This window comes from Pseudomonas sp. WS 5410 (assembly GCF_012985645.1).
Classification (GTDB): Bacteria; Pseudomonadota; Gammaproteobacteria; order Pseudomonadales; family Pseudomonadaceae; genus Aquipseudomonas; species Aquipseudomonas shahriarae.
Genome location: NZ_JAAQWS010000001.1, coordinates 630,296 through 743,133, shown reverse-complemented (window position 1 = coordinate 743,133; position 112,838 = coordinate 630,296). Strand labels below are relative to the sequence as shown.

At 61.6% G+C, this 112,838-nt stretch carries 106 protein-coding genes and 1 tRNA gene (2 of these 107 running past the window's edge); 53 read left to right on the top strand and 54 right to left on the bottom strand.

Translation table 11 applies throughout. The annotated features are described in order from the left end of the window. A protein-coding gene (locus tag HBO24_RS03190; RefSeq protein WP_099170904.1) for a hypothetical protein crosses the window boundary here: on the top strand, positions 1–131 show its end. Its footprint begins 508 nt before the window's first position; 131 of the gene's 639 nt are visible here — the last part of the coding sequence; its start codon lies off the left edge, out of view; the stop codon is at positions 129–131. Between the two features lie 138 nt (positions 132–269). On the opposite strand, the gene HBO24_RS03185 is transcribed toward HBO24_RS03190, so the two are convergent. Next, positions 270–815: a hypothetical protein gene (locus HBO24_RS03185; RefSeq protein WP_115128457.1), complete on the bottom strand. Its 546-nt coding sequence runs from the start codon at positions 813–815 to the stop codon at positions 270–272. Between the two features lie 169 nt (positions 816–984). Between HBO24_RS03185 and HBO24_RS03180 the strand changes: the two genes are divergently transcribed. Beyond that, positions 985–1,314 carry a hypothetical protein gene (locus tag HBO24_RS03180; RefSeq protein ID WP_115128456.1) on the top strand — a complete coding sequence of 110 codons (330 nt, stop codon included), beginning with the start codon at positions 985–987 and terminating at the stop codon, positions 1,312–1,314. A gap of 462 nt (positions 1,315–1,776) precedes the next feature. Further along, complete coding sequence (locus HBO24_RS03175) at positions 1,777–2,025, top strand: DUF1652 domain-containing protein (RefSeq protein WP_057440802.1); 249 nt, start codon at positions 1,777–1,779, stop codon at positions 2,023–2,025. A gap of 3 nt (positions 2,026–2,028) precedes the next feature. Here the strand turns inward: HBO24_RS03175 and HBO24_RS03170 are convergent, their stop codons facing one another. Continuing rightward, entirely contained in the window at positions 2,029–2,391 is a 363-nt protein-coding gene (locus HBO24_RS03170) for an NUDIX hydrolase (protein WP_057440804.1), read from the bottom strand. Between the two features lie 138 nt (positions 2,392–2,529). On the opposite strand from HBO24_RS03170, the gene HBO24_RS03165 reads away from it, so the two are divergent. The 8 genes from HBO24_RS03165 to HBO24_RS03130 all read left to right on the top strand — a co-directional run bounded on the left by HBO24_RS03165 (position 2,530) and on the right by HBO24_RS03130 (position 14,481). Next, a complete protein-coding gene (locus HBO24_RS03165; RefSeq protein WP_170059292.1) occupies positions 2,530–3,498 on the top strand; it encodes a Gfo/Idh/MocA family oxidoreductase in 969 nt (322 codons plus the stop codon). Positions 3,499–3,577: 79 nt separating this feature from the next. Beyond that, the gene (gene lexA, locus HBO24_RS03160; protein WP_057440807.1) at positions 3,578–4,195 is read left to right on the top strand and encodes a transcriptional repressor LexA; all 618 of its coding nucleotides are present in this window, start codon (positions 3,578–3,580) and stop codon (positions 4,193–4,195) included. Continuing rightward, positions 4,195–4,806 carry a translesion DNA synthesis-associated protein ImuA gene (gene imuA / locus HBO24_RS03155; protein WP_057959230.1) on the top strand — a complete coding sequence of 204 codons (612 nt, stop codon included), beginning with the start codon at positions 4,195–4,197 and terminating at the stop codon, positions 4,804–4,806. The genes lexA and imuA overlap by 1 nt, the downstream gene beginning before the upstream one ends. Positions 4,807–4,813: 7 nt before the next feature. Continuing rightward, positions 4,814–6,229 carry a DNA polymerase Y family protein gene (locus tag HBO24_RS03150; RefSeq protein ID WP_170059291.1) on the top strand — a complete coding sequence of 472 codons (1,416 nt, stop codon included), beginning with the start codon at positions 4,814–4,816 and terminating at the stop codon, positions 6,227–6,229. Then, a complete protein-coding gene (locus tag HBO24_RS03145) occupies positions 6,205–9,303 on the top strand; it encodes an error-prone DNA polymerase (protein WP_198849451.1) in 3,099 nt (1,032 codons plus the stop codon). Before HBO24_RS03150 ends, HBO24_RS03145 begins: the two co-directional genes overlap by 25 nt. Positions 9,304–9,438: 135 nt before the next feature. Beyond that, the gene (locus tag HBO24_RS03140) at positions 9,439–11,568 is read left to right on the top strand and encodes a PAS domain-containing hybrid sensor histidine kinase/response regulator (RefSeq protein ID WP_057959233.1); all 2,130 of its coding nucleotides are present in this window, start codon (positions 9,439–9,441) and stop codon (positions 11,566–11,568) included. Positions 11,569–11,625: 57 nt separating this feature from the next. After that, positions 11,626–14,163 (top strand): excinuclease ABC subunit UvrA, encoded by a 2,538-nt coding sequence (locus tag HBO24_RS03135; protein WP_169960893.1) that lies wholly within the window; start codon positions 11,626–11,628, stop codon positions 14,161–14,163. Between the two features lie 78 nt (positions 14,164–14,241). Next, entirely contained in the window at positions 14,242–14,481 is a 240-nt protein-coding gene (locus HBO24_RS03130; protein ID WP_032857259.1) for a DUF465 domain-containing protein, read from the top strand. A 147-nt stretch (positions 14,482–14,628) separates the two neighbouring features. Here HBO24_RS03130 and HBO24_RS03125 read toward each other — a convergent pair whose 3' ends face one another. From HBO24_RS03125 to HBO24_RS03115, 3 genes are all read right to left on the bottom strand, one after another. Beyond that, positions 14,629–15,999: a VOC family protein gene (locus HBO24_RS03125; protein ID WP_170059289.1), complete on the bottom strand. Its 1,371-nt coding sequence runs from the start codon at positions 15,997–15,999 to the stop codon at positions 14,629–14,631. 179 nt (positions 16,000–16,178) lie between these two features. After that, positions 16,179–16,493: an SCP2 sterol-binding domain-containing protein gene (locus tag HBO24_RS03120; protein WP_057440819.1), complete on the bottom strand. Its 315-nt coding sequence runs from the start codon at positions 16,491–16,493 to the stop codon at positions 16,179–16,181. A 56-nt stretch (positions 16,494–16,549) separates the two neighbouring features. Next, the gene (locus HBO24_RS03115; protein ID WP_170059288.1) at positions 16,550–17,260 is read right to left on the bottom strand and encodes a histidine phosphatase family protein; all 711 of its coding nucleotides are present in this window, start codon (positions 17,258–17,260) and stop codon (positions 16,550–16,552) included. A 361-nt stretch (positions 17,261–17,621) separates the two neighbouring features. Here HBO24_RS03115 and sohB point away from each other — a divergent pair, with 361 nt between their 5' ends. Continuing rightward, positions 17,622–18,644 (top strand): protease SohB, encoded by a 1,023-nt coding sequence (gene sohB, locus HBO24_RS03110; RefSeq protein WP_057959237.1) that lies wholly within the window; start codon positions 17,622–17,624, stop codon positions 18,642–18,644. Between the two features lie 34 nt (positions 18,645–18,678). Here sohB and HBO24_RS03105 read toward each other — a convergent pair whose 3' ends face one another. Beyond that, positions 18,679–20,205, bottom strand: coding sequence for an MFS transporter (locus HBO24_RS03105; protein ID WP_057440823.1), 1,527 nt, complete (start codon positions 20,203–20,205; stop codon positions 18,679–18,681). 150 nt (positions 20,206–20,355) lie between these two features. Between HBO24_RS03105 and HBO24_RS03100 the strand changes: the two genes are divergently transcribed. Next, complete coding sequence (locus HBO24_RS03100; RefSeq protein WP_170059287.1) at positions 20,356–21,231, top strand: LysR substrate-binding domain-containing protein; 876 nt, start codon at positions 20,356–20,358, stop codon at positions 21,229–21,231. 10 nt (positions 21,232–21,241) lie between these two features. On the opposite strand, the gene dhaL is transcribed toward HBO24_RS03100, so the two are convergent. The 7 genes from dhaL to HBO24_RS03065 all read right to left on the bottom strand — a co-directional run bounded on the left by dhaL (position 21,242) and on the right by HBO24_RS03065 (position 28,543). Beyond that, positions 21,242–21,889, bottom strand: coding sequence for a dihydroxyacetone kinase subunit DhaL (gene dhaL, locus HBO24_RS03095; RefSeq protein ID WP_170059286.1), 648 nt, complete (start codon positions 21,887–21,889; stop codon positions 21,242–21,244). A 3-nt stretch (positions 21,890–21,892) separates the two neighbouring features. Beyond that, complete coding sequence (locus HBO24_RS03090) at positions 21,893–22,894, bottom strand: dihydroxyacetone kinase subunit DhaK (protein ID WP_170059285.1); 1,002 nt, start codon at positions 22,892–22,894, stop codon at positions 21,893–21,895. Positions 22,895–22,984: 90 nt separating this feature from the next. Beyond that, positions 22,985–24,100 (bottom strand): alcohol dehydrogenase catalytic domain-containing protein, encoded by a 1,116-nt coding sequence (locus tag HBO24_RS03085; protein WP_115128447.1) that lies wholly within the window; start codon positions 24,098–24,100, stop codon positions 22,985–22,987. Positions 24,101–24,126: 26 nt separating this feature from the next. Beyond that, positions 24,127–24,882 carry an SDR family oxidoreductase gene (locus tag HBO24_RS03080; RefSeq protein WP_057959240.1) on the bottom strand — a complete coding sequence of 252 codons (756 nt, stop codon included), beginning with the start codon at positions 24,880–24,882 and terminating at the stop codon, positions 24,127–24,129. 136 nt (positions 24,883–25,018) lie between these two features. Continuing rightward, a complete protein-coding gene (locus HBO24_RS03075) occupies positions 25,019–26,026 on the bottom strand; it encodes a substrate-binding domain-containing protein (RefSeq protein WP_115128445.1) in 1,008 nt (335 codons plus the stop codon). Positions 26,027–26,081: 55 nt separating this feature from the next. Further along, positions 26,082–27,059, bottom strand: coding sequence for an ABC transporter permease (locus HBO24_RS03070; protein ID WP_115128444.1), 978 nt, complete (start codon positions 27,057–27,059; stop codon positions 26,082–26,084). Beyond that, entirely contained in the window at positions 27,056–28,543 is a 1,488-nt protein-coding gene (locus HBO24_RS03065) for a sugar ABC transporter ATP-binding protein (RefSeq protein WP_057444030.1), read from the bottom strand. Before HBO24_RS03065 ends, HBO24_RS03070 begins: the two co-directional genes overlap by 4 nt. 282 nt (positions 28,544–28,825) lie before the next feature. Here HBO24_RS03065 and rpiB point away from each other — a divergent pair, with 282 nt between their 5' ends. The 3 genes from rpiB to HBO24_RS03050 all read left to right on the top strand — a co-directional run bounded on the left by rpiB (position 28,826) and on the right by HBO24_RS03050 (position 32,327). Further along, a complete protein-coding gene (rpiB, locus tag HBO24_RS03060) occupies positions 28,826–29,287 on the top strand; it encodes a ribose 5-phosphate isomerase B (protein WP_057440839.1) in 462 nt (153 codons plus the stop codon). Between the two features lie 63 nt (positions 29,288–29,350). Next, positions 29,351–30,331 (top strand): sugar-binding transcriptional regulator, encoded by a 981-nt coding sequence (locus HBO24_RS03055; RefSeq protein WP_029293725.1) that lies wholly within the window; start codon positions 29,351–29,353, stop codon positions 30,329–30,331. 433 nt (positions 30,332–30,764) lie between these two features. Continuing rightward, a complete protein-coding gene (locus HBO24_RS03050) occupies positions 30,765–32,327 on the top strand; it encodes a TerC family protein (RefSeq protein ID WP_170059284.1) in 1,563 nt (520 codons plus the stop codon). On the opposite strand, the gene HBO24_RS03045 is transcribed toward HBO24_RS03050, so the two are convergent. Continuing rightward, entirely contained in the window at positions 32,324–32,686 is a 363-nt protein-coding gene (locus HBO24_RS03045; RefSeq protein WP_115128442.1) for a thioredoxin family protein, read from the bottom strand. The two genes, HBO24_RS03050 and HBO24_RS03045, sit on opposite strands and share 4 nt — an antisense overlap. A 306-nt stretch (positions 32,687–32,992) precedes the next feature. On the opposite strand from HBO24_RS03045, the gene HBO24_RS03040 reads away from it, so the two are divergent. The 8 genes from HBO24_RS03040 (at position 32,993) to HBO24_RS03005 (ending at position 39,582) form a co-directional block, all read left to right on the top strand. After that, positions 32,993–33,838 carry a transporter substrate-binding domain-containing protein gene (locus HBO24_RS03040; protein ID WP_057440842.1) on the top strand — a complete coding sequence of 282 codons (846 nt, stop codon included), beginning with the start codon at positions 32,993–32,995 and terminating at the stop codon, positions 33,836–33,838. Between the two features lie 52 nt (positions 33,839–33,890). After that, positions 33,891–34,553 (top strand): amino acid ABC transporter permease, encoded by a 663-nt coding sequence (locus tag HBO24_RS03035; protein ID WP_057440843.1) that lies wholly within the window; start codon positions 33,891–33,893, stop codon positions 34,551–34,553. A gap of 12 nt (positions 34,554–34,565) precedes the next feature. After that, a complete protein-coding gene (locus HBO24_RS03030) occupies positions 34,566–35,216 on the top strand; it encodes an amino acid ABC transporter permease (protein WP_057440845.1) in 651 nt (216 codons plus the stop codon). Further along, complete coding sequence (locus HBO24_RS03025; protein WP_170059283.1) at positions 35,213–35,980, top strand: amino acid ABC transporter ATP-binding protein; 768 nt, start codon at positions 35,213–35,215, stop codon at positions 35,978–35,980. The genes HBO24_RS03030 and HBO24_RS03025 overlap by 4 nt, the downstream gene beginning before the upstream one ends. A gap of 15 nt (positions 35,981–35,995) precedes the next feature. Then, positions 35,996–36,385 (top strand): RidA family protein, encoded by a 390-nt coding sequence (locus HBO24_RS03020; RefSeq protein ID WP_170059282.1) that lies wholly within the window; start codon positions 35,996–35,998, stop codon positions 36,383–36,385. 180 nt (positions 36,386–36,565) lie between these two features. After that, complete coding sequence (locus HBO24_RS03015; protein ID WP_170059312.1) at positions 36,566–37,330, top strand: IclR family transcriptional regulator; 765 nt, start codon at positions 36,566–36,568, stop codon at positions 37,328–37,330. Between the two features lie 17 nt (positions 37,331–37,347). Further along, positions 37,348–38,556, top strand: coding sequence for an amino acid deaminase (locus HBO24_RS03010; protein ID WP_170059281.1), 1,209 nt, complete (start codon positions 37,348–37,350; stop codon positions 38,554–38,556). 117 nt (positions 38,557–38,673) lie between these two features. Then, positions 38,674–39,582 (top strand): sugar kinase, encoded by a 909-nt coding sequence (locus tag HBO24_RS03005; RefSeq protein WP_170059280.1) that lies wholly within the window; start codon positions 38,674–38,676, stop codon positions 39,580–39,582. A 110-nt stretch (positions 39,583–39,692) separates the two neighbouring features. Here HBO24_RS03005 and HBO24_RS03000 read toward each other — a convergent pair whose 3' ends face one another. From HBO24_RS03000 to HBO24_RS29465, 13 genes are all read right to left on the bottom strand, one after another. Further along, entirely contained in the window at positions 39,693–39,968 is a 276-nt protein-coding gene (locus HBO24_RS03000) for a peptidylprolyl isomerase (protein WP_029293742.1), read from the bottom strand. A 41-nt stretch (positions 39,969–40,009) separates the two neighbouring features. Beyond that, positions 40,010–42,559: a PAS domain-containing protein gene (locus HBO24_RS02995; RefSeq protein WP_170059279.1), complete on the bottom strand. Its 2,550-nt coding sequence runs from the start codon at positions 42,557–42,559 to the stop codon at positions 40,010–40,012. Between the two features lie 145 nt (positions 42,560–42,704). Then, positions 42,705–44,657: an acetoacetate--CoA ligase gene (locus tag HBO24_RS02990; RefSeq protein WP_170059278.1), complete on the bottom strand. Its 1,953-nt coding sequence runs from the start codon at positions 44,655–44,657 to the stop codon at positions 42,705–42,707. A 100-nt stretch (positions 44,658–44,757) separates the two neighbouring features. After that, positions 44,758–45,531: a 3-hydroxybutyrate dehydrogenase gene (locus HBO24_RS02985; RefSeq protein ID WP_170059277.1), complete on the bottom strand. Its 774-nt coding sequence runs from the start codon at positions 45,529–45,531 to the stop codon at positions 44,758–44,760. Positions 45,532–45,538: 7 nt separating this feature from the next. Then, the gene (locus tag HBO24_RS02980; protein WP_057959253.1) at positions 45,539–46,930 is read right to left on the bottom strand and encodes a GntP family permease; all 1,392 of its coding nucleotides are present in this window, start codon (positions 46,928–46,930) and stop codon (positions 45,539–45,541) included. Positions 46,931–47,216: 286 nt separating this feature from the next. After that, positions 47,217–48,623 (bottom strand): sigma 54-interacting transcriptional regulator, encoded by a 1,407-nt coding sequence (locus HBO24_RS02975; RefSeq protein ID WP_115128434.1) that lies wholly within the window; start codon positions 48,621–48,623, stop codon positions 47,217–47,219. A 49-nt stretch (positions 48,624–48,672) separates the two neighbouring features. Then, complete coding sequence (locus tag HBO24_RS02970) at positions 48,673–50,250, bottom strand: ABC transporter ATP-binding protein (protein ID WP_170059276.1); 1,578 nt, start codon at positions 50,248–50,250, stop codon at positions 48,673–48,675. Between the two features lie 14 nt (positions 50,251–50,264). Continuing rightward, positions 50,265–51,287, bottom strand: coding sequence for an ABC transporter permease (locus HBO24_RS02965; protein ID WP_057959255.1), 1,023 nt, complete (start codon positions 51,285–51,287; stop codon positions 50,265–50,267). Then, positions 51,287–52,348, bottom strand: a complete 1,062-nt coding sequence (locus HBO24_RS02960) for a microcin C ABC transporter permease YejB (protein WP_057440862.1) — start codon at positions 52,346–52,348, stop codon at positions 51,287–51,289. The genes HBO24_RS02965 and HBO24_RS02960 overlap by 1 nt, the downstream gene beginning before the upstream one ends. Further along, positions 52,348–54,207, bottom strand: coding sequence for an extracellular solute-binding protein (locus HBO24_RS02955; RefSeq protein ID WP_170059275.1), 1,860 nt, complete (start codon positions 54,205–54,207; stop codon positions 52,348–52,350). Before HBO24_RS02955 ends, HBO24_RS02960 begins: the two co-directional genes overlap by 1 nt. 135 nt (positions 54,208–54,342) lie before the next feature. Beyond that, positions 54,343–54,624 (bottom strand): peptidylprolyl isomerase, encoded by a 282-nt coding sequence (locus HBO24_RS02950; RefSeq protein WP_057440868.1) that lies wholly within the window; start codon positions 54,622–54,624, stop codon positions 54,343–54,345. Between the two features lie 80 nt (positions 54,625–54,704). Next, positions 54,705–55,775, bottom strand: a complete 1,071-nt coding sequence (locus HBO24_RS02945) for a 3-deoxy-7-phosphoheptulonate synthase (RefSeq protein WP_170059274.1) — start codon at positions 55,773–55,775, stop codon at positions 54,705–54,707. 339 nt (positions 55,776–56,114) lie between these two features. Continuing rightward, positions 56,115–56,249 (bottom strand): hypothetical protein, encoded by a 135-nt coding sequence (locus HBO24_RS29465; RefSeq protein ID WP_258571517.1) that lies wholly within the window; start codon positions 56,247–56,249, stop codon positions 56,115–56,117. A gap of 147 nt (positions 56,250–56,396) precedes the next feature. Between HBO24_RS29465 and HBO24_RS02940 the strand changes: the two genes are divergently transcribed. Together HBO24_RS02940 and HBO24_RS02935 are read left to right on the top strand one after the other, a co-directional pair. Beyond that, complete coding sequence (locus tag HBO24_RS02940) at positions 56,397–57,146, top strand: carbon-nitrogen hydrolase family protein (protein WP_057959259.1); 750 nt, start codon at positions 56,397–56,399, stop codon at positions 57,144–57,146. A gap of 19 nt (positions 57,147–57,165) precedes the next feature. Further along, positions 57,166–57,615: a GNAT family N-acetyltransferase gene (locus HBO24_RS02935; RefSeq protein WP_057440872.1), complete on the top strand. Its 450-nt coding sequence runs from the start codon at positions 57,166–57,168 to the stop codon at positions 57,613–57,615. A 36-nt stretch (positions 57,616–57,651) separates the two neighbouring features. On the opposite strand, the gene HBO24_RS02930 is transcribed toward HBO24_RS02935, so the two are convergent. Next, positions 57,652–57,891: a DNA-binding protein gene (locus tag HBO24_RS02930; protein ID WP_057440874.1), complete on the bottom strand. Its 240-nt coding sequence runs from the start codon at positions 57,889–57,891 to the stop codon at positions 57,652–57,654. 81 nt (positions 57,892–57,972) lie between these two features. Here HBO24_RS02930 and HBO24_RS02925 point away from each other — a divergent pair, with 81 nt between their 5' ends. The 5 genes from HBO24_RS02925 to HBO24_RS02905 all read left to right on the top strand — a co-directional run bounded on the left by HBO24_RS02925 (position 57,973) and on the right by HBO24_RS02905 (position 61,703). Beyond that, a complete protein-coding gene (locus HBO24_RS02925) occupies positions 57,973–58,338 on the top strand; it encodes a helix-turn-helix transcriptional regulator (protein ID WP_115128428.1) in 366 nt (121 codons plus the stop codon). A gap of 151 nt (positions 58,339–58,489) precedes the next feature. After that, positions 58,490–59,131, top strand: a complete 642-nt coding sequence (uvrY, locus tag HBO24_RS02920; protein WP_029293774.1) for a UvrY/SirA/GacA family response regulator transcription factor — start codon at positions 58,490–58,492, stop codon at positions 59,129–59,131. Positions 59,132–59,147: 16 nt separating this feature from the next. Continuing rightward, positions 59,148–60,971: an excinuclease ABC subunit UvrC gene (uvrC, locus tag HBO24_RS02915; RefSeq protein WP_120734438.1), complete on the top strand. Its 1,824-nt coding sequence runs from the start codon at positions 59,148–59,150 to the stop codon at positions 60,969–60,971. A 32-nt stretch (positions 60,972–61,003) separates the two neighbouring features. Continuing rightward, positions 61,004–61,564 carry a CDP-diacylglycerol--glycerol-3-phosphate 3-phosphatidyltransferase gene (gene pgsA, locus HBO24_RS02910; protein WP_115128427.1) on the top strand — a complete coding sequence of 187 codons (561 nt, stop codon included), beginning with the start codon at positions 61,004–61,006 and terminating at the stop codon, positions 61,562–61,564. A 63-nt stretch (positions 61,565–61,627) separates the two neighbouring features. After that, positions 61,628–61,703: transfer RNA gene (locus HBO24_RS02905), tRNA-Gly, on the top strand. 583 nt (positions 61,704–62,286) lie between these two features. Here HBO24_RS02905 and HBO24_RS02900 read toward each other — a convergent pair. Together HBO24_RS02900 and HBO24_RS02895 are read right to left on the bottom strand one after the other, a co-directional pair. Then, entirely contained in the window at positions 62,287–62,745 is a 459-nt protein-coding gene (locus HBO24_RS02900; RefSeq protein WP_170059273.1) for a GNAT family N-acetyltransferase, read from the bottom strand. 60 nt (positions 62,746–62,805) lie between these two features. Further along, the gene (locus tag HBO24_RS02895) at positions 62,806–63,723 is read right to left on the bottom strand and encodes a LysR family transcriptional regulator (RefSeq protein WP_170059272.1); all 918 of its coding nucleotides are present in this window, start codon (positions 63,721–63,723) and stop codon (positions 62,806–62,808) included. Between the two features lie 126 nt (positions 63,724–63,849). On the opposite strand from HBO24_RS02895, the gene HBO24_RS02890 reads away from it, so the two are divergent. The 6 genes from HBO24_RS02890 (at position 63,850) to HBO24_RS02865 (ending at position 69,609) form a co-directional block, all read left to right on the top strand. Further along, entirely contained in the window at positions 63,850–64,608 is a 759-nt protein-coding gene (locus tag HBO24_RS02890; RefSeq protein WP_169960879.1) for a 5-oxoprolinase subunit PxpA, read from the top strand. Between the two features lie 97 nt (positions 64,609–64,705). Then, positions 64,706–64,951, top strand: a complete 246-nt coding sequence (locus HBO24_RS02885; RefSeq protein ID WP_057440886.1) for an acetyl-CoA carboxylase — start codon at positions 64,706–64,708, stop codon at positions 64,949–64,951. 10 nt (positions 64,952–64,961) lie between these two features. Beyond that, a complete protein-coding gene (locus HBO24_RS02880) occupies positions 64,962–66,335 on the top strand; it encodes an acetyl-CoA carboxylase biotin carboxylase subunit (protein ID WP_170059271.1) in 1,374 nt (457 codons plus the stop codon). After that, the gene (locus tag HBO24_RS02875) at positions 66,332–67,204 is read left to right on the top strand and encodes an allophanate hydrolase subunit 1 (RefSeq protein ID WP_120733391.1); all 873 of its coding nucleotides are present in this window, start codon (positions 66,332–66,334) and stop codon (positions 67,202–67,204) included. The genes HBO24_RS02880 and HBO24_RS02875 overlap by 4 nt, the downstream gene beginning before the upstream one ends. Then, positions 67,201–68,175 (top strand): biotin-dependent carboxyltransferase family protein, encoded by a 975-nt coding sequence (locus HBO24_RS02870; protein WP_170059270.1) that lies wholly within the window; start codon positions 67,201–67,203, stop codon positions 68,173–68,175. The genes HBO24_RS02875 and HBO24_RS02870 overlap by 4 nt, the downstream gene beginning before the upstream one ends. 111 nt (positions 68,176–68,286) lie before the next feature. Then, positions 68,287–69,609, top strand: a complete 1,323-nt coding sequence (locus tag HBO24_RS02865; RefSeq protein ID WP_057959272.1) for a hypothetical protein — start codon at positions 68,287–68,289, stop codon at positions 69,607–69,609. Positions 69,610–69,896: 287 nt separating this feature from the next. On the opposite strand, the gene HBO24_RS02860 is transcribed toward HBO24_RS02865, so the two are convergent. Together HBO24_RS02860 and HBO24_RS02855 are read right to left on the bottom strand one after the other, a co-directional pair. Then, positions 69,897–70,124, bottom strand: a complete 228-nt coding sequence (locus HBO24_RS02860; protein WP_081044215.1) for a helix-turn-helix transcriptional regulator — start codon at positions 70,122–70,124, stop codon at positions 69,897–69,899. 10 nt (positions 70,125–70,134) lie between these two features. Further along, complete coding sequence (locus HBO24_RS02855; RefSeq protein WP_057440893.1) at positions 70,135–70,695, bottom strand: DUF2975 domain-containing protein; 561 nt, start codon at positions 70,693–70,695, stop codon at positions 70,135–70,137. 150 nt (positions 70,696–70,845) lie between these two features. Between HBO24_RS02855 and HBO24_RS02850 the strand changes: the two genes are divergently transcribed. Together HBO24_RS02850 and HBO24_RS02845 are read left to right on the top strand one after the other, a co-directional pair. Next, positions 70,846–71,181: a hypothetical protein gene (locus tag HBO24_RS02850; RefSeq protein ID WP_157717287.1), complete on the top strand. Its 336-nt coding sequence runs from the start codon at positions 70,846–70,848 to the stop codon at positions 71,179–71,181. Positions 71,182–71,435: 254 nt separating this feature from the next. Then, positions 71,436–72,947 carry a trypsin-like serine protease gene (locus HBO24_RS02845; RefSeq protein WP_170059269.1) on the top strand — a complete coding sequence of 504 codons (1,512 nt, stop codon included), beginning with the start codon at positions 71,436–71,438 and terminating at the stop codon, positions 72,945–72,947. Between the two features lie 76 nt (positions 72,948–73,023). Here the strand turns inward: HBO24_RS02845 and HBO24_RS02840 are convergent, their stop codons facing one another. Continuing rightward, positions 73,024–73,542, bottom strand: coding sequence for a GNAT family N-acetyltransferase (locus HBO24_RS02840; protein ID WP_057440897.1), 519 nt, complete (start codon positions 73,540–73,542; stop codon positions 73,024–73,026). Positions 73,543–73,853: 311 nt separating this feature from the next. Here HBO24_RS02840 and HBO24_RS02835 point away from each other — a divergent pair, with 311 nt between their 5' ends. The 6 genes from HBO24_RS02835 to HBO24_RS02810 all read left to right on the top strand — a co-directional run bounded on the left by HBO24_RS02835 (position 73,854) and on the right by HBO24_RS02810 (position 83,017). Continuing rightward, positions 73,854–76,427 carry a heavy metal translocating P-type ATPase gene (locus HBO24_RS02835; RefSeq protein ID WP_170059268.1) on the top strand — a complete coding sequence of 858 codons (2,574 nt, stop codon included), beginning with the start codon at positions 73,854–73,856 and terminating at the stop codon, positions 76,425–76,427. A 165-nt stretch (positions 76,428–76,592) separates the two neighbouring features. Further along, complete coding sequence (cueR, locus tag HBO24_RS02830) at positions 76,593–77,093, top strand: Cu(I)-responsive transcriptional regulator (protein WP_170059267.1); 501 nt, start codon at positions 76,593–76,595, stop codon at positions 77,091–77,093. Between the two features lie 50 nt (positions 77,094–77,143). Next, positions 77,144–77,359, top strand: coding sequence for a heavy-metal-associated domain-containing protein (locus tag HBO24_RS02825; RefSeq protein ID WP_057959277.1), 216 nt, complete (start codon positions 77,144–77,146; stop codon positions 77,357–77,359). A 361-nt stretch (positions 77,360–77,720) separates the two neighbouring features. Then, complete coding sequence (locus HBO24_RS02820; RefSeq protein ID WP_170059266.1) at positions 77,721–79,439, top strand: hydrogenase maturation protein; 1,719 nt, start codon at positions 77,721–77,723, stop codon at positions 79,437–79,439. A 102-nt stretch (positions 79,440–79,541) separates the two neighbouring features. Continuing rightward, a complete protein-coding gene (locus HBO24_RS02815; RefSeq protein WP_057959279.1) occupies positions 79,542–81,959 on the top strand; it encodes a DUF3772 domain-containing protein in 2,418 nt (805 codons plus the stop codon). Between the two features lie 89 nt (positions 81,960–82,048). Then, positions 82,049–83,017 (top strand): DUF2931 family protein, encoded by a 969-nt coding sequence (locus HBO24_RS02810; protein ID WP_222933237.1) that lies wholly within the window; start codon positions 82,049–82,051, stop codon positions 83,015–83,017. A gap of 36 nt (positions 83,018–83,053) precedes the next feature. Here the strand turns inward: HBO24_RS02810 and HBO24_RS02805 are convergent, their stop codons facing one another. The 4 genes from HBO24_RS02805 to HBO24_RS02790 form a co-directional block, all read right to left on the bottom strand. After that, complete coding sequence (locus tag HBO24_RS02805) at positions 83,054–84,280, bottom strand: MFS transporter (protein WP_057444027.1); 1,227 nt, start codon at positions 84,278–84,280, stop codon at positions 83,054–83,056. Positions 84,281–84,443: 163 nt separating this feature from the next. Continuing rightward, positions 84,444–85,616: an MFS transporter gene (locus tag HBO24_RS02800; RefSeq protein WP_170059264.1), complete on the bottom strand. Its 1,173-nt coding sequence runs from the start codon at positions 85,614–85,616 to the stop codon at positions 84,444–84,446. A gap of 109 nt (positions 85,617–85,725) precedes the next feature. Then, complete coding sequence (locus HBO24_RS02795) at positions 85,726–86,649, bottom strand: LysR family transcriptional regulator (protein ID WP_115128405.1); 924 nt, start codon at positions 86,647–86,649, stop codon at positions 85,726–85,728. 87 nt (positions 86,650–86,736) lie between these two features. Continuing rightward, a complete protein-coding gene (locus HBO24_RS02790; RefSeq protein WP_233100756.1) occupies positions 86,737–87,672 on the bottom strand; it encodes a LysR substrate-binding domain-containing protein in 936 nt (311 codons plus the stop codon). 104 nt (positions 87,673–87,776) lie between these two features. Here HBO24_RS02790 and HBO24_RS02785 point away from each other — a divergent pair, with 104 nt between their 5' ends. The 3 genes from HBO24_RS02785 (at position 87,777) to HBO24_RS02775 (ending at position 91,238) form a co-directional block, all read left to right on the top strand. Beyond that, entirely contained in the window at positions 87,777–89,006 is a 1,230-nt protein-coding gene (locus tag HBO24_RS02785; protein WP_170059263.1) for a CaiB/BaiF CoA-transferase family protein, read from the top strand. Then, entirely contained in the window at positions 89,003–89,797 is a 795-nt protein-coding gene (gene scpB, locus HBO24_RS02780; protein WP_170059262.1) for a methylmalonyl-CoA decarboxylase, read from the top strand. Before HBO24_RS02785 ends, scpB begins: the two co-directional genes overlap by 4 nt. An 88-nt stretch (positions 89,798–89,885) precedes the next feature. Beyond that, positions 89,886–91,238: an SLC13 family permease gene (locus tag HBO24_RS02775; RefSeq protein WP_057440912.1), complete on the top strand. Its 1,353-nt coding sequence runs from the start codon at positions 89,886–89,888 to the stop codon at positions 91,236–91,238. A gap of 3 nt (positions 91,239–91,241) precedes the next feature. Here the strand turns inward: HBO24_RS02775 and HBO24_RS02770 are convergent, their stop codons facing one another. Further along, on the bottom strand, positions 91,242–91,862 hold the full coding sequence (locus tag HBO24_RS02770; RefSeq protein WP_170059261.1) for an NAD(P)H-dependent oxidoreductase: 621 nt from the start codon (positions 91,860–91,862) through the stop codon (positions 91,242–91,244). Next, the gene (locus tag HBO24_RS02765) at positions 91,859–92,305 is read right to left on the bottom strand and encodes a GNAT family N-acetyltransferase (protein WP_170059260.1); all 447 of its coding nucleotides are present in this window, start codon (positions 92,303–92,305) and stop codon (positions 91,859–91,861) included. Before HBO24_RS02765 ends, HBO24_RS02770 begins: the two co-directional genes overlap by 4 nt. Before the next feature lie 87 nt (positions 92,306–92,392). On the opposite strand from HBO24_RS02765, the gene HBO24_RS02760 reads away from it, so the two are divergent. Further along, entirely contained in the window at positions 92,393–93,796 is a 1,404-nt protein-coding gene (locus tag HBO24_RS02760; protein ID WP_170059259.1) for a PLP-dependent aminotransferase family protein, read from the top strand. Positions 93,797–93,909: 113 nt separating this feature from the next. Next, complete coding sequence (locus tag HBO24_RS02755; protein ID WP_170059258.1) at positions 93,910–94,404, top strand: DUF2165 domain-containing protein; 495 nt, start codon at positions 93,910–93,912, stop codon at positions 94,402–94,404. 148 nt (positions 94,405–94,552) lie between these two features. Here HBO24_RS02755 and HBO24_RS02750 read toward each other — a convergent pair whose 3' ends face one another. Then, on the bottom strand, positions 94,553–95,077 hold the full coding sequence (locus HBO24_RS02750; protein ID WP_170059257.1) for a ClbS/DfsB family four-helix bundle protein: 525 nt from the start codon (positions 95,075–95,077) through the stop codon (positions 94,553–94,555). Then, on the bottom strand, positions 95,074–96,045 hold the full coding sequence (locus HBO24_RS02745) for a LysR substrate-binding domain-containing protein (RefSeq protein WP_170059256.1): 972 nt from the start codon (positions 96,043–96,045) through the stop codon (positions 95,074–95,076). Before HBO24_RS02745 ends, HBO24_RS02750 begins: the two co-directional genes overlap by 4 nt. 249 nt (positions 96,046–96,294) lie before the next feature. Here HBO24_RS02745 and ycaC point away from each other — a divergent pair, with 249 nt between their 5' ends. Next, entirely contained in the window at positions 96,295–96,921 is a 627-nt protein-coding gene (gene ycaC, locus HBO24_RS02740) for an isochorismate family cysteine hydrolase YcaC (RefSeq protein WP_032861405.1), read from the top strand. Positions 96,922–97,119: 198 nt separating this feature from the next. Here ycaC and HBO24_RS02735 read toward each other — a convergent pair whose 3' ends face one another. The 12 genes from HBO24_RS02735 to tatA all read right to left on the bottom strand — a co-directional run bounded on the left by HBO24_RS02735 (position 97,120) and on the right by tatA (position 108,498). Further along, positions 97,120–98,457, bottom strand: coding sequence for a cation:proton antiporter (locus HBO24_RS02735; RefSeq protein ID WP_057440923.1), 1,338 nt, complete (start codon positions 98,455–98,457; stop codon positions 97,120–97,122). 24 nt (positions 98,458–98,481) lie between these two features. Then, entirely contained in the window at positions 98,482–99,954 is a 1,473-nt protein-coding gene (locus HBO24_RS02730; RefSeq protein WP_233092115.1) for an amidase, read from the bottom strand. Positions 99,955–99,959: 5 nt separating this feature from the next. Next, a complete protein-coding gene (locus HBO24_RS02725) occupies positions 99,960–101,630 on the bottom strand; it encodes a tryptophan 7-halogenase (RefSeq protein WP_057440925.1) in 1,671 nt (556 codons plus the stop codon). Between the two features lie 63 nt (positions 101,631–101,693). Then, positions 101,694–102,335: a peroxiredoxin-like family protein gene (locus HBO24_RS02720; RefSeq protein WP_057959294.1), complete on the bottom strand. Its 642-nt coding sequence runs from the start codon at positions 102,333–102,335 to the stop codon at positions 101,694–101,696. Between the two features lie 19 nt (positions 102,336–102,354). Beyond that, positions 102,355–103,119: a hypothetical protein gene (locus HBO24_RS02715; RefSeq protein ID WP_169989773.1), complete on the bottom strand. Its 765-nt coding sequence runs from the start codon at positions 103,117–103,119 to the stop codon at positions 102,355–102,357. Positions 103,120–103,130: 11 nt separating this feature from the next. Further along, positions 103,131–104,753, bottom strand: coding sequence for an FAD-binding oxidoreductase (locus HBO24_RS02710; RefSeq protein WP_170059254.1), 1,623 nt, complete (start codon positions 104,751–104,753; stop codon positions 103,131–103,133). Further along, positions 104,743–105,609: a class I SAM-dependent methyltransferase gene (locus tag HBO24_RS02705; protein WP_057440933.1), complete on the bottom strand. Its 867-nt coding sequence runs from the start codon at positions 105,607–105,609 to the stop codon at positions 104,743–104,745. Before HBO24_RS02705 ends, HBO24_RS02710 begins: the two co-directional genes overlap by 11 nt. A gap of 34 nt (positions 105,610–105,643) precedes the next feature. Beyond that, a complete protein-coding gene (locus tag HBO24_RS02700) occupies positions 105,644–106,573 on the bottom strand; it encodes a GNAT family N-acetyltransferase (RefSeq protein WP_170059253.1) in 930 nt (309 codons plus the stop codon). Between the two features lie 50 nt (positions 106,574–106,623). Then, positions 106,624–107,136, bottom strand: coding sequence for a MarR family transcriptional regulator (locus HBO24_RS02695; RefSeq protein ID WP_057440936.1), 513 nt, complete (start codon positions 107,134–107,136; stop codon positions 106,624–106,626). 92 nt (positions 107,137–107,228) lie between these two features. Next, a complete protein-coding gene (gene tatC / locus HBO24_RS02690) occupies positions 107,229–107,993 on the bottom strand; it encodes a twin-arginine translocase subunit TatC (RefSeq protein WP_057440938.1) in 765 nt (254 codons plus the stop codon). Then, entirely contained in the window at positions 107,990–108,283 is a 294-nt protein-coding gene (tatB, locus tag HBO24_RS02685) for a Sec-independent protein translocase protein TatB (RefSeq protein WP_057440939.1), read from the bottom strand. Before tatB ends, tatC begins: the two co-directional genes overlap by 4 nt. Beyond that, positions 108,283–108,498, bottom strand: a complete 216-nt coding sequence (tatA, locus tag HBO24_RS02680) for a twin-arginine translocase TatA/TatE family subunit (RefSeq protein WP_057440941.1) — start codon at positions 108,496–108,498, stop codon at positions 108,283–108,285. Before tatA ends, tatB begins: the two co-directional genes overlap by 1 nt. A 161-nt stretch (positions 108,499–108,659) precedes the next feature. On the opposite strand from tatA, the gene gspK reads away from it, so the two are divergent. Further along, positions 108,660–109,625: a type II secretion system minor pseudopilin GspK gene (gene gspK, locus HBO24_RS02675; RefSeq protein WP_057440944.1), complete on the top strand. Its 966-nt coding sequence runs from the start codon at positions 108,660–108,662 to the stop codon at positions 109,623–109,625. Between the two features lie 459 nt (positions 109,626–110,084). Here gspK and HBO24_RS02670 read toward each other — a convergent pair whose 3' ends face one another. Then, complete coding sequence (locus tag HBO24_RS02670) at positions 110,085–112,115, bottom strand: PhoX family phosphatase (RefSeq protein WP_170044176.1); 2,031 nt, start codon at positions 112,113–112,115, stop codon at positions 110,085–110,087. A 230-nt stretch (positions 112,116–112,345) separates the two neighbouring features. On the opposite strand from HBO24_RS02670, the gene HBO24_RS02665 reads away from it, so the two are divergent. After that, positions 112,346–112,838, top strand: the beginning of a protein-coding gene (locus HBO24_RS02665) for a lipoprotein UxpA (protein ID WP_170059252.1). 1,160 nt of this gene lie beyond the right edge of the window; the window shows 493 of its 1,653 coding nt (coding positions 1–493); it begins with the start codon at positions 112,346–112,348; its stop codon lies beyond the right edge, outside the window.

Sequence of the window (112,838 nt, the reverse complement as noted above, 5' to 3'; positions counted from 1 at the left end):
TGATGGCCTACACGCCAAAAGAAGCGGTGACCGATACTTTCACGCGCCAGGTCAATGCGTTGCTCAAGCAGATGGTCGAGAGCAATAACCTGAAGTACTCGGCACTGGATGGCGGTGTACCGCGGGCCTGATGCGGCCTGCAAAAAAGGGAGCCGGCTGACGGGCTAATACCCGTTAGTTAAGGACGAACACTGTCTCTGTGGCGAGCGGGTTCTACTTAACTAACGGGTATTACCCGGCTGACCGGCTTCCTTTTTTTACCTGGTTTTTTACTTGAGTGCCTGGATGAACAGCGGGTCGCTGTACAAGGCTTTGAGCAAGTCACGCACCAGCGGGTTATAGGCATTCGCCGCATTCGGAATCGCAATGGGGCCGAAGAATGAACTGGACCACACGCTGGTCACTTCCTTGGTGGCGTCGTACACCACTGCATCGTTCTTGAACAGGGTGAAGCGCGCGGCCAGCGTGCCGTGGCCTGAGCCTACGCCCGCCGTCAGCTCGTTCTTCACCAGCAGCACGTCAAGGCGGCGTGGCGCGCTTTGATTAAGCAGGCCGGCCAGGGACAGTTCCTGGGTAAGTGCCGCCTGCACATGGGCGGGGATACTGCCGGCGGGCGAACTGATCGGATTGGCCCGAACCATCAACGAACCCTGGCCCGAGGCAGCAGTGACCTTGGCCTGGCTGACGGGCTGCAGCGGTGGCGTCTGCTTGAGGCGCTGGACGTTGTCGAAATTGGGCTCGTATTGCGTCATGGTCACGCCGCAACCTTGCAGCAGCAGGACTAACAACGGGGCTAACAACAGAAACTTCTTCACGGCATTTCCTTGCGTGAGGGGAATAGTGGCGCGCGATTATGGTCAGCCGCGGGTAGGGCGGCAACCATGGCGGGGAGGGCAGGTGGCCGAGAAGGCATTTTAATGGCCCCCAACTGGCCGATGTTTCGCCAAAATCACTTTTATTTTCAGGTGGTTAGGTGGGGTGCCAATGCGCAACGTAAAAATCACGCTGATTGCCTTGGCCCTGGCGAGCGGGGCGACGGCGGCCCAGGGCAAGACGCTGCGCGAAGGGGATCGGTACATGTGCAGTTGGGGCGCGGGCACGGCGGCCAGGGCCCAGGAGCTGAAGTTGGCCGGTGTTTCGCTGTATGCCGCGCGGCAGAAAATCCAGCGGTACAAGTTCGACAAGTCCTGGATGCGCATGATGGCCATGGGGATCACCGAGCAGACCTATGACAGCCCCTCGCGGCTCAAACCGACGGCTGTTCGTTCGAGCTTTTATGAAGAGTGCGTGCGCTACAAACTGGCGCGTAAATAGACATGCTACATACTCGGTTATTAACCTGATAGTTATTAGGGTTTTAACCCGGCAAGTTTGGAAGTTGCACCAAAAAGTGGCACGAAAGATATCGCGAACCCTGAAAAATGTGTGGTTATTGAATGACTTAGCGCTGTTTCAATCCGACGAAAGGCTAATAATCAACTTGTTACAGGTTGTCTCGATGGTTATTATGGCCGGGCGTTCACCTCCCACGGTTTATGCATTTTTAAATCCCAAGTTTCCATCAGCTACTTGGGATTTTTTTTGTCCGCGATTTGACCTTCATACCTGCCTGGCAGATAAACGTCCGTGGTTTTTCTGGCGCCAGTGCACCAACGCTTTCGCAGAAAAGTGTGGGGTAGCTAACACTTTCGTAGGATTGCCTACACGCGTTGCACAACCTGATCTACCCTGCATGGATCACGTCCATCGCGTCATGTGTGAGCAAGGGTGCCCAGGATGATTCCGATCGCTGAGTTGAGCCGCATCATGGCGTCCGGTTTCGTCCCGCTGTCGTGCGATTGTAGTGTCAACCCCCAGGGTTTCTTGACCATCCGAGTCTTCGAACCGGAGTCCGGTCGCGTCGAGCTGCTGTTGACCGGCGTGTCGCCCCAGGGTCTGGACAGCATCCGTGCCATCTCCAACCTGATTGGCGAACTGCGCACCGAACTCAAGGCCGGGCGCCGTGGGTTTGCGGCATTCGGCTAGGCGTCAGAGCCGGCGCAGAAACGAGCGGACAATGCGCTTGGTGGCGTCGGTGGTGTCCAGTTGCTCCAGGGCACTATAGGCATGCCACTGGCAGTCGGTGATTTCATTGCAGGGCCGGGCCTGGTCGATGTTCACCACCGAGGCTTCAAACACGTGATGCAGCGTGTCACTGGCCTTCAACTCCTGCAGATACAGCAAACCATCCACGTTCAGCCCGGTTTCCTCTTGCAGTTCCCGCTCGGCCGCGCCGACTGGGCGCTCATCGCGCTCGACCTTGCCACCGGGCAATGCCCATTTCGACCTGGCCTTGCGCACGAACAGAATGTGCCCCTCATGTTCGCAAATCACCGTTGCGCGTATTTTCATCGTCTGTGCCCCCGCAAGATGATCGTCATAAAAGTGTAATGCAATTGTCATGCTGGGTCTTTATGGGCGGAGGCTGGAGACCGCGAAGGAAAACGCTGATACTGCCCGACTGAAAAAGTACCGATGAAGGAAAGTCATATGAGCACCATCCGCTGGGGCATGATCGGTTGTGGCAGTGTTACTGAAATCAAGAGTGGACCCGCTTTCTACAAAGCGCCAGGCTCGGCCCTGGTGGCCGTGATGGGGCGCCGTGAGGAAGCCGTGCGCGATTATGCGGCACGCCATGGGATTGCCCGGTTTTACACAGATGCCCAGGCGCTGATTGATGACCCCGAAGTGGATGCGGTGTACATCGCTACGCCCCCCGACAGCCACCTGGAATACAGCCTGCTGGTGGCAGCGGCGGGCAAGCATTGTTGTGTCGAAAAGCCGATGGCGCTGAATGCCGAGCAGAGCGCCTTGATGCAGCGCACCTTCGAGCGGGCCGGGCTGCATCTGTTTGTTTCCTATTACCGCCGCTCCCTGCCGCGCTTCCAGCAGGTGCGTGCCTGGCTGCAAGAGGGGCGCATCGGCGAGTTGCGGCAGCTGAACTGGACGTTGTGCAAGCCGCCATCGCCCACGGACACCAACGCGAGCAACTGGCGTACCGATCCGGCGATTGCCGGCGGTGGTTATTTTGCCGACCTCGCCAGCCATGGCTTCGACCTGTTCCAGTACCTGGTAGGGGATATTGTCGAGGTCACGGGTTATACCGCGCGCCAGGCCGGGCGCTATGCGGCGGAAGATGCGGTCACCGCCTGCTGGAGCTTCAGCTCGGGCGCGCTGGGGATGGGCTGCTGGAACTTTGTGGCTGACCGACGCGAGGATCGGGTCGAGTTGATCGGCAGCACAGGGCGCATCAGTTTTTCCGTGTTCGACGAGCAGCCGTTGCAACTTGCAGCCGAGGTCAGCGAAACCCTGCATATTGCCCATCACCCCCATATCCAGTGGCACCACGTGCTGGGCATGAACGCGCATATTCGCGGCGAGAGTGTGCACCCGGCACTGGCGATCGAGGCCCTGAAGACCGACCGCATCATGGATCGGGTGTTGCAGCGCAAGCCCTGACGCCGCCCGCCCTTGTCGGATCCGGCAAGGTGTTGGTCTGACTGGCGGCTATTGTCAGGAATTCCCCACAGGAGTACAAATGTACTCCATGACGACTCTCACTCCCCGCCGTTCCGCCATCCTGAACTTCATCCGCGAACGTATCGCGCAGCAAGGTCAGCCCCCCAGCCTCGCCGAGATCGCCGAGGCCTTTGGTTTTGCTTCGCGCAGTGTGGCGCGCAAACACGTGCTGGCGCTGACCGAAGCCGGGTTTATCGAGGTCAACCCGAACCAGGCCCGGGGGATTCGCCTGCTCAATCAACCGGCGCGGCCTGAGTGGCTGGAGGTCCCTGTGCTGGGCCGCGTGGCCGCCGGCCTGCCCATCGGCGCCGACGCCGAAGTGCACACGCGGCTGATGCTCGACCCGGCGACCTTCGCCCGGGTCCCGGATTACCTGCTGCGGGTCCAGGGGGACTCGATGATCGAGGACGGCATTCTCGATGGCGACCTGGTGGGCGTGCGGCGCAGTGCCGAGGCGCTGAACGGGCAGATCGTGGTCGCGCGCCTGGACGGCGAAGTCACCATCAAGCGTTTCGAGCGAGTGGGCCACAGTGTGCGCCTGTTGCCGCGCAACCCTGCCTATCAACCTATTGTGGTTCGTGCCGACCAGGACTTGGCCATCGAAGGCGTGTTCTGTGGCCTGGTGAGGCAAGGTTGATGGGCGCCGTGGTTGCGCTGGACTCGCTGTTCAATGGCGGGCGGGTGTGGAAGGGACGGCCGGCCGCGCCGCCGGCCAGTGTGCACCCCACCGGGCTGGCGGCCCTGGATGCGGTGTTGCCCAGCGGTGGCTGGCCGGAGGCGGCCTTGAGTGAAATCCTTGTGGCCCAGCAGGGGGTGGGCGAGCTGCGACTGGTCTGGCCAACCCTGGCGCGGCTGTCGGCGGCCGGCGAGCGGATTGTGCTGGTGGCGCCGCCGTATACCCCATACCCCCACGCCTGGCAGAACGCCGGGGTGGACCTGCGCCAGCTCTCGGTGATCCAGGCCGATGAACGCGATGCCTTGTGGGCGGCCGAGCAATGCCTGCGCTCCGGCAGTTGCGGCGCGGTGCTGTGCTGGCCGCACAAGGCCGATGACCGGGCCTTGCGCCGTTTGCAGGTGGCCGCCGAAACCGGCCAGACCCTGGCGTTTGCCTGGCGGGCCCTGAGCGAGGCGATCAACCCGTCACCGGCCGCCCTGCGCCTGGCCGTCGAGCCGAGCCAGGTGCGGGTGCTCAAGTGTCGGGGTGGCCTCGCCCATCCCGCGCCGATTGCCCTGGCCAGCGGGCACTGAGGTTGGTATGCGCTGGGTGTGCATTGTCTTCCCGCAATTGGCGTTGGATGGGGTCTTGCGTCAGCGTCCCGAACCCGACCAGCCCTTGGCGTTGTTGGCCGGCCCGCCGCAACGCCGGGTGTTGCAAACCGTCAATGCCGCCGCACGTGCCCTGGGCTTGCGGCCCGGCCAATCCCTGACGGCGGCCCATGCTCTGACCAAGGCTTTTACCTGCGTCGAATACGACCCGGTGGATATCGAGCGCTGCCAGCAATTGCTCGCGGCCTGGGCCTACCGTTTCAGTTCCCAGGTCAGCGTGTTCTATCCGCGGGCCTTGCTGTTTGAAATCGAATCGAGCCTGGGCCTGTTCGGGCCGTGGCCGCTGCTGGAAGCACGCTTGCGCAAGGAACTGACCGCCCTGGGCTTTCGCCACCGTATCGTCGCCGCCTCCAACCCGGCCGCTGCGCGGGTGTTGGCCAACGCCTACGATGGCCTGGCGGTGGCCGATGTCGAGGGTTTACAGCACGCCCTTGGGTCGATGCCGATTGATCGCGTCGGCCTCGACCCGCAAGCCGCCACGGCCTTGTCGCGCATGGGCCTGCGGACCCTGGCCCAGCTGCAGGCGTTGCCCCGGCATACCCTGGCCAGGCGCTTCGACGCGGGGGTGCTCAAGCACCTGGATGCCTTGACCGGGCAACGGCCACTGGCCCTGGATTTTTATCAGCCGCCGGATCGTTTTGATCTGCGCATCGAGTTGAATTTCGATGTGCAGTCCCACCAGGCGCTGCTGTTTCCCTTGCGGCGCCTGACCGGCGACCTTGCGGCGTTCCTTTGTGGCCGCGACAGTGGCGTGCAGCGTTTTGCCCTGCACCTGGAGCATGCCGAGGCGCCCGACAGCGTGATCCAGGTGGGCCTGCTCAGTGCCGAGCGCGAACCCTCGATGCTGTTTGAACTGGCCCGTGGCCGCCTGGAGCAGGTGCAAGTGGCGGCGCCGGTGCGTGGCCTGCGCCTGCTGGCCGAAGACTTGCCGGTGTTTGTACCGCAGCGCCAGGACCTGTTCGACGAGCGCCCGCAGCAAACCCTGCCCTGGGTGCAATTGCGCGAGCGTCTGCGCGCGCGCCTGGGGGATGAGGCGGTGCAGGGCTTGCGTTTTCATGCCGACCATCGTCCCGAGTGCGCCTGGCTGCCGGGCGCCGACAGCCGTGCCTGCCCGGCCTTGAGCCCGGTGCAACGCCCTGGCTGGCTGCTCCATGAACCGACTCTGCTCGCCGAGCAGGGCCTGCAGATCCTGCTGGGCCCGGAGCGCATCGAGTCCGGTTGGTGGGATGGCGCGGATATCCGCCGCGATTACTACCTGGTGCGCACTCGCAGCGGGCAGCAAGGCTGGGCCTATCGCACCGTGGGTGACAGCGCCGGGCTGTGGCTGCAAGGCTGGTTTGCATGATGGAGGGCTACGCCGAGCTGCACTGCCTGTCGAACTTCAGCTTCCAGCGCGGCGCGTCCAGTGCCCGCGAGTTGTTCGAGCGCGCCAAACAGCAGGGGTATCAGGCCCTGGCAATCACCGACGAATGCACCCTGGCCGGCATCGTGCGGGCCTGGCAGGCGGCCAAGGAGGTTGGGCTGGGGTTGATCGTCGGCAGTGAGGTGCGCCTGGAAAACGGCCCGAAACTGGTGCTGCTGGTGGAAAACCTGCAGGGCTACCAACACCTGTGCCGACTGATCACCCAGGCCCGACGCCGTGCCGCAAAAGGCCAGTACCGCCTGTTACGCGAAGACTTTGCCGAGCCGGTACCGGGGCTGCTGGTGCTGTGGCTGGCCGAGGAGGGCGACACACCTGCCGACGGCCAATGGTTGTGCGAAACCTTCAGCGGGCGGCTATGGCTGGCGGTAGAGCTGCATTGCGCCCAGGATGATGCCCACCGCCTGGCGCAACGCCTGCAACTGGCCGCCGACCTGCACCTGCCGGCCGTGGCCTGTGGCGATGTGCATATGCATGTGCGCAGCCGGCGTGCCTTGCAGGACACCATGACCGCGATCCGCCACCACCTGCCGGTGGCGCAAGCTGGCCAGCGCCTGCACCCCAATGGCGAGCGGCACCTGCGCAGCCTGGAGGCCCTGGGTGCGCTGTATCCGGCGCACTTGCTCGAAGAATCGCTGCACATCGCCCGCCGTTGCAGCTTCGACCTGAGCCAGTTGCGCTATCAATACCCCAGGGAGCTGGTGCCAGAAGGGCAGAGCCCAAAATCCTGGCTGCGTGCCTTGACCGAAGAAGGCATTGCCCGGCGCTGGCCCGAGGGGGTAGCAGCCAAGACTCTGGAGCAGATCAATAATGAGCTGGAGTTGATCAGCGAGCTGGGCTACGAAAGCTACTTTTTGACGGTGCACGACATCGTGCGCTTCGCCCGCAGCCGTTCGATCCTCTGCCAGGGCCGTGGCTCGGCGGCCAACTCGGCAGTGTGCTTTGCCCTGGGTATCACCGAAATCGACCCCAGCCGCATGAACATGCTGTTCGAGCGCTTCCTGTCCCGGGAACGCAACGAGCCACCGGACATCGACGTGGATTTCGAACACGAGCGTCGTGAAGAGGTGCTGCAATACGTGTTCCAGCGCTATGGCCGGCGCCGCGCGGCCTTGACCGCAGTGGTCAGCAGCTACCACGGTGCCGGCGCGGTGCGTGATGTGGCCAAGGCCCTGGGCCTGCCACCGGATCAGGTCAATGCCCTGGCCGATTGCTGTGGGCGCTGGAGCGATGAAGCGCCGCCATTGGAGCGCCTGCGCGAAGGCGGTTTCGACCCGGACAGCCCGGTATTGCGGCGGGTGTTGGGCCTGACCCAGCAACTGATCGGCTTCCCGCGTCACCTGTCCCAGCACCCCGGCGGTTTCGTGATTTCCGAGCAGCCGCTGGACACCCTGGTGCCCGTGGAAAACGCCGCCATGGCCGAGCGCACCATCATCCAGTGGGACAAGGACGACCTGGACGCCGTGGGCCTGCTCAAGGTGGATATCCTCGCGCTCGGTATGCTCAGCGCGATCCGCCGCTGTTTTGACCTGCTGCGCCGCCATCGTCACCTCGACCTGACGCTGGCGACGGTGCCCTCGGAGGATGCGGCGACCTACGCAATGATCAGCCGCGCCGACACCATCGGCGTGTTCCAGATCGAATCCCGGGCGCAAATGTCCATGCTGCCCCGACTCAAACCCAAGACGTTCTATGACCTGGTGATCGAGGTGGCCATCGTGCGCCCAGGGCCGATCCAGGGCGGCATGGTGCATCCGTACCTGCGCCGGCGGAACAAGGAAGAGCCCACGACCTATCCATCGCCCGAGCTGGAGGCGGTACTCAAGCGCACCCTGGGTATCCCGCTGTTCCAGGAGCAAGTGATGCAGATCGCCATTGTCGCGGCGCACTACACACCCGGCGAAGCTGACCAGTTGCGCCGCTCGATGGCCGCCTGGAAGCGCCATGGCGGTCTGGAGCCCCATCGCCAGCGGCTGCGCGACGGCATGCTCAAGAACGGTTACAGCGAAACCTTCGCCGCCCAGGTGTTCGAGCAGATCAAGGGCTTTGGCAGCTATGGTTTTCCTGAGTCCCATGCGGCCAGTTTCGCCTTGCTGACCTATGCCAGTTGCTGGCTCAAATGCCATGAACCGGCGGCGTTCGCCTGTGCCCTGATCAACAGCTGGCCCATGGGCTTCTACAGCCCGGATCAGATCCTGCAGGATGCGCGTCGCCATCATTTGCAGATTCGCCCGGTGGACGTGACCGCCAGTGACTGGGATTGCAGCCTGGAACCCATTGACGGCCAGCAGCCGGCGATTCGCATGGGCTTGCGCATGATCAGCGGCTTTCGCGAAGAAGATGGCCGGCGTATCGAAACCGCCCGCCAGGCCGCTGGGTTTTGCGGGATCGCCGACCTGGGCGAGCGCGCCCAGTTGGACAGCCGTGCCCAGGAACTACTGGCCGATGCCGGGGCCTTGCGCCAGTTGGCCGGGCACCGGCACCGGGCACGCTGGGACGTGGCCGGGGTGGAGCAACAGTTGGGGTTGTTTGCCGGGGTGTCGAGCCCGCAGGAGGAGGCGGTGCAACTACCGGCTCCCAGTGTCGGTGAGGACCTGTATGCCGACTATGCCAGTGTGGGCACCACCCTGGGGCCCCATCCCCTGGCGCTGTTGCGTGATCAACTGCGTGCGCGGCGCTGCCGCAGTTCACAGGAATTGCAGGTGGTGGAGCACGGACGCAATGTCAGCGTTGCCGGCCTGGTCACCGGGCGCCAGCGCCCGGGCACGGCCAGTGGCGTGACCTTCGTGACCCTGGAAGATGAGTTTGGCAACCTCAACGTGGTGGTCTGGCGTGAGCTGGCCGAGCGTCAGCGCCAGGTGCTGGTGGGCTCACGGCTGCTCAAGGTGGATGGGCGCTGGGAGGCGGTGGGCGAAGTCCGCCATTTGATCGCCGGCCGCTTGAGCGACCTGACGCCGCTGTTGGCGGGGATCAGCGTGCGTAGCCGGGATTTCCACTGACGGGTAGGGCGCACCGACCTAATCGTCCCTCCTGTGGGAGCCGGCTCCTGCAATGGTTCTTCTACACAGTGAAACCATCGCGCCCGGCTATGCTCCAACATTGGCGACTGTCCTCTCTCTGCACTGAGCTGATCCATGCAATTTCTATCCAATACCTACGGCTGTGACGGTTGGGGCGGTGAAATGGCCCAAAGGATTCGTGCCTTTGACTGGTCCACCACTGACCTGGGCCCCATTGACACCTGGTCCACCAGCCTGACCTGCGCGGTGCAGATGCTCCTCGCTTCGCCAGTGCCGATGGTGATGCTCTGGGGCCGCGCCGGGTACATGATCTACAACGACAGCTATTCGGTGTTTGCCGGCGGGCGCCACCCGTTTCTGCTGGGGGTGCCGGTCGAGCAGGGCTGGCCGGAAGTGGCCGAGTTCAACCGGCATGTCATGGACACCTGCCTGGCCGGTGGCACCTTGTCCTATCGCAACAAGGCCTTGATGCTGCTGCGCAATGGCCGCCCCGAGGATTTGTGGCTGGACCTCTATTACAGCCCGGTGGCCGGCGACGACCAGCATCCGGCCGGCGTGTTGGCGATCGTTGTGGAAACCACCGAGCATGTGCTGTCCGAGCGTTTGCGCCAGGAAGCCGAGGGGGCTTACCGGGTGGCGGACGAACGCTTGCAACTGGCCCTCAATGCCGGGGCGTTGCTGGGGTCGTTTGTCTGGGATGTGCTGCCGGATCGCCTCTCGGGCGACGAGCGTTTCGCCCGTACCCTGGGCCTGTCCATGGACGACGTGGAGCGGGGTGTTTCCATTGCAGTCGCCACCCAGGCCATCCACCCCGACGACCTGGCGCGGGTCAACCGCCTGATTGCCCAGACCCTGGCGACGGGTGGGCCATATAACGTCGAGTTTCGCGTGCGACGCCCGGACGCCAGCTATCTGTGGGTACTGGCCAGCGGGCGCTGCGAGCTGGACGCGGGCGGCCAGCCGTTGCGCTTTCCCGGGGTGATCATTGATATCCATGTGCGCAAGATCGCTGAAGAGTCCCTGCTCAAGCTCACCCATAACCTGGAGCAGCGCGTCGCCGCCGAAGTCCAGGCGCGCTCGGCCGCCGAGGAGCAGTTACGCCAGTCGCAAAAGCTCGAGGCCATTGGCGGGCTGACGGGGGGCGTGGCCCATGACTTCAATAATCTGCTGCAGGTGATTGCCGGCAACCTGCACCTGCTGGCCCGCCATGAGCGCGATAACGCCCAGGTCCAACGGCGCGTCGGTGCTGCCCTGGCGGCCGTCGAGCGCGGTGCCAAGCTGTCCTCGCAACTGCTGGCCTTTGCCCGGCGCCAGCCACTGTCACCGGCGGTGTTCAACCCGCGGCGCATTTATGAAGGCCTGGGTGAGTTGCTGCAGCGGGCCCTGGGGGAAACCATCCAGATTGATGTGCAGTTGCCGCAAGACCCGTGGTGCATCCATGTCGATCGCAATCAACTGGAAAACGCCGTGCTCAACCTGGCGATCAACGCCCGGGATGCGATGAAGGGCGAGGGGGTGATCCGCATCACCGGTGAAAACATCACGTTGTCGCCCGAAGATGGCAGCCGCAGCGGGATTGCCCCCGGCGAATATGTGCGCCTGTCGGTCAGCGACACGGGGGCCGGCATGTCGCCGGCGGTGCTGCAGCGGGTCTTCGAGCCGTTCTTTACCACCAAGCCTGACGGTCACGGCACTGGCCTGGGCTTGAGCATGGTGTTTGGCTTCGTCAAGCAAAGTGGCGGGCATGTGCAGATCAGCAGCGAGCCAGGCCAGGGCACCCTGGTGCAGATGTACTTCCCCCACAGCCTTGAGCCGGAAAGCCAGGAAGCGCCCGACCAGGTGGAGCAGCAGGAAGGCGGCCGGGAAACCATCCTGGTGGTGGAGGACAACGAAGGCGTACGTGGCGCAGCGGTGGAACTGCTGCAACAGGCCGGCTACACGGTACTCACTGCCACCGATGGCGATGACGCCATGCTGATGCTGCGCACCGGCTTGCGGCCGGACCTGATCTTCACCGATGTGGTCATGCCGGGGCGGATCAAAAGTACCGACCTGGCCACCTGGGCCAAGGCGCAACAGCCGCCCATTGCAGTACTGTTCACCTCCGGGCATACCCGTGACATTCTTTCCAGCGACCACCTGCTGGGCAACGACATTCATCTGCTGGGCAAGCCCTACAGCCCCGAGGAACTGGCGCGACAGGTACGCTCGGTATTGACCACGCAGGTGAGCTACTGCGATTGAACGTTTACCCCTGTTGCCGGATCCACCCCTGGACCGCTGACTCTTATAAGGTTGACCATGACTTCATCGCGCCACTTGCCGCCTGCCACTGATCTTCTGGCCGCGCGCCCCGGTTTTGTTCGGGTGCGCGGCGCCCGGGAACATAACCTGCGCAATGTCGATGTGGACATCCCACGGGATGCCCTGGTGGTGTTCACCGGGGTCTCGGGGTCGGGCAAATCCTCCCTGGCGTTTTCCACGTTGTACGCCGAGGCGCAGCGGCGTTACTTCGAGTCGGTCGCGCCTTATGCCCGGCGCCTGATTGACCAGGTGGGCGTGCCGGATGTGGACTCCATCGAGGGGCTGCCGCCGGCCGTGGCCCTGCAACAGCAGCGGGGCACGCCGAGCACGCGCTCGTCGGTGGGCAGCGTGACCACCTTGTCCAGCCTGATCCGCATGCTCTATTCCCGTGCCGGCAGTTATCCGCCGGGGCAGCCGATGCTGTATGCCGAAGACTTCTCGCCGAACCTGCCCCAGGGCGCCTGCCCGCAGTGCCACGGCCTGGGCCGCGTGTATGAAGTGACCGAGGCACTGATGGTGCCCGATCCGTCCCTGACCATCCGCCAGCGGGCGGTCGCTGCCTGGCCGCTGGCCTGGCAGGGGCAAAACCTGCGGGACATCCTTGTGACCCTGGGTTATGACGTCGATATCCCCTGGCGCGAGCTGCCGAAAAAACAGCGCGACTGGATCCTCTTCACCGAGGACACACCCACGGTGCCGGTGTATGCCGGCTTGACCCCGGAGCAGACCCGCGAGGCCCTCAAGCGCAAACTCGAACCCAGCTACCAGGGTACTTTCAGCGGCGCCCGTCGCTACATTCTGCACACCTTCACCCACACCCAGAGCGCGCTGATGAAAAAGCGTGTCGCGCAATTTATGCAAGGCAGCCCGTGCCCCTTGTGCGAGGGCAAGCGCCTGACCAAGGCCGCGTTGTCGGTGAAGTTTGCCGGGGTGGATATTGGCGAGCTGTCGCAACTGACATTGTTGCAACTGGCGCAGCTCCTGCGCCCGGTGGCCGAGGGCAAGGGCCGGGTAAAACTCTCGGTGGAAAAACGCCTGGCCGCCCAGCGCATCGCCCAGGATTTGCTGGAGCGGGTCAGCACCCTGACCGACCTGGGCCTGGGCTATCTGTCCCTGGAGCGCAGCACGCCAACCCTGTCATCTGGCGAATTGCAGCGTCTGCGCCTGGCGACGCAACTGGGCTCGCAACTGTTCGGCGTGATCTATGTGCTGGACGAACCGTCGGCCGGCTTGCATCCGGCGGATGGCGAAGCCCTGTTCACGGCGTTGGAGCGCCTGAAAGCCGCCGGCAATTCACTGTTTGTGGTGGAACACGACCTGGAAACCATGCGCCGTGCCGACTGGTTGATCGACGTCGGCCCGGCGGCGGGCGAGCAGGGTGGCCAGGTGCTGTACAGCGGCCCACCGGCAGGCCTGGCACAGATTGCAGCATCACAGACCCGCGAATACCTGTTTGCCGAGCCGCGCCCGCTGAACACCTCGCGCCGTGCGCCGAGCGGCTGGCTCAGCCTGGAAGGGGTCAGCCGCAATAACCTCGACGAGGTGAGCGTGGACTTTCCCCTGGGCTGTTTTACTGCTGTGACGGGGATTTCCGGCTCGGGTAAATCCAGCCTGGTCAGCCAGGCCCTGCTGGACCTGGTGGGTGAGGGGCTGGGTCGGGTGGTGGTCAGCGACGACGAGCCCGACCTCGAAGACCCGGCGCCGCAAACCAGCAGTGGCCGCATCCGCGCGGGCCTGGAGCAGATCCGCCGGCTGGTGCAGGTGGACCAGAAGCCCATCGGCCGCACCCCGCGCTCCAACCTCGCGACCTACACTGGCCTGTTCGATAACGTGCGCAAGCTGTTCGCCGCCACCCCAGCGGCGAAAAAACACCACTACGATGCCGGGCAGTTCTCCTTCAACGTCGCCAAGGGTCGTTGCCCGAAGTGCGAGGGTGAGGGGTTTGTCAGCGTCGAATTGTTGTTTATGCCCAGCGTCTACGCACCTTGCCCGACCTGCCACGGCGCGCGCTACAACCCCCAGACCCTGGCGATTACCTGGCAGGGCCTGAACATTGCCCAGGTGCTGGGCTTGACCGTTGAGCAGGCGGTGGACGTCTTCGCCGAACAACCCAGCGTGCTGCGCGCGTTGCGGGTCCTGCGCGACATCGGCCTGGGCTACCTGCGCCTGGGCCAGCCGGCCACCGAACTGTCCGGTGGCGAGGCCCAGCGGATCAAACTGGCCACCGAACTGCAACGTACCGCACGGGGCGCAACCCTGTATGTCCTCGACGAGCCCACCACCGGTCTGCACCCCCGTGATGTCGACCGCCTGCTGCTGCAACTCAACCACCTGGTGGATGCCGGTCACACAGTGATTGTGGTCGAACACGAAATGCGCGTGGTGGCCCAGAGCGACTGGGTCATCGACATCGGCCCAGGCGCCGGCGACCAGGGCGGCAACGTCGTCGCCAGCGGCACGCCCCAGCACCTCGCCCAGAACCAAACCAGCCGCACCGCCCCCTTCCTCGCACGCGAGCTGGGGCAAGGGAATTGACCTTGGGCATGACAAGAGGCCCCGGGATGGGCTAGCTTCAAGGTGGACCAGTCATTGATTAACTTGCGGAGGTACTTCATGCCAGTGAAACATGATCTTTATCAGGATTTGGGGTTGAGCAAGGAGGATGTCCAGCAGCGTCGGGCAAGCCACCATCGGTTGGATGTATTGCTCACCCAGTATGACGTTGCCGACAAGGAGGTGCTGGAGGCTGAATCTGCAAGTGCCAATGACGATGATGTGGAGAACCTGAAGAAGAAACGCCTGTTGATCAAAGATAAAATCGTCGAACAACTGGAGCAGACCAAGGGGCATTAGCCAACGCTGGGGGAGGGGGTCCATATTTGTTCAGAATTGCCCCAAGGACAACAACCCCGCCACTGCCTATTATCCCAACCGTTCGCCCGACCCTGGGGCACGTTGACTGCGCATGGAATGCGTTGTGGTGTCGGGCGAACTCTTTTTCTAGGTGCGCAGCACCTGCAGGCAGGCGTCGATCGAGCGCTGCTGGGTGTCTGCATACAGCTGCAACTCATCAAGAGTCTGGCGGCCCAGGGCCTGTTCAAACTCAGCCTGGTTGGCGTTGGCCGCGTAGTGACTCTGCGCCGCATCGCCCAGGTTCGACTGGAAAATCCCCGCCGCGCTGACCGGCAGAAAATCTTCATACACCAACGGTTCGATATCGACGTAACCCGCCTCGATCAACGCGTCCAGACTCTGTGGCGCGTCCTTCTCGGTGGCACGGCCCTTGTCGGTCACTCGGTAGCGAAAGTACGCCAAACCTTGCTCGCGCATGGCCCGATGGTTATCCGGGAAGGCCTGGAAGTGCTGTGCCATCAGTTCGGTATAGCGCTGGGCGTTGGCTTCATTGGGAAAGGCACCCAGTTCGTCCCGCGCGGCGTTGAGCAGTCGGTCATAAAGCGCCCGGCCCTTGGGCGTCAGGGCCACGCCACGTTGTTCGATTTCGCCAAAGCGTGCGCTGTGGCTGCCCCTGGCATCGGTAAAGGCAATGGCTTCGTCGAGGGCCTTGAAACTGGTCTGGCGCAGCAGGATCGGGCATTGGCGGCGGGGTGGGCCTTCGATCACGGCTTTGGGGGTGATGCCTTTGCCGGGCATGTCGGCTTGTACGCGGTCGATGTCCAGGGTGCGTGGGGTCAGGTGATTGATATGCGGGCCCTTGAAGGCCACCACGTCGGCAATCAGCCGGTGCTGGTCGCTGAGTTGCTGGTACTGGGCCGCGCTGACCGTGGCGGTGTGGTGCCAGCGAAAGGTTTCCAGGGCTTGCTGGATAAAGGCCTGGGCATCGCTGGCATTCAGGCCGCCGTCGGCTTCGGCCTGTTCGATCAGGGCCAGGGCCCGTGGGGTGAAGATGGAGCGCTTGGCCAGGGCTGATTCGGCAAAGGCTCGCAGTTCAAGGTTTTCGATCAGCTCCAGGCGCAGCAGCGAGGTGAAGACCCGGAACGGGCTGGTCTGCAAGGCGCTTTCATGCACGGCGCGAAAGGCCGTGGAGTGCACCGGCACGCCGGCCGGGGTGAGGTCGTAGTAACCCACCGGGTGCATGCCCATTACTGCAAACAGGCGGCTGATGGTTGCCAGCTCATAGGCGCTGCCCAGGCGGATGGCGCCGTGGCGCTCCATGTCCAGGCGCTGGATTTCGCCAGTGTGCTGCAGTTGCTGCGCCAGGTCTGGATCGCTCGCCAGCACCCGGGCATTGGTTTCGGCCACCAACTCCAGCAGCGCGCCATACAGCGGCACTTCCTCGCGGTACATGTCGGACATGGCCTTGGAGAAGTCTTTGCGGATGGCATCGGGGCTGATAAAGCGCGGGGTAGGCATAGAAAAATTCCTGGCTGCGGTAACGGTGGTGTGGGCCGTAAGCCAGATTTTGTTGGGCGCTGCCCGAGGGCGCAAACGAAGATTCCTCTGGACTTCATTCTGCAAATGAATGAGCGCCACAGGCACACACAAAAATCCCGCCTGGGTAGGCGGGATTGGTCAACCCAGGTTGCCCTGGATCAGGCCGGGAACAGTTCGCTCAGTTTCATCGCCAGCATCATGTCGCCTTCGGCGCGCAGTTTGCCGCCCATGAAGGCCTGCATGCCGTCGGTTTCGCCGCTGACGATACCTTTCATGGTTTCAGCGTCCATCACCAGAGTCACCTGGGCGTCAGGGTTCACGCCTTCTTGCAGTTCGCAGGTGTTGTCCTTGACGATCAGGGAGAAGTTCTGGCTCTCGTCGATACGGAAACCGAACACCAGGTCCAGGCCGTCGGCAGCGGCTGGGTTGAATTTGGCTTTCATTGCTTCTACGGCTTTAGCTACGTCAGTCATGGTTCGATCCTTTTATGGGTGGTGCCAGTGACCTTGGGGTCACGGTTGGCCGCAATTCATCGGAAGGTGATGAGCTGCGGCGCCTTCAACAGTTGCAAGTGGGTATGGCTGTTGAAGGAAGCCAGTGCCACTTCGCGTCCACGGAACTTCAAGTGGTTGAGCGAAGTGTTGACAATCTGCCAGTTCAGCTCGAAAGCCTGGGTGGCAGGTATGCGGGTAATCAGGTGGAGCAGGGCGGTGATGGTGCCGCCAGAAGTAAATACGGCGATCTTGTGGGAACTGTCGGCAGTCTCCAGCAGGCGCTGCAGGCCACCCTGGACGCGCTCGACAAACCCCAGCCAGCTTTCCAGGCCAGGAGTGTCGTAGGTGCCGCTCAGCCAGCGTTCGATGATCAGGGCAAAGATACGCTGGAACTCGCCACGGTTTTGCTGGGCGTTGCGCAGGATATCCAGGGCTTCGGGCTCGCTGTCGAGCAGGTCCGGAAGCAGGGCGCGGATGATCGCGTCGGCGTCGAATTCGTTGAAGGCACTGTCGATTTCCAGGGGCGGCACCGGCAAGCCCTGGGCGCCGATGGACTTGAACGTGGCATTGGCCGTGTGCTGCTGGCGCCGCAGGTCGCCCGACACACAGCGGTCGAACGTCAGGCCCAGGTCTGCCAGATGGCTGCCCAGTATCTGCGCCTGCTGCACACCCACGGGCGACAGGACATCATAGTCGTCTGCACCGAAGGAGGCCTGGCCATGTCGAATCAAATAGATGCTGCCCACGTCCGTCACCCGGTACGTTGAAAGTCTGGCGAGGTTATGAGGATGCCGGGAAGCTGTCAATGAAAAAACATACGCTTGTTTTAAAAGCCCGTTAGAGGCCGATATCCGTGTGGGAGCTGTCGAGCCTTGGCGAGGCTGCGATGGCAGCGGCACTGTCAGCAGAGATGTTGCCTGGCCCACCGCTATCGCAGCCTCGCCAAGGCTCGACAGCTCCCACAGGGTTTAGCGGTGTTTGTTGGATCCTTTCACGAGCATGAGCCTTGAGAGGCACGTTTCAAGGGGTTTCAGCTCTGGCTCACCGGCCGTCCCATCGGTATGCTGGGGCAATCGCGCCTGGCGCACCGTTTCTGTAAGGAGTCCCATGGAGTTTTTGGCTGAGTATGCAAGTTTTCTGGCTAAAACCGTCACGTTGGTCGTCGCCATCCTGGTGGTGCTGATCAGTTTTGCGGCGTTGCGCAGCAAGGGCCGGCGCAAGAATGCCGGGCAGTTGCAGGTCAGCAAGCTCAATGACTTTTACAAAGGCCTGCGCGAGCGCCTGGAGCAGACCCTGCTCGACAAGGATCAGCTCAAGGCCCTGCGCAAGTCCCAGGGCAAGGCCGAGAAAAAACAGAAGAAAACCCCCGAAGCCAAGCCGCGGGTGTTTGTGCTGGATTTTGACGGGGACATCAAGGCGTCGGCCACCGACAGCCTGCGCCACGAAATCACTGCGCTGCTGAGCCTGGCCACGCCCAAGGACGAAGTGGTACTGCGCCTGGAAAGCGGCGGTGGCATGGTCCACAGCTATGGCCTGGCGTCCTCGCAATTGGCGCGGATCCGCGAGGCGGGCGTGCCGTTGACGGTGTGCATCGACAAGGTCGCGGCCAGCGGCGGCTACATGATGGCGTGCATCGGCGAGAAGATCATCAGCGCACCGTTTGCCATCCTCGGCTCGATTGGCGTGGTGGCCCAGTTGCCCAACGTCAACCGCCTGCTGAAAAAGCACGATATCGACTTTGAAGTACTCACCGCTGGCGAGTACAAGCGCACCCTGACGGTGTTTGGCGAAAACACCGAGAAGGGCCGGGAGAAGTTCCAGGAAGACCTGGATATCACCCATCAACTGTTCAAGAACTTCGTGTCGCGCTATCGCCCGCAACTGGCGATTGATGAAGTGGCTACCGGCGAAGTCTGGTTGGGCGTCGCGGCGCTGGACAAGCAGTTGGTAGACGCGCTGCAGACCAGTGACGAATACCTGGCCACCAAGGCCAAGACCGCCGAGTTGTTCCACCTGCACTATGCCGAGCGTAAAAGCCTGCAGGAGCGGGTGGGCCTGGCGGCCAGCGGCTCGGTGGACCGGGTGCTGCTGACCTGGTGGAGCCGCCTGACTCAACAGCGTTTCTGGTAACTCACCCACCCTGTAGGCGCCGGTAAGCCGGCACCTACAGGGGATCGCGTCGATCCTGCAGCAGTGGAATCGGATGCCTCATCAGCAGGCCCACCACCAGCGCCCCCAGCAGCCCCAATAGCCCCGCCACCCACAACACCCTGGCAAACCCGCCGACAAACGCTTGCCACGCCAAGGGTTGCACCCATCCCTGCGCCGACTCCGGCAGCAGTGCCATGGCCGCTGGCATATCCCCGGCCACCACCCGCGAGGCAATCCCCGGTACCTGGGCCTGCCATTGCGTACCAAGGCTGGTTTGCAGCAGATACTCGCTATGACTGGCCAATAGCGCGCCATACACCCCAATCGCCAACATGATCGCGCTGAAACGCATCGTGGTGCTCATGCCCGATGCCATGCCCGCGCGGTCCCTTGGCACGCAGGCCATGATGTTTTTCTGGGTGTCGCCATTGAGCAGGCCGGCCCCGGCGCCAGTCACTGCAATCGCCAGGGCGAACGGCAGATAACCGCCGACATTCACCGCCCAGGCGCTGAGCAGGTTGCCGCTGCCCACCAGGGCCAGGCCGGCCGCCATCATGGTCGCGGGGGCGAAGCGGCTGGCCAGGCGTGCGCCGATCCGCGGGCAGATCAGCATGGTCAGGGCAAACGGCAACATCCCCAAGCCCGAGGCAATCGCGGAAAACCCCAGGCCGTTTTGCAGGTAGAACGGCAGCAGCGTCATCATCACCTGGGCACACCCGGCATAGGCAAACATCCCCAGCAAGGCCCCGATAAACCGTGGGTACTGGAACAGTTGCAGGTCCACCATGGGCCGGCGCTGCAAGCGCTCCACCCACACAAACAGGCCCAGCAGCAACGCGCCGCCGAGCAGCCGCGCATAGGTCAGCGGGTTGTCCCAGCCGATGCGATTGGCTTCGATCAGGCCCCAGATCAGGCACAGCAGGCTGGCGCTGAAGGTCAGGCTGCCCCAGGGGTCAAGGCGCGCCGATTGGCTGTCGCGCGATTCCGGGATGGCGTGCAGGACCAGTGCGAGCAAGGCCAGACCCACCGGCAGGTTGAGGTAGAAAATCCAGCGCCAGCCCATGTAGTGGGTAATCAGGCCGCCAAGGGTCGGCGCGGCGGTCATCGCCACGCCCATGCAGGCGCCCCAGAATGCCCAGGCCTTGGCCCGTTCCAGGTCATCGTGAAAGGCATGGCCGATGGAGGCCAGGGCCGAGGTCAGCAGCAACGCTGCACCGACACCCTTCACGGCGCGGGCGATATCCAGCAGCAGCACGCTGGGCGCGGCGCCACAGCCCAGGGAGGCGAGAATAAAAATCCCCAGGCCCCACACCAGGGTTTTCTTGCGGCCGAAGCGGTCGGCAATGCTCCCGGCTGGCAGCAGCAGGGCGGCGAACGCCAGCATATAGGCGCTGACTACCCATTCGATATCGGCGAAATTGGCGCCCAGGTCGCGAGCAATGGTCGGCAGGGTCACGGCGACGATGTTGGTGTCGAGGACAATCAACGAACAGACCCCGGAGGCGGTCAACAGGGTAAGGCGGGGGCTGACCCGGCTCATGGCAGGATTACCTGACAGGCAACAGGCAAGACGGATTTGACGGGCATCAGGCGGACTCTCTACTGTGGGTGTCCTGTGAGCTTATCGTCGACGCCCAGTGATTCTGTTAGCCGAGGCGAAGCACATCATTACCTTTGAGCTAATCCTGCGATGGAAATACGTCATTTCCGCTACTTCCTGGCCGTTGCCCGGCACCGCAACTTCACGCGGGCCGCCGAGCAACTGGATATTGCCCCACCCACCTTGAGCCGACAGATCCAGGATATGGAGCGCGCCCTGGGTACCCGCCTGTTTATCCGGCGTCAGCGGGATGTCAGCCTGACCGAGGCGGGCAGCGCGTTGCTGGGTGAAGCTGAAGCCACCGTGCGCCAGTTCGAGTTCGCCCAGCGCAATGCCCAGCGCGCCGGGCGTGGCGAGATCGGCCATATCGAGTTGGGCTATGTGGCGTCGGCGGTGTATTCCGGCGTGTTGCAACGCCAGGTGCAGGGGTTTTGCGCGGAGTTTGCCGATGTCAGCCTCAGCGTACGGGAAAGCCCCATGGCCTTGTTGCCGGGGCTGGTGGCCGAAGGGCGCTACGACATTGGCTACATTCGCTCACCCATGACCCTGCCCGACGGCGTGGAGGCGCTACGCCTGGGCAGTGAGGGTTTTGTCCTGGCGCTGCCACAGGGCTCGTGGCTGCTGGGCTTGAAGGCGATCACCTGCGAGCATTTGCAGAACGAGACCTTCATCCTGCCCGAGCAAATCAGCGGCACCTTGCAGGTGGCCGCGCAAGGCGGGTATGCCCCGCGCCTGGGGCCGCAGCCGGGAGGCCTGGTGGCGGTGATTGCCCTGGTGTCCCTGGGGCAGGGCGTGGCGGTGGTGCCGGAGTCGGTAGTGGGGCATGTCAGCTTGCCGGGTGTGCACTACCGCACCCTCCAGGGCAGCGATGCGTCGTCGTGGCTGTCGCTGATCTACCGGCGCTTTGAAAAAGCCCCGGCGGTGGTGCGGTATATCCAGCACATCAAACACAACCCCACCCCGTAGCAACTGGCCCCTACCGGGTCAGGCGGGGCTGTATCGAGTCTGCCAGCTGCGTGAGGATCAGGCAGCATGACACCGCCCCCGCATCCAGCACCCCCAGCGAGCGTTCGCCCAAACGGCTGGCCCGGCCGATCTTGGCCACCAGGTCCTTGGTCGAGTCGCGGCCCTGGGAGGCGGCGCTTTTCATCGCGTCCAGGGCGTCGCTGAAGGACGCACCCGCCGCCTGTGCCTGCTCAAACGCCTCCACCGCCGGGATCAGGGTGTCCATCAGGCACTTATCGCCGACGCCAGCTTCGGTGATGTCCTGCAGGGAGGTGAGGCCGCCGCGCAGTAGATGGGCGAAGGTCGCGGCGTCGATGTTTTCGCTGCCACGTACTTCATCGGCCATGCCGATAAACAGGCTGCCATACAGCGGGCCCATGGAGCCGCCGATACCTTCCATCAGGCTCAGGGTCAGTTCATCCAGGGCCTCGGCCAGGGCCAGTTGCCGGCCTTCGAGGGTGCGGCCGCAATGGGCGAAGCCCTTGGCCATGTTGATGCCGTGGTCGCCATCGCCAATCGCGCCATCGACTTCGCTGAGGTATTCACGGTTGGCGACGATCACGCTGACCAGGTCGGTGACAATCGCACTGCCGTCGTGGGTAGAAAAATGCTGGCTCATGGTCTATTCCGCCTGGGTCATGCCGATGGAGCGGCAAGGTTGGTCGATCAGGGTTTTCAGCTCGGCATCCAGGCCCAGCAGGGTCAGGGTCACGCCCATCATTTCCAGGGAAGTGAAGTAGTTGCCGACGTAGCAGCGATGGATCTTCAGGCCCTTGGCCTTGAGCTGGCTTTCGACTTCGGCGTAGAAGATGTACAGCTCCATCACCGGCGTCGCGCCCAGGCCCGAGACCAGCACCACCACGCTGTCATCCTGGCTGAAATCGCGGTCGGCGAGGATTGGTGCCAGCATGCGTTCAGCCATGGCCGCTGCAGACTCGATCGGGATCACCTCGATCCCGGGTTCGCCGTGGTGGCCGATCCCCAACTCCATCTGGCCGTCCGGGATCTGGAAGTTCGGCTTGCCCACCGCGGCAATGGTGCAGGGCGTCAGGCCGATGCCGATGGAGCGGCAGTGATCGACCGCCTTCTGTGCGACGCGGATCACTCCATCCAGGTCATAGTGCTGCGCGGCGGCGGCCCCGCCGATCTTCCACATGAAGATTTCCCCGGCGACCCCGCGGCGCTTGGCGATATCGGCCTTGGGTGCCGACGCCACGTCATCGTTGGCGACCACGGTGCGGATCTGCATGTCCTTGCTGGCGGCCATTTTCATCGCCAGCTTCACGTTCATATTGTCGCCGGCATAGTTGCCGTACAGACAGGCCACGCCGGCGCCGTGATCGGCGACACGAAACGCGTCGAAGAAACTCTTGGCGGTGGGCGACGAGAAAATTTCGCCGACGGCCACCGCGTCCACCAGGCCGGGGCCGACGTAGCCGAGAAACGCCGGCTCATGGCCGGAACCGCCGCCGGTGACGATGCCCACGCGGCCTGGGCCGGAGGGCTTGGCCTTGCTGATCACGCGGGGGTTGCTGTCGCATTGGCGCAGCTCGGGATGGGCGGCCAGAATGCCGCGCAGCATGTCCTCGACCACTTGGTCCGGATCGTTGATGACTCGATTCATAACGCGGGTTCCTGTTCTTGTTGTCTTGGGCGCAGTCGTTCAAGCGTGGGAGCGGGCAGGCCCGCTTCCACATTTGGATATGTGTTGGGTTCAGGGCTCGAGCACGACCTTCAATGACTTGTCCCCGCGCTCCATTACCGCAAACGCCTCCTTGAAATCCGCCAGCGCAAACTTGTGGGTCACCACGTCGCGCATGTCGATCTTGCGCTTGCCGATAAAGTCGATGGCCCGTGGGTACATGTACGGGCCCAGGTGCGAGCCGAGTACGTCCAGCTCCTTGCGGTCGCCGATGATCGACCAATCTACCGTGGCCTCGTCGTTGAACACGCTGAATTCGACGAAACGCCCCAGCTTGCGCAGCATCGCCAGGCCCTGGTTCACCGCTTTGTGGTGCCCGGTGGCTTCGATATAGATATCGCAGCCATAGCCGTCGGTGATTTCGCGGATTTTCGCCAGTACATCAACTTCGGCCGGGTTCCAGACTTCGTCGGCGCCCATGCGCAGGGCCAGTTCGGCGCGTTCGGGTTTCATGTCGAGCACGATCAGGCGTTTGGGGTTGCGCATGCGCACCGCGCCGATGATCCCCAGGCCGAGGGTGCCGGCGCCGGCCACGACCACCACATCGTCGAAATCCACATTGGCCCGTTCCGCCGCGTGCAGCGAGCAGGCCAGCGGCTCGATCAGGATCGCTTCGTCCGGCGCGATGGAGTCCGGCACCTGGTGGATGATGCCTTCCTTGGTGAAAATCATGTACTGGGCCATGGCGCCCTGTACGTTGTTCTGGAAGCCATAGAGGTCGTGCTTCTGGCACATCCAGTACTGGCCGTGGTTGCAGAAACGGCAGCCCCAGCAGGGCACGATCTGCTCGGAAATCACCCGGTCGCCGACCTTCACCCCGCGCTTTTCAGCGCCTGGGCCCAGGGCGACCACGCGGCACACAAACTCATGCCCGGGAATCATCGGCGGCTTGACGTAGCGCGGCTGCTCGGCGTCGCCCCAGAACGACGGCGCGCCGCGATAGGTCTTGATATCGCCCATGCAGATGCCGCACAGCTCGACCTTGGTCAGGATCTCGTCGGGGCCTGGCGTCGGTACATCGACGGTTTCCAGGCGATAGTCTTCCGGGCCATGGCAGACCACGGCCTGCATGGTCTTGGGGATCACTGGGTGGAGTTGTTCGGCGGTACGTTCGGTAGCGATGGACATGACAAACCTCACGACGAATAGAAGGATTACTGAATGCTGTAGCCGCCGTCGATCACCATATTGGCGCCGGTGATCATCTGGGCTGCGTCGCTGAGCAGGTACAACGCCAGCCCGGCGATTTCATCCGGCTGGGCAAAACGGCCCGCCGGGATCTGCAATTTGGCCCGTTCGCCCACTTCGCCGGCCCAGGCTTTTTTGCCCAGGGCGGTCTCGACGATGGTGGGGGAGATGGCATTTACATTAATGTGCGGCGCCCATTCCATGGCCAGGACCTTGGTCATGCCGACAATCGCGGCCTTGCTCGCGCAATAGGCCACATGCCGATCCAGGCCGATCACCGCCGCCTGGGACGCCAGGTTGACGATGCGCCCGCTGCCCTGGGCGAGCATGTGCCGGGCGCAGGCCTGGGCCACGAAAAAACTGGCCTTGAGGTTGATATCCAGGGTGATGTCCCAGGCGTTTTCGCTGACGTCGATGGCCTTGTCCAGCATCACCACGCCGGCGCTGTTGATCAGATAATCCAGACGTTTGAAGTGCGCGAACACGTAGTCGATGCTGCTCTGCACCTGATCGAGCTGGCGCAGGTCGACGGCCAGGCCAAGATGCCCGGCGCCGAGGCTGGCGGCTACTTCTACCACGGCCGGATCGCGGTCGAGCAGCGCCACGCGCGCGCCACGCTCCACCAGCAGGCTGGCACATGCCAGACCAATCCCCGCAGCCCCACCGGTGATCACGGCGCAGCGGCCGCTGAGGTCGAAGGCTTGGTTCCAGAATCCAGACATTGGTTTAACTCCATTCTCAAAAACAGTGGAGATCGGATGTGGGAGCTGGCTTGCCTGCGATGGGGGCACCTCGGTCTGTCAGGGATGCCGAGGTGAGGCAATCGCAGGCAAGCCAGCTTCCACATTGACCGCGTTGCTATTTAGTGCCGCTGACCTGCTGGTACAGCGCATCCGCATTGGCATTGGTGACCGGCACCCACGGCAAGATGTAGTTCTTCGCGGTGCCGTCGGCCCATTTCAGGTCCTTGGCATAGCGCTCCCAAATCACCGACTTGGGCTTGTAGTCTTCGCCCGCCAGTTGCCGCAGGGCTACGTCCAGTGCGCCCTGGGACTGGGCCTGGGCGTCTTGCAGGAAGGTGGTGACTTCATCTCGTTTCGCCGCCTGGATGGCGTCGGGCATGCCGTCGATGGAGGTGACAGGCACCTCCTTGGAGGTCAGGCCATGGGACTTGAGGGCCTGCACGGCGCCGAGGGCCATGTCGTCGTTTTGCGCGATCACCCCGTTGATGCCCTTGGGGTGGGCGTTCAGCCAGTCTTCAGTCAGGGTCAGGGCCTGGGCGCGGTCCCAGTTGGCAGTCTTCTTCTCGATGATCTTGATCCCGGGGTGTTTGCCCAGCACTTCCAGCTCGCCTTTTTCCCGGTCGATCTGCGCCGACTGGCCAATCGGGCCCTGGATGATCACCACATTGCCCTTGCCCTGGAGTTTGTCGACCATGGCCTGGGCCTGCAGGCGACCACCCTCGACATCGTCGTTGCCCACGTACGGCACGCTGGCGTCGGCGACCTTGGTGTTGGAGGCGATCACCACCACATCGTTGGACATTGCCTGCTTCACCGTGCCGACACCGGCCTTGGTGTCGATGGGCACGAAGAGGATCGCGTCGTAGCGCTGGGTGACCATGTTTTCGATCTGGTTGTTCTGGGTCAGTGCGTCATAGTTGCCGTCGAAGACGGTCAACTGCACGGTGCCATCCTTGACCGCCGGATGCTCCTTCAGCTCGCGCACCCAGTTCTGCATGAACTGGCCCTTGAGCCCGTATACGGCGGCGCCGATTTTGTAGGTCTTGCCATCGGCGGCCAGGGTGATGCTGCTGGCGAGCAGGGAGAGGGCCGCCACGGCGGCAAACGATGTAGCGAATTTCATAATGAGAACCCCGTTTATTGTTGTGGTCGTTCAGTTCGGTTCAGAGCAAAAGCGACTAGCGTTTTTTCTTGCGCCACACGTCAATCAACACCGCGAGTACGATGATCAAGCCCTTGGCGACCTGCTGGTAATAGGAGGACACGCCAAGCAGGTTCAGGCCGTTGTTGATCACCCCGATCAGCAGGGCGCCGAACAGCGTGCCGACGATGGTGCCGACGCCGCCGGACAGGCTGGTGCCGCCGATCACCACGGCGGCAATCGCATCCAGCTCATAGGACATGCCGGCCTGGGGCAGGGCGGAGGTGGTGCGCGCGGACAGCACCACGCCCGCCAGGCCGGCGAGCAAGCCCGAGACCACGTACACCGAGAACGTCACCTTGCGCACACCGATCCCCGAGGTGCGTGCGCTTTTTTCGTTGCCGCCCACCGCGTACACATAGCGCCCGTAGGTGGTGTAGCGCAGCACCATCCAGAAGATCAGCGCGACCACCGCAAAGATAATGACCGGTATGCCAATCGGCCCGAGCTTGCCGATGCCCAGGGCCAGGTAGGCGTCCGGCAGGTCGGTGACCGGGCTGCCATCGTTGAGGATAAAGGTCATGCCCCGGGCCACACTCAGCATGCCCAGCGTGGCAACAAAAGGCGGGATCGACAGATTGGCCACCATGAAGCCGTTGACCATCCCCAGCATCGCTCCGGCGAACATCCCGGCACTGACGGCGGCGAGCAGTCCGTAGCCCTGGGTCGCGACCAGGGCGCTGCACAGCCCGGCGAAGGCGAGGATCGAACCTACCGACAGGTCGATGCCCTTGGTCAGGATCACGTAGGTCATGCCCACTGCCAGGATGCCGTTGATCGAGGTCTGGCGCAGGATGTCCATCCAGTTGCGCCAGGTCATGAAGTATTCGCTGGAAAACGCCATGACCACGCACAGCAGGATAAACACCAGTGGCAGGCCAAAGCGGTCGAGGGAAAGGCGCAGACGGCTGCGCGCGGGGGTGGTCAGTGGCGTGGCAAGGGTTTTGGCATTCATGAGGCAAGACTCAACAAGGCTTCCTGGGAAAGGGCGGTGTCGCTGCTGATAGTCACCAGCCGGCCGCCCTTGAAGACCGCGATACGGTCACTCAGGTGCAGCAGTTCCGGGGCTTCGGACGACACCACGATGGCCGCGCCACCGGCGCGCACGAACTGGTCGAGCAAGTGATAGATCTCCTGCTTGGCACCTTCGTCGATGCCCCGGGTCGGTTCATCGCACAGCAGGCACACCGGTTGGGTCGACAGGCATTTGGCGAGCACTACCTTTTGCTGGTTGCCGCCGCTCATGGACGCCACTGGCAGATCGAGGGAGGTGGTCTTGATCTGCAGGCGCTTGACCATGTCCTCGGCCAGTTGGGTTTCCTTGCGCGCATTGATCAACGACCAACTCGACAGTTGCTTGTACGCCGACAGCGCGATGTTCGAGAGGATGCTGGAGCTGAGTACCAGGCCGCTTTCCTTACGGTCTTCGGTGACCAGGGACATGCCGGCGCGGATGGTCGCCTTGGGCAGGCCGATGGGCATCGGCTTGCCTTGCAGGGTGACGCTGCCGGCGTCCGGGGTGGTCAGGCCGTAGATGCAGTTGAGGAACTCGCTGCGCCCCGAGCCCATCAGCCCGTAGATGCCGAGGATTTCGCCCTGGCGCACTTGCAGGCTGATGTCCTGGAACTCGCCGCTGCGGCTCAGGCCCTGGACGTCCAGGCAGCAGTCGGCGGCGCTTTCGCGGCCGACCTTGTGGTCGATGCGCGTCAATTCCTGGCCGACGATGCCGCGCACCAGGTGGGCGCGGTCGATATCGGCCATGCGCCCGCTTTCGACGAAGGCGCCATCGCGGAAGATGCTGTAGTCGTCGGCTATCTGCGCAAGCTCGCTGAGGCGATGGGACACATACACGATCCCGGCGCCACGGGCGGTGAGGCGGCGGATGGCCTTGAACAGGGTTTCGGCTTCGCGCTCGCCGATGGCGGACGTGGGCTCGTCCATGATCATCACCTGGCAGTCATGGCTGAACGCCTTGGCGATCTCCACCAGTTGGATCTGCGCCACGCTCAGGCGATGCATAGGGGCGCTGGCGTCGACCTCGAACTCCAGGCTTTCCAGGAGCTCGCGGGTGCGCCGGTGCAGTTCCTTGCTGTCGACGATGCAGCCGGCGCGCCGTGGTTCGCGGCCCAGCCAGATATTTTCGGCGACGCTCATGTAGGGGATCGGTTCCAGCTCCTGGGTGATCATCGCGACCCCCGCCGCCAGCGCTTCGCTGGGACGATTGAAATGTACGGGAGCGCCATTGAGCAGGATGTTGCCGGCATCACGTTGGGTAATGCCCATCAAGATACTGAGGAAGGTGGATTTGCCCGCGCCATTGCCGCCGCACAGGGCGTGCACGCTACCGGCCCGCAGCGAGAGGCGGCCGTCACGCAGGGCAGGGATGCCGGCGTAGGCCTTGGCGACGTGTTCAGCCTGGAGCAGTAATGGCGTGGCCATCGGCGTGTCCTCGTGCTGTGAATTCTTATTAGGTACACAGTCGTGTTGCTGCGTGATCATATGTGTACCAAATGAAATTCTGATCAGTCAATCTCTTTCACTGGAAACTTGTAATCGCCGGCAATTTCTTAATGTTTGGCGTTTTAGAGGGGTTTGACTGGAGGGTCAGTTAAAACGTGCTTGACAGTTGCGAGGGAATATCCGAGAAATGCCTGATCGAAATTTCATTGAGTGATCATATGATCAGTCTTAAGTTTCACCACGGCAGCGGAGCCTAATGCCATGAACACACCTTTCCCGGTGGCTATCGGATGTGACGAAGCGGGTTTTGAGCTCAAGGAGCTGTTGAAGCGCCATATCGAGGCGCTGGGGTATCCGGTGACCGACTTTGGCACCCATTCCACGGCGCCGGTGCTGTACCCGGATATTGCGCTGGCGGTGGCCACGGCCATCAACGGCGGGCAGCAGCGCCTGGGAGTGCTGGTGTGTGGCACGGGCATCGGCATGGCCATCTCGGCCAATAAAGTCTTGGGTATTCGCGCGGCTCAGGCCCATGACACCTATTCGGCGGAGCGGGCGCGCAAGAGCAACGATGCGCAGATCCTGTCCATCGGTGCGCGGGTGGTGGGGGCGGAGCTGGCCAAGAGCATCGTCACCGCGTTTCTGGCCTCGGAGTTCGAGGCAGCGCGTTCCGGAGCCAAGGTCGAGCGCATCAACGCCATTGAGCGTGATGGGCATCAGTAGTGGACGTAGCGGGGCAAGAGTCGGGAGAATGCGCCTTTGACGCCGAAACGGAAGCCCGTCCCCATGAGTGACAGTACCCTGCGCACCGCCAGCGATATCGATCTGATGACCGAAGTGGCGATGCTCTATTACCTTGAGAACGTCACTCAGGAAGCCATCGCCAAGCGCTTTGATCTGTCCCGGGCCAAAGTCAGCCGGCTGCTCAAGCGTGCGCGCGATGAAGGGATAGTCGAGGTGCGGGTACTGCAGCATCCGGCGATGAACAACGAATTGGAACAGGCGTTGGTGGAGCGCTTCCAGCTGGACCGCGCGTTGATCGCGGTCGATCACAGTGACGCCGACACCCAGCGCTCCGCCGTGGCCAGCCTGGTGGCCAACTACCTGAACAAGACCCTGGGCGACGGCATGATTGTCGCTGTGGGCATGGGGCGCAATGTGGGGGCGGTGGCCGATAACGTGTTTTTGCCGGTGACGCGCAACTGCACATTTGTCTGCGCCATTGGCGGTTCGCTCAAGGCGGGCGAATACATGAACCCCGACCATATCTGCCGACGCCTGGCCCTGCGTTTTGGCGGCGAGAGCGAAAGCCTGTACGCCCCGGCGCTGGTGGCCAACCCGGAACTGCGCAGCGTGTTGATCAGCAACGACACCGTACGCTCCACCCTCGACCGCGCACGGCGCGCCGATATGGCGCTGATCGGCATCGGCGACATGAGCGAGAACAGCAATATGGTGCGCATGGGCTGGTTCTCACCCCAGGAAATCGCCCAGGCGCGCTTGTCCGGCACGGTGGGCGACATGATGGGGTACGACTTTATCGACATTCATGGCCAGCCGGCGGTCAACGCCATCCAGGGGCGAGTGATCGGCTTGACGGTGCAGGAGTTGTTCCGCATTCCCGATGTGGTGGCGATTGCCAGTGAAAACACCAAGGCGGCGGCGACCCTGGGGGCGTTGCGCTCGGGGGTGATCAATACGCTGGCGACCACGGTAACCAATGCCCACACCATCCTGGCGCTGGACGACGCTACCCGCAAAACCTGACCTGTCGCCTCTCAAAATATGGGCACTGGCGTGTGTGGGGGGGGGCTTGTGTGGGAGCTGGCTTGCCTGCGATGCAGGCACCTCGGTGTATCAGTTAGATCGAGGCGATGCTATCGCAGGCAAGCCAGCTCCCACATAAGCCACCACGCAAGACCACGGCACAGGCTTTCGAGGGGTGGCTTTTACAGATCTTGTAATGGTTTTAAATTGTAGGGAATTTGTATTTTCCATGTAGGATTAACGTCCTTTTCTCACTGCAGGATTTGCATGAACACCCTCTCGGAGCCCCCCAGTCGTCTTTCTCCAAGACCGCTACTGCCGACGTTCCCGCTGAAACATCCTCTATTTAGGCTGCTAACCTTTTCCCGGTCATCGGACCGCGTCTTGTTGTGCCCGGCATTCTGAAAATCAATAAAGAGACAGAGACTTCTATATGGAATGGTTAGCGGATCCAACGGCCTGGCTCGGCCTGTTGACCTTGATTGTGTTGGAACTGGTACTGGGTATCGACAACCTGGTGTTTATCGCGATCCTGGCGGACAAGCTGCCACCGGAGCAGCGTGACCGTGCGCGGTTGATCGGCCTGTCCCTGGCGCTGATCATGCGCCTGGGCCTGTTGGCGAGTATTTCCTGGTTGGTGACCTTGACCCAGCCGTTGTTCGAGGTGTTCGACAAGAGCTTCTCCGGACGTGACCTGATCATGCTGTTTGGTGGTGTGTTCCTGTTGTTCAAGGCCACCATGGAGTTGCATGAGCGGCTCGAAGGGCATGTCACCGAGCGCACCGGCAATGCCGCCTACGCGATGTTCTGGCCGATTGTGGCGCAGATCGTGGTGCTGGACGCTGTGTTCTCCCTCGACGCGGTGATTACTGCGGTCGGCATGGTTGACGAGCTGGCGGTGATGATGATCGCGGTAATCGTGTCCATCGGCGTAATGATCGTGGCCAGCAAGCCGCTGACTCGCTTCGTCAATGCGCACCCGACGGTGATCATGCTGTGTCTGGGCTTCTTGATGATGATCGGTTTCGCCCTGACCGCCGAAGGTCTGGGCTTCCACATCCCGAAAGGCTACCTGTACGCGGCCATCGGCTTCTCGATCCTGATCGAGGTGTTCAACCAGATCGCCCGGGCGCGCCGCAAGAAGTCGGCGCAAGGCCTGCGGCCGATCCGTGAGCGCACTGCCCATGCGGTGATGCGTCTGCTGGGCGGTCGCAGCCTGGCGGTGGAAGAAGTGTGTGAGGACGTTACGGACCTGTTGGGCGACTCGCAGGACCATCAAGGCCCGCTGTTCGACCGTCGCGAACGGATCATGATCAGTGGTGTGCTGCAACTGGCCGAGCGGCCGATCCGCACCTTGATGACCCCGCGGGCGAATGTCGACTACATCGACTTGGCCGACGACCCTGAGACGATCCGCCTGAAACTGATGCACTCGTCCTACTCGCGCTTGCCGTTGATCCGTAACGGCGCGGTGGATGAGCCCCTGGGCTTCGTGCATAAGAAGGAGTTGCTCAAGGAGTACCTGGCCGGCAATGAGCCGAACCTGGAACACCTGGCGCGGCGGGCGATCAACCTGCTGGACAGCTTCTCGATCCTCAACGCCCTGGAGCAGATGCGCCAGGAGTCGACGCACATCGCCTTTGTGATCAACGAATTTGGCGATTTCATGGGGGTGTTGAGCATGACCGACATCCTTGAGTCCATCGCCGGTGAGTTGCCCGATGCCAGTGAAGTCGAAGGCCCGGACATCGTCGAAGAGCAGGGCGGTTATCGCGCCAATGGTGCGTTGAACCTGAACCTGATTCGCCAGCGCACTGGGTTCAAGGCCGTGGCCACCGAGGATTACCAGACCCTCGCCGGCCTGGTCATGAGTCTGTTGGATCGCCTGCCGGTGGTCGGTGACAGCCTGGAATACGAAGGCTGGCGCCTGACCGTGGCGGCGGTGGAGGAGCGGCGGGTGACGCAGGTACTGCTGGCCCCTGTCGCGCTGGGTTAACGGGGCTTTGCCCGCTTGGTCGGCACACCCCGGGTGTGCCGCTCGAAGGTTCTTTTCAGGGTCTGCTCCTGGGTCTCCCAGGGGCCGAACCCCTTGAGCTTCTCTACCAGCCTGCCGTTTTTCAAGATCAGCAGCGTCGGCGTGCCGGTCACCTCGGGATGCCGTGGGGTCTGGCTGGTGTCCAGTACATAAAGCGCCGCCTGGCGTCGATAGCGACCGGCCACTTTGCTGAACAGTGGCTTGGCCGCGCCGCACGCCGGGCACTGGGGCGATACAAACAGCATAAACACCGTGCGGGGCGTCTGCAGCGCACGTCTATACGCCTGCGCGTCGTCGATCACCGTGTTGATCAGTCCCATGACAGTCTCCTTGTAGGCACTTGGCCAAACCCTAAGTCGGGTGGGCTGGACGGTCTACTGTGAGAATTCACAGGTAACGCACCCAAATGGGATGGACCGCAACGGATTGTGGCGCACGGTAGCAGTGTGTCTGCCGACGCTGGCGGCGCGGTGATTCGTCGGTGCCTGCTTATCTATCTGATTTAAAAACACTTGTGCGCTTCAATAGGCTTCTCCTGCTGGCTGTGGCACACTTTCTGCTGTCTATTCCGTTGTTACATACCTAGTTCCGGTATAGCGGAATACACAACTTCTGGAGTGCTTGCCATGCATCGCCGACCTTCCGTGTTTAAAGCCTGTGTTTTTCTCTTCGCCGCATCGGCTTGCCTCGCCAGCCAAGTGCAGGCGGACAGCAAGCTCGATGAAGTGCTCAAACGTGGGCATCTGCTCGTCGGTACAGGCAGTACCAATGCGCCGTGGCACTTCCAGGGCGCGGATGGCAAGTTGCAGGGGTTTGATATTGATATCGGGCGCATCGTCGCCAAAGGCCTGTTCAACGACCCGAGCAAGGTCGAGTTTGTGGTGCAGTCGTCCGATGCGCGGATTCCCAACCTGTTGACCAACAAAGTCGACATGAGCTGCCAGTTCATCACCGTCACCGCCAGCCGTGCGCAGCAGGTGGCGTTCACCCTGCCGTACTACCGCGAAGGTGTGGGCCTGCTGTTGCCGGCCAACAGCAAATACCAGCAAATCGAAGACCTGCAGGCAGCGGGGGATGACGTCACTGTGGCGGTGCTGCAAAACGTCTACGCCGAAGAGCTGGTGCACCAGGCGCTGCCCAAGGCCAAGGTGGATCAATACGACAGCGTCGACCTGATGTACCAGGCGGTGAACTCCGGGCGTGCCGACGCGGCGGCCACCGACCAGTCATCGGTCAAGTACCTGATGGTGCAGAACCCCGGCCGCTACCGCAGCCCGAGCTACGCCTGGAGCCCGCAAACCTACGCGTGCGCGGTCAAGCGTGGCGATCAGGACTGGCTGAACTTCGTCAACACCGCCCTGCACGAGGCGATGACCGGCGTCGAGTTTCCGACCTATGCAGCCTCGTTCAAGCAGTGGTTTGGCGTTGATCTGCCGACCCCGGCGATTGGTTTTCCGGTGGAATTCAAATGATTGTTGAGCGCGGGGCGTCGCAGCGGGCGCCCCAATCAAGGTAGTGCCGACCATGAACTATCAGCTGAATTTTGCCGCAGTCTGGCGCGATTTCGACACCTTGCTGGCGGGCCTCGGCCTGGGCCTGCAACTGGCCTTGCTGTCGATTGCCATCGGCTGCGTGATCGGCCTGTTGATGGCCTTTGCCATGCTGTCCAGGCACCGTGCGCTGCGGATTCTGGCCTCGGTGTATGTGACGGTGGTGCGCAACACGCCGATCCTGGTGCTGATCCTGTTGATCTACTTTGCCTTGCCCAGCCTGGGCATCCGCCTGGACAAGATCCCCTCGTTCATCATCACCCTGTCGTTGTACGCCGGGGCCTACTTGACCGAAGTGTTCCGTGCCGGCCTGTTGAACATTCCCAAGGGCCTGCGCGAAGCCGGCCTGGCGATTGGCCTGGGGGAGTGGCAGATCCGCGCCTACATCACGGTGCCGGTGATGCTGCGCAACGTGCTGCCGGCGCTGTCGAACAACTTTATCTCACTGTTCAAGGACACCTCTCTGGCGGCGGCGATTGCCGTGCCGGAGCTGACCTATTACGCCCGCAAGATCAACGTCGAAAGCTACCGGGTGATTGAAACCTGGCTGGTGACGACCGCGCTCTACGTGGCGGCCTGCTACCTCATCGCCATGCTGCTGCGTTACCTGGAGCAGCGCCTGGCGATTCGTCGATAAGAGGGGGTTTCCATGTATTGGCTGCATGAGTTGTGGATCGCCCGGGCAACCCTGTGGGCAGGGTTCCAGACCAGCGTGTATTGCTCGGTGCTGGCGATTATCTTCGGCACCCTGATCGGCATCGTCGCCGGCTTGGTGCTGACCTACGGCAAGTTCTGGATGCGCGCGCCGTTTCGTCTGTACGTTGACCTGATCCGTGGCACCCCGGTGTTTGTGCTGGTACTGGCCTGCTTTTACATGGCCCCGGCGCTGGGCTGGCAGATCAGTGCGTTCCAGGCCGGTGCCCTGGGCCTCACGCTGTTTTGCGGCTCCCATGTCGCCGAGATTGTGCGCGGTGCGTTGCAAGCCATTCCCCGTGGGCAACTGGAAGCGGGCAAGGCCATCGGCCTGACCTTCTATCAGTCCCTGGGCTATGTATTACTGCCCCAGGCACTGCGGCAGATTTTGCCGACCTGGGTCAATTCCTCCACCGAGATCGTCAAGGCCTCGACCCTGCTGTCGGTGATTGGTGTTGCCGAGTTGCTGTTGAGCACCCAGCAAGTGATCGCCCGGACCTTTATGACCCTGGAGTTCTACCTGTTTGCCGGCTTTCTGTTCTTTGTCATCAACTACGCCATCGAGTTATTCGGGCGCTACATTGAAAAGCGGGTGGCCTTGCCATGAATCAACCATTGCTCAACATCAGCGGCCTGCGCAAGCAATACGGTGCGGTGGAAGTCCTCAAGGGCGTTGACCTGTCGCTGCAGCGCGGCAACGTGGTGACCTTGATCGGCTCCAGCGGTTCGGGCAAGACCACGCTACTGCGCTGCGTCAACCTGCTGGAAGAGTTCCAGGGCGGGCAGATCACCCTCGACGGCGAGTCCATTGGCTATGCCGATGTTGCCGGCAAGCGCGTGCGTCACCCGGAAAAACTCATTGCCCAACACCGCGCCATGACTGGCATGGCGTTCCAGCAATTCAACCTGTTCCCCCATCTGACGGCGTTGCAGAACATCACCCTGGGCCTGCTCAAGGTCAAGCATATGGGCAAGGACGAGGCGGTAGCCCTCGCGGAAAAATGGCTGGAGCGCGTCGGCCTGCTGGAACGGCGCAACCACTTCCCCGGTCAGTTGTCCGGCGGCCAGCAACAGCGCGTGGCGATTGCCCGGGCGATTGCAATGAACCCCAGCCTGATGCTGTTCGACGAAGTGACCTCTGCGCTGGACCCGGAGTTGGTCGGCGAGGTGCTCAGTGTGATCAAGGGCCTGGCGCAAGAGGGCATGACCATGTTGCTGGTGACCCACGAAATGCGCTTTGCCTACGAGGTTTCGGACAACATCGTGTTTATGAACCAGGGGCGGATTGAAGAGCAGGGCCCGCCCAAAGCGGTCTTTGAGCGCCCGCAATCGCAACGCCTGGCGGAATTTCTGAAAAATATTCGTTTTTAATCAAGGAGCAACTTTATGAGCATTACTCGTTACGGCGCCGGCAGCACTGCCGGCGGTGGCCAACCCCGCCCATTTGCCCGTGCAGTGGAGGCCGATGGCTGGTTGTACGTGTCGGGCCAGGTGCCGGCGGTGGATGGCGAGATTATTCACGGCGGGATTGTCGAGCAGACCCACCAGACCATGAAGAACGTGGTGGCGATACTTGAAGAGGCCGGCTATGGGCTTGAAGACGTGGTCCGGGTCGGCGTATGGCTGGAAGACCCGCGGGATTTCTGGAGTTTCAACAAAGTCTTCGGCGAATACTTCACCCCCGAACACGCCCCGGCGCGGGCCTGTGTGCAGGCGAATATGATGGTCGATTGCAAGGTTGAGATTGATTGCGTGGCCTACAAGAAAAAAGGCTAAATGCCCGATCTCAAGACCACTAAAAATTCAATGTGAGAGTGAGTTCGGGGGGGAGCGGGCTTGCTCGCGAAAACGGTGTATCAGTGCCAGATTTGTTGGCTGACACGCCGCTTTCGCGAGCAAGCCCGCTCCCACACAAAGCGACTTTTACATGGACCTCTTACGCTGATGAAGACCGCCATGACCGAAGACACCATCAAGCGCCGCGCAAAAGGCCTGGACCGAGCGTTCGATATCCTCGATTTTCTCAAGGAAGTCGGCCAGCCCCTGCGCCCCAATGATATTGCCAGTGGCATTGGCAGCCCCAAGTCCACGGTCTATGAACTGGTCGCCTCCCTGCTGGAGCGGCGGATTCTCGAAACCGTGGGCAAGGATGGGCACGTGTACCTGGGGCGCCAGCTGTACTTCCTCGGCCAAGCCCACTTGCGCCATTTCGACCTGACCCGCGAGGCCGATCACGCCTTGCAGGAGATCGTCAGCCAAACCCACGAGACGGCGCAGATGTGCCTGCTCAACGGGCGCAAGTACACGGTGGCGCTGATGCGCGAGGGCGAGCGGCACTTCCGGATTTCTTCGGATATCGGTGAAAACGCGCCCATCCCCTGGACCGCGTCCGGGCGCCTGTTGCTGGGGCATTTGAGCGACCAGCAGATCATCGACCTGATCGACCACGACGACTTTATCCTGCCGGACGGCCAGCGTTTATCCCTGGACACCTTCCTCGGGCAGATCCGCCAGGCCAGCGTCGATGGCTTTTTTTCCTTCGACAGTGTTGCCGACACCTTTACCCATTGCTTTGCGGCCCCGGTGCGTGACGCCCAGGGTGTCGCCATTGCGACCCTGTGCATCGTCGCCCCACGGGCCGACGCCAAGAACAATTACGACGACTACCGCCGGGTGCTGATCGAAAGCGCCAATAACCTGGCCCGTCGCATCAATGAATAGCGAAACGGAGTAACCCCATGTCTGCCTTCAATGCTGTTGAAAAAGGCGCCGCCGCCAGCGGTGCCCACCTGGTACGCGACGTCAGCCTGCCCGCCCTGGTGCTGCACCGCGCGGCCCTGGAACACAACATCCGCTGGATGCAGGACTTTGTCAGCAACAGCGGCGCGCAACTGGCGCCCCATGGCAAGACCAGCATGATGCCGGCGCTGTTTCAGCGTCAGTTGGCGCAGGGCGCCTGGGGCATCACCCTGGCTACCGCGGTGCAGACCCGCGCGGCCTATGCCGGTGGCGTGCGCCGGGTATTGATGGCCAACCAACTGGTAGGCGCGCCGAACATGACGTTGATCGCCGAGCTGCTGGCTGACCCCGAGTTTGACTTCCATTGCCTGGTCGATCACCCGGACAACGTCGCTGACCTGGGCGCATTCTTCGCCGCCCGTGGCCTGCGCCTGAACGTGATGATCGAATACGGCGTGGTCGGCGGCCGCTGCGGTTGCCGCAGCGAGCAAGAGGTGTTGGACCTGGCGCGGGCAATCAAGGCCCAGCCGGCCCTGGCCCTTACCGGGATCGAAGGTTATGAAGGGGTGATCCACGGCGAGCATGCCATCAGCGGTATCCGCGAGTTTGCCGCGTCCCTGGTGCGCCTGGCGGTGGATATGCAGAACAGCGGGGCCTTTGACCTGGGCAAGCCGATCATCACCGCGTCGGGTTCGGCCTGGTATGACCTGATCGCCGAGTCTTTCGCCGCGCAAAACGCCGAAGGGCGCTTCCTCAGCGTGCTGCGCCCCGGCAGCTATGTGGCCCACGACCACGGCATCTACAAGGAGGCGCAATGCTGCGTGCTGGACCGGCGCAGCGACCTCACGGAGGGCCTGCGCCCGGCCCTGGAAGTCTGGGCCCATGTGCAGTCGTTGCCGCAGCCGGGGTTTGCAGTGATCGCCCTGGGCAAGCGCGACGTGGCCTACGACGCCGGCCTGCCGGTGCCCCTCAAGCGCTACAAGGCTGGCGTGCTGCCGGCGGTGGGCGATGACGTGAGTGCCTGCAAGGTCACGGCGGTGATGGACCAGCATGCCTTCATGAGCGTGGCGGCGGGGGTTGAACTGCGTATTGGCGACATCATCTCGTTTGGCACCTCGCACCCGTGCCTGACCTTTGATAAGTGGCAGGTGGGGTGTTTGGTGGATGAGCAGTTGCAGGTGATCGAGACATTGCACACCTGTTTCTAGAGCGCGTCGCGGCCATCCCAGGCAAGCCAGTTCCCACATTGGGATTTGTGAAAACATTCCAATGTGGGAGCTGGCTGGCCTGCGATGAGGCCCCAAAACCCAGCCGAGAATCCAAATATGACCCCACACCCGCGCATCGCCCTGATCGGCGAATGCATGATCGAACTGCAACACCGCGCCGACGGCAGCCTGCAACAGAGCTTCGGTGGCGACACCCTGAACACCGCCGTCTACCTGCGCCGTGAACTGGGGGCCAGCAGCACGGTGGATTACGTCACCGCCCTGGGCGATGACAGTTTCAGCGATGCCATGTGTCAGCAATGGGTCGCCGAAGGCCTTGGCCTGGACCGGGTCCAGCGCTTGCCGGGGCGCCTGCCGGGTTTGTACTGCATCCAGACCGATGCCCACGGCGAGCGCAAATTCCTCTATTGGCGCAACGAAGCGGCGGTGCGCGATTGCTTCACCACGCCAGGGGCCGAGCCGGTCCTGGCGGCCTTGCCGTGTTATGACGTGCTGTATTTCAGCGGTATCACCCTGGCTGTATTGGGCGAAGTGGGGCGCGTGCGCCTGTTGGCCGCGTTGCTGGAAGCCCGCCAGCGTGGCGCCCGGGTGGTGTTCGACAACAACTACCGGCCGCGTCTGTGGGCCAGTGTCGAAGCCGCTCGTGAGGCCTATCAGCAGGTGTTGGCGCAGGTGGATATGGCCTTGCTCACCGAAGACGACGAGCGTGCCCTGTTTGGCTATGCCGACAGTGAGCAGGTGTTCGCCGCTTATCCAGGGATCGAGGAAGTGGTGCTCAAGCGCGGCGCGGATGACTGCCTGATTCGCCAGGGCGGGGAGCGTTTTGCGGTGCCGGCGCAGGTGGTCGAAAAGGTGGTGGACACCACGGCGGCGGGGGATTCGTTCAGCGCAGCGTATCTGGCCAGTCGGCTCAGGGGTGGTTCACCGCAAGAGGCGGCTTTGGCGGGGCATCGGTTGGCCAGCCGGGTGATCCAGATTCCGGGGGCGCTGATTCCCAGGGACTGATCATTCCCACGCTCCGCGTGGGAATGCAGCTACGGACGCTCCGCGTCCCAGAAGCGGACGCAGAGCACCCTGATCGTTCCCACGCGGAGCGTGGGAACGATCAGGGTGCTCTAGTCGCGGTAGAACACCTGCACCAGGTGATACCCAAACTTGCTCTTGATCGGCCCATGCACCACCCGCAGCGGTTTCTTGAAAATCACCGCATCAATCACCCCGACCATCTGCCCCGGCCGCACTTCACCCAGATCGCCGCCGCGCTTGCCGGACGGGCAGGTGGAGAACTTCTTGGCCAGCACATCAAAGGCTTCGCCCTTGGCAATACGCTGCTTGAGTTGTTCGGCTTCTTCGCTGGTCTTGACCAGGATATGGCGGGCTTGGGCTTTCATCGGGCAGTTACCTTGCAACGGTCGGGCTTGAAGGCGCGGGATTATGCATCAACTTGGCCTTTGACGCCGATCATGCTGCGGATTTTCGTGGCCAACTGGTCAATGGAAAACGGCTTGGCCACCATGTCCATGCCGTCCTCCAGAAAGCCCTGGCGCTCGGCGGCGGTCTCGGCGTAGCCGGTCATGAACAGCACCTTGAGTGTAGGGCGGTGCTGGCGGGCGATTTCCGCCAGTTGCCGGCCGTTCATGCCGGGCAGGCCGACATCGGTCACCAGCAAGTCCACCCGCAGGTCGGACTCCAGCAGTGGCAGGGCTGCGCGTGCGTCGGCCGCCTGGTGGGCGGTGTAGCCCAATTCATCCAGCAGGTTGACCACCAGCATACGCACCGCCGCATCGTCCTCGACCACCACCACGGCTTCGCCGTCCAGCGCCAGGGGGGCTTCCACGGGGACCTGCGGCGGGACTTTTTCCAGGGCGGTGCCATGCAGGCGCGGCAGGTACAGGCGCACGCAGGTGCCCCGGCCCGGTTCACTGTGGATCGTGACGTGGCCGCCCGATTGCTGGGCAAAACCATAGATCATCGACAATCCCAGGCCGGTGCCCTGGCCGATGGGCTTGGTGGTAAAGAAGGGGTCGAAGGCCTTGGCCAGGATTTTCGGGGTCATGCCGGCGCCGTTGTCGCACACGCCGAGCATCACGTAGTCGCCGGCCTTGACCGGCTCCAGGGTGGTGATGTCGGTGCCGTCGAGGTAGCTGTTGGCGGTCTCGATGCTCAGTAGCCCACCATCAGGCATGGCATCGCGGGCGTTGATCACCAGGTTGAGCAGGGCGTTTTCCAGTTGGCTGGCGTCGGTGTTTACCGGCCAGATATCGCTGCCCAGCTGCACCTTGAGTTCGATATGGGCGCCTTTGGTACGGCGGAACAGGTCTTCCAGGGACGCGACCAACTGGTTCGGGTCCAGGGGCCGGCGGTCCAGGGACTGGCGCCGGGAGAAGGCCAGCAGGCGATGGGTCAGGGCGGCGGCGCGATGGGCCGAGGACACGGCGGCGTCGGTGAAGCGGCCGATCTCATCGCTACGGCCGGCGGCGATGTAGCGCTGCATCAGGTCCAGGCTGCCGATGATCCCGGTGAGCATATTGTTGAAGTCATGGGCTATCCCACCGGTAAGCTGGCCGACCGCTTCCATTTTTTGCGCATGGCGCAGCGCGTCTTCGGCACGCTCGCGCTCGAACATTTCGTTTTGCAGGCGCTGGTTGGCTTCGGCCAGCGCCTGGGTACGCTGGGCCACGCGTTCTTCGAGGTTGTCGTTGAGGTGGCGCAGGGCTTCCTCGGTGAGTTTGCGCTCGGTCTCATCAATCACAAAGATGTAGAAACCATTGACCGAGCCATCGGCGCTGAAGCGCGGCAGGTACTTCATCAGCGCATGCCGGGGCCGGCCATCGCGATGGGGGGTGACGGTAATGAAACTGCAGGCCTTGCCCTTGAGGGCGGCGGCGATCTTATCGGCGCGCCCGGCATAGATCTCGGCGCCGATCACTTCGCGGATGGTCTTGCCATACAGCTCTTGCGGGGTCAGGCCATACCAGTCGAGGTAGGCGCTGTTGTTCAGGCGAAAGCGCTCTTCGTGATCGACATAACCGATCAGCACCGGCATCGCGTTGATGATCAACTGCAGCTCGGTCTGGCTCTGGCGCAGGGCTTGCTCGGTGTGCTTGCGTTCGGTCAGGTCCAGGGCCGCCCCGAGAAAGCGCGCCGGCCGGCCGTGGTGATCCTTGTAGCAGCGGCCACGGGCAAACACCCAGCGCACCTGGCCGTCGGCCTGGAGCAGGCGATATTCCTCGGCGTACTCGGAGCCATGGCTGATGCAATGCTTGATGCTGCGGGCCACCATGCCACGGTCTTCCGGGTGCACGCCTTGCAGGTAATCACTGATGGGCAACTGCCGGGCTTTAGCCGGATCAACCCCATGAAGTTGGGCAAAATGGCTGTCGGCAATAAAGCGGTCTTCGCTGATATCCCAGTCCCAGGTGCCCACTGCATCGGTGGCGGCCAGGGCCAGTTGCAAGCGTTGCTCGGTATCGTGCTGGGCCTTGAGGCTGGCCTCGGAGCGTTGTTGCAGCTCCTGGGCGAGTTGCCGGCGCTCGTTGGTTTCAATCGCCGTCACCAGGACCCCGGCGACCTGGCCACGTTCGTCGCGGATCGGGCTGTAGGTCAGGTCCAGCCAGATTTCCGTATCACGGTGATTGCGCTGCAGGATAAAACGCTGCTCGCTGAAGGTGCGCACCTGGCCGGCCAGTACGGCGCTGTAGATCGGGGCGGTGAAGTGTTGCATCTCCGGCCAGACCTGGTGGGTCGGCTGGCCGAAGGCCTGGGGGTGCTTGTTGCCGGCCAGCAGGGCGAAGCCATCGTTGTAGATCTGCGTGAGTTCGTCGCCCCACAGCAACAGCATCGGCATCGGTGAGTGGATGACGATATCGACTGCCGTGCGCAGGCTTTGTGGCCAATGGCTGGCATCACCGAGGGGGCTTGTGGCCCAGTCCAGCCGTGCGATCAGGGCCGCGGCCTGGCTGCCGGTGGGTGATCCGTTCATGTGTAAGTGTCCCGCGCGTAACGCTTGAAGAATGACAGAGGCCGATTATCCCGTGCTGCGGAAACGGCTGCCTACCCCCCGAAAAATAGCATGCTTGAGGGGTTTATCTTCAAATGAGTGTGTGGGCGCTGAAACCTTTCATCCTTTATGCCAGCTCAGGGCGGTCGCGAAACTGCTCCAGGGCTTCGGGGTTGGCCAGGGCATCGGTGTTTTTCACCGGTTCGCCATGCACGACATTCCTTACCGCCAACTCGACGATCTTGCCGCTGATGGTGCGCGGGATGTCGCTGACACTGAGGATCTTCGCCGGCACATGGCGCGGCGTGGTGTTGGCGCGGATCACCTCGCGGATCTGCTGCTCAAGCGCGGCGTCCAGGTGTTCACCGTCATTGAGGCGCACAAACAGCACCACGCGCACGTCGTCCTGCCAGCGTTGGCCGATGGCCAGGCTTTCCAGGACCTGGGGGACTTTTTCCACCTGGCGGTAGATTTCCGCCGTACCGATGCGCACGCCACCGGGGTTGAGCACCGCATCCGAACGGCCATGGATCAGCAGGCTGCCATTGGCGCGTTGCTCGGCATAGTCGCCCTGGGCCCAGACGCCGGGGAACTGGCTGAAATACGAGGCGCGCAGTTTTTCCCCCTGTGGGTCATTCCACAGGCCAATGGGCATGGCCGGGAAGTGCCGGGTGCATACCAGTTCGCCTTTTTCGCCGACCAGCGCCCGGCCCTGGTCGTCCCACACTTCGATGGCCATCGCCAGGCTCTTGCACTGCATTTCGCCGCGCCGTACCGGCAGCACCGGGTTGCCGATGACAAAGCAGGAGACGATATCGGTACCGCCCGACATCGACGACAGGCACAGCTCCTGTTTGATGTCGCGGTACACGTAGTCGTAGCTCTGGGGCGACAGTGGCGAGCCGGTCGAGATCAGGCACTTGAGGCTGCCCAGGTCATGGCTGCGACGCGGTTGCAGGCCGGCCTTTTCCAGGGTGGCGAGGAATTTCGGGCTGGTGCCGAACACGCTGATGCGCTCCTGGTAGATCAGGTCAATCAGGCGCTCCGGCCCCGGATGAAACGGCGAGCCGTCGTACAGCACTACCGTGGCACCGATGGCCAGGGCCGACACCAGCCAGTTCCACATCATCCAGCCGCAGGTGGTGTAGTAAAACAGGCAGTCGTCGCGTGACAGGTCGGCGTGCAGGCCATGTTCCTTGAGGTGAGTCAGCAGCACGCCGCCGGTACTGTGGATGATGCATTTGGGCACGCCGGTGGTGCCGCTGGAGTAGAGGATGTACAGCGGATGGTCGAAGGGCACGGCGACAAACTGCGGTTCGCCGCCGGGGCGGTAGAAGTCATCCCACAGGGCGACGTTGGCCTGGGTCGGGTAATCCTCGACGCGCGCCTCGGGTCGGGCGTAGGGCACGATGATCAGGTGTTGCAGGGACGGCAGGCGGTCGAGGATTTCATTGAGCTTGGCGCTCTGGTCGATCAGCTTGCCGGCATAGCGATAACCGGCGCAGGTGATCAGCACCTTGGGCTCGATCTGGCCGAAGCGGTCGATCACCCCTTGGGTGCCGAAGTCCGGCGAGGAACACGACCAGATCGCCCCGAGACTGGTAGTGGCAAGCATGCCCACCAGGGTTTGCCAGGTATTGGGCATGCACGCCGCCACCCGATCACCCAGGCCCACGCCCGCCGCTTGCAGGCTGCGTTGCAGGCCGGCGACGTGGCGGGCCAGTTCGGCGTAGCTCAGTTGTTCGCGCTGGCCGTCTTCGCCGATGGCGACCACGGCGGGGTGGTCATCGCGGCGGCGCAGCAGGTGCTCGGCAAAGTTCAGGGTGGCGCCGGGAAACCACTGGGCGCTGGGCATCTGCGTGCCTTCCACCAGCACGGTGCTGGGTGGCGTACGAAACTGCACGTCGAAGAACTCGACAATCGCCGCCCAGAAATCCGGGCGCTGGTCGATGCTCCATTGGTGCAGGGTGGGGTAATCGTTGATCTGCAAGGCGTGGCGATCATTGATAAAGCGCCGGAACTGGTCCATCCGGGTGGTGTGGATGCGTTCCGGGCTGGGTTGCCAGAGGATATCGGACATGGCGCACTCTCTTGTTCTTGTATGAAATCTGCCAGGCACCACACATCCAAACTGTGGGCGCAGGCTTGCCTGCGCCTACAGGGGATTTGCGGTGTTTGGGTTACTGGGCCAACCACCCACCATCAATATTCCACGCCGCGCCACGTACCTGGCTGCCGGCTTCGCTGCACAGGAACAGTACCAGTTCACCCAGTTGTGGTGGGGTGACGAACTCCAGGGAGGGCTGCTTCTCGGCCAGCAGATCATGCTGGGCCTGTTGCGGGTCTACGCCTGTAGCAATGCGATCGTCGATCTGCTTTTGCACCAGCGGGGTCAGGACCCAGCCGGGGCAGATGGCATTGCAGGTCACATTGCTGGTGGCGGTTTCCAGGCCGACCACTTTGGTCAGGCCGATCACCCCGTGCTTGGCTGCGACGTACGCGGCCTTGCCGACCGAGCCGACCTGGCCGTGTACCGAGGCGATATTGACGATCCGTCCCCAGCCCTTGGTCTTCATGCCCGGCAGGCTCAGGCGCGTGCTGTGGAACACCGACGACAGGTTGATCGCGATGATCGAGTCCCAGCGCTCCACCGGGAAGTCTTCCACTGCCGCCACATGCTGAATGCCCGCGTTGTTCACCAGGATGTCGATGCCGCCGAACTCGCGCTCGGCGTAGGCGACCATCTCGGCGATTTGCGCCGGGTCGCTGACATCCGCCGGGTGATGGCCGACTTTGCCGCCGAAGGCTTGCACCTGGGCGATCACCGCGCTGGCATCGCCGAACCCGTTGAGGATCAGATTGGCGCCGGCCTTGGCCAGGCTCAGGGCAATCCCCAGGCCGATGCCGCTGGTGGAGCCGGTGACCAGGGCGGTCTTGCCGTTCAATGTCGTCATGAAAACCTCACACAATACCGGTGGCGTAGAAAGTACCGATCACCACGAACACCGCGAGGGTCTTGATGATCGTGATGCCGAAAATATCCTTGTAGGCTTCGCGGTGGGTCAGCCCGGTGACCGCCAACAGGGTAATGACCGCGCCGTTGTGCGGCAGGGTGTCCATGCCGCCGCTGGCCATGGCCGCGACCCGGTGCAGCACTTCCAGAGGGATATTGGCGGCATGGGCCGCGGAAATAAAGCTCTCGGACATGGCCGCCAGGGCGATGCTCATGCCGCCGGACGCCGAGCCGGTGATGCCGGCCAGCAGGGTCACGGTAATCGCTTCGTTGACCAGCGGGTTGGGGATGCCCTTGAGCCAGTCCGCCAGCACCAGGAAGCCTGGCAACGAGGCGATGACCGCGCCGAAGCCGTATTCCGAAGCGGTGTTCATCGCCGCCAGCAGCGCGCCGCTGACTGCGCTTTTACTGCCTTCGGCCAGCTTGCTCTTGATCGCCTGGAAGCCGAACACCAGGACCATGATGATCCCCACCAGCAAGGCCGCCTGCACCGCCCAGATCGCGGTGAGCTTGGCGATTTCGGTGGTCACCGGTGCGCTCATGCCCGGCAGGGCGAGGCTGTGGGTCTTGCCGTACCACTGCGGGATCCAGTGGGTGAACAGCAGGTTCATCACCCCCACCAGAATCAGCGGCGACAGGGCGATCCACGGGTTGGGCAGGCTCAGGTCTTCGGCGGTTTCCGGCTCGTTGCGCAAGTCGGTGCCATAGCCTTCACCGGCACGCTGGGCCTTGTTGCGCTGGCGCGCCAGGTACAGCATGCCGGCGCAGAACACAAAGATCGTGCCGATCACGCCCAGCCAGGGCGCGGCCCAGGCGGTGGTGTTGAAAAAGGTGCTGGGGATGATGTTCTGAATCTGCGGCGTGCCGGGCAGGGCGTCCATGGTGAACGAGAACGCGCCCAGGGCAATGGTCGCCGGGATCAGACGCTTGGGGATATTGCTCTGGCGGAACATCTCGGCGGCGAACGGGTACACCGCAAACACCACCACAAACAGCGACACGCCGCCGTAGGTCAGCAAGGCACACACCAGCACGATCACCAGCATCGCCTGGCGGGTGCCGAGCAAGCGGATGGCGGCCGCGACAATCGAGCGCGAAAAGCCCGACAGCTCGATCAGCTTGCCGAACACCGCGCCGAGCAGGAATACCGGGAAATACAGTTTGATAAAGCCGACCATTTTTTCCATGAACACCCCGGTAAAGGCTGGGGCGACGGCGGAAGGGTCAGTGAGCAACACCGCGCCGAGGGCGGCGATAGGGGCAAACAGGATGACGCTATAGCCACGGTAGGCAGCCAGCATCAGCAGCGCGAGCGCCGCCAGGGCAATGATCACACTCATGGTGTGTCTCCATCGGATTGTTATTGTTGTGGGGTGTAGCTGTAGGAAGGGGCTATAGCGGGAAGCGTGCCAAGTTTGTAAATTATTGATATGTATGGATATTTATAATTACTGTACTGTGATTTTCATGCTGAGTCTCTATTTCAAGACAGATGAAATTCCAATGTGGGAACGGGCTTGCTCGCGAAGGCGCTGTGTCAGGCAATGATTTTGTTGCTGATAGACCGCATTCGCGAGCAAGCCCGCTCCCACATGGGGGTGTCTTTGTTTTGAGATATGTGTCTCTTTATTGAGATTGCTCGATGCCCAACGCCACCATCTTCTTGTACAGCGTCGAGCGCCCGAGTCCCAATTGCTTGGCGGCCTCGATCACATTGCCCCCGCATTGGCGCAACGCCGCACCAATCAACTGCCGATCAAACCGCTCCCGCGCCACGCTGAAGGTTTCGACCTCTACGGGCGCCACAGCGCTACGCTCCACCGGGCTGAAGGTGCCGATCGCCGCACGAATCTCCTGCGCATCCAACACCAGGTCATCACTGAGCAACGCGGCGCGCTCCAGTACGTTGCGCAGCTCGCGGATATTCCCTGGCCAGGCATGCTGGGCCAGCAGTGCCAGGGCTTCGCGGTCCAGTTCATGCTGGCTGCGCAGTTCTTCGAGGATTGCTTCACTCAACGCCGGGATATCGTCCAGGCGTTCGCGCAGGGGCGGGACCTGGATCGGCAACACGTTGAGGCGGTAATACAAGTCGGCGCGAAACTCGCCACGCTTGATCGCCGCTTCCAGGTCGGTGGAGGTCGCGGCAATCACCCGCACGTCGCTGTGGATCATCTCGTTGGAGCCCACCGGCTCAAATTCTTTCTCCTGCAGCACCCGCAGCAGTTTGCTTTGCAGGGGCAATGGCATGTCGCCGATTTCATCGAGGAACAACGTCCCGCCCTGGGCGATTTGCAATTTGCCGGGGCGGCCCTTGCGGTCGGCGCCGGTGAAGGCGCCGGGCGCGGTGCCGAAGAACTCGGCTTCCAGAAGGTCATGGGGGATGGCGGCGCTGTTGATGCTGACAAACGCTTTATTGGCTCGGGGTGACGCACCATGGATGGCCTGGGCCAGCAGCTCCTTGCCGGTGCCGGTCTCGCCCAGCAGCAACACCGGCGACTCGGCACTCGCGCTGCGCCGCGCCCGGCGCTTGACCTCGAGGCTGGCAGCGCTGGTGCCGATAAAGTGCGCGAAGTTGTACTTGCTCTGGCGTGAACGCAGCAGCGAACGGGTCGAAGCCAGTTCCTGTTGCATGCTCAGGTAGCGCTCGATCATCGGCGAGAGGTTGCGCAACTCATCGAACAGGGCAAAGCCGATGGCGCCGATGACCTTGCCGGCATCGTCGTGGATCGGCAGGCGCATCACCACCAACGGGCCTTTGGGCGTGTCCTGGATATCCAGGAGGATCGGCTGGTCACTGCGCACCACCTGGCGTAACAGGCTGTTGGAGATCACCTGCTCGCAAGGTTGGCCGATGGCCTGGTCGGCGCTTTTCAGGCCGAAGCGCTTGGCGTAGCGCTCGTTCATCCACACGATGTTGGCGTCGCGGTCGACAATCACCGTGCCTTCGCTGGACTGCTCGATGATCTCGAACAGGGACTGGATCGCCAGGCCGCGAACGTGCGGGTAGTCCTTGAGGCTTTCGGTGGTGTTCATGGTCGGGGCGCCAAAAATAAAGGATGAGTTCAATGGTAGGAGCCGGCTCCTACAGGGGAGCGTGCGCGGCAGCAAGCAGCTCTTGAGTGTAGGGATGCTGTGGGGCGGCAAAGACGTCAGCGCATGGCCCGCGCTCAACCACCTGGCCATCCTTGATCACGATCATATCGTGGGCCATGGCCCGTACCACGGCCAGGTCATGGCTGATAAACAGGTAGGTCAGGGCGTATTTTTCCTGCAGTTCACGCAGCAGCGCCACCACTTGTTTTTGCACGGTGCGGTCCAGGGCCGAAGTCGGCTCGTCCAGCAGCATCAAGGCCGGGCGCAGCACCAGGGCGCGGGCGATGGCGATGCGTTGGCGCTGGCCGCCGGAAAATTCGTGGGGGTAGCGGTGACGGCTGGCCGGGTCGAGGCCCACATCCTGCAGCACTTTGATCACCTGGGCGTCACGCTCCTGTGGGCTGCATGGCGCGTGTACTTCCAGGCCTTCGCTGATGATCTGCTGTACCGACATGCGCGGGCTGAGGCTGCCGTAGGGATCCTGGAATACCACCTGCATCTGCTTGCGCCACGGGCGCATCTGTTTCTGGCTGAGGCTGTCGAGGGCCTCGCCCTGGAAGCGGATGCTGCCGCTGGAGTCGAGCAGACGCAGGATCGCCTGGCCCAGGGTGGACTTGCCGGAGCCGGACTCGCCGACGATCCCCAGGGTCTTGCCCCGTTGCAGGTCCAGGCTGATGCCGTCCACCGCCTGCAGGTACTGCTTGCGCCGAAACAGCCCGCCACCGATGGGGAAGCGCACACTCAGGCCGGTGACCTGTAACACCGTCTCGCGCTGATCCTGGCACAGTGCGGTACCGACCGGTTCGGCATCCAGCAGCAGGCGGCTGTAGGGATGTTGCGGGGCATTGAACAGGGTTTGGCAGTCGGCCTGCTCGACAATTTCCCCGGCCTGCATCACGCACACGCGCTGGGCAATGCTGCGCACCAGGTTGAGGTCGTGGCTGATCAGCAGCAGCGACATGCCCAGGCGTTGCTGCAAGGATTTGAGCAGCAGCAGAATCTTGCGCTGCACCGTCACATCCAGGGCGGTGGTCGGCTCATCGGCGATCAGCAGTTCCGGTTCGCAGGCCAGAGCCATGGCGATCATCACCCGCTGGCGCTGGCCACCCGACAACTGGTGGGGGTAGGACTTGAGGCGTTCCTGGGGGTCGCGAATGCCCACCAGGTCCAGCAGTTCGAGGATGCGTGCCTGCGCCGCCTTGCCGCCCAGGCCTTTGTGCAGCAGCAGGGTTTCGCCGATCTGCTTTTCGATGCTGTGCAAGGGGTTGAGGGAGGTCATCGGCTCCTGGAAGATCATCGCGATGCGGTTGCCGCGCAGCTTTTGCAGGGTGCCGGCCTCGGCGCCGATCAGCTCCTGGCCGCGATAGCGCACCGACCCTGTGGTAACGGTGCCGGCCTGGGGCAGCAGTTGCAGGATCGAATGGGCGGTCACCGACTTGCCCGAGCCCGACTCGCCCACCAGTGCCAGGCACTCGCCGGGGCGCACATCCAGGCTCAGGTTGCGCACCACGGTCTGGCCGCTGAAGGCGACGCACAGGTCGCGGATCTCGATCAGGTTGTCAGTCATGGATGCATCGCCCTTCATGATCGTGGGTCGAAGGCGTCACGCAGCGCCTCGCCGATAAATACCAGCAGCGACAGAATCAGCGCCAGGGTGAAAAAGGCCGTGAGCCCGAGCCACGGTGCTTGCAGGTTCTGCTTGCCCTGGGCGATCAACTCACCGAGGGACGCGCTGCCCGCCGGCATGCCGAAGCCGAGAAAGTCCAGGGCGCTGAGGGTGGAAATCGCCCCGGTCAGGATAAAAGGCAGATAGCTCAGGGTGGCGGTCATCGCGTTCGGCAGGATGTGCCGGCGAATGATCTTGGCGTCGCCCAGGCCCAGGGCGCGTGCGGCTTTCACGTACTCCAGGTTGCGCCCGCGCAGGAACTCGGCACGCACCACATCCACCAGGGCCAGCCAGGAAAACAGCGCCATGATCCCCAGCAGCCACCAGAAGTTCGGCTCGACAAACCCCGAGAGGATGATCAGCAGGTACAGGACCGGCAGCCCCGACCACACTTCAAGGATGCGCTGGCCGAGCAGGTCGACCCAGCCGCCGTAATAGCCCTGCAAGGCGCCGGCGGCAATGCCGATGACGGCGCTGATCAGGGTCAGGCCGAGGGCGAACAGGATCGACACCCGCGCGCCGAAGATCACCCGCGCCAGCACATCGCGGGACTGGTCGTCGGTGCCCAGCCAGTTCACCGTGGACGGCGGGCTGGGGGCAGGGCGGGTCAGCTCGTAGTTGGGTGTGTCGTCGCTGAAGGGTATCGGCGGGAACAGCATCCAGCCGCCGTCTTGCTTGATCAGTTGCTGCACGTAGTCACTGCGGTAGTCGGCCTGGAATGGCAGTTGCCCGCCGAACTGCTGCTCGGTGTAGCGCTTGAACACCGGGAAATACAACTGGTCCTGATAGCTGAGCACCAGGGGTTTGTCGTTGGCGATCAACTCGCCGCCCAGGGTCAGGATAAACAGGCCGATAAACAGCCACAGCGACCACCAGCCCCGGCGGTTTTGCTTGAAACGTTCGAAGCGGCGACGGGCTACAGGAGACAGATTGAGCATCAGGCGTTCCTCGCGGCGAAGTCGATACGCGGGTCCACCAGGGTGTAGCAGAGGTCGCCGATCAGTTTTATCAGCAGGCCAAACAGGGTGAAGATAAACAGCGAACCAAACACCACCGGATAGTCCCGCGACACCGCGGCTTCGTAGCTCATGCGGCCCAGACCGTCGAGGGAGAAGATCACCTCGATCAGCAGCGAGCCGGCGAAGAACACACTGATAAACGCCTGGGGGATCCCGGAGATCACCAGCAGCATGGCGTTGCGAAACACATGGCCGTAGAGCACGCGCCGCTCGCTCAGGCCTTTGGCGCGTGCCGTGACCACGTACTGACGCGTGATTTCATTGAGGAACGAGTTTTTGGTGAGGATGGTCAAGGTGGCGAAACCACCGATCACCAGGGCGCTGACCGGCAGCACCAGGTGCCAGAAGTAATCGGCGATCTTGCCCAGGGTGCTCAGTTGCTCGAAGTTCTCCGACACCAGGCCGCGCACCGGGAACCAGTTCAAGGTGCTGCCGCCGGCAAAGACCACGATCAAAAACATCGCAAACAGGAAGGCCGGCATCGCGTAGCCAATGACGATGGCGGTGCTGCTCCATACATCGAAACTGCTGCCGTGGCGCACCGCCTTGCGGATCCCCAGGGGGATCGACACCAGGTAGGTGATCAGGGTTGCCCAGAGGCCGAGGGAAAGGGTCACCGGCAACTTTTCCAGGATCAGGTCGATCACCGTGGCGCCGCGAAAGAAGCTGTTGCCGAAATCCAGCTGGGCATAGTTCTTGAGCATCAGCCACAGGCGTTCGGGGGCGGATTTGTCGAAGCCGTATTGTTTTTCGATGTCCTTGATCAGCTTGGGGTCAAGACCGCGACTGGCGCGGGAGCCACTGCTGACGCCGTCGCCGGCCGAGCCGCCGACGCCCCCGCCGCCAATCCCCTGCAAGTGGGCGATGGCTTGCTCCACCGGCCCGCCGGGCGCGGCCTGGACGATCACAAAGTTCACCAGCAGGATAATCACCAGGGTCGGAATGATCAGCAGCAGGCGCCGCACGATATAGGCAAACATCAGTGGGCACCTCGCGGCTTGCTCAGTTCGGCTTTCATCTGCTCATTGGTCAGTGGCGTGGGGCTGACTTCCCACCACGATTCCAGTGCTTCGTCGTTGCTGGCCTCGATGGCCGGGCGACCGAAGCGGTTCCACCACGCCGCCGAGGTGCCGGGCGGGTAGTAATTGGGGATCCAGTAGTAATTCCATTGCAGCACCCGGTCCAGGGCATGGGCGTAGCTGAGCATCTGTGCCTGGGTGGTGGCGCGTACCAGGCCGGTGACCAGGGTATCGACCGCCGGGTTTTGCAGGACGATGTAGTTGTTGCTGCCCGGGTCGAACGCCGACGACGAACCGAAGTAGTTGTACAGCTCCATGCCCGGCGAGGTGGTGACCGGGAAGCCGGTGACGATCATGTCGTAGTCCCGGGTCATCAGGCGGTTGACGTACTGGGACGAGTCGATGCGCCGGATGTTGAGGGTGATGCCGATCTGCGCCAGGTTGCGTTTATAGGGCAGCAGCAGGCGTTCCAGGCCGTTTTGCACATTGAGGAAGGTGAACTCCAGGGGCTCGCCGGCGGCATTCACCAGTTTGTCGCCCTTGGGCGTCCAGCCGGCGTCTTCCAGCAGGGCCAGGGCTTGTAGCTGCTTGTCGCGGATCATGCCGCTGCCGTCGGTGGTCGGCGCCTTGAACACCTGGGTAAAGACTTCGTCGGGGATCTGCCCGCGCAGGGGCTCGAGAATCGCCAGCTCCTGGGCGTCGGGCAATTGAGTGGCGGCCAGCGGGCTGTTGGAAAAGTAGCTTTGCTGGCGGATATACAGGTTGCGCATCATCTGCCGGTTGGCCCACTCGAAATCCCAGAGCATGGCCAGGGCCTGGCGCACGCGGCGGTCCTGGAACATCGGTTTTTGCACATTGAACACATAGCCCTGGGCCGTTTGCGGGGCGTGCTTGGCCAGGTGCGCGCGTTGCAGGCGGCCATCGTCCAGGGCCGGGCCGTTGTAGCCGATGGAATAGCCGGTGGCGGAGAACTCGCGATTGAAGTCGTAGGCACCGCCGCGCAGGACCTGGCGCGCGACTTCGGTATCGCCGAAGTACTCCAGGCTCAGGCGGTCGAAGTTGTACAGGCCGCGGCTGACGGGCAAGTCCTTGCCCCACCAGTCGGGATCGCGCTGGAAGGTGATGGTACTGCCGGCATTGATTTTGCTGACCTTGTACGGGCCGCTGCCCAGGGGCGCTTCATAGCCGCCACCATTGGCAAAGTCGCGGCTCTTCCACCAATGCTCGGGGAACACCGGCAGGGTCGCGAGATCCAGGGGCAGGGTGCGGTTTTCATTGCTGGCGAAGTCAAAGCGCACTTGCAGCGGGCCTTCGACCTCGACGTGCTTGACGTCGGCAAACAGTGTGCGAAAGCGCAGGCTGCCCTGGGTCATCAGCAGGTTGAAGCTGTAGCGCACATCTTCTGCGGTGATCGGCTTGCCGTCGGCAAAACGTGCCTTGGGGTTGAGGAAAAACCGCAGGTACAGGCCGTCCTCGGCGCGCTCCATCTTTTGCGCGACCAGGCCGTAGACGGTATAGGGCTCATCCAGTGAGCGGTAGGCCAGGGGCGAATACACCCAGCCGTCCAACTGGCTGACGCCGATGCCTTTGTCGATATACGGCAGCACATGGTCGAAGCGGCCGACCTCGAGGGCCGAGCGCTTGAGGCTGCCACCCTTGGGGGTGTCGGGGTTTACATAGTCAAAATGGCTGAAGCCGGCAGGGTACTTGGCAGGCTCGCCGTAGACGGTCAATGCATGTTGCGGGGCTGCGAACGAGGCGGTACTCGCCAGCAGCAGGGCCAGGGTAGAGCCAACGAACGTGAGGAAATCCAGTCGCATTATCAGCCTTGAGCACCGGGTGAAGAAGGAAGGGGACTTGTACCCTAACCGTGCGCGGGTCGCCAGTCACCTGGCGACCCCGCAAACACAACGGCCCACCAAAAGGCGGGCCGTTGAGTGCTGCGAAGACGTGGATCAGTCCTGGCGGCTGGTCACTTCCAGCAGGTGATAACCGAACTGGGTTTTCACTGGGCCTTGCACGGTATTGACCGGTGCGCTGAATACGACCGCGTCGAATTCCTTGACCATCTGGCCAGGACCGAACGAACCCAGGTTGCCGCCGTCGCGGCTCGATGGGCAGCTGGAGTTGGCTTTGGCGACTACTGCGAAATCAGCGCCGCCTTCGATCTGGGCTTTCAGTTCGTTGCACTTGTCTTCGGTGGCAACCAGGATGTGACGGGCGGTGGCTTTGGCCATGGTGGGTAACTCCTTGAATAAAAAAGGTGAGCGTACCGGATTCAGGCGGTTATTTCCCGGCAAAGTTCCACTGATTTACATCAGGCTTGATCGCGCAGACGTGCGGCTGCTTCACGCAGCAACTGCTCAGTCCCGTCCCAACCCAGGCAGCCGTCGGTCACCGAGACGCCGTAGCGCATCGACGGGCTGAGGGGCTGGCAGCCTTCGAACAAATGACTCTCCAGCATCATGCCGATCAGCGAGGTGTCGCCCTGCAAGCGTTGCTCCAGCACATCATTGAATACCGCCGGTTGGCGCATCGGGTCCTTGCCGCTGTTGGCGTGGCTGCAATCGACCATGATCCGCGTGGCCACTTTGCTTTTGGTCAGGTCGGTCTTGACCTGGGCCACGCTCTGGCGATCGTAGTTCGGGCCACGGTGGCCGCCGCGCAACACCAGGTGGGTGTCGGCGTTGCCCGGGGTCTGGATGATCGCCGGATGGCCCTGGCTGTCGACGCCGAAGTGGCGGTGCGGGTGGGCCGCCGAACGCATGGCGTCACAGGCGATGGCTACGCCGCCGTCGGTACCGTTCTTGAAGCCGACGGGCATGCCCAGGCCGCTGGCCATTTCCCGGTGGATCTGCGATTCGGTGGTGCGGGCGCCAATGGCCACCCAACTGAGCACGTCGTCGAAGTAGCCGGCGGCCATCGGTTGTAACAGTTCGGTGGCGACCGGCAGGCCCAGGCGCAGCATTTCGCGCATCAGTTCCCGCGACAGCGTCAGGCCGGCGGCCATGTCATCGCTGCCATCCAGGTGCGGGTCGTAGGCCAGGCCTTTCCAGCCGATGGTGGTGCGCGGTTTTTCGACGTAGGCGCGGATCACCAGCAGCATCTGGTCACTGACGTCATTGGCCAGCTTCTTCAGATTGCGCGCGTATTCCATGGCGGATTCGGGATCATGGATCGAGCAGGGGCCGACGATGACGAGCAGGCGGGAGTCTTGACCATTGAGAATCGCGCGGATGGCCTGGCGATGAGCGTTGACTTGCTCGGTCAGGAACGGGCTCAGGGGCAATTGGTGCTTGAGCTCAAGGGCGCTGGGCAAACGCTGGGTCAGCGCTTCATTGGCGCTGGACAGGGTGGTAACGGGCAGTGCGGCGATAGAGGAGTTCATGATTTGTGCTTCCTGGGCAAGCGGCGGGCTGTTCCCGCGCGCTCTGCCCTACTGGGGTGTTCGACAATTGGCTGTATTGGCTGCGTGTGTTGGCTTGCCACCAATAGGTGACCGATCGGAGGCGGCAGGCTGTCCCGAACGGAGCTTGCTAAATCGCCAGGCGGTGCAGGTGTCGTAACGGTAATAAGTGGTGAAGTTCATGGTGTGATTTCCTTTAAGTTCGGTGTGTAGCAAAAATTGTTCAGGGCTGGAAAAACAAAACCCCCGGTCGGGGAGCCGACCGGGGGTTAGATTTCTCTGGCAGGCGACCCCTTGAGTAGTGGGCGCCGATTTCAGGTATCAGGCGCGCCAGTGGCTAAACCAATACCCAAAATAAAAGCTGACCAGTGCGCTCAAACCGTTCACGCGGGTAGCCACGACCGAACGCTGGGCGTCGGCAGTAGGGCAGGCCTGGGTGAGAGTGAGTGGCAACATGGTGTTTCTCCAAATGATGGGGTGGAGCTTAACTGAGGGATGCCGCTGGATTCAATCAGTAATTTCTATCGCGATGCGCGACTTAGCGCTATGGCGCAAGTCCCGATATGCTGGATGGATAGTCCCAATGATTGCCAGGATGCGAGCATGACCGCTTTGATTATTGCCAGTGCCCAGACCTGTTCCATTGCTGGCGACCTGGCGGCCAATATCCAGCGTCACCTGGCGTTGATGGTTGCGGCCGCCGAGCACGGCGTACAACTGCTGGTGTTTGCGGAGTTGTCCCTGACCGGTTACGAGCCCGCGCTGGCGCAGGAGCTGGCGATTGCGCCGGACGATACGGTGCTTGCGCCCCTGCGGGAGCTGGCGCGTGAGCTGCAGATGACGGTGGTGGTCGGCATGCCGATTCGCTTGGCGTCGAGCAGCGGGGTGCTGATTGGTGCGCTGGTGTTGGCGGCGGATGGCTCATTGGCGGTGTACAGCAAGCAGCATCTGCACCCCGGTGAAGACGCGGCATTTGTGCCGGGCTCGGGTGGCAAGGCGTTGGTGTGGGGCGAGGACCGGATTGCCCTGGCGGTTTGCGCTGACTTTTCCCACGCCAGCCATCCGCGTGATGCGGCGGCGCTTGGGGCTACAGTCTATGCAGCGGGTGTATTGATCAGCGAGGGCGGTTACGCCGCAGATAGTGCGTTGCTTCAGGGGTACGCCAGCGAACACTCGATGGTGGTGCTGATGGCCAATCATGGCGGGCCGTCCGGTGGCTGGGCGTGTGCCGGGCGCAGCGCTATCTGGGGGCCTGATGGCGAGTTGATTGCGGCTGCGCCGGGGGTGGGCGACGCCTTGGTAATAGCCCGCAGGGAGGCCGGCAACTGGAGTGGTTGGCAGGTCGTTCTGTAACGCAATGGAGCACGCCGCGATGGCATTCACCCTCAAGGCCGCATCGGATCAGCACTTGGCCTTTGCACGCAGCCTGACGCATCAGGCGATGGGCCATTACTATCGGCAGTACGATCTGACATGGTCCGACAAAGGCTTCGACACCGCCTGGGCCGGGCGGGAAAACTGGTTGATTTGCCAAGAGGACAAGTTGGTGGGGTTCGTCAGTCTGAGCCGGGATGACAACGCGCTGTATATTCGCGAGCTGCACATGCTCGAGGATTTTCGCCGCCAGGGCGCGGGCAGTTGGGTGCTGGAGCAGATGTTCGCCAAGGCTCGGGCCGAAAGCCGGGGTTATTTGCGATTGACGGTGTTCAAGACCAATCCGGCCAAAAGGCTGTATCAGCGCCAGGGCCTGAGTATTGTCGGTGAGGAGGGCTGTTTCTGGCGGATGGAGTCTGTTTGTCTGTCAGCGCAGTCGTCCCGGTAAACCTCGCGCTCAACTTGAATCGGTGCATACTGCTCTTTAGGAGCCGATCTCCTGATCATTGCACAGGCTTTGCGCCTCGTTAAGGATGATCCCCTCTTTCATGCCCAGAAGGACCGCCACCTTATGGGCTTCTCCACGCCGCCCCTTTTTGCGCCCAGCGAGCACTTGATAGGTGGTCGCCGGGTCCACGCCATGTTCCCTGGCGAATGCCTGAACCGATTTGCCTTGATGTTCCAGCCAGGCTTTGGCTTGTGCAGCAGTACGGATTCCGGGCATAGTTCAAAACCGTTCAAGTTTGTGCAAAACGAGATGACGTCGTCACCTCTTGGGGTGTGCCATAAAGGATATTACATCCAAATGAGTGGAATAGGTTCGCGCTTAAGGCAAGAAAGAGAGCGACTTGGCTTGTCGCAAAAGGTTTTTGGTGAAATAGGAGGTGTGGAGGCTAACGCGCAGGGGAAATACGAAAGCGGTGGGCGCGCGCCGAAGGCCGATTACCTATCCCGCGTGGCAGAGAAAGGTGTCGATATTCTGTTTGTTTTGACAGGTAGCCCGACGCCTGTCCACTTGGACAACCTGAGCCAGATCGAAGAAAAGGTCTTGGGTAACTACCGTGCGATGTTTAAAGAGGACCAGGATGCAATCCGTAGACTGACCAACACCTTGGCAGAGCATTCCTCAGTGGCGAGTGGAAAACCCCGGTCGATCCTCAAGGAATCCTGACCTTTTGCCCAGGAAACACCCCCGCCTGCCGTTCGGCAGGCGTTCGTAGTGTATTGAAACTCTATATATATGACGCGTTCAGCTAGGTCTGTGCCTTGGTTTTTTGCTAAGGTGTTCAGCAACCTATAAGACCATTTCGCGAGGTGTCTGCTTGATTAGGGTGCTAGTAGTCGATGACCATGATCTCGTTCGTACAGGCATTACACGAATGCTGGCTGACATCGATGGCCTGCAAGTAGTCGGTCAGGCCGAGTCGGGGGAGGAATCCCTGATCAAAGCGCGTGAATTGAAACCCGATGTGGTCTTGATGGACGTCAAGATGCCGGGGATTGGTGGTCTTGGTGCGACCTGCAAACTGTTGCGCAGTCATCCGGACATCAAGGTCGTGGTTGTTACGGTCTGCGAAGAAGACCCTTTTCCTACCCGGCTTCTGCAAGCTGGCGCAGCAGGTTATCTGACAAAAGGCGCAGGGCTCGCGGAAATGGTCCAGGCTATCCGCCTGGTATTTGCCGGCCAGCGCTACATCAGTCCGCAGATTGCCCAGCAATTGGCGATCAAGTCGTTTCAGCCAGTCAGCGACTCGCCGTTTGATGCCTTGTCCGAGCGCGAGATTCAGATCGCCCTGATGATCGTCGGCTGCCAGAAGGTCCAGTCGATTTCCGACAAGCTTTGCCTGTCGCCAAAAACCGTGAACACCTACCGTTATCGAATTTTCGAGAAGCTATCCATCAGCAGTGATGTTGAACTGACCTTGCTCGCGGTTCGCCACGGCATGGTGGACGCCAGCGCCTGAAATGCAAGCCTCTGAAATAAACACCGTGTTTGATCCGAGTGCATTTCTTGCGACCTGCAGCGGCCGGCCTGGCGTGTATCGCATGTTCGACAGCGAGGCGCGCCTGCTGTACGTGGGCAAGGCCAAGAACCTCAAGAAGCGCCTGGCCAGCTACTTCCGCAAAACCGGCCTGGCGCCGAAGACGGCCGCTCTGGTGGGGCGTATCGCCCAGGTCGAAACCACCATCACGGCCAATGAAACCGAGGCGCTGCTGCTTGAGCAGACGCTGATCAAGGAATGGCGGCCGCCCTATAATATTCTGCTGCGTGACGATAAGTCCTACCCGTATGTGTTTCTGTCGGACGGTGACTTTCCGCGCCTGAGCATCCATCGCGGGGCGAAGAAGCACAAGGGCAAGTATTTTGGCCCTTACCCCAGCGCGGGGGCGATTCGCGAGAGCCTGAGCCTGCTGCAAAAGACCTTCTTCGTGCGCCAGTGCGAAGACAGCTTCTACAAGAACCGCACCCGCCCGTGCCTGCAATACCAGATCAAGCGTTGCAAGGCGCCCTGCGTCGGGCTGGTCGAGCCTCAGGAATATGCCGAAGACGTACGTCACTCGGTGATGTTCCTCGAAGGGCGCAGCAACGCCCTGGCCGACGAACTGTCCGGCGCCATGGAGCAGGCAGCCAGTGTCCTGGACTTCGAGCGGGCCGCCGAACTGCGTGACCAGGTGTCCCTGTTGCGACGGGTGCAGGACCAGCAGAGCATGGAAGGCGGTACCGGTGATGTCGACGTGATTGCGGCCTTCGTAAATCCGGGCGGGGCTTGTGTGCACCTGATCAGCGTGCGGGGCGGCCGGGTGCTGGGCAGCAAGAACTTCTTTCCCCAGACCGGGATCGAGGAGGAAGTGGCCGAGGTCATGGCCGCGTTTCTCGGCCAGTACTACGTCAGCAGCCCCGAGCGCGACTTGCCGGGTGAACTGATCGTCAACGTGGTTCACGAAGACTTCCCCGCATTGATTGACGCCATTCACGCCCTGCGCGGCCGCGAACTGGACATCAGCCACCGCGTGCGCGGCACCCGTGCGCGCTGGCAGCAACTGGCGGTGACCAACGCCGAACAGGCCCTGAGCGCGCGCCTGGCCAACCGCCAGCATGTTGCCGCACGCTTTGAAGCGCTGGCCGACGTGCTCAAGCTTGACGAGCCACCGCAACGCCTGGAGTGCTACGACATCAGCCATTCCAGCGGCGAGGCGACCGTGGCGTCCTGCGTGGTCTTTGGTCCCGAAGGGCCGATCAAGTCCGATTATCGACGCTATAACATCGAAGGCGTCACCCCAGGCGATGACTATGCGGCCATGCACCAGGCCCTGACCCGGCGCTTCAGCAAATTGAAGGACGGCGAGGGCAAGCTGCCGGATATCCTGCTGGTGGACGGCGGCAAGGGCCAGTTATCCATGGCCCGTGACGTGCTCAACGAGCTGGCGGTGCCCGACCTGATCCTGCTCGGCGTGGCCAAGGGCACGACGCGCAAGGCCGGTTTCGAAACGTTGTACTTGAATGATGCGGCCCATGAGTTCACTTTGAAGGGCGATTCACCGGCATTGCACCTGATTCAGCAGATTCGCGACGAAGCCCACCGTTTTGCCATTACCGGTCACCGCGCCCGACGTGGTAAAACCCGGCGTACCTCCACCCTGGAAGGGGTGGCGGGGGTAGGGCCAAAGCGGCGACGCGAACTGTTGAAACATTTTGGTGGATTGCAGGAATTGTCCCGTGCCAGCATTGAAGAAATAGCCAAAGCCCCCGGAATCAGTAAAAAGCTCGCTGAGTTGATTTATGCAAACCTACACAGCGAGTAGAATGCCTTCTCACCTCGTAGCCAGTTGTGCCGATGAATATCCCTAATCTGATCACCGTTCTACGCGTCCTGCTCATTCCGATTTTCATTTTGCTGTTTTACCTGCCTTATGATTGGAGCTACATGGCCTCCAGTTCGGTCTTTGCCTTCGCGGCCGCGACCGACTGGCTGGACGGCTACCTGGCAAGACGGCTGGAGCAAAGCACGCCGTTTGGCGCGTTCCTCGACCCCGTGGCCGACAAGCTGATGGTTGCGGTGGCGCTGGTGCTGCTCGTGCAGGAGCACGGCAACCTGTGGCTGACCCTGCCGGCCGCCGTGATCATCGGTCGCGAGATCGTCGTCTCGGCCTTGCGCGAATGGATGGCCGAAATCGGCGCACGCGCCCACGTGGCCGTGTCCAACATGGGCAAATGGAAAACCGCTGCGCAGATGCTGGCGCTGGTCATCCTGCTGGCCAACCCGTCGAACTTCACCTTCTGGGTGCTGCTGGGTTATGCCTTGCTACTGATCGCCGCCGGCCTGACCCTGTGGTCCATGCTGCAATACCTGCGCGCCGCCTGGCCCCATCTGCGCACGACCGTGGAAAAGAAATAAAACTTTTTTGAATCAAGGGGTTGACGGGTGGTGAGGATTCTATAGAATGCGCATCACCAAGACGCGGGAATAGCTCAGTTGGTAGAGCACGACCTTGCCAAGGTCGGGGTCGCGAGTTCGAGTCTCGTTTCCCGCTCCAAACATAGCACTGCAGAGCTCCACTGAATTCTGCAAGTGATTGAAATAAGGACCTTCGGGTCCTTTTTTCGTTGCGGCGGGAATCACTGAAATCCAGCACCATCCGGTGCGAAGATCGAGTGAAATCACAGGCCGCCCCCGTTCTGGCTGCAGGATGGATGCCCTTATTCATCGAGTATCATCAGATCTGTTTGCCTCAGCCCTTGGGCGAATTGGTTTGCTTTCCTATGATTTAATCACGCCCGGCAAGTTGAACGGATCCACCGTGGAAGAGAAGCGCACGCGTTTGTTATGCATCGTCATCCCGGCGTGGTCGGCGGTCCATTGAACCCTTGAGTTCGGACACATGGGTTTACTGTTCTGGATTGAGATCGCTTGAACGAAGGCGGGTGGTCATTATGAATGAGAGGGGGCTTACTCAGCGCACAGATGGCCATGAGTGGGAGCGTTTTGCCTGGGGAAAGAAACAGGGGCGGGTTGGCCAGCACCGCCCACGACATTCTGGCCGGGCATGCAGCATTGATTGAAGCTTGTTGGTAAGCGTGCGGGTAGCACACCTTGCTTAGGTTCTTGCTTTCATCGCCTCAAGGTTCGATGTGACTCGGGTTGTCGCGGTCGAGGTCAAATCGCTTCCGCATAAAAAACCGGTTGTATCCAACGACTGGGTAATCCTTAAGTTCTCCAAATATGCTGAAGCCGAGTCGCAGGTAAAAGTCCGGGGCTTGGAAAGAGAATGTATCCAGCCAGATACCTTGGCAGCCTTTTTTACGTGCCAGCTCTTGCGCCATGTTTATCAACTTCGTGCCCAATCCCTGCCCTCGGGCAGCTTCAGGTACGACCAGCAAATCAACGAATAACCACTGCCCAGAAATGTTTGCGTAGAGCCCACCTTGCGTGGCTCCCAGGTCATCCTTGATTAAAAACGCAAGTTTTTCAGTGCCGATGAGCCCCGTTTTTGCTTGGTTATATTCGCGTAACGGAGCCAAAATTTCTTGGTAGTCGACCTCTTGAGGCGCTTCATTTATCTCTATCCTTAAGTCCACAGCGTTCTCCTTTGAGTACCTAGTGATCAAACGGATGCCCTACGATAGGGTCGCAAGTTTTCAGCGTCGTGCGAAATGCTGTTGGGGCGTTAGAAATGTGTGGTGGAAATAATTTCGAAATGCGTGCATCGCCGAGCTGAATTCGCGTTCGCGATGCCACGCCAGGCCGACGCTCATGGGGGTCACCTGATCGGAGATGGTCAGGGTTTCAATGCGCTTTCCTTCCAGCGACCAGGGGCGGTGTACCAGGTCTGAGAGGATCGCAACGCCGTTACCATTGGCTACCATGCTGCGCACCGCCTCGACGGAACTGGTGCGCACTTTGACGTTCGGCTGAAAGTTTGCGAGTTCCCAGTAACGCATTGCACTTTGTTCGGCTTCGTCGACGGTCAGGAGAATGTAGGGCTCTTGCGCCACATCGGCGAGGCTCACGGCCGAGCGCTCGCAAAGGGCATGGCCGCTGGGCAGCCATAGCCGGCGCTCGGAGTTGAAGAGCGTCTCCGAGACGATGTCCGGGTGGGTCAGGTTCGCGGTGAGCACCACTGCCATGTCGAATCGACCTTCCAACAGACCCTGCTCGATGGCCGTGCGTTCTTGTTCGTGCACTTCGATGGCCACGTCCGGATGCCAATGCTCAAGCCGTTGCAGGTGGTGCGGCAAGAAGTAACCGATCACCGTGTAGCTTGCCGCCAAGCGCAATACACCACTGGCGCGGATGTCCGGCAACGGGCTGTTCAAAGCATCATCGACGCTGCGCAAAATCACGTAGGCCCGATTCAAAAAGTGCCGCCCGGCGTCGGTCAGGCTCATGCCCTGGGCCGAGCGCTGGAACAACAGTGTACCGAGGATGCCTTCCAGTTCCTTGATCGCCGTGGTCACGGCCGATTGGGAAATATTTAACTGAATCGCCGCTTGAGAAATTTGCCCGATCTCGGCGGTGGCGACGAAATAGCGAATCTGGCGCAGGGTCAGTGACATAGGCTCTCCTGGTGAGCGCGTATCTGTTTTTCAGAAGACAGCCTATCTGATAATAGATCTTCCCAAGGGGGAGAGGAGGAATCTAACGTGGCCTGCAAGAAGTCACAAGCGTTGGGAGCAAGCGTCATGCAGGCAGTAGATTTTAACTCGGACATGGGCGAAGGGTTTGGCCCTTGGACCATCGGCGATGGCGTCGACAATGAGCTGATGGGCTTTATCAGTTCGGCCAACATCGCCACCGGTTTTCATGCTGGCGACCCCAGTACCATGCGACGTACCGTCGAGCATGCCAAGCGTTTGGGTGTGGCTATCGGCGCGCATCCGGGGTTTCGCGACCTGGTTGGTTTTGGCCGTCGGCACATCAATGCGCCGGCCCAGGAACTGGTCGATGACATGCTCTATCAGTTAGGCGCCTTGCGTGAGCTAGCCAGGGTTCAGGGCGTAGCCTTGCAACACATCAAGCCCCACGGCGCGCTCTACATGCACCTGGCCCGGGACGAAGAGGCTGCGCTTTTGCTGGTGGAGAACCTCCAGCGTCTGGAGCCGGAGTTGCTGCTGTATTGCATGCCCGGTTCCGTGATCTGGCGGATTGCCACGGACCTTGGCCAACCGGTGATTCGCGAGTTCTACGCCGACCGCGAATACGACCTCAGCGGCTCCATCGTCTTCACCCGCAACGTGCGGGCTTACGACCCGATCCAGGTCGCCGAGCGAGTGCTGCGTGCTTGCCAACTAGGCGTGGTGCGCACCGTCGAGGGCGAGGACCTGGCGATTGAATTCGATTCCATCTGTTTGCACAGCGATACGCCGGGCGCCCTGGCGTTGGTCGAAGCAACGCGTCGTGCCCTTGATGACGCGTGTATAGAGGTCCGATCACCGCGCTGAGACCGAATAAAAATACTTGGCACACACACACGTCTGGGTTTGCCCACCCAGGTACTTTTTTGCCTGCCTTTCTACAACTATTCCAAGAGGAACAGACATGGCCGAACACAGTGTAATCACCCCGTTGCCGGGGTCCTTCTACCGCAAAGCGACTCCGGAATCGGCGAACTACGTCGAAGTGGGCGCTCAGGTCAGCGCCGATACGGTGATTGGCCTGATCGAGGTCATGAAGCAGTTCTCCGAACTGACCGCCGGGACGGCCGGTCGTCTCAGCGCATTCCTGGTAGAAGACGGTGATCCGGTGGAGCCGGGTCAAGTCATCGCAACACTCGACGTCGAGTGAGGGCGCGATCATGACCCAAGGTATTCATAAATTACTGATCGCCAACCGTGGCGAGATCGCGGTGCGGATTATTCGTGCCGCCAAGGCGCTCGGGATTCCCACCGTGGCGGCGTGCAGCGAGGCGGACGTCGACTCCCAGGCGGCGCGCATGGCCGATGAAGTGCACATTCTCGGCCCGGCCCGTGCTGACAAAAGTTACCTGAACGTAGAAGCCTTGCTCGGTGCCTTGAAATCCACGGGCGCCAACGCAGTGCATCCCGGTTATGGTTTTCTGTCGGAGAACGCCGATTTCGCCGAAGCAGTCGTGTCTGCCGGTGCCATTTTCGTCGGCCCGAGCGCGGAGACGATCCGGCGCATGGGCGATAAAGCTGAGGCTCGGCGCACGGCGCAAGCCGCTGGCGTACCGGTGGTGCCGGGTTCGCCGGGTGAACTGTTCGACGTTGAATCGGCGCTCAAGGCTGCCGAATCCGTTGGTTTCCCGCTGCTGATCAAAGCTTCGGCCGGTGGCGGCGGGCGCGGTATTCGGCTGGCGGAAAATGCCGAGCAATTGAGTGAAGAGTTCCCCCGTTCCCAGCGCGAAGCCCAAGCGGCGTTTGGCAATGGAGCGGTGTACCTGGAGCGGTTTATCAGTAAGGCCCGGCATATTGAAGTGCAGGTACTGGGCGACGGTCATCACGCCGTGCATTTGTTCGAGCGCGAATGCTCGTTGCAACGGCGCCGGCAGAAAATCTTTGAGGAGGCGCCGTCGCCAGCCCTCAGCCAGCAGCAACGAGAGACCCTCTGCGAAAGCGCCGTGCGTCTGACCGAATCTTTGGGCTACAAGGGCGCCGGTACTCTGGAGTACCTGTATGACGACGCCACTGGGGAGTTCTTCTTTATCGAGATGAACACGCGGATTCAAGTGGAGCACCCGGTCAGTGAACTGATCACCGGTATCGACTTGGTCCAGGCCATGTTACGCATCGCGGGCGGCGAGCCGCTCGGCTTCAAGCAGAGCGACATCCGACTCAACGGCGCCGCCTTGCAAATGCGCCTGAACGCCGAAGACCCGGCGCGGGATTTCTTCCCGAGTCCAGGCCTGGTCGAGGAACTGATCTGGCCGAACGGCGAGGGCATTCGCGTCGATACGCATCTGTATCCAGGCTATCGCGTGCCGCCGTACTACGACTCGCTGCTGGCCAAACTGATTGTTCACGGCGCGGATCGCGCTGAAGCCCTAGGCCGAGCGCGAGTCGCGGTGGCAAACACCACGCTTACCGGCATGGCCAACACCTTGGCGTTGCACGGCGAATTGCTGGAACAACCCTGGTTGCACAACGCCGACTTTCACACGGGCACGCTGGAAACCTGGTTGGCCGAGCGCGTCAATGGAGGCGAATCATGAGTACTCCCGTCCGCTACAGCTTTGGCGCTGATGAACATTTGTTTGCCGAAGTCAGTGACAGCATGTCCCTGGACGCCTTCTTCAAAGGCCTGGCCATCACCCGCGCCGTGGAACGGTTGGCTCTGGATGGTGTGCTCGATATCTGCCTGGCTAACGCATCATTCCAGATTCGTTTCGACCCGGATCGCATCGCCCCTCACACCTTGCTCGAAGCGGTACAAATCGCCGAGGCCGGGGCCGTCGCGGAGCGCACGTTGCAGACGCGGATCATCGAGATCCCCGTGCTCTATAACGATCCCTGGACCCACGAAACCCTGATGCGTTTTCGCGACCGCCATCAAGACCCGAGCGCCACGGACCTGGAATACGCCGCACGCATCAACGGCCTGGCCGACGTCGATGCATTCATCGCGGCCCACAGTGGCGCACCGTGGTTTGTCTCGATGGTGGGCTTCGTTGCCGGGTTGCCGTTCATGTTCCAGATGGTTGAGCGTGAGCGCCAGTTGCAAGTGCCTAAATACCTGCGCCCGCGCACCGATACGCCAAAATTGACCCTTGGCCACGGCGGTTGCTTTGGATGCATTTACTCAGTGCGCGGCGCCGGCGGCTATCAGATGTTTGGCGTTACGCCCGCGCCGATCTACGACCCGCAACAGAACCTTGCGTACCTGAAAGAACACATGGTGTTTTTCCGTCCAGGCGACATTGTGCAGTTCAAGCCGATGGACCGCGAAGCCTACGACCACGCGGTCGCCGAAGTGGAAGCCGGTTGCTTCGAGCTGCGGATTCGACCAGTCGAGTTTTCGCTGGACGCGTTCCTTGCCGATCCTGTCGGCTATCCCAAGTCGCTGCAGGAGGTATTGGCATGATCAAGGTCCTCAAACCCGGCCTCGCCACTTCTGTGCAGGACCTTGGCCGCGAAGGGTATTACCACTTGGGCATTCCGCCGTCCGGCGCGCTTGATCAATACGCCTTGAGCGTGGCCAATCAATTGGTCGGCAACCCCGCAGGAGCGGCGGCGCTGGAGTGCACCTTACTGGGCCCTGAGTTGGAGTTTCAGCAGGATGCACTGGTGGCGGTCAGTGGCGCGCACATGACGCCACGGGTCGATGGCGTGGAAATGCACCACGACACCGCGTTCACGGTGAAGGCCGGGCAAGTGCTGCGCTTTGACTTTCCCAAGGCCGGTGCCCGCACTTATGTGGCGGTGGCCGGCGGCATTGATGTGCCGGTGGTGCTCGGCAGTCGATCCACCTACGCGCTCGGTGCGCTCGGCGGTTTTCAGGGGCGACGGCTGATCGCGGGGGACGAATTGCCGGTCGCTATCGCCAGTGGCAAGGGGCTCGCCGGGGCCAGTTTGCCCATGGCGTTACGGCAAGCATTGGGGGGCGAAATCACCCTGCGGGTAGTGCCCGGTTTGTACTACCACCGTTTGACCGAATCGGCGGCGCAGAGCTTTTTCGCCGAACCGTGGACGGTCGGTTCGGAAGCGGACCGCATCGGCTATCGCTTCAAGGGTGGCAGCGCGCTGAGCTTTCAGCCCCGCGAGCAGCCATTCGGCGCCGGTTCCGATCCGTCGAACATCGTCGACAGTTGCTACCCGATCGGCTCGATCCAGGTGCCCGCCGGGCTTGAACCCATTGTGTTGCACCGTGATGCGGTGTCCGGTGGCGGCTACGCGATGATTGGCACAGTGATTAGCGCCGACCTCGATTTGATCGGCCAGATGCAACCCAACCAGAAAGCCCGCTTTGTTGCGGTGACCCTCGAAGAGGCGCTGGAAGCACGACGATCCTATAAGAAAAAACTCAGCTGCCTGAGCAAGCTGTTCCCTTCCTGATCCTGCCCGCCGCATAGCGCGGGCCATGCCAAACGGTATGCCAACGCCGTACTTCGGTGCGGTGACGGCTGCCCGCGCTTCAACCTTTGACTGGTTTTGGAGTTCACGCATATGGCTGCTTTATCGCAATCGAATCAAACCGGGCAAGATCCGGCCCATCAGCCCGTCCCGACCGAAGCACGCATGGGGCGACTATCCCTGACTATGGCTTGGTGGGCGGTGTGCAGTGCGATGTTTTACATCGTCGTGGGTGCGTCATTGGCGTTGTCGTTCGGTACGCGCAATGCGCTGATCGGCATGGTCCTGTCGGTGATCAGCTATGGACTGATCAACAGCGTGCTCAGCCGCTTTGCGATTCGCAGCGGTCTGTCGGTGGCGTTGTTTTCACGACTACTGTTCGGCAGCACTGGGGCGTGTCTGGCGACGCTGATTTTCTTCTCGACCGCGATCTATTACGCAGTGTTTGAAGGTTCGGTGATCGCCGTGGCGCTCAACCACCTCTATCCGCAATTGGCCTATCCGCTTGCCGCACTGGTAGTGGTGCTCTACAGCGTGCCGCTGATACTGGGTAGCGTGCAGCACTGGCTGGACAAGCTCAACGGCGTGTTGCTCCCGGTGTACCTCGCAGGTTTGCTGGTGGCGGTGGGGCTATCGATCAGCCGGTATGGCTACCAGCCTCAATGGCTGGATTTCGGCCCGGCAACGCCGAGTGCATTCGGCTGGTGGGATTGCTTTGTCGCTTACATGGGCGTCTGGGTGCTGATGCTGTTCACCTTCGACTACGCACGTTTTGGCAAGCCTGAAGACGCCGAATACCACGGTCGCTGGAACTTTGGCATGCCATTCTACGCGGTGACGTTTCTGCTCAACGGCGCGGCGGGGATCTATCTGGTGAGTAGCATTCCCCATGAAGGTGCGCTGAGCGAAGTGTCAGTAGTGATGGCGATTCTGCAGTTGATGGGCCTGTGGGGGTTGCTGTTCGTCTGGGCTACGCAAACCCGGATCAACACCGCCAATTACTACTTGGCGACGCTGAATATGCAGGCGTTCTTCGGGCGTTTTGGCGCGCGCGGCTCATACCTGATGTGGGCAATAGTGGTCGGTGTGATCGTCTACGGGTTGATGCTGGCGGATGTGTTTGCCTACCTCCTCAAAGCGTTGGCGTATCAGGGGATTTTCGTGGTGGCCTGGGTCGGCGTGGCGTTAGCCAAGATCCTCTGCGAGCACAGTGATGTGAAGGCGCTTGAGCGGGTGGCAGCCTTCAATCCGGTGGGTTTGACCGCATGGTTTGGGGCTACAGCACTGGGACTGGCGTTGATGTTTGCAGGCGGTGAGCTGAGCCGCTTTTCCGCCCCCTCTACCGTGATCGTTGCGTTTGCATTGCAGGCAGGCTTGTCCCGCCTAAGCCATTCACGGTGGAGGTACGCAGAATAGGATTTTACGTCGGACTCACCGGCACCCACGGAGCAGGGCGGGCGCCGGTAGGCTGATCCGACTTCATTCCACTTGGGTTTTCCTTGAGCCTTTCCCATGCAGCAGCACTCGACGCGGCCTGGGCTGCTGTTTCCAACAATAAACAGTAGCTGTTTTGAGCCGGTCGTATCCAAAATAGTCTGCAAACTCCAAATTACAACTATTCAGAAAATGAATGCTGGAAGTTGGCGTGTTTTGAGCGCGTACCAGACTCTAACTCGCAGTTGATCTCCCGTGGTGGGCATTTGCTAGACGACAACAGAAACATGTGGCTCCGGTTGGTACACTAGGAGATCTCCAGGCTGACAACTTAAATGGGCACAGATCGCCTCAAGTGTAGCTAGACGTACCCCTTTGACCTTGCCTTGCTTTAATAGGGATAGATTTTGTTCGGTGATACCAATTGCGGCGGCAAGGTCTTTTGACTTAACTTTGCGTTTTGCTAGCATTACATCTAACTCAATAATGATCGTCATTATGCTGGCCTTACACAAAGGTTTGATTTTCGGAACTTACTTCACTCGCTTGTGCCAAAATTCGCGCGATCACCGCGATACATCCGGCGAGAAAGAGAGCGATAAAGTCCGCTGGTGTAAAGCTGATGGTAAGTAAGCGTTGACCGGGTGGAGCATGTAAGGTGACCAGAATACTCAATATTGGTGTGCATATGAAACTTGAAACCACCCAAAGAATGACCCCCCTTCCAACTTTCCCTAAGTGAACGGCAGCATTATTGGAGAAATACTCGCTCCGGGCATACCCCTGGAACAGGCGGCGGAGGTGATTCAGGCCGCTGGCCAAGGCGATCAAAGGCACGCTGGAGATGACGATCGCGCCGAGTATTTGCCACCAGGCGAGCACTTCGATTTTTACCGCGAGTTGGGTCAACATCACTCCGCTCAGGGAAAATCCAAGCCCTAATCCATCGTCTGACCCCAATATCGGAAATACCCACAGTGCGGCATTGAGGATGAGCATGCAGGCTATGAGCGTCAGTGTTAGAGCAGCCATACGCTGGCTAAAGGAAGCAAGGCGGTTAATGGGCATTTTTTTAAGCCTTTTTGATGGGTGGAACTCGATCTTTGCACAAGAAATTACTGTATTATAATAATTATTTATTAAATAGTGTCTTTTGTGGTGTGTTGCCGCCCCTAGTACCTGCCTGGTTGTAGTGGAGGGATAGGGTCTGAGCGCCCAATGCCCCACCGTGTCTACAAACGGGTCAACGCCGTGCTTTCTGACAAAGTCGAGAAACAGGTCAACGAACCGCTCGAAGCCAAAAGCGAGATTTTACGGTTGCGAGCCCAAATGCGGCGCTTGGGAGAACAGCGCGACGTATCAAAAATACAGCGCGGTGCTTCGTCAGGGAGCTTAAGTGAAATGCCGCTTTATGAACGAGCACCGACATCAATATTTGGTCACCACACCGTTCTGGCCCTGACTCTGTTCAGGAACTCGCGATGGCACTCTCAGAAATGGCAATTCGCGCCGGATGAGTTTGAACTAGAGCGGCGATTGTGGATCATCTGCTGAACATCTCGCCCTGAGCCCAACCTTCAGAAGGCTGGAAGCAGGGCGCTTTCAGATGCAGCCGTCCGGTAGGCCAAGACTACACCCTTGCAACATTGACGGCCGGTCTCTGGTGGTGACGACTTCACGCGGGCGTTGTTGGCACGTGCATGAGTACTTCCTCGGTCGTTCACTGTAGCAACCCGATATGTCACATCAGTGAGAAGTGCCGAGTAAATTCAGCGCAAATCACTGTTGCAACACTTCGAGGCTCAATCATGCTGACCCGTTGTTTTATCCCCTTTCTATTTCTTTTGGTTTCTTGTATTGCCGGACAAACCCACGGCAGGGATCTGGCTGAAGGACTGACCGAACAGGACCCGTCTGTGGCGTTGCAGAACCACGACCTGCGCTATGGGCTGTGGTCCGGCATTGGACTTATGAAAAATGCAATCGGGCAAAGCTGCAATGCGGTTCTGCTGGATACTCGCGACCGGCAGAATAAAACCGTTGGCCCCGCCTATGTATTGACGAGTGGGCATTGTGTTTACTTCAGCTACGGCACGGCTTCTATCAACCAAACCGTAGAGGCGAGCATCACCTTCAACTATTTCCACGATACTCCCGCGCAACACCGGAAATTTCGCATTAAAACAGCGCATTGGAGCAGTATGGTCGGCACTGATCTGGCGGTTCTGGAGCTTGATGCGCCATTGGCTGCCCTCATTGCAGAGGGGGTCATGCCACTCAAGCTCGCGGCTCATCAGCACACTGGAGAGCGGGAGGTCATCAATGTCGGATCCCCGACCGGGTTTCGCCAAAAAGGCTTACGCATGAGTGCGTGCAAGGAAACGGCAACAAATAGCTTTGTCGAGCATCCCGGTGTATTTCCTGGCGCCATGAAAAACCGTTGCCAAGACCTTCAGTACGGAAGCTCCGGGAGCCCGATGCTCGATCGGGGTACCAACGAAATTACTGGCATTGTCAGCAAGGTCGCTGCTGTCATCAAAAAGGACATCCTCAGCAACTGTCTGAATACCTCCGCGTGTGAAGCGGCCAAGTTTAACTATAGCTATCCAGCGAACGACCTTCATCATTGTTTTGTCGATGGCCAGTTCTTGAATAACACGCGGGACTGCCAACTGAAATCCGTCGAACTCGTCCTTGAAGAGCCTTGGAAACTCAACCCCTACGTGCATTTGCAGCAGGGTGTGAACGGGCTCAGTATTTGGCCCACGTGGAACATCAGATTCTCGGTCAACGATCCCTACTATCGATTCAAGGCCGTGCGCGAGGTCAGGGAGTGTCGATCTCCCAGCGACTATCACAACGCCGTAGCGTCAACGGATGGTTACATCAACCAGGCGATCGGGCCGGCGCTGGGGGCCCATGTGTTGTGCATCATTGGGATACAAAACCGCAGCGAGCCCCTGACGCCAGCCTTGCTCCACAATGTTTTCACACACTCCGTATTTTTGACCGCCCCAACGCCGACACCGCAGATCAGCCTGAGCTACAACGTCAACTGGGACGACCAAACCACAGACTTCACCCATCACTACTTCTACGTGGATGCTTCAGAACGGGCTTTGTGCCAAGACATCGACGACGTCCGCTATGCATTGGCCAACGGCGGCAACCCTTACCAGGTGTCACAGCTCCCCATCACATTGTGCAGCTATGCCCGCAACCTTGCTGGTCAGCCGTCCGCCGTCCGTACGGATGTAATCGAAATATCAAGGTATCTCCCGTCCCAGCAAACGGTGAAGCCATCACCGTCACTACGCTAAGAGCTCATCGGTGACGATAAAAACGTCCCCGCTTGTTCACAAGGAGTGTCAGCGGGACGTTTACAGCGTAAACGCCTTAAGCCACTGGCCATGCCATGGCACACCGACTGCCCGGCGCGAATCCGTGCTGGTACTCCTCGCTCAATATGGCCGCTAGCCTCTGATCCAGGTCTGCGGTGGCTTTGATCTGGAATCCCAGGCGGGCATAAAAGGGGGCGTTCCATGGCACGCTCGTGAATGTCGTGAGCGTTACGAAACTCAGTCTGTTGGCGCGTGCATAGTCCTTTGCGGCCTCAACCAGACGCCGCCCCCAACCTTGTCCCTGCACCGCGTGCATCACGGATAACTCATAGATGTGTAAGTCATTGCCGTGGCGCGCAGCGCTGAGAAAACCTTGCGGCCGGTTTTCGGCGTCCAGGGCGACCCAGCAGGTCGAGAGCGCGATACGTTGGCGATGTTGCTCAACGGACATCGGGGGTGATTCAACCAGCCAACTCAACCCATCAATCATGCGGAAGGCTTGAGCTGCGGAAATTTCGATGGCAGGCAGGCGTTGTGCATCTTCCGGTACAGCAACGCGAATAATCGCCGGCATGGGTTGCCCTTGGTGAGGTGAGACTGAACTGGAAAAACCAGCGTTCGAGGGGTGAAGATATCATGCACTCAGAGCCTCAGGCTCAGTGGTTTTGATGGCCGTCGAACTCATCAGAGGCCGGTCTAGAGCGGTTGCCGGTATCGCTCAAGGTCCGCGCGCAGGCTCTTACGATCTGCGTGCGGTAACGTCATCCGCAGTCCAGCTGTCACACCAAACGCCAACCTGGCGAAACAGATGACGCAAAAGCCTTGACCTTTCCATCATGGGAAGCTTCAGGCTTGCTTCATCAGTAACATTCAAGGGGTATTGCAATGGCTACGGTTTCCCATCAGCAGGGGTCCAACCCATCCAGTTCGCGGGAGGTGCGCCTGAGTCTGCCGGTCGAGGGCATGACGTGCGCATCCTGCGTCGGTCGGGTCGAGCGCGCGCTGAAAGCGGTGCCTGGCGTGCACACGGCCGCCGTCAATCTTGCCACCGAGCATGCCAGCATCACCTTCACCGGGGCGCCCGATCCCCAGGCGGCGGTGCGTGCCATCGAGAGCGCAGGCTACAGCGTGCGTGAAGAGACGACTCATCTTGCGATAGAAGGCATGACCTGTGCGTCATGTGTGGGCCGGGTCGAAAAGGCCCTGGCTAAAATCCCCGGCGTGCTCGAAGCCACGGTTAACCTGGCCACCGAGCGTGCCCGGGTGCGCCACTTGGGCGGCGCAGTCTCCGCGGCAGACCTTGAAGCAGCAGTGGAGCAGGCCGGCTACAAGGCCCGCCGCTTGTCCGCCGAGTCGCCGAGCGAGGGCGACCAGGATGCCGCGCGGCGCGACAGCGAAGCTCGGGAGTTGCAGCGCTCCATGTTGATTGCAGCGCTCCTCACTTTGCCGGTCTTCATCCTTGAGATGGGTTCGCACCTTATCCCTGCCATGCACCATTGGGTGATGGGGGTCATGGGGCAGCAGACGAACTGGTATGTACAGTTCGCGCTGGCCACCCTCGTGTTGTTCGGCCCAGGGCTGCGGTTTTTCCGCAAAGGCGTACCGGCGTTGCTGCGAGGGGCGCCAGACATGAACTCGCTAGTCTCTGTGGGCACCGCGGCGGCTTACGGTTATTCGCTGGTCGCGACGTTTATTCCCGAGGTTCTGCCGCAGGGCACCGCCAACGTCTATTTCGAAGCCGCAGCGGTGATTGTGACCCTGATCCTGCTGGGCCGCACGTTGGAGGCGCGCGCCAAGGGGCGAACCTCACAGGCGATCAAGCGGCTGGTCGGTCTCCAGGCGAAGACCGCGCGCGTGGAGCGCAATGGCGAAATGTTGGAAGTTGCCCTTGATCAGGTGACGGCCGGCGACATTGTCTTCGTCCGTCCGGGGGAGAAGGTCCCGGTCGACGGCGAGGTGATTGAAGGCACCTCGTACGTTGACGAGAGCATGATCAGCGGCGAACCGGTGCCTGTGTCCAAAAGCGTAGGCGCCGAAGTCGTTGGCGGCACGATCAACAAGACCGGTGCGTTCAGTTTCCGTGTGACCAAAGTGGGGGCCAACACCGTCCTCGCGCAGATTATTCGCCTGGTGGAAGAGGCGCAGGGCTCCAAGCTGCCGATCCAGGCACTGGTGGACAAGGTCACGATGTGGTTTGTCCCGGCGGTGATGGCGGCGGCCACGGTGACCTTCCTGGTCTGGCTGATTTTTGGCCCGACGCCGGCGCTGACGTTCGCGTTGGTCAACGCGGTAGCGGTGCTTATTATTGCCTGCCCCTGTGCCATGGGGCTGGCCACGCCGACCTCGATCATGGTCGGCACGGGCCGCGCAGCCGAGCTCGGGGTGCTTTTCCGCAAGGGCGAGGCATTGCAGGCGCTACGCGATGTGTCGATTATCGCCCTCGACAAGACCGGCACGCTGACCAAGGGCCGGCCTGAGTTGACCGACCTGGTTCCCGCCGAGGGCTTTGACTACGACGAAGTATTGGCACTTGTCGCGGCGGTGGAGACACGCTCCGAACATCCGATTGCCGAAGCGATTGTCAGCGCGGCAAAGAGCAAGGGCATCACGCTTGCACCGATTGAGGCCTTCGACGCCGTACCGGGCTTTGGCGTGACGGCGAAGGTCGCCGCGCGCACGGTCTCTGTGGGGGCCGACCGGTTCATGACGCAACTGGGCCTTGATGTGACGGGCTTCCAGTCGACTGCCCAGCGTCTCGGCGAGCAAGGCAAAAGCCCGCTCTATGCAGCGATTGATGGCCGCCTGGCGGCGGTGATCGCGGTTGCCGATCCGATCAAGGAGACCACGCCCGAAGCGATCAGGGCCCTGCACGCGCTGGGGCTCAGGGTGGCGATGATCACCGGTGACAATGCAGCCACGGCAGCGGCAATCGCCAGGCAACTGGGCATCGATGAGGTGGCGGCCGAGGTGCTGCCCGACGGTAAGGTCGCGGCGCTGAAAAAGTTTCGCAGCAAGGGGGCGCGAGTTGCCTTTGTGGGTGACGGGATCAACGACGCACCGGCACTCGCCGAAGCAGACGTCGGGCTTGCCATCGGCACCGGCACCGATGTGGCCATCGAAGCCGCTGACGTGGTGCTGATGTCGGGCGACTTGCGCGGCGTGCCGAACGCCATCGCCCTCAGCCAGGCGACGATCCGCAACATCAAGCAGAACCTGTTCTGGGCCTTCGCCTACAACGCGTTGTTGATACCGGTTGCGGCGGGCGTTCTGTACCCGCTGAACGGCACGCTGCTGTCGCCGATCTTCGCCGCGGCGGCGATGGCGCTCTCCAGTATCTTCGTGCTTGGCAACGCACTGCGGCTCAAGCGCTTCCGAGCACCGATGACAGTAGAGAGCAGCGCCGAGGCGCCAGTGGGTGGGGCGGCATTGGCCAAGCCACGCCTAGCGAATGAGCACTGATATCAGGCTTGGGTTTGAACACGATTGAGGAGGCTGTAATGGCCAGTGAACCTCATCCGAGCGTGATTGTTTGAGGACACGGCCAAGCGTACTCATACGCCGTGTGCAGGTGAGTTCCCGATTTTGCAGTGAGTAGTTGATAGGTTCCCTCAGGAGGAGAGAATGATGAATATCGGTCAAGCAGCCAAGTTCTCCGGCGTTTCGGCTAAGTCGATTCGCTACTACGAACAGATTGGTTTGGTGCCCAAGGTCAGCCGGTCTGATGCCGGCTATCGAAACTACGGTACACAGGATGTGCAAAACCTGCGTTTCATTCGCCGCGCGCGTGACCTTGGCTTTTCGGTCAGGCAGATCTCCGAGTTGCTGGTTTTGTGGGGCGACCCTGATCGCGGCTGTATCGACGTCAAGGCCATGGCCCTGTCCCATGTGGCCGGGTTGAAGGCGAAGATTGCTGACCTGCAGGCCATGGCGCAAACCCTTGAGCAGTTGGCCGAGCAATGCCATGGCAACGATCGTCCGGATTGCCCGATCATTGCCGGTTTGGCGCAGCGCACAGCCGCCGTGGCGATGGAACTGCGCCCCAGGGCTCATCAGAATCCCCCCCGGTTTGGGGGGGATACGGCCGCCTCATCCCAGCATCGCGCCGCGATGCAGATGCATTTGTAAGCGCTGGCAAGGCTCACATTCACTCTTCAGAGCAACTTCAGGAGTTCCACATGCTGCGTTTTTTCATACCAAACATGACCTGTGGCGGCTGCGCCAGGTCCGTTACCCGGGTACTGCTGGGCGTAGACCCGCAGGCCCAGATCAAAACTGATCCGCCCACACGTGTGGTCGTGATTGACAGCACTCTGGATGCGCACACGCTGCTCACGGTGCTGAGTGACGCCGGGTATCCGGGTGAGCATCTGCCGCAAGCGATATCCAGCTGATCGTTGCCGGCGTAGTCCCGCAGGGCTGGCGCGAGATCAGATTTTTATCAATAAAAAGCCGGGAGATTGTCTCCCGGCTTTTGTATTTCCCACGTTTAGAAAGCCGTCACAAGGTGTCAGGAGACTACGCCTGCAGCCCAAGCAACCAGTACATCAGCAAGATCAGGCGGGTAGCTGCTGAGCGGGTCAAGCTGGGTGCATTGGCTAACATGCACGCCACTCAAATCAAGCCGATGTGCTGACACAAGATTGACCTCGATCATCTGCCTCCCCCGATACTCCCTCTACTCTGGCACTTCCATATAAGGCCAAGGATGGCTCAAGGAGCCTGCGGCCATGCATTCTCAAGGAAGAGTCAGTCATGCAGTCATTGAAGATCATGTTGTTGTCATCGGCGTTCAACGGGTTGACCCAGCGGGCCTGGCTGGACTTACGCCAGTTGGGGCACACGCCCAGTGTGGTGCTGTTCACCGATGAAGCCTCGGTATGTCGGCAGATCGAGGCTTCGGCGGCGGACCTGGTGATTTGTCCGTTTCTCAAGGACCGCGTACCGCAGCAACTCTGGAGCAATCCTGAGCGCCCGGTGGTGATCATTCATCCGGGCATCGTCGGCGACCGTGGCGCCAGCGCGCTGGACTGGGCCATCACCCAGCAAGTCAGGCGCTGGGGCGTCACGGCCTTGCAGGCGGTGGAAGAAATGGACGCCGGTCCGATCTGGTCGACCTGCGAGTTCGACATGCCCGCCGACGTGCGCAAATCCGAGTTGTACAACGGCCTGGTGAGTGACGCGGCGATCTCTTGCATCCGCGATGTGGTGGAGAAATTCGCCAGGGGGTTCGTGCCCACGCCCCTCGATTACACGCAGCCCGACGTCGCTGGGCGTTTGCAGCCGAATATGAAGCAGGCTGACCGCACCTTCAGTTGGTACGATTGCGCACGGTTTATCAAGCGCAGTATCGACGCCGCTGACGGCCAGCCCGGGGTGTTGGCCAGCCTCGCCGGCGGGCAGTATTACCTGTATGACGCGCACCTGGATGCGCGCCGCGGCACGCCGGGCGAGATCCTTGCGGTACAGGACGACGCGGTATTGGTTGCGGCCGGCGATCACAGCCTGTGGCTCGGCTCGCTCAAGCGCAAGGCCTTGCCCGGCGAGGAAACCTTCAAGTTACCGGCCCGCCATGTATTAGCCGGGCAACTGGCTGATGTGCCGGTGCTGGACGGCTCGCTCGCCAACCAAGGCTTCGACGAGATGGCCTATCAGCCGATTTGTTACCGAGAAACCGGTCATGTGGGCGAGCTGACCTTCGAGTTCTACAACGGTGCCATGAGCACTGAACAGTGCCAGCGGCTGGTCGCAGCGTTGCGCTGGGCCAAGGCTCGGGACACCCAGGTGCTGCTGGTCAGGGGAGGGCGCGGGAGCTTTTCCAATGGGGTGCACCTCAACGTGATTCAGGCGGCCGAAGTGCCGGGGTTGGAAGCCTGGGCCAATATCCAGGCCATCGATGATGTTTGCCGCGAGCTGCTGACGGCCCGGCAACTGGTGGTCAGTGGCCTGACGGGCAGCGCCGGAGCCGGCGGTGTGATGCTGGCGCTGGCCGCCGACATCGTCTTCGCCCGGGCGGGTGTGGTCCTTAATCCGCATTACAAGACCATGGGCTTGTATGGCTCCGAATACTGGACCTACAGCCTGCCTCGGGCGGTCGGCAGTGAAGTCGCCCACAAGCTTGTCGAAGAATGCCTGCCGATCAGCGCCCTCCAGGCCCGGCACTGGGGAATGGTCCAGGACATCGGCCCACGCTGCCCACGGGCATTTGGCTTATGGCTGCTGCAACAGGCCAGCGACGCGTTGACCGATGAAAGATACGCCCTGCATCGTGCTCGCAAATCGAACATGAACCTTGCGCAGATTGAGCGCTGCCGCGAAAACGAGCTGGCACAGATGCGGTTGGATATGGTGGAAAACCGCCAGCAGTTTGCCGAGAAGTGCCGCAACTTCGTGTTCAAGCGCAAAACCTGCCAGACCCCGCAGCGCTTGCAGGCGCCGTGGGCATTGGCGCCCAGGGCCACACTGGTTGACTGAGAGGAAAACGCCGCATCTACTCTTTTACCGCCAGGGCGGAATTTCCTTTCTGCCGTGGCGGTCCATAATGCCAATGGAAAAAAGACAGAAAAGGGTGAATTGATGCGGCGAATTTATAGGGGCGTCATCTGCCAGGCCTTGCTGGCCATGGTTATGGCTATCAGCCTGCCGGGATGGGCAGATGCGGCCGCCACGCCGGCGCCAGTAGAGGTCGTCGACAGCCTGGTGCTGTTGCCCGAAGACGCCAACCTCAAGCAGCTTGGCCAGCAGCTTGAGCTGATTCGCCAGAGTGTCCCCATCAGTACCAGTGACGAAAAGCTGGCGGAATTTCGACAGGGCGCACTGCAGGTGCAACAACTGGCCGGGGCATTGCTCACGGTGCGCGCCACCGAGATGGAGCGCATTGACGATCAACTCAAGGTATTGGGCGCGGCCCAGCCGGGAGAGGCGCAGAGCCTCACCGAGCAGCGGGATGCCCTGACCCGAAAAAAGAACAGCCTGCTTGAGGATGAGCAGCACGCCAAGCAACTGAGCCAGACGAGCCGCGAACTCGCCGCGCAGATCGTCAACCTGCGGCGCAATCTGTTCAATTCCCAGGTCACCTCCCGTACCGATTCGCCCTTCAGTCCCACATTCTGGTCGACCCTGATCCGCCCCACCGCTGAAGACCTGCAGCGCCTGGACAACCTCAAGGCCGAAGGCATCGTTGCCCTCAAGAGTGCCATCAGCCCGGAGCACCGCTGGGCGTTCTTCAGCACGCTGTTGGTGGCGGTACTGATCTGGAGTTTCGGCCGGCGACTGCTCGAGCATCTGCTTACCTGGGCGATGATCCGTTGGCTGCCGGAGGGGCGCCTGCGGCGCAGCACGTTGGCGGTGGCGGTAGGCTTATCGTCGATCCTGACGATCATGGGGGCCGTCTCGCTGATGCGCTGGGGCCTGGAAAGCAATGCGGTCCTGAGTGAAAACCTGGGCCGGCTGTCCGATCACCTGGTCACCCTGGCCACCTTCTGTGCGTTTATTGCCGGCCTTGGACGCGCCTTGCTGATGCTGCCACGCCCGTCCTGGCGGTTGCCGGCCATTGCCGATGAAATCGCCAGTGCCCTGGGGCCTTTCCCGGCGATTCTGGCGGTGGCGCTGATGCTGGTGGCGACCGAGGAGCGGATCAACAATGTTACGGGGGCCAGCCTGGCGCTGACCGTGGCGCTCAATGGCCTGACCGCCCTGACCACCGCGCTGATCTTCATCGCCGCGTTGCTGCGCGTGCGCCACGTGCGCAAAAAACTTGAGTTGCAGCGCCCAGGCGGGCTCGCCGGTATGTTGCCCTTTGTCGCGTCGATGTGGGTGGCGGTGATTGTCCTCGCGTTGTTCACCGGGTATCTGTCCCTGGCCTACTTCCTTACCGTCAAACTGTTGTGGGTCAGCGTCGTGGCAGCCACGGCTTACCTGTTGATCGCCTTTTTTGGTGACGTCTGCGAAACCCTGCTTTCGCCCAGGCAGCCCAGCGGCCTGGCATTGGCCAACGCCCTGGGGCTGTCGCCACGGCACCAGGCCCAGGCGTGCACGGTGCTGGCGGGCGTCGGCCGTACCTTGCTGCTGCTCACCGCCGTGATGGCGGCCTTCCTTCCAGCGGGCTCCAGCCCCAGTGAGTTGCTCCAGGGCTTCAGCCAACTGGGCGAATCCAGCAAGACCCTGGGTAACCTGCAGATCGTTCCCCAGGACATCCTCATTGCGCTGCTGATGTTTGTCGTCGGCTTGTTCGCCGTGCGCACCTTGAAGCGCTGGCTGAGTGAGCGGTTGCTGCCTGAAACCAACATGGATGCCGGCATGCGCGCGTCCCTGGTGACCCTGGTGGGCTACCTCGGTTTTGTGTTGTTGAGCCTGCTGGTGATGTCCACCCTGCGGATCAACCTGACCAGCCTGACCTGGGTGGTCAGTGCCTTGTCGGTGGGCATCGGCTTCGGTTTGCAGGCGATTGTGCAGAACTTCATCTCCGGGCTGATCCTGCTCACCGAACGGCCGGTGAAGGTCGGCGATTGGGTCAGCCTGGGGGGCGTGGAGGGCGATATTCGCCGGATCAACGTCAGGGCGACCGAGATCCAGATGTCCGACCGCTCGACGGTGATTGTGCCGAACTCGCAGTTCATCTCGCAAAACGTGCGCAACGTCACCATGGGCAACGCGCTCGGTGTGGTGAGCATCACCCTTACCTTGCCGCTGGATACCGATGTACTGAAGGTTCGCGAACTGCTGATGCAGTCGTTTACCGAGCACGAGGCGATTCTCGACACTCCCGCACCTTCGGTCACGTTCAAGGACCTGGCCAGGGATGGCTTGATCATTGGGGTCAGCGGCTACGTCAATAGCCCGCGCTCGGTGTCCGGCACCCGCAGCGACTTGCTGTTCATCCTGCTTGCGCGCCTGCAGGACATGGGGATTACATTGTCTTCGCCCCAGAGCATGGTGCTGATTCCGGGAGAGGCAGGTGCAGTGGCTGGTGATGTTCCTGTGAGGCAATCATGAAGTGGCAGTGCGTGACACTAAAAAGCCCGATAACCGTGATCGCTGCGGTCTTGTTCTGTTTTTCCATGGCGGCGTGCAAGAGTAAAGACATGCCTGAAACCTATAGCTGGACGGGAACTGTCTCTGCACCACAGGAATACCCCATGGAGGTTTACCGTGGCGCCCTGGTCGCTGAGGGCTTTACCTACGGTTTTGATGCGATCTGGGGCACACAGAACACCGGTTGGGGGAGTCCGGGCGGAACCATGACCACGGCGCTGGAAAAAAAGGCAGTGCCCTATCAACTGGAATTCACGTGGTACTCGCTGGTGGAGAGAACGTTCTATAGCGGCCAATGGAACTTGGACCCACTGAAGATAAAGAGCCTCCTGGATGAGGGCTTTATTGATCAAGACACCCATAAAAAAGACACCTACAGCACGTTTATCGTGGGGTTGGCGCCACAGGGCAGGGTGGTGCTCTGGATGAGCGGGGCGGGAAACCAGAAGGAAGTGGGAGTCTTTCAGGCGCAGGCCACAAACCTTACCAAGGAGAGCGCCTACAGCAATGCCCAGTACATGTTCAAAGACGGCTATGCAGACCGCATGCTCAATGATCCATCCTATAAGACCTTCAGTGCCGATATCCGGCAAAAAATAGCCACGCAGGGCTATCCCCCGGCAAACATCTACGACACCTACCGGGAGAAATACAGCTGGAGGCCTGTCGTTGTGCTGCAGCAAGGCGAATGGCTAGATTTCGGATTCAGCGCCTACAACGGCGAGCAGGAGAATCTTTTCGGAAAGGCCCTACTCGACAATCACTATGTAAAACGGGCCATTCCAACGTTCTGCGGGTTCTATTGGCGCAATGGCAACAGCCGGTATGGCGTCTGGATTGACGCATTCGATGAAAAAGAAATCTTCGATGTTTTCCAGAAACTGGGCAAACAAAAAGACATAGACCTGCTGGTGAAGGTTGACGCGCAAAACACCGGGGTTTCCCTGGCATTAAGGGCGGGCGCGCAAGAGTTTCCCATCGGCAAAGCCAAAGTCAGGCTGTCCCGTAAAATCGAGTAGGCTCCCCCGCCTGAGGGGAGAGCCAGGTTTCACTGCTCAGCAGGGCTGGGCCGCAAGGCTGTTGCTGACATTGCGTCCCAGCACCAGCACCGTCACAAAACCCAAGCCTACCAGCACCGTGGCGAGGCTCAGGAGCACCGAGCTGCCCAACTGGTCGACGATCCGCCCACCGAAGAATGAACCCAGGGCAATAATCACCTGGAACAGGGCGACGAAGAGCGGCATGCCGCGTTCGACATCCTTGGGCGCCACGACAAACATCCAGATACTGGCACAGGCCGGGAAGGCGCCGAAGGCAAAACCCCAGAGCCCAATCAACATGGCTGCTCCGGTCATGCCGGTGGCAAAGTGGGGGAACAGGGCGGTGCTGGTGCCTATCATCAGCGCCACCAGCAACAGGGTGTGACGTACGCTGCGGTTGGCGGCAAAGCCGGCAAAAATATTACCCGCGACCCCAGCCACGCCGAAGAGCAACAGCAATGAGCCAATCGTCGGGCCGTCGAAGCCGGCACTGTGCTTGAAGAACGGCGCCACATAGGTGTACGCGGCAAAGTGCGCCAGGCCGATCAGCAATACTGCGATCAATCCGACCCGCGCTTGGGGGTTGATAAACAAGGCGGGCAGGTCGCGGATGTGGATGGCTTTCTCCGGGTTGAGTCGTGGCAGCAGAAATATCTGCGCCAGGAGGACCGGGACGCCCATCAGCGCGGTGACCAGGAAGGTCATGCGCCAGCCCATCAGGCCGCTAAGCCAGGTGCCTACGGGCACGCCCAGCACGGTGGCGAGGGTCACGCCGACCATGATGATCGAAGTCGCCTGGGCCACGCCCACACCCTTGGGCGCCAGCCGGCCGCTGAGGGCAATGGCGGTCGCCCAGAAGCCGCCGATGCTGATGCCCAGCAGTACGCGGCCCAACAGCAGCAGGCCAAAGTCGCTGGCAAAAGCCACCACCGAGTTGGCGATGATCATGATCAGCGTCAGGCCGATCAATAAATAGCGACGGTCCATGGTGCCAATGCTGACCGACAGCAAAGGCGCGGCGAGGGCGGCCATGATGCCGGGCAGGGTCACCATCAGCCCGGCGTGACCGGCAGTGATACCCAAGTCACTGGCAACATCATTGAGCACACCCACCGGCAGAAACTCGCTGGTTACCAGGGCGAAGGCACCTACAGCCACGGAGAGAATCGCCAGCCACTGCTGTTTGACACTCTGTTGATTATGTTCGGGAAGGCTGCGAGGGGCCTGGTGGGCACTTGGCATGGTGTTGAAATCCGGGGGGAATGCAGCCTGAAGCCAGGCCGGGGGAGAATGTGGAGGCGATTATAGGAACCAGCATTGGCAATTAAACAGGCCGGTCGGTTTGATAGTCATCATCAATGCAATCAATGCAGCGCCTACAAGACCGTTGAGTGGCAGGGACTGTTCAATCGTCCACGGCTGCTTTGGGCTTCATCTGCAGCCCAAGCACGCCCATGGCTACTAATGCCGCGCCGGCACCCGCAATGGGTATATAGGCCAGCCCGAACTGGCTGATCACCCAGCCTGCCCCGATGCCACCCAGCGCAGTGCCGAGGTTGAACGCGGCAATATTGAGCCCTGAAGCCACTGCACTGGATTGGGGAATATGCTGGTGTGCCAGGCGCAGCAAGCGCAGGGTCGACAGGGTCACAATGGCAAAGAACACCACCCCCAACAGCCCCACCAGCATCAAGGTGGCGATGATCGAGTCGCCCCACACATACAAACCCAAGAGGTTGAACATCAATGCGCTCAACCCGCCGAGCAGGCATCGGTCGGCGTCGAATGCATCCGCGAGGTAACCGCCCAGCACGTTGCCAAGGATGGAGCAGACACCGAACACCAGCATCGCAAAACTCAGCACTTGTGGTTGAACGCGGGTGATCTCCAGCAGGAACGGCGACACAAAGGTAAAAAATGAGAAAGTCGCCACGCTCACCAGGATTGCGATGCTGGCAGCCATCAACAGTTCGCGCTGCAGCAGGGCGGCGAGGCTTTGTTTCAGGCCGTGGTCTTTGTGCAGTGCGTCGGTGGGTGGTTGGCGCATCAGCAGTATCAGGCCCAGGGCGCTGATCAAGCCCAGGCCGCCAATCGCCAGGAATACCATGCGCCATGACCAGTAGCTGCCGAAAAAGGTACCGATCGGCACGCCAAAGGCGATCGACAGGGTCAGGCCAATCCACACCAGTGATAGCGCACGCCCGGCCCGTAGCGGGTCAACCAGCTTGACTGCGGCGTTGGAGGCCACGGCCATGAATACACCGTGCGCCAGGCCGATAACGAAGCGTACGCCATGTAGGGTCACGATATCTGCTGCCAGGCTGATGACTACGCTGCCGGTGGCCAGCACGGCGAGGGTCAGGAGCAATACGGTTTTGTCGCGCCAAGTGGCCAGCATGGCGGTGATGACCGGGGCGCCGATGGCCGCACCCAGGGCGTAGGCTGCAATGGCCGAGCCCACTTGCGAGATGGACTCGCTCAGGTCGATGGAGATTGCCGATACCAGGCCGGCGACGACGAATTCGGACAAGCCGAATGTGAAGGTACACAGTGAAAAAATGTAGATGACGGCAGGCATAAGAACTCAGTGACGGGAGGAGGGCGAGCGAGGCTTTAGGTGATGATGGGGCGCTGCTAGCCCGCTGGGAAATACTATAAAAGTCTCTGCCTGATACCTTTGACGACGACTAACCCCTGGTCGATGGCACCGAGGCAGGATTGAAATCGAGCATGGCGATAAAACTGTCCAGCAACGGTGATGGGTTGTCGGTGTTCCAACTCATATACAGGCCGATTGTCGGGTTGGGGGTCGCGCTCACGGGGCCGATCCGCCGAAACACGACCTTGTCGCGCATGATTGAGTGGGCAATCGATTCAGGCACCAACGCGACCCCGAAGCCACAGGCCACCAGGCCGATCAAGGTATGGATCTGCGCGGCCTCCTGTACCACCCTGGGGTAAAAGCCGGCGGCTTCACACAGGGCGATAAGTTGGCTGTGATAGCCAGTGCCCAGGGCTTGGGGGGTGAACACGAAGTCTTCGCCAGCAAAGTGCCGCAAATCGATCTGGCCAGCACCCGCCTTGGGGTGATGGGCGGGCAGCGCCATCACGATCTCTTCATCCAGCAATAGGCGCGACTCGACGTTTTGCGCCGAAATCGGCAATTTGCGCATGAAGGCAATGTCCGCTTCTCCCGCCACAATCGCCTTGGCCTGGCTGGAGGATGGCATCTCCTTGATGATCAATTGCACCTTGGGGAAGTGTTCGCGGAACCGGCGCAGGCTATTGAGCAGCGACTCGTAGTAGGTGATCGACACGGCGGTCACTGTCAGCTTGCCCGCGATCCCTTCGGACACTTGGCGAGCGTGTTCGATGCCCAGCTCCAGTTCCTTGAGGGTGCTATAGGCGGCGTGCAGGAACGCGTCACCGGCCGGGGTCAGTTTTACCCCGCGTTTGCTGCGGTTGAACAGACTGAACCCCAACTTGCCCTCCAGGCGGTTGATGGCCTGGCTCAGCGGCGGTTGGGCCATGTGCAGGCGGATCGCCGCCTTATGAAAGTGCAGCTCTTCAGCCACGGCAATGAACTGGCGCAGCAGGCGGGTTTCGATCATGTCTTCTGTTCCTTCATTTGAACCGATCAGTGGGCCAGGCGCGGCAATGGTAACGTTTATTGGCCCGCGTCGAGCCCCAGCCTTTTGTCACTGGCCGTCCGCCCACCCCGGCTGGCGCCCGAACGCCTCGAACAGCTCAATGATGGTTGCCTTGACCTTCTGCACGGCATTGCTCTCGACCACCGTGTCATGCCAGCACAGTGAAAGATCGCGCTTGAACAGTCGATGATCGATCCTGGCCAGCTTGAGCCGCTGTTGCACCAACTCGGCGTGGGCCGCTGCCCACGGCAGGATCGTGACACCCAACTGCGCCTTGACGGCTGAGAACAACAGGTCGGTGGAGTTGGCTTCAAACTCAACCTCGCATTTGAGGCCGGCCTCCTGCAGGGCAAACTCGACCCGATTGCGGATGGTATTCGGTGCACACGGCAGCACCAGCGGCATTTTTGCCAATGCCTCAATCGACACCGGGTCTTCGGCCAATTCAAATTCCGGCCAGGCCACCAAATACAGCGTTTCAGTTAACAGCCGCTGGAACGCCATGCCTCGGGTTTCGACCACATCAACGTTCACCGCCAGTGCCACCCGCCCCACGGTGATCAGGCGCCCCAGTTCGGCGCTGGGGGCGTCAATCAACTCCAGCTTGATGCCGGGATATCGCTGGCCAATCGCGCGCGCCAAGGGAATGGCCAGCATGCGTGCGGTACTCGAGGGCATGCCGACCGAGACTTTGCCCTGGGGGAAGTCGGCGTCCTGGCGCAGCATTTCCCGGGTGCCATCGGCTTGGCGCAGCAGCTCGATGGCGTGCCGGTAAAGGGTCTGCCCGGCCGCCGTGGCGACTACGCCGTGCACGCTGCGTTCGAGCAGCGGCATGCCCATATCCAGTTCCAGATTGCGCATCTGCTGACTGATTGCGGGCTGCGCAATATGCAGCGCTTCACTGGCGCGGGTAATGTTGCCGCACTCGATGACTTTGACGAAGTAGCGCAATTGGCGCAGGTCCATGGGTACCTCTTTAGCCATATAATTTTCCGATGAGATCAGAGGAATATCATATTTTTAGTTTATGAGATACGGCGCCTAGACTCGGACCACAACCCACTAAGCGTTCTTCACTGGAGAACCCTATGCAAGCTTTGCAAGGCGTGAAAATCGTCGACCTGAGTCGCGCGCTGTCGGGGCCGTTCTGCACCATGGTGCTGGCAGATCTGGGCGCCGATGTGATCAAGATCGAGTCCGGCCCCGATGGCGACATGAGCCGTACCTGGGGGCCCTTTGACCGGGGCGTGAGCACCTACTATCTATCGTGCAACCGCAACAAGCGCGGCATGTGCATTGACCTGCGCAACCCCAAGGGGCTGGCCACCCTCCAGCAACTGATTGATGACGCCGATGTGGTCATCGAGAACTTCAAGCCCGGCACGCTGCACAGCATGGGCCTCGGTTATGAGGTGCTCAGCGCCCGCAATCCACGACTGGTGCTGGGCAGCATCAACGCCTTTGGCGCCGATGGGCCGATGAGCAGTTGGCCGGGCTTCGACCAGATCGCCCAGGGCTACTCGGGGCTGATGAGCCTGACCGGTTTCGGCGATGGCGACCCGACGCGCACTGGCACCGCTATTGGCGACCTGACGTCGGGCATGTGGCTGGTGACAGCCGTGCTGGGCGCGCTGCTGGAGCGCGAGCGCAGCGGGCGTGGCCAGCATGTCAGCACCTCGCTGCTGGCCAGCCTGGTCGGCTTGTTGAGTGTGCATGGCCAACGCTACCTCAGCCTCGGGGACGTGCCGCGCCGCACCGGCAACGCCCATTCGGTGATTGCGCCTTATGGCGTGTTCCAGACCCTGGATGGCCCGCTCAATCTGGCGCCGATTACCTCGGCCATGTGGGGGCGCCTGTGCATACTGCTGGATTTGCCCGGGCTGCCGGACGATCCACGGTTCGCCACCAATGAAGCGCGGGTCGAACGTCGTGATGAATTACGCGATATTCTCGAAGACCGTTTGAAAACCCGCAGCAAACGCGAATGGACCGCTCTGTTTGTCGGCGCAGGATTACCCGCAGGCCCGATCAATACCCTCGATGAGGTGTTCGCCGACCCACAGGTGCTGCACAGCCAACTGACTGAAACACTTACCCATCCGACCCTCGGCGCCCTGCGCCAGGTGGTGACCCCGGTGTTTGGCAGCACTGCCAGCGGTGCCAGCCGCCCACCGCCACTGCTGGGTGAACACACCGTCGAAATCCTGCGTGAAACCGGTTTCGACAGCGCCTCGATCAACGCACTGCTCGACGCAAAGGTCGTGTTCCAGGACTCCGCCGACAGCCCCTGCACCCAATCAACAGGAACCGCACAATGAATCCCGCTGCTACTGCCACCGTGACCGTCCACCCAGTCGATGAGCGCATCGCGCGACTGGTCTTCAGCAACCCCGCACAACGCAATGCACTCAGCGCACAACTGTTGCAGTCACTCGATGAGAGCCTGCAGACCCTGGCGGCGCAACGCATCCCGGTGGTGATCCTGGGCAGCGAAGTCGGCCAATCGGTATGGAGCGCCGGCCACGACATTCGTGAGCTGCAACACGACCGCGACCCGATTGCCTACGGCAAGCCGCTGGAGCGGGTCATACGTCGCATCCGTGCTTATCCCGGTGTGGTGATCGCCCTGGTATCCGGCTCGGTGTGGGGTGGTGCGGTGGACCTGGTGATGAGCTGCGACCTGGTCGTCGCGGACCCCAGCGCCAGCTTTGCCATGACCCCCGTGAACATTGGCTTGCCGTACACCACCAGCGGCTTGCTGCGCTTTTTCAACAATTTGCCGATTCATGTGTTGAAGGAAATGTTCTTCACGGCGAAGAAGCTTGATGCGCAGCGTGCGGAACGCTTTGGCCTGGTCAACCGCCTGGTCGACAGCGATGTATTGGAAGCGACTGCGCTGGAGCTGGCGCAAGGTATTGCCAGCAAGGCGCCCCTGGCGGTTGCGGCGGTCAAGGAACAGCTGCGCATCCTTGAAGACCTGCAACCGATGCCGGTGCAGGCGATGGAACAGATTGCCGAACTGCGCCGACAAGCCTGCGAAAGCGCCGACTTTGGCGAAGGCCTGGCAGCCTTTGCCGAGCGCCGGCCGGCGGTGTTCAGCGGTCGCTAGAACACGCGTGCGGTAGCGCCACATCCCGAAAAAATAATAACAAGGGCGGTACCTGCGGGGCCGTCCGACTGCGGGGAGTCAGATTGCAATGAATAATGAGCTTCTGTCGATTCTGGTGTTGGTGGTTATCTTCGGCATCGCCAGCGTGTTGCCCATCAACATGGGTGCGCTGGCCTTTGCGGCGGCCTTTGTCGTCGGTTCGGTGATATTGGAAATGACCCCGGCGACGATCTTTGCCGGGTTTCCCAGTGACCTGTTCCTGACGCTGGTCGGGGTCACCTATCTGTTCGGCATCGCGCAGAACAACGGCACCATCGACTGGCTGATCGAGCGGGCGGTGTTGATGGTGCGTGGACGCGTCGCCTGGATCCCCTGGGTGATGTTCGTGGTGGCGGCATTGCTGACCGGTTTCGGCGCGCTGAGCCCGGCGGTGGCCGCGATCCTGGCGCCGATTGCGCTGAACTTCGCCGTGCAGTACCGCATCAACCCGGTGTTGATGGGGCTGATGGTGATTCATGGTGCCCAGGGCGGCAGCTTTTCGCCGGTGAGCATTTTCGGTGGCATCACCAATCAGATCGTGGCGTCGTCCGGGCTGCCCTATGCGCCGTTCACGTTGTTCATCACCAGCTTGCTGTTCAACCTGGGGATTGCCATGGTGGTCTTCGTCGTGTTCGGTGGTTTGCGCAGCGCGCGCCTGTCGCTGGCACCGGTCTCGTTCGGCCCCACCTTGCATGCGGCGGGTGCATCCCTGGCGATTCTTGGCCATGGCGGTACACCGGCTTCCCCGGCCTATCACCGCACCGACCTGACCGGCGCCGGTGCGCCGCTACAGGCTGTCAGTGGCCTGGACGGGGCCAAGCTGTCGACACTGATCGGCTTGTTGGCCCTGGCGATCTCGGCGCTGGTGTTCAAGTTCAATATCGGCCTGGTGGCGATGACGGTCGCGGTGGTGTTGGCCATGTTCGCACCCACGGCGCAGAAGGCGGCCATCGACAAGGTCAGTTGGTCGACGGTGCTGCTGATCACCGGGATCATCACCTACATCGGCGTGATGCAGACCATCGGCACCATCGACTATGTCGCCCATGGCATCTCCGGGCTGGGTGAGCCGCTACTGGTGGCGTTGCTGCTGTGTTTTACCGCCGCGATCATCTCGTCCTTTGCGTCGTCCACGGCGTTGCTGGGGGTGATCATTCCCCTGGCCGTGCCCTTCTTGAGCCAGGGCCATATCAGTGCGGTCGGCGTGGTCGCGGCCATCGCCATTTCCACCACCATCGTCGACACCAGCCCGTTCTCCACCAACGGCGCACTGGTGGTTGCCAATACACCGCCGCAGGAGCGCGAAAAAGTCTTGCGCAGCCTGCTGATCTACAGCGCAGTGATTGCCCTGGTCGGGCCATGTGTTGCCTGGCTGACCCTGGTGGTGCCGGGGCTGCTTTGACGATCAGGCACCCATCAGCGGGTTGAACAGTGGCTCCAGTGACAGCCGGGCGCGGCTCTCCTGGAGCGCTGCTTGGACCGCTTCCTCACCGAATACCAGGCCCTGGAGGTAGGTGAAGTGCGGGTCGAACAGCCCGAGGGTGCCCAGTACCTGGCGCAGGTAAGGTGTCAGGAAGTCCGGTTGCCGTGCCGACGCGCCCTGATGAAAACCACCGGAACCCACCAGCACATACACCGCGCGGTTGCTCAGCAGACCGGTCTTGCCCTCGGGCCCTGAGCTGAATGTGCGGTGAATACGCAGGACGTAGTCGATCCACAGCTTGAGTGCAGCGGGCAGCGTGAAATTGTGCATTGGCGTGGCAATCAGCAGGATATCGCAGCCTTCCAGCTCGCGGATCAGCGTTTCGGAGACCTCGAAAGCCGGTGCGTCGAACGGCGTGGTCGTCGCCAGGCCCCGGGCGTAATCCATGCCGAGCGGTGGCAGTGGGTGTGTGCCCAGGTCACGTTCGACCAGTTCGAGCCTCGGGTGGCGCTGGCGAAGGGTGTCCACCAGTTCCAGTGCCAACTGGTTCGCATGGGAAACCTGGCCATTGGGGCTGGCGTTGATCAACAGAACACTCTTCATGCCGGACTCTCTGTGTGAAGGCGTTGGGTGAAGTGCATGCCGTGGGCCAGCAGCCCTTGGCGAAAATAGAAACGTTGGGCCAGCGGCATATGCAGCCCGGTGTCCAGCACAAAATGCGCGCAACCGCGCTGCACGGCTTCTGCGCGCACGGCGTCCAGCAGCCGTGCGCCGAGGCCACCGCGCTGCAGGTCGGGGTGTACCACCAGGTCATCGACGTAAATGAAGCGCCCGTAGAGCAGGTTCTCCAACTCGCGGTAACCGGCCAGGCCCACCACCTGCCCAGCTTCCCATGCAGCCAGTAGGCGGTAGCCTTGCCCGACCTGGCGCAGCAATTGCGCGACATAGTGGGCCGGGTTGGCGACATGGGGTCGCAGTACGCGCATCAGGTTGAAACTGGCCGCGAAGGCCTGCTGGTCCTCCAGATGCCCAAGGGTATAAGCCATGTCGGTCGTCCGCTGTAGAGAGGTAGCTGACCTTAAAGCCCCGATGACTTAAGCTACAGGGCCGAAAAGTGCATAAATGACTAGGCCATGATTCCTCCCTTTACGCTGGACCGTAGCCAGAGCGCGCCGATGTATCGCCAGCTTTACCAGCGATTTCGCGAATCCATTGCCGATGGCCGCCTGCGCCCGGGGGATCGCGTGCCTGCCGTACGCGCGTTGGCGGCGCAGTTGAACCTGGCGCGTGGCACGGTAGAAGCGGCTTACCAGTTGTTGATAGGGGAGGGTTACCTGATTGCGCGGGGCGCCGCCGGGACGATTGTCACGCCGCAACTGGCTGCCGTTGCCTCGCCCGTACTCCCGGCCCCGGTTGCTGCGCCGCAGTACTCGTCCAATCATTGCGGGGCGCTGCCGTTGGCACTGCAGATGGGGCTGCCCGCACTGGATGCATTTCCCCGCAAGCTCTGGACCCGGCTGGCCGGTCGTCAACTGCGCCAGGCCGGCCTCGAAGGTCTGGTGTACCCGGACCCGCGTGGCCATGCAGCATTGCGCACAGCCATTGCCAGCTACCTGGGGATTGCCCGAGGGATTGCCTGCCGCCCGGAACAGGTGTTCGTCTGCGCGGGCTATCGCGCGTGCCTGGACCTGATCAGCCACACGCTGATGCGCCCCGGCGATCGCTGCTGGCTGGAAGAACCGGGCTATTTCATGGCGCGCAACACACTCCGGGAGGCCGGCGTGCAGTTGGTGCCGGTTGCCGTGGATGAGCAGGGGCTTGATGTCGCGCAAGGCATCGCCCGCTGTGCGGATGCACGCTTTGCCGTGGTCACGCCGACCCACCAGAGCCCGCTGGGGGTATCACTGTCCCTGCCGCGCCGGCTGGCACTGCTGGACTGGGCCAGTCGCCAAGGCAGTTGGATCATCGAGGATGATTACGACAGCGAATACCGCTATCAGGGCCGGCCCTTGCCTGCGCTCAAGAGCCTCGATCAGCAGGGGCGGGTGCTCTATACCGGCACCTTTAGCAAGGTGTTGTTTCCGGGCCTGCGCCTGGCCTATCTGGTGGTGCCGCAGGCGCAAAGCGACGCCTTCGCCCGCCAGGCTGACCGCCTGCACAACCACTGCCCGCAGCTTCTCCAGGCGACGGTCAGCGCCTTCCTCTACGAGGGGCACTTTGCACGGCATTTGAAAAAAATGCGTACGCTCTACGCGCGCCGCCGCCAGTGGCTGGTCGATGCGCTGCAGCAACAGTTCGGCGAACGGCTGTCGATCAACCTCCAGGCCGGAGGCATGCACCTGATTGCGGGCCTGAGTGAAGGGGATGATGTGGAACTCGCCCAGCGTGCCCGGGCCATTGGCCTCGCTGTCGAGCCGCTGTCGCAGTGGTACCTCGAGGCCAGGCCCAGGCACGGCCTGGTACTGGGTTTTACCAACATCGCCAGCGCCGAACAGGCTGCCGCGGTGGCGCTTCGATTGGCTCAAGTCATCACCTAGGTGGTGTGCCGGAAAAAAGGCTTTTATCGCTAGGTAAAACCCTACAACTGTGTGTCTCGAAGGCACTCAAAGGACGTGCTAGCGTAGCCCTTTCATTGCCCTGGGAAGCAAACATGACCACCCGCTACGCAAAAATCGTCCTGACCCTGATGCTGGCGGCCTTCGCCGCGCTGGTGGCGTTCAATAACCTTACCGATTACGGCTCCAACTTTGCCTTCGTCCAGCATGTGTTGAGCATGGACACCACCTTTCCGGGTAATACGGCCATGTACCGGGCAATCACCACACCCTGGCTGTGGCATGGCGCCTATGGGCTGATCATCGCCGGCGAAGCCTTGACTGCCGTATTACTGGCCCGTGGGGCGCTGGCAATGTGGCGGGCCAGGCTAGGCACTGGCCGGCAGTTCGATGCCGCCAAACAGGTGGCCATTGTCGGTTTTACTGCGGGCCTGCTGGTGTGGTTTTTCGGCTTCATGGTGATTGGCGGTGAGTGGTTCCTGATGTGGCAATCCCATCAGTGGAACGGCCAGGAAGCGGCATTCAAGTTCTATATGGCGCTGCTTGGGGTGCTGATTTTTCTCAACCAGGCGGAGGCTGATCGCGACTGAAGCGCCTCATACGGTCAGCGAACGAATTTGACGAACATCCGTTCAGGGACGTGTTCGTCAAGGTGCTCGATGCTCCCGCTGGGGACAAACCGGGCCTTTGCGATCAATGCCTGAGAGGCAATGTTGGAGGCATGGTGCGACACCGTCCCTATGCAGGCTGAGAACTGGGGCCTTCTGCCTTAAGCCATTTGCGCAAGCGCCCACGTGCATTGTCATAGGGGGAGGCGGTGTTGAACTGGATCATCCGCCCCATCGTCCAGTGCTCGTACCACGGGCATTCATACAGCTCGGCATTCTCGCGGCTCTGGATGCTGGACACGATCCGCTGCTTTGCGCTGTCGAGCCGCTCGAGCAATTGCTCAAAAGGGATGCCTTGGTAGTCGCGGTAGAACTTCTGTGCAAGCTGGCCCAACTGGTTCCACTTGAAGCCGGTTTCCGGGAAGTCGATGACAGTACCGGCGGCGTCCGCGTCCAGCCACTTGAGCACCAATTCATTCCAGCCCACCAGGTAGGCGACCAGATTGGCGACGCTCATCTGCGTCCCCTTGGCGTGTCCCTCCAGGCTGCATTCGTTGACCCGGGGCATGGGTACCCGCCGGATGACGCTGAGCAGTTTTTCATAGCGGGTATTGATGGCATCGAGCAGTTCTTGTTTGTTCTGAGGGACCGTCATGATTTACCTGGGCTATCTGAATGTGCTCGCCGGCCTGATGGTTGAACGTTGTCATATACATGCCTTGTACTCTGCTGCGCCTCAAACGCCTGCGCCAGAAAGTCGATCAAGGTACGCACCGACGGTAACAGCCCGCGCCTTGAAGGGAAGACAGCGCTGATCACGCCTTCGGTGGGTTGCCAGTCGGGGAGTAGGCTGACCAGGCGGCCGTCGTCTATCTCATCCTTGACCACGGCCAGTGGCAGGTTGGCGATGCCCACGCCCAGCAGTACCGCACTTTTCAGGGTCGGCATGTCGTCGCTGATCAGCCGTGGCGTGTGGCAGATCTCAGCCGTCACGCCTTCTGGCCCGGTCAGCCCCCAGGTGTACTGCAGCATCGGGTTGCCCCAACTGATGGTCGGCAGTCCCGATAAGTCCGCAGGGAGTAGGGGCAATGGATGCGCCTGCAAAAACGCCGGGCTCGCTACCAACACCTGGGGGCTTCTGGCGAGCAGCTTCATCACCAGGTCGCTGCTTTCCAGGGGCGGGAAACACAGGTTCAGCGCAATGTCATAGCCCTCGCTGATCACATCGACCTTGCGGTTGAAACTCTTCACGTTGAGTTCAACGCTGGGGCATTGCGCCATGAACTGGCCCAGCATCGGCGCTACCCAGTAATTGAGCAGCGCGGTGGTGCAACTCAGGCGAATCACTCCGCGGGGCTCGGCTTTGTTGAAGGCGATCAGCTCCTCGGCGGACTCTGCCTCGGCGGTCATTGCCACGCAGTGGCGGTAGTAGGCCTGGCCAATATCAGTGACCTGGAACTGACGGGTGGAGCGTTGTATCAGGCGTGCCCCCAGCCGCGCTTCCAGCTGGCTGACCCGGCGGCTCAAGGTCGACTTGGGCATGTTCAGCGCCCGACCGGCCGCTGCGAAACCACCATGCTCAACCACCTTGGCGTAGAGGAAGAGCTCATTCAGGTCGAACATGGGTATCGTTCCATTTTTGAGATGGTGAAGTCTAATTCAACCACTACCGAGCACCTAGTGTGATGACTAAAGTGGGACCCTGGTTTTTTCCTACAACCATCAGCGGGGCACGCGAGGACGGTCAATAGGCGGGTTTTGTCAGTGAAAGTGGTTCAGTGACGACGAGCTAGACTCCCAGCGCCATAAACACCGTTGACTCTTTCCGGTGCGGCCCATTTCGGGAAACACCTTTTTACCAGGAGCATCATGATGTCTAAACCCTACGTTCGCCTGGACAAAGACAACGCAGCTGTCCTGCTGGTTGACCATCAGGCTGGCTTGCTGTCACTGGTCCGCGATATCGAGCCCGACAAGTTCAAGAACAACGTACTGGCCCTGGCTGACCTGGCCAAGTACTTCAAGCTGCCGACCATCCTCACCACCAGTTTCGAAACCGGCCCCAACGGCCCGCTGGTGCCCGAGCTCAAGGCACTGTTCCCGGACGCGCCGTACATTGCCCGCCCTGGCCAGATCAACGCCTGGGACAACGAAGACTTCGTCAAGGCCATCAAGGCTACCGGCAAGAAGCAACTGATCATCGCGGGCGTAGTCACCGAGGTGTGCGTGGCGTTTCCGGCGCTGTCGGCCCTGGCCGAAGGCTATGACGTGTTTGTGGTGACCGATGCCTCCGGCACCTTCAACGAACTGACCCAGCAATCGGCCTGGGCCCGCATGACCGCCAACGGCGCCCAACTGATGACTTGGTTTGGCCTGGCGTGCGAGCTGCACCGCGACTGGCGCAACGATATCGAAGGCCTGGGGACCTTGTTCTCCAACCACATTCCTGACTATCGCAACCTGTTCACCAGCTACAACGCGTTGACCGAGGGCAAGTAAGCTCCAGCCCCCACCTCCTGCAGGAGCCGGCTTGCCGGCGAAAGTCGTCAACGATAATGCGGGCAACCTGCAGAAACGCAGCCAGTTTGCGTTTTTCGCTGGCAAGCCAGCTCCTACAAAAAGCCGGGGCTCATCTGACCCTGTAGGAGCCGGCTTGCCGGCGAAAACCGTCGACGATGACGCCGGGTGCCAGGTCTCTTATTTCACCGCAGGTTGGCCCACCGGTATACGTCGCTCTTCACTCGTCAGCAGGCGGATCAGGGGCGAGGCGATAAAGGTACTGATGATGGCCATGATCACCAGCATGGTGAAGTACTCCTTGGGCAACACGCCCAGGTCATAGCCCACGTTGAGCACCACCAGTTCCATCAGCGCCCGGGTGTTCATGCACACGCCGATCAGCGCGCTGTTGCGCGGTGTCTCGCCCAGCCAGCGGCTGGCGCCGTAAGCCCCGAAGAATTTGCTGGCGAACGCCACCAGGCACACCAGAAAGCAATTGAGCAGCGCCGTGTCGCCGTTGAGCGAGCCGATGTCGGTGCGCAGGCCGGTGTAGGCAAAGAACACCGGCAGGAAAAACGCATTGACCAGACCACTGACCTTGGCATTCCACTGTGTGACAAAGGGCCGGTGGGTGTGCAGGGCGACGCCGATGATAAAACCGCCAATGATCGAAAATACGCCGATCAGGTTGGTAATCACTGCACTGCCAAACAGCACGATCAGCATCAGGGAAATACCCTGGGCCGACAGCGGCTTGCGCTCCAGGTCGCCGATGATCCAGCGCAGCACCAAGGGCCGCACCACCCACAGCACCAACACGATAAACACCGCCAGCGCGAGGATCCTGCCCAGGGAGGCCCACACACTGAAATTGGACGCGATGATCGACGTTACCCCACCGAGGATCAGCCAGCCGCACACATCATCGATGGCCGCCGCGCCAATCGTCAGGGTGGCCACGCGGGAGCGGGACAGCCCCAGTTCCATGAAGATCCGCCCAAGGATCGGCAAGGCGGTGATCGACAACGCCGTGGCAAAAAACAGTTGGAAGGCCAGCAGTGGCGGCTTGTCGCCGACGATCTGTTGCCAGAAATACTCGGCCACCAGGAAGCCACTGGCAAATGGCACCAGCAGTCCACCCAGGCTGATCGCCATGATCGAGCGTTTACGCCCCTTGAGGTGGGCGCCGAATTCAAATTCCAGGCCCACCTGGAACATCAACAGAATCAGGCCGACCTGGGCCGTGGCGACAAAGGCGGTGGAGGTTTGCGGCACAAAGATACTGCTGAGCAGTTCCGGGAAAAAATACCCCAGCAGGCTCGGGCCCAGGACCAGCCCGGCGAGAATTTCCCCAGCCACCGGGGTTTGCCCCAGGCAGCGGGTGCTGAGCCAGGAGATCAGGCGGCTGGCGCTGAAAATCACGATCAGTTGGATCAGGAACAACAGGGTCAAATGCTCGGCCTGGGAGCCCACGGCCGATTGCCCGCCCGCAGGCGCAGGGGCTTGTAGCGTGATAGCGCTGGTGTTGGTTTGCATGGGGATGTCCTAGTACTTGAGGTGTCAGAGCGGGGGCTTGCGCCAGCCGCCGAATTCCATTTCCAGAAAGCGCGCGGCTTCCAGTAACAACGCGTCCTGGCCCAGCCCGGCCACCAGTTGCACGGCCACCGGGCAGCCCTGGTCGAGGCGCCCCATAGGCACGCAAAGGGCCGGAAAACCGAGGACATTGAACAGTGCGCAATAGCCGATATCGAACGGGCGCTTCAGGGCGCTGCCATGGGCCGGCGCCACGCTCGGGGTGGCCGGCAACACCAGAATGCTCTGGCCGTCGAACAGCCCGGCCAGGGCCTGCTGCAAGTGATCGCGCTGCTTCAGGAACCGCGCGAGCCCCGGGTTGCCCAGCCGATCGCCGCAGCTGTCCATCAAGCTGGCAAGCAGTGGCCCCCGGGAGAACTGCGGCCTGCCAGCCAGGGCTGCATACAACGCCCGTGGATAATTCAGTGGCTGCCCATCCCCGAGGTAGTCGGCCAGGCGAATACGGGTCTCGCACTTGAGTACGGCCAGCCAGATAAAAAACGCGTTGGTTAAACAGCTTTCACTCCAGGCTTGCACCTCCACACCTTGGTCCGCATAACGCTGGCCGGTCTCGATCACCGCAGCAGTCACGGCGGGCGAGAGTGGCGTGCCCCATTTGACAGGGGCCGGCAGGCAGATGAATACACGCTTGAGCGGTGTCGCCTGGGGCGGTTGCTGGTAGCCGGAGTGGATATTGCGGTCGATCCCGTCGCTGCCGGCGATGACCTCCAGCACTACGCCCAGGTCCTCTGCGTACCGGCACAGGGGGCCCGCTGCAAAGTGGCCGGCAACGGCTTGGGACACCGGCAATGACCACCGCTGGTCATCCAGCGGCAGGTGCCCACTCAGCGGCACCAGTCCCCGTGACGGCTTCAAACCAAAAATCCCATTGAACGCCGCCGGGATGCGGATCGAGCCGCCGCCGTCGGTGCCCAGGGCAAAGGGCACGCATCCGCTGGCGACCATCACTGAGTCACCGCCGCTGCTGCCACCGGCGGTGCGTGAGGTGTCGTAGGGGTTGAGTGTGCGGCCATACACCAGGTTGTCCGTTTCGGGCCACAACGCCATCTCTGCCTGATTGCCCAGGGCCAGGGGGATGGCGCCGGCCGCCAGCAGCCGCGTGGCCACCGTGGCGGTGCTGCGGGCGCGGGTATTGCTGCGCAGGCGTGAGCCGCAGGTCTTGGGGGCCCCCGCAAGGCCCAGGCCTTCCTTCATGGAGAAGGGCACGCCGTGCAAGCGTCCCAGTGGCCGCCCCTTGAGCACATCCTCTTCGGCCCGGCGGGCAGCGTCGCGGGCAGCCTCGAACAGGTCGACCGCCATCGCATTGCACAGTGGCTGGACCTGCTCCAGGCGCGCAATGCATTGCTCGATCAGTTCCACCGGCGATATCTGCTTGCCGCGAATCAACCACGCCAGTTGCACGGCACTCAGGTCCAGCAGGTCAGTGCGGACCTGCGCCATGCCATTCATCCGCGACGTACCAGGTCGAGGAAGCCACCTTCCTTGCCAAACGGCGACTTCAGCAGCTCCGGCGACTCGCCATATTTGTAGAACAGTGAAGGGCGCAGGCGCAGGACCGCAGCCCGTGCCAGGTCCTGCACGGCGCCACCGCCATGGCGCAGCAACAACTTGAAGTGGCGTGCGGACAGCGACCACTTGACCATTTTCATCAGCCGCACCCGCAGCAGCGCCGAGCGCAGGTAATAGTTGGAGGCGTAGATCGGCCGTGCGCGGTTCTCCGCCCTGTACAGGTCGAAGTTGATGGTGCGTGAGTAGAGGTTGGGCATCATCTCCGGGCTCAAGCCCGGGTTCGAGCGACGGATCTCTTGCAGCAGGCAGGCAAACGGCAGGGGCGAGGGTTGCATCTCGCGGGTGTAGCGCGGCAGCAGGTCGGCAAATTGCTGGGCCTGATGACCATCGAGAAAATCCCCGGTCATGTACATCGGCAACACCACGTGGAAGTACGCCATGTTGGCGAACAGCAGGGTCCAGCCCATCATGAACGGGTCGTCCATCACCTCGTACCACTTGCTCCAGGTGTCCTGCAGGGCCAGTTGCGCCTGGATGTGCGACTCCAGGCAGTTGACGTAGGCGGGTGTCAGGCTGCCGTGGATATCCTTCTCGATCATCGCAGCGACTTGCGGGATCTGCTGCGCCACATAGGCCAGCCCGGCGCTGTTGGCCGGGTCGAAGGTAAAGGCTGCGTCGCCCAGCAGGAACCAACCTTCGGTCGAGTAGTATTGCCGCGCCTCGTACATGTAGTTGTGCATGGCCTGGGTATCGACCAGTTGGCCCGACTCGATCAACTCGGTAATCACCGGATGGTCGGCCATGACCTTTTCCTTGAAGGCCTCCAGGGTGCCGATTTTCTGCTCGATCATGTCCGGCCGGTAGGTGATGCCGATGCTGATCATCTCGTTGCCGTCGTCGCTGCGCATCGGGATCATCCAGATCCAGTAGCCCTTGCCATAAAAATGATGGGTCACGTAGTACGGGTCGTAGCAGTGATGCTTGTCCTTGTGCGCGGTGATGCTGGACAAGATGCTGCGGTCGAAGTCCTTGAGCCTGAGCCAGAAGGTACTGCGCTGGTACGTCGCTTCTTTGTGCAGCTTGAGCTTTTTCGCCATGAAGCGATTGCGGCCGGTGGCGTCCACCACCCAATCGGCGGTCAGTTGCTGTTGCTCCTCGGCGGCGCTGCGCAGGGTCAGCAGGTGGGTGGCGTGCTCACCGGCATTGAGGTCGACGGCAGTGACATCCGCCTCAATCATTTGTACCTGCTGATCACCGACAATCTGGCGCAGGTCCTTGTCGAAACTGAAACGGTTGAGATTGTAGGCCGGCATGCGGATCACGCCCGGAGCCTCGTGCACCACGTAGTTGCGGCACTCGGGGTTGTTGCGCAGCTTCAGGTAATAGGTCAGGCCGTACTTGTGGTAGTGCTTTTCTTCCAGCAGGCGCCCCAGCCCCAGGCCCTTGAAGAAGTGGGTAGTCAACTCGACTGTGGACTCGCCGACGATCGGGCGCTTGCGGTCCGGACGCCCGATCAGGATGACTTCGACACCCGGTAACCTTTTTTTGAAGTACAGCGCGGCCAGGTGACCGGCTACACCGGCCCCCATGATTGCGATTCGTTTCATGTCGTCAGTCCCTGAACAAGTGGGTTCGCCAAAGGCGTGGGTGCCTTCGGCGAGGGTTGCCGGTTATACGCGGCTGGCGGCCGTGATCAATGCCTGTGGCTCTACCCGTTGCGAGTAGTCCACGTTGACGAAGGCGGCGCGGATCAGCCCGTCCTGGCCGATCACAAAGGCGCTGGCCAGGGGCAAGGTCAGGGCGTCGGAGCCGTTGAATAGCTTGAGGTCGGCACCCAGGGAGCGGTAGACCTCATCCAGCTCGTCTTCGAGCTTGAACACGATGCCGTACTGGCGCGCCAACTGGTTATCGGTATCGCTGAGCAACAGGTATTTGATGCCGAGGGCTTCGCGGGTCTTGCGCGTGAACTCCGGCGTTTGTGCCGACACGGCCACCAGGGTGGCGCCCGAGGCGGCAAGGTCTCCGACCATCTGCTGGTAGGCGGTCAATGCCTGGCCGCAGAAGGGGCACCACAGGCCTCGGTAGAACACCAGCACCAATGGGCCTTTATCCAGCAACTGGCGTAGGTCCACATCCTGCTCGTCAGCATCCTTGAGCACCGCCAGGGGCGCCTTGTCGTTGACCTTCAGAGCCTTGTCGCCCAAATGGCTGTCGAGCAGCGTCTGTAGCGATGCCTGGAACTTGTGCAGGACCTCGGCAGGCAACTGGGCCATCTGGTCCTTGACGGTTTGTAGCTTTTCTTTGAGCGACATTTGTGACTCCTGTTCACATCTATTGAGAAAGGCTGCGGGTAGCCCGGGTAAAAATCCTGGTGGCGGCTTTGCCGCTGGGTGGGTAGCGCTCGAACAAATGCTGCACCCAATCCGGCCGGGTCTTGCTGGCGTCGTTGATCCAGTTGGCGACCGAGTCCTGGGCGTATTTGTCGGTTTCATCGAGCATGGCAATCAGCAAGGGTTCGGCCATCTGCGGCTCGGCTTTGAGCGGGGCGATGTGCTCGCACCAGACCCCACGCGGGCGCAGGATTTCAACGCAGAAACGGCGGATCAGCGGGTCATCGCTGCGGGCATGGCGGCGTAGCATCTCCAGTGCGCCCGTCAGGTCCCGGGCCAGCAACGGTCGCAAGGCAATCCAGGCCCATTCGCGCACGCCGAAATGCGGGTCGGTGGCGAACCGGAACTGGCTCAGCAAAGCCTGCTCCGGTTCGCTGTTGCGTTGGCAGTAGGCGTTGGCAAAGGCCGCCCAACTGCGCACGGTGTCCGACGGATGCTCCAGCAGCAGGCCCCAGGTCTGCTCGCGCAGGGGCAGGGCGGCGCTCTCCAGCCACTGCCCCAGTGCAAGGCCCAGGGCGGCGACTTTCTTGGAAATGCCCAGTGCCTGGCCGGCCTGGGCTGCGCTGTAAAGTGTTCGCGCCAGAGACGGCTCCAACTGCGCGCCAAGGGCTGTTGCCAGCGCTACCTGGTCAACGGCCAGACACTCGCCCAGATTGCGGGTGGCCAGGCGGCCCTGGTCAATCAGGTCCTTGCGTTCCTCACTCATCTCGATACCACCTACGCGGTCATGGCCTGGTCAGGCGTTGGGTTTGTGGCGCAGTAACGCCCTGGTGAAAGCAGGTTGTCCGGATCCAATGCGGCCTTGATCCGCGCCCCGAGCTGCCAGGCGGGCCCCTGAGCGTCGGTCAGCAGGTGCATGAAGCTGGCGGGCACGCGATACGGCAATACGCCCTGTGCCTTGCCTTGGGCGAACAGTTGGCGATAGCACTCATGGGCCCGGGTTGACGCCTGGGAGTCCGCACGATCGAACAGCAGCGGTACGGTGCAGTCGATGGCACGACTCGACAGGCTGGTCAGCGTCACCGGGCAAGGCATTTGCTGCTGGCGGCACCGACGCTCCATGGCGCGCACAAAATCGGCGACCTCCTGGATTTTCAGCGGCAGGATCGGTGCGTACCAGATCAGCCCGCAGTTATCCCGCGCCGGGTTCAGGGGCGCATCGGGCAGCGGCTTGGCGCCGGCAGTGTAGGCCAGCGGCAGGGCCACTTCGCTGGGCTGGCCTTCCATCAGGTCGATGCCTTGCAGCATCTTGCCCAGGGTCCGCTGCCAGCGCCGGGACCAGCCGCCGGGCAGATGGCCTAGCAAGCGTCGAGCGGTGGTCAACTGACCACGGCTCTTGAACATCGATTTGCTTGCGAAAGCCTCAAGTTCACGGTTGATCATGTGTTTGAGCGGGGCGTACTGGGCTTTCTGGCAATAGATCGAACCGACGCCCATCCACGCCGGCAGGCCCAGGGCTTCGGCGGCGGCCCGTTGCTGCTCTTCACTCATGCCCACCACCTGGGTGTCTTCGCTGGCCATGGTCAATAGCCGTGTGCGGTTCATCAGGTTGATACCACCAATCTGCCCGGGGGCCAGGTCCAGCATGCGCTTGATCCCTGCCAACGCGGCTTCCAGCCCTTGCTCTTCATCCACCCAGAAATAAAACGGCTGGATAACCTCGGGCTTGCGCACCAGGGCAATCGACATTTGCGTCACCACGCCCAGCCCGCTCTGGCTGAACAGCCCGTCCAGGTACGGCCCCACACCCCATTTGAAGCAGGGCGCCGTGACCCCCAGGGCCATTGGCGAGCGGTACAGCGTGCCGTCTGCCAGCACCGCTTCGATGCCGAGTACCGCCTGAAAGTGATCGGTATGGGGGGTGATGCCAAAACCGCGCTCCAGTGCATTGCCCAGCACGCTGCAGGTCGGGCCCGCGCCGGTGACGGGTGTCAGCCAGGGCAAGTTGTGCTCCTGTAGATAACGGGCGAGATCGCCCTGGGTCACCCCTGGCTCCAGGGTCACCACCGACAGCTCTTCATCGAACCCCAGAACCCGGTCCATCCCGGACAAATCCATCAGCACACAGCGGGCGTCGCTGGTCGAGGCGCTGCCATAACCCCAGTTGTGCCCGGTGCTGATCGGATGCACGGCAACCCCATGGCGCTGTGCGATCACCATACATGCCGAGACTTGCTCGGTTGAGCGTGGCGCAATCACCACCCTGGCATACGCGGGGGAACACATGGTGTCTTGCCCGAAACGCTCGATGCTTGCCGGGTCGACGCGCACACCCGCGTCACCGAGAACCTCGCGCCATTGTTGCTGGGCAAATGTCAGGTGGGCGGATTCAAAAGGCACTGGCCAGGCCTCCCAGGCGCAGGAACAGGCGCAACTGGTTCACATCCGCCTGGCGACTGGCGGGTAGCGCAGTGTAGCGGCGGCGGAACTCGGGTTTCATTACCTTCACGCAGCGTCGCTTGGGCGTGCGAATCACCATCATCAACGGGCTGAACGCGGTGCTATAGACCTTGGCACACGGGCCCAGGTAACTGGCGGCCAGGGTCTGGAACTCTTCCAGCGAGAAAGCCGCGAGCAGCGAGTTTCGATAGTCCAACAGGGTTTCCGCGTCCGCGCCGTCGCTGGCGCGCTGGACAAAGTAGTCGACGGACTCGATGGTTTTCAGGCGCCCGAAGTCATTCAGGTAAATCGCCCGGTCATTGCGCAGTACCCGGGAGATATTGCGAAAAGTACCTTCCAGCTGGCCAAGGTTTTCCAGGTGATGCAGGGCCATCGACGAGATCACTACATCCACGCTGCGGTCAGCGATCATGCTGAGCCGAGTCATGTCATCTTCAACCAGTTGCACGTTGTCGATGCCTTGCTGATGACACGCTTCACGCGCCACTTCCAGCATGTTCTGCGACAGGTCCATGCCAATGAATTCGGCCCGTGGGTTGAGCCGTGCGACTTGCAGCAACAGGGCCGCCGGGCCGCAGCCGATGTCCAGCACCACGTCGCCGGGCTTGATCAGCGCGCACATCTGCGCACAGTGATAAAGGTGGGTGCCGGACAAGGCCTGGCCCTGGGCCGCACTGTCGGCATAGGACGCCACACTCTGTTGTGCTTCCATGACCAAGGCCGGTTCGGGTATGCGCTCGAACGGTTGCTTGATCGTTATTTCCCTGAATATCGCGCGCAGCAATCCGCTGTCCATACTGCTTCCTCCATGAAATGACGTTTGAACGTGCTTACGCCAGGGCCAGTGCTCGCTGGACCCGTGGCGACAGGTTTCGGCCATGCACGCCACAGCGCGCCATATGCGTCAGCACTTCTTGCGCGTCCCAGCGGCGTACGCTGCCGGTAGCGGGCAGGCGGATATGGGCGTAGTCACTGCGGCAGAAAAAATCGAAGAAGTGCGTGCGCTGGCCTTCGACGGCAAACCCCAGGGCGGGGCGCCGATAAGCTTGCTGAAAAATCGCCGGCGCGTTGCCCAGATCCAAACACAAGGGCAGCGACAGGGCGTTGTTTAGCTTGGTGTAGGGCTGCACCCGGCCCATGGGGGAGAAGAACAATACATTGCGATAAAACGCTCCCGCCCGCGGATGCACGGCGATCAGCAAGCGCTGTACCCCGCGAAAATGCATGGCCCAGCGAAACATCGCATTGTAGAGCATCAAGGGCACCCCTTTGCCTCGGTAACCTGCAGCCACCGCCAGGGTGCCGACCTCTGCCAGCCGGCCGCCGGCCAGGCGCTGCATGACGACCTCGTTGCCATGGACTTCTTCCAGGGGCAAACCGAGCATGGAATCCTCGATCAACGAGACGGTGCCGACGATCTGTTGATCCTTGATCGCCACAAAGGTGGTGGTGCCCGGCAACAGGTGGAACGCCGAAAAGCGCATTCCGGCCCGGCACACTGTGGAGATACCGCGCCGTGCATAGCTGTCGTTGACCAGGCGCAAGGCCTCTTCCAGTTCGAACAGACTTTGCACCGGGCGAAACTCAAAGCCTTCGATGGCCAGGGAATGGCGGGCGATACGCTTGATAAACAAGCGCCGGTAAAGCGTGGGTGGGATGTAGCGTTCCAGGGAAACCATGCTGTGGCGGATGACATCGACGCCACTGTGGATCCGTGGCTTCCTGCCGAAATTGGTCATCACTCGCTGACTGTGCAGCATCAAACACCTCCTTGTGTGACTACCGCGATTGAAGCAATTGAAACCCGGGCCTAATGCTCATCCGGCAGTTGCTGGGACAGTGCGTGGCTGGCCGAGATGCAATAGATCGACTCGGACAATGCCTGGCGCTGCTCAATGCTCAAGCCCTGGATGATGCCGCTGATCCAATCCGTGTGTTCGGCAAACACCTCATCGACCACGCGTTTACCGTCGGTGGTCAGGCTGATAATCAGCTTGCGTCGGTCGGTCGGGTCGGTTTTGCGCTTGATGAACCCGTCGCCCTGCAAGCCATCGAGCAAGCCGGTAACGGTGCCGGTGGTAATTGACAGGCGGGTCGCCAACTCCAGCGGCGACAGCTTCCCGCCGGCACTCTTGAGAGTGAGCATGATGACGAAGCGGCCCTCAGACAGGTTGTAGCGAGCCAGACGGATGGCACACACACGATTGATCGCGGCCGCGGCCGATAGCAGCTCGAAGCACAGCTTGACACTGTCCCTGACCTCGGCTGGCACCCCATCAAGCTCGCGCAGCATGATGTGGTGTTTGTTCTCTAAAATATTCATAAGGCGCAGTTTATCTTGGCGCCTTACTAAGTCAACATTTTGTTTATCGTGCGCGGTGCGTCATTGTCTGCGGGCCCTGGGCCACGCCGCAATTAGCCCGCCGTATCCGCCGCCGGTACGTCTGTGCGCGGCTTGCTCACCGACCGGCTGGCCAGCAGCCCCAGCTCAAACAGAATCCACATCGGCACCGCCAGCATGGTCTGCGAAAACACATCCGGCGGGGTCAGCAACATGCCCACCACAAAGCAGCCGACGATCACATACGGCCGGCTCTTCTGCAGGGTCTGCACATCGGTGATCCCTGCCCAGATCACCAGGAAAGTAGCCACCGGAATTTCAAACGCCAGGCCGAACGCCAGCAACAGCGCGAGGATGAAATCCAGGTACAGGGCGATATCAGTCATCATCGCCACGCCGTCCGGGGTCACGCTGGTAAAGAAGCCGAACATCATCGGGAACACCAGGAAAAACGCGAACGCCATGCCCAGGTAAAACAGCACCACGCTGGCGGCCAGCAACCAGGCGGCGGTGCGGCGTTCCTGGCGATACACCGCCGGTGCGATCATGCCCCAGGCCTGGTGCAGCAACAGCGGCATGCTGATAAACAGGGCAATCATCATGGTCAGCTTGAGCGGCGCCAGGAAGGGTGACGTCACCCCGGTGGCGATCATGGTTGCGCCGCTGGGCAAGAAATCGCGCAACGGTTGCGAGACGAAGCTGTAGAGCTGTTGGGCAAAGGGGAACAGCGCGCAAAACACCAGGAGGATCGCCAGGACGCAGCGCACCAGGCGCGAGCGCAACCGGGTCAGGTGGCCGGTCACCGACAGGCGCGGAGCAGGCAAGGGCAGGTCGCTCATGGGGCAGGTGGTCCTTTGGGAGTGGCGGTTTCTGGCAGCGGGGCGTCCAGGCGGATGCCGTCGCGCAGTTGCTGCTCCAGTTGCCGCAAGGGTTGCTGGTCGATGCTCTGCAACAGGTGTTCGTGGTCCAGTTCCTGGGTGACCTGGGCCTTGAGCGTATTCATCGCCCGCTTGGCCCGGCCCAGCCACAGCCCGGCATTGCGCGCGGCGATCGGCAGGCGCTCGGGGCCCAGCACCAGCAGCGCCACCAGGCCCACCAGCAGCAGTTCGCTAAAACCGATATCGAACATCAGAGTTTGCTGTCGGCAGGTCGCTGAGGTTCGGCTTGCACCTCAAGGCTGGTCTTTTCTGTCGCCTGGGCGCCGGGTTCGTTGCCCATGGAGGAGCGAAAGCCCTTGATGGCCTCACCCACATCACTGCCCAGGCCCTTGAGGCGCCGGGTGCCGAACAGCATCACCACGATCAGCAGCACGATGACCAGTTGCCAAATCCCTATACCGCCCATAACGCCACTCCAAGCCATTGATTTGAAATATGAAGGCGCAGTTTGCCGAGGCTTTATGACGGCGCGGTGACGGTTTTGCGGGAATTGTGTGAGTCTGCCACTTGGTTGAAACATCCACTGTGTTGACTGTCGCCAGGATCTGCATAAAAGGTGGCGTGGCAATGGACAAGAAACGGCAGCAGGGGGCGGCGTTGCTGATGGTGCTGGTGGCCCTGGCGATGCTGGCGGGAGGCATGGCCTGGATGGTCGAGCAGGGGCGCCAGCAGGTCGACAGCGTGCGCCTGGTGCAACAGCGGGTGCAGGCGCGCGCGATCGAACGGGCGGCGCTGGCCTTTACCGAACAGGCCCTGCAAGACCCGCTGTGGCGTGCCAGCCCGTTGTTCTGGCAGGCCATGCGCGGGCAGCCGTTGGCTTATGACTTCAAGGGGGGCAAGGCGAGCATCCAGATTCGCGACCTGCACACCTGCTTCAACGTCAACGCGCTGATCGGCCCCGAAGCCGAACGTGCCCAGCGCCAGTTGGTGCATCTGCTGGGGGCGGACATGGCCGCCGAACGCCTGGCCCAGACCCTGGCGGACTGGCTCGACGCCGACCAGCAGACCCGCCTGCAAGGTGCCGAAAGCAACGAATACTTGCGCCAGTCGCCACCGCGCCTGGCGGCCAATCAACGCATGCGCGATATCAGTGAGCTGAACCTGCTGGCGGTGCCCGACGCGCTGCGGGCGTTGCGTTACCCGCAGTTATGCAGCCTGGACGAGACGGCGGGCTGGCGCCTGAATGCCAATGCGTTGAACCTGGAAATGCTGCCGCTGCTGGATGCGTTGTACGAGGGCGAGGTGTCGCGTTCGGTGCTGACTCGCTTGGTCAGCGCGCGGCCGGCGGGGGGCTATCGCGATGCGGGCGAACTGCGCCAGGCCCTGGGGGCGATGGACGACGCGATGTTCGAGCGCTTGAGCGAAGGTCTGCAGCTCAACGGTGACCACTTTCTGCTGCTCCTGGACATAGACCTGGATGGCCAGCGCTTTCGCAGCCAGTACCGTGTCGAGGCCCAGGGGGTCGTGAAGTGGCATGCGCGGGTGCCGGCACAGGGCATGCTGCTGCGCTCGCGGGAGCCTTTGCCGTTATAGAGCGTATGGGAGCGGATTTGTGTGGGAGCGGGCTTGCCCGCGATGACGGTGTATCAGTCGATAAATCTATTGGCTGACCTGCCGCCATCGCAGGTAAGCCAGCTCCCACATTTGATTTGTGGTGGTGCCAACATTCTCTGCCCCGCGCAGATCCCCTGTGGGAGCGGGCTTGCTCGCGAAAGCGGCAGTCCAGTCACTGTTTCTGGCGGCTGATCCACCGCCATCGCAGGCAAGCTCCCACATTTGCTGTGCAGTGTGGCGCAAACCCGAGATCCCACCTGTTGATTTTGAGATCACCACAAAGCAAGTGTGGGAGCTGTCGAGCCCCGGCGAGGCTGCGATAGCGGTAGATCAGCCAACATCCATGCTGGCAATGACCTCGTCATCGCAGCCTCGCCGGAGCTCGACAGCCCCCACAAGGATCGTGATGCAGGAGCCGGGCCGGCTCCTGCCGCTGGATCAGATCGCCAATTCACCCCCGTCAGCACGCTGGATCACAACCGTGGAGGCGCGAGGGCGGACTGTGCCAACCGTGACGTCGGTAGCCACACCGGTGGACGGCCAGTTGTCCGGGTGTTGGATGTTGACGAACACCGTCTTGTTATCGGGTGTGAAGGTCACCCCCGTCACTTCAGAACCGTTAGGCCCGACGAAGAAGCGGCGCAGGTCAGCCTGGTTCTGCGCATTGACCGGCACTTGCTTACCCTGGGCATCGACCATATTGGTCGGGATCACCACCAGCATCTGGTCGTTGGTGTAGTCGGTCAGGGTTTTTTCGCCGTTGTCGGTCTGGATCCACATTACGCCACGGCTGTCGAAGGTCATGCCATCCGGGCTGGCGAACTGGTTCAGCGTGGTCAGGCCTGAGCGGTTGATGTCCGGGGCGCCTGCGGCGTTGGCGCCAAACACAAAGATGTCCCAGGTGAAGGACACCTGGTTGTCCGCGTCATGCCAGCGAATGATGTGCCCGTGCTTGTTTTTGACGCGCGGGTTGGCGGCGTTGGCCACGGTGCGGCTGGTGTTGTTGGTGAGCGTCAGGTAGACGTCGCCATTGAGCGGGTTGACCGAGGTCCACTCCGGGCGGTCCATCGGTGTGGCGCCCACGGCGTCGGCCGCGCCACGGGTGTTGAGGATGATCCCCGGCAGGTCGGTGAACTTCGCGCCCAGGGTGCTGCCATCCACGGTCGGGCTGGCCACGTCGAGCAGCAACCAGTTGCCGCTGCCGTCGGCATTGAAGCGCGCCACGTAGAGTTTACCGCTGTCCATGTACTTGGCGCCGGTGGCCAGGCGGTCGCTGGGGTTGGCGTCAGCCGGGTCCCACAAGGCGGTGGAGACGAATTTGTACAGGTACTCGTTCTGCGAGTCGTCACCGCTGTAGAACACCACTGGCTTGCCGGCGGTGGTCAGGCCTGGCCAGCAACCTTCGTGGCGGAAACGGCCGAGGGCGGTGCGTTTCACGGCGCGGGTCGAAGCGTTGTACGGGTCGATCTCAACGATGTAGCCATAGGTGCTGGCTTCGTTGCGGTAGTCATCAGTGGCGGTGGCGCCGCTTGGGGTCACGTCGAAGCGGCTGAACTCACCGTTAACCTCGCTTGGATCACCGGCAACGCTCTCCCAGCGATAGTTGCCGCTGCCGGTGCCCACGCCGATGCGTACCTGGTCTGCCGGGCGGGCGCCACTTTTATTGACGAAAATCCCTGGCCAGTTTTCTTCGCAGGTGAGGTAGGTGCCCCACGGGGTATAGCCGTTACCACAGTTGTTGTTGGTGCCGCGGGTCTGGGTGCCGGTCGGCGAGAATTTGGTTTTTACGTGCTCGGTGCCTTTCATCGGCCCCGCCAGGTCCATGACCGTAGCCGTGGTGAAGCGGCGGTTCAACGGATCGTTTTCCATCACCTGCCAACGGCCGTTGACCTTACTGATGCGCATCACGCCCGCACCGTGGGCGTTGATTTCCTTGCGCACTTCTTCGACCGGACGAACACCGCCGACCAGGGTCGGGCCCGCCGGGTGCAGGGCTTGCGCATCGATGTATTCGTGGTTGATCGCAAGCAGGCCGTCGGTGGAGCTGCCATTGATTGGAAAGAAGTGCATGCCGTCGTGGTGCATGCCTACCGCGTTGGCCTGGTCGGTCGAGGTGTTGCTGCCGTCGCTTTTCCAAGGGGCAGCGTTGCTGTTCAGCGGTGTACCCCAAGGGGCCAGCACGTGGGCGGTGTAGCCGGCGGCCACGGTGCAGGCATCGGTGAGGGAGCCGGGGATCGAGTTGAAGCCCAGTTTCAGTGCCGGCTTTGGCGGCTGGGTAGGGGTGTCGTTGTCCGAGCCACCGCCGCTGTCAAAACAGCCCGTCAGGCCGGTACCGGCAATCATGGCGATCGCGGCGCCGAGCCCGCCCCGTACCACACTGCGGCGGCTCAGGTAGGCAGTGAGTACCGATTCCATCGGCTCATTGAGGCTCAGGTTGCGATTCTGGTTGTCGCCAGTCTCTCGACTCATTTCATCAGGTCCTTTGTAGATCACGATTTTTGAAAGGAGCCCGAACTCTAAGAGCCGAATGTGATGATTCGCGGTCGGTTTTGTTAAAAATGTATTTAAGTTTAATTTTTTTATTTCCTTTTGTTGCAGATTTGCATATTTCACTCCTGTTAAAAAACTGACATTAAACCGTCATTAATTGACCCCCACTATGCCGCCCTTAAAGCAGTTAGCCTCAGGGTGAGAGAACAATGGTTTCAATGGTGCGGCGCGATGTATTGGGATGGATGACGCTGGGCGCCTGTGCCCCGTGGCTGGCCGGCTGCTCCAGCCGGGGGGCTGCGGCGGGGCCTGCGGACAGCCAGCCGGTCGACCTGCTGTATATCGCTGACACCCTCGATGCACGCCTGCCGGGTCGCCCGGTGGTGCCCGCCACACGCCTGGGGCCGGCGACGCGCATCGGCCAGGCACCTTGGATTACCGGTGCCAATGCGCGTTTTCGCCAGGCCGATGGCAGCCAGTTGGATGGCCTGCTGGATGCCTCCTTAAGTGACGGTGTGCAAACCGGCGGCTACGCGGTACTCGGCGCGGTGTTGCAACGCCTGCGCGATGAAGCCGGCCCTGAGAATAGCCTGACCCTGGAAAACGGCCAGTGCTGGAATGGCAGCGGCCTGGCCTACCTGACCCGTGGCCTGTCCGGGGTCCAGGGCAGCCAGTTGCTCGGCAGCGAAGTGCGAGTCAGCA

Bases quoted from the DNA above. Each gene is read 5' to 3' on its own strand.
- HBO24_RS02880 (WP_170059271.1), top strand. From the start codon at position 64,962: ATGACCCAAGGTATTCATAAATTACTGATCGCCAACCGTGGCGAGATC.
- HBO24_RS02960 (WP_057440862.1), bottom strand. From the start codon at position 52,348: ATGTTTGCCTATATCGTGCGGCGCCTGCTGCTGATCATTCCGACCCTG.
- HBO24_RS02800 (WP_170059264.1), bottom strand. From the start codon at position 85,616: ATGCCTGCCGTCATCTACATTTTTTCACTGTGTACCTTCACATTCGGC.
- HBO24_RS03020 (WP_170059282.1), top strand. From the start codon at position 35,996: ATGAGCATTACTCGTTACGGCGCCGGCAGCACTGCCGGCGGTGGCCAA.
- HBO24_RS02790 (WP_233100756.1), bottom strand. From the start codon at position 87,672: ATGGCTAAAGAGGTACCCATGGACCTGCGCCAATTGCGCTACTTCGTC.
- HBO24_RS02735 (WP_057440923.1), bottom strand. From the start codon at position 98,457: ATGCAAACCAACACCAGCGCTATCACGCTACAAGCCCCTGCGCCTGCG.
- HBO24_RS03045 (WP_115128442.1), bottom strand. From the start codon at position 32,686: ATGGGACTGATCAACACGGTGATCGACGACGCGCAGGCGTATAGACGT.
- HBO24_RS03015 (WP_170059312.1), top strand. From the start codon at position 36,566: ATGACCGAAGACACCATCAAGCGCCGCGCAAAAGGCCTGGACCGAGCG.
- HBO24_RS02720 (WP_057959294.1), bottom strand. From the start codon at position 102,335: ATGTCGCTCAAAGAAAAGCTACAAACCGTCAAGGACCAGATGGCCCAG.
- HBO24_RS02700 (WP_170059253.1), bottom strand. From the start codon at position 106,573: ATGCTGCACAGTCAGCGAGTGATGACCAATTTCGGCAGGAAGCCACGG.
- HBO24_RS03170 (WP_057440804.1), bottom strand. From the start codon at position 2,391: ATGAAAATACGCGCAACGGTGATTTGCGAACATGAGGGGCACATTCTG.
- HBO24_RS02810 (WP_222933237.1), top strand. From the start codon at position 82,049: ATGCCTGAAACCTATAGCTGGACGGGAACTGTCTCTGCACCACAGGAA.
- HBO24_RS02730 (WP_233092115.1), bottom strand. From the start codon at position 99,954: ATGGCGCAGGTCCGCACTGACCTGCTGGACCTGAGTGCCGTGCAACTG.
- HBO24_RS02785 (WP_170059263.1), top strand. From the start codon at position 87,777: ATGCAAGCTTTGCAAGGCGTGAAAATCGTCGACCTGAGTCGCGCGCTG.
- rpiB (WP_057440839.1), top strand. From the start codon at position 28,826: ATGAACACACCTTTCCCGGTGGCTATCGGATGTGACGAAGCGGGTTTT.
- HBO24_RS02795 (WP_115128405.1), bottom strand. From the start codon at position 86,649: ATGATCGAAACCCGCCTGCTGCGCCAGTTCATTGCCGTGGCTGAAGAG.
- HBO24_RS03035 (WP_057440843.1), top strand. From the start codon at position 33,891: ATGAACTATCAGCTGAATTTTGCCGCAGTCTGGCGCGATTTCGACACC.
- tatC (WP_057440938.1), bottom strand. From the start codon at position 107,993: ATGAGCGACCTGCCCTTGCCTGCTCCGCGCCTGTCGGTGACCGGCCAC.
- HBO24_RS02990 (WP_170059278.1), bottom strand. From the start codon at position 44,657: ATGTCCGATATCCTCTGGCAACCCAGCCCGGAACGCATCCACACCACC.
- lexA (WP_057440807.1), top strand. From the start codon at position 3,578: ATGTACTCCATGACGACTCTCACTCCCCGCCGTTCCGCCATCCTGAAC.
- HBO24_RS02805 (WP_057444027.1), bottom strand. From the start codon at position 84,280: ATGCCAAGTGCCCACCAGGCCCCTCGCAGCCTTCCCGAACATAATCAA.
- scpB (WP_170059262.1), top strand. From the start codon at position 89,003: ATGAATCCCGCTGCTACTGCCACCGTGACCGTCCACCCAGTCGATGAG.
- HBO24_RS02840 (WP_057440897.1), bottom strand. From the start codon at position 73,542: ATGCCGGCGATTATTCGCGTTGCTGTACCGGAAGATGCACAACGCCTG.
- HBO24_RS03005 (WP_170059280.1), top strand. From the start codon at position 38,674: ATGACCCCACACCCGCGCATCGCCCTGATCGGCGAATGCATGATCGAA.
- HBO24_RS02895 (WP_170059272.1), bottom strand. From the start codon at position 63,723: ATGTCACTGACCCTGCGCCAGATTCGCTATTTCGTCGCCACCGCCGAG.
- HBO24_RS02705 (WP_057440933.1), bottom strand. From the start codon at position 105,609: ATGGACAGCGGATTGCTGCGCGCGATATTCAGGGAAATAACGATCAAG.
- tatA (WP_057440941.1), bottom strand. From the start codon at position 108,498: ATGGGCGGTATAGGGATTTGGCAACTGGTCATCGTGCTGCTGATCGTG.
- cueR (WP_170059267.1), top strand. From the start codon at position 76,593: ATGAATATCGGTCAAGCAGCCAAGTTCTCCGGCGTTTCGGCTAAGTCG.
- HBO24_RS03085 (WP_115128447.1), bottom strand. From the start codon at position 24,100: ATGTCCATCGCTACCGAACGTACCGCCGAACAACTCCACCCAGTGATC.
- HBO24_RS02875 (WP_120733391.1), top strand. From the start codon at position 66,332: ATGAGTACTCCCGTCCGCTACAGCTTTGGCGCTGATGAACATTTGTTT.
- HBO24_RS02930 (WP_057440874.1), bottom strand. From the start codon at position 57,891: ATGCCCGGAATCCGTACTGCTGCACAAGCCAAAGCCTGGCTGGAACAT.
- gspK (WP_057440944.1), top strand. From the start codon at position 108,660: ATGGACAAGAAACGGCAGCAGGGGGCGGCGTTGCTGATGGTGCTGGTG.
- HBO24_RS02955 (WP_170059275.1), bottom strand. From the start codon at position 54,207: ATGCGACTGGATTTCCTCACGTTCGTTGGCTCTACCCTGGCCCTGCTG.
- HBO24_RS03040 (WP_057440842.1), top strand. From the start codon at position 32,993: ATGCATCGCCGACCTTCCGTGTTTAAAGCCTGTGTTTTTCTCTTCGCC.
- HBO24_RS02995 (WP_170059279.1), bottom strand. From the start codon at position 42,559: ATGAACGGATCACCCACCGGCAGCCAGGCCGCGGCCCTGATCGCACGG.
- HBO24_RS03165 (WP_170059292.1), top strand. From the start codon at position 2,530: ATGAGCACCATCCGCTGGGGCATGATCGGTTGTGGCAGTGTTACTGAA.
- HBO24_RS02950 (WP_057440868.1), bottom strand. From the start codon at position 54,624: ATGGCCAAAGCCACCGCCCGTCACATCCTGGTTGCCACCGAAGACAAG.
- HBO24_RS03055 (WP_029293725.1), top strand. From the start codon at position 29,351: ATGAGTGACAGTACCCTGCGCACCGCCAGCGATATCGATCTGATGACC.
- ycaC (WP_032861405.1), top strand. From the start codon at position 96,295: ATGTCTAAACCCTACGTTCGCCTGGACAAAGACAACGCAGCTGTCCTG.
- HBO24_RS02860 (WP_081044215.1), bottom strand. From the start codon at position 70,124: ATGACGATCATTATTGAGTTAGATGTAATGCTAGCAAAACGCAAAGTT.
- HBO24_RS03080 (WP_057959240.1), bottom strand. From the start codon at position 24,882: ATGTCTGGATTCTGGAACCAAGCCTTCGACCTCAGCGGCCGCTGCGCC.
- HBO24_RS03150 (WP_170059291.1), top strand. From the start codon at position 4,814: ATGCGCTGGGTGTGCATTGTCTTCCCGCAATTGGCGTTGGATGGGGTC.
- tatB (WP_057440939.1), bottom strand. From the start codon at position 108,283: ATGTTCGATATCGGTTTTAGCGAACTGCTGCTGGTGGGCCTGGTGGCG.
- HBO24_RS03180 (WP_115128456.1), top strand. From the start codon at position 985: ATGCGCAACGTAAAAATCACGCTGATTGCCTTGGCCCTGGCGAGCGGG.
- HBO24_RS02815 (WP_057959279.1), top strand. From the start codon at position 79,542: ATGCGGCGAATTTATAGGGGCGTCATCTGCCAGGCCTTGCTGGCCATG.
- HBO24_RS03125 (WP_170059289.1), bottom strand. From the start codon at position 15,999: ATGCCTACCCCGCGCTTTATCAGCCCCGATGCCATCCGCAAAGACTTC.
- HBO24_RS02935 (WP_057440872.1), top strand. From the start codon at position 57,166: ATGGCATTCACCCTCAAGGCCGCATCGGATCAGCACTTGGCCTTTGCA.
- HBO24_RS02975 (WP_115128434.1), bottom strand. From the start codon at position 48,623: ATGAACACCACCGAAAGCCTCAAGGACTACCCGCACGTTCGCGGCCTG.
- HBO24_RS02885 (WP_057440886.1), top strand. From the start codon at position 64,706: ATGGCCGAACACAGTGTAATCACCCCGTTGCCGGGGTCCTTCTACCGC.
- HBO24_RS03000 (WP_029293742.1), bottom strand. From the start codon at position 39,968: ATGAAAGCCCAAGCCCGCCATATCCTGGTCAAGACCAGCGAAGAAGCC.
- HBO24_RS02980 (WP_057959253.1), bottom strand. From the start codon at position 46,930: ATGAGTGTGATCATTGCCCTGGCGGCGCTCGCGCTGCTGATGCTGGCT.
- HBO24_RS02725 (WP_057440925.1), bottom strand. From the start codon at position 101,630: ATGAAACGAATCGCAATCATGGGGGCCGGTGTAGCCGGTCACCTGGCC.
- HBO24_RS02970 (WP_170059276.1), bottom strand. From the start codon at position 50,250: ATGACTGACAACCTGATCGAGATCCGCGACCTGTGCGTCGCCTTCAGC.
- HBO24_RS03065 (WP_057444030.1), bottom strand. From the start codon at position 28,543: ATGGCCACGCCATTACTGCTCCAGGCTGAACACGTCGCCAAGGCCTAC.
- HBO24_RS02870 (WP_170059270.1), top strand. From the start codon at position 67,201: ATGATCAAGGTCCTCAAACCCGGCCTCGCCACTTCTGTGCAGGACCTT.
- HBO24_RS03130 (WP_032857259.1), top strand. From the start codon at position 14,242: ATGCCAGTGAAACATGATCTTTATCAGGATTTGGGGTTGAGCAAGGAG.
- HBO24_RS03175 (WP_057440802.1), top strand. From the start codon at position 1,777: ATGATTCCGATCGCTGAGTTGAGCCGCATCATGGCGTCCGGTTTCGTC.
- HBO24_RS02825 (WP_057959277.1), top strand. From the start codon at position 77,144: ATGCTGCGTTTTTTCATACCAAACATGACCTGTGGCGGCTGCGCCAGG.
- HBO24_RS02765 (WP_170059260.1), bottom strand. From the start codon at position 92,305: ATGGCTTATACCCTTGGGCATCTGGAGGACCAGCAGGCCTTCGCGGCC.
- HBO24_RS02845 (WP_170059269.1), top strand. From the start codon at position 71,436: ATGCTGACCCGTTGTTTTATCCCCTTTCTATTTCTTTTGGTTTCTTGT.
- HBO24_RS02945 (WP_170059274.1), bottom strand. From the start codon at position 55,775: ATGAACTCCTCTATCGCCGCACTGCCCGTTACCACCCTGTCCAGCGCC.
- HBO24_RS02750 (WP_170059257.1), bottom strand. From the start codon at position 95,077: ATGACGGTCCCTCAGAACAAACAAGAACTGCTCGATGCCATCAATACC.
- HBO24_RS02865 (WP_057959272.1), top strand. From the start codon at position 68,287: ATGGCTGCTTTATCGCAATCGAATCAAACCGGGCAAGATCCGGCCCAT.
- sohB (WP_057959237.1), top strand. From the start codon at position 17,622: ATGGAGTTTTTGGCTGAGTATGCAAGTTTTCTGGCTAAAACCGTCACG.
- HBO24_RS03090 (WP_170059285.1), bottom strand. From the start codon at position 22,894: ATGAATCGAGTCATCAACGATCCGGACCAAGTGGTCGAGGACATGCTG.
- HBO24_RS02775 (WP_057440912.1), top strand. From the start codon at position 89,886: ATGAATAATGAGCTTCTGTCGATTCTGGTGTTGGTGGTTATCTTCGGC.
- HBO24_RS02850 (WP_157717287.1), top strand. From the start codon at position 70,846: ATGCCCCACCGTGTCTACAAACGGGTCAACGCCGTGCTTTCTGACAAA.
- dhaL (WP_170059286.1), bottom strand. From the start codon at position 21,889: ATGAGCCAGCATTTTTCTACCCACGACGGCAGTGCGATTGTCACCGAC.
- HBO24_RS03105 (WP_057440823.1), bottom strand. From the start codon at position 20,205: ATGAGCCGGGTCAGCCCCCGCCTTACCCTGTTGACCGCCTCCGGGGTC.
- HBO24_RS02770 (WP_170059261.1), bottom strand. From the start codon at position 91,862: ATGAAGAGTGTTCTGTTGATCAACGCCAGCCCCAATGGCCAGGTTTCC.
- HBO24_RS02855 (WP_057440893.1), bottom strand. From the start codon at position 70,695: ATGCCCATTAACCGCCTTGCTTCCTTTAGCCAGCGTATGGCTGCTCTA.
- HBO24_RS02940 (WP_057959259.1), top strand. From the start codon at position 56,397: ATGACCGCTTTGATTATTGCCAGTGCCCAGACCTGTTCCATTGCTGGC.
- HBO24_RS03135 (WP_169960893.1), top strand. From the start codon at position 11,626: ATGACTTCATCGCGCCACTTGCCGCCTGCCACTGATCTTCTGGCCGCG.
- HBO24_RS03120 (WP_057440819.1), bottom strand. From the start codon at position 16,493: ATGACTGACGTAGCTAAAGCCGTAGAAGCAATGAAAGCCAAATTCAAC.
- HBO24_RS03010 (WP_170059281.1), top strand. From the start codon at position 37,348: ATGTCTGCCTTCAATGCTGTTGAAAAAGGCGCCGCCGCCAGCGGTGCC.
- HBO24_RS03075 (WP_115128445.1), bottom strand. From the start codon at position 26,026: ATGAAATTCGCTACATCGTTTGCCGCCGTGGCGGCCCTCTCCCTGCTC.
- pgsA (WP_115128427.1), top strand. From the start codon at position 61,004: ATGAATATCCCTAATCTGATCACCGTTCTACGCGTCCTGCTCATTCCG.
- HBO24_RS02820 (WP_170059266.1), top strand. From the start codon at position 77,721: ATGCAGTCATTGAAGATCATGTTGTTGTCATCGGCGTTCAACGGGTTG.
- HBO24_RS02695 (WP_057440936.1), bottom strand. From the start codon at position 107,136: ATGAATATTTTAGAGAACAAACACCACATCATGCTGCGCGAGCTTGAT.
- HBO24_RS02745 (WP_170059256.1), bottom strand. From the start codon at position 96,045: ATGTTCGACCTGAATGAGCTCTTCCTCTACGCCAAGGTGGTTGAGCAT.
- HBO24_RS03100 (WP_170059287.1), top strand. From the start codon at position 20,356: ATGGAAATACGTCATTTCCGCTACTTCCTGGCCGTTGCCCGGCACCGC.
- HBO24_RS03140 (WP_057959233.1), top strand. From the start codon at position 9,439: ATGCAATTTCTATCCAATACCTACGGCTGTGACGGTTGGGGCGGTGAA.
- HBO24_RS03030 (WP_057440845.1), top strand. From the start codon at position 34,566: ATGTATTGGCTGCATGAGTTGTGGATCGCCCGGGCAACCCTGTGGGCA.
- HBO24_RS02890 (WP_169960879.1), top strand. From the start codon at position 63,850: ATGCAGGCAGTAGATTTTAACTCGGACATGGGCGAAGGGTTTGGCCCT.
- HBO24_RS02965 (WP_057959255.1), bottom strand. From the start codon at position 51,287: ATGCTCAATCTGTCTCCTGTAGCCCGTCGCCGCTTCGAACGTTTCAAG.
- HBO24_RS03050 (WP_170059284.1), top strand. From the start codon at position 30,765: ATGGAATGGTTAGCGGATCCAACGGCCTGGCTCGGCCTGTTGACCTTG.
- HBO24_RS02670 (WP_170044176.1), bottom strand. From the start codon at position 112,115: ATGAGTCGAGAGACTGGCGACAACCAGAATCGCAACCTGAGCCTCAAT.
- HBO24_RS29465 (WP_258571517.1), bottom strand. From the start codon at position 56,249: ATGTTGCCACTCACTCTCACCCAGGCCTGCCCTACTGCCGACGCCCAG.
- HBO24_RS03025 (WP_170059283.1), top strand. From the start codon at position 35,213: ATGAATCAACCATTGCTCAACATCAGCGGCCTGCGCAAGCAATACGGT.
- HBO24_RS02925 (WP_115128428.1), top strand. From the start codon at position 57,973: ATGAGTGGAATAGGTTCGCGCTTAAGGCAAGAAAGAGAGCGACTTGGC.
- HBO24_RS02835 (WP_170059268.1), top strand. From the start codon at position 73,854: ATGGCTACGGTTTCCCATCAGCAGGGGTCCAACCCATCCAGTTCGCGG.
- HBO24_RS02755 (WP_170059258.1), top strand. From the start codon at position 93,910: ATGACCACCCGCTACGCAAAAATCGTCCTGACCCTGATGCTGGCGGCC.
- HBO24_RS02985 (WP_170059277.1), bottom strand. From the start codon at position 45,531: ATGACGACATTGAACGGCAAGACCGCCCTGGTCACCGGCTCCACCAGC.
- HBO24_RS03070 (WP_115128444.1), bottom strand. From the start codon at position 27,059: ATGAATGCCAAAACCCTTGCCACGCCACTGACCACCCCCGCGCGCAGC.
- HBO24_RS02715 (WP_169989773.1), bottom strand. From the start codon at position 103,119: ATGAGTGAGGAACGCAAGGACCTGATTGACCAGGGCCGCCTGGCCACC.
- HBO24_RS02760 (WP_170059259.1), top strand. From the start codon at position 92,393: ATGATTCCTCCCTTTACGCTGGACCGTAGCCAGAGCGCGCCGATGTAT.
- imuA (WP_057959230.1), top strand. From the start codon at position 4,195: ATGGGCGCCGTGGTTGCGCTGGACTCGCTGTTCAATGGCGGGCGGGTG.